This is a genomic window from Clostridium fessum (assembly GCF_027698965.1).
GTDB lineage: Bacteria > Bacillota > Clostridia > Lachnospirales > Lachnospiraceae > Otoolea > Otoolea fessa.
Map to the genome: position 1 here is coordinate 57,672 of NZ_JAQEQF010000005.1, position 114,703 is coordinate 172,374.

At 49.7% G+C, this 114,703-nt stretch carries 123 protein-coding genes, 1 tRNA gene and 4 pseudogenes (1 of these 128 running past the window's edge); 112 read left to right on the forward strand and 16 right to left on the reverse strand.

The annotated features are described in order from the left end of the window. From PG862_RS07930 to PG862_RS08025, 20 genes are all read left to right on the forward strand, one after another. A protein-coding gene (locus PG862_RS07930; protein WP_107001479.1) for a PucR family transcriptional regulator crosses the window boundary here: on the forward strand, nt 1–828 show its 3' portion. It extends 261 nt beyond the left edge of the window; 828 of the gene's 1,089 nt are visible here — the last part of the coding sequence; its start codon lies off the left edge, out of view; the stop codon is at nt 826–828. 79 nt (nt 829–907) lie between these two features. Then, nucleotides 908–1,591 (forward strand): cell division ATP-binding protein FtsE, encoded by a 684-nt coding sequence (gene ftsE, locus PG862_RS07935; protein ID WP_022359885.1) that lies wholly within the window; start codon nt 908–910, stop codon nt 1,589–1,591. Then, the gene (ftsX, locus tag PG862_RS07940) at nt 1,581–2,489 is read left to right on the forward strand and encodes a permease-like cell division protein FtsX (RefSeq protein WP_118293415.1); all 909 of its coding nucleotides are present in this window, start codon (nt 1,581–1,583) and stop codon (nt 2,487–2,489) included. Before ftsE ends, ftsX begins: the two co-directional genes overlap by 11 nt. A 67-nt stretch (nt 2,490–2,556) precedes the next feature. Then, nucleotides 2,557–3,834 (forward strand): murein hydrolase activator EnvC family protein, encoded by a 1,278-nt coding sequence (locus PG862_RS07945; RefSeq protein WP_107001481.1) that lies wholly within the window; start codon nt 2,557–2,559, stop codon nt 3,832–3,834. Nucleotides 3,835–4,046: 212 nt separating this feature from the next. Beyond that, nucleotides 4,047–5,315 (forward strand): S41 family peptidase, encoded by a 1,269-nt coding sequence (locus PG862_RS07950; RefSeq protein ID WP_022359888.1) that lies wholly within the window; start codon nt 4,047–4,049, stop codon nt 5,313–5,315. A gap of 239 nt (nt 5,316–5,554) precedes the next feature. Then, nucleotides 5,555–6,184 (forward strand): aminoacyl-tRNA hydrolase, encoded by a 630-nt coding sequence (pth, locus tag PG862_RS07955; protein ID WP_270707044.1) that lies wholly within the window; start codon nt 5,555–5,557, stop codon nt 6,182–6,184. Next, entirely contained in the window at nt 6,181–9,711 is a 3,531-nt protein-coding gene (mfd, locus tag PG862_RS07960; protein ID WP_270707046.1) for a transcription-repair coupling factor, read from the forward strand. The genes pth and mfd overlap by 4 nt, the downstream gene beginning before the upstream one ends. A 204-nt stretch (nt 9,712–9,915) precedes the next feature. After that, entirely contained in the window at nt 9,916–10,389 is a 474-nt protein-coding gene (locus tag PG862_RS07965) for a hypothetical protein (protein ID WP_270707047.1), read from the forward strand. A gap of 17 nt (nt 10,390–10,406) precedes the next feature. Further along, nucleotides 10,407–10,712, forward strand: a complete 306-nt coding sequence (locus PG862_RS07970) for a hypothetical protein (protein WP_107001485.1) — start codon at nt 10,407–10,409, stop codon at nt 10,710–10,712. 64 nt (nt 10,713–10,776) lie between these two features. Then, nucleotides 10,777–11,172 (forward strand): BlaI/MecI/CopY family transcriptional regulator, encoded by a 396-nt coding sequence (locus PG862_RS07975; RefSeq protein ID WP_107001486.1) that lies wholly within the window; start codon nt 10,777–10,779, stop codon nt 11,170–11,172. Then, nucleotides 11,169–11,447, forward strand: a complete 279-nt coding sequence (locus tag PG862_RS07980) for a hypothetical protein (RefSeq protein ID WP_147353412.1) — start codon at nt 11,169–11,171, stop codon at nt 11,445–11,447. Before PG862_RS07975 ends, PG862_RS07980 begins: the two co-directional genes overlap by 4 nt. Before the next feature lie 30 nt (nt 11,448–11,477). Continuing rightward, entirely contained in the window at nt 11,478–12,236 is a 759-nt protein-coding gene (locus PG862_RS07985; RefSeq protein WP_270707052.1) for a M56 family metallopeptidase, read from the forward strand. A gap of 2 nt (nt 12,237–12,238) precedes the next feature. Beyond that, entirely contained in the window at nt 12,239–12,463 is a 225-nt protein-coding gene (locus tag PG862_RS07990; protein WP_107001488.1) for a hypothetical protein, read from the forward strand. A 511-nt stretch (nt 12,464–12,974) separates the two neighbouring features. Continuing rightward, entirely contained in the window at nt 12,975–14,198 is a 1,224-nt protein-coding gene (gene tyrS / locus PG862_RS07995; protein WP_270707053.1) for a tyrosine--tRNA ligase, read from the forward strand. A gap of 323 nt (nt 14,199–14,521) precedes the next feature. Beyond that, complete coding sequence (locus PG862_RS08000) at nt 14,522–15,436, forward strand: phosphate ABC transporter substrate-binding protein (protein WP_118684308.1); 915 nt, start codon at nt 14,522–14,524, stop codon at nt 15,434–15,436. 197 nt (nt 15,437–15,633) lie between these two features. Next, nucleotides 15,634–16,569 carry a phosphate ABC transporter permease subunit PstC gene (gene pstC / locus PG862_RS08005; RefSeq protein WP_118684326.1) on the forward strand — a complete coding sequence of 312 codons (936 nt, stop codon included), beginning with the start codon at nt 15,634–15,636 and terminating at the stop codon, nt 16,567–16,569. Beyond that, nucleotides 16,562–17,437 carry a phosphate ABC transporter permease PstA gene (gene pstA, locus PG862_RS08010; RefSeq protein WP_107001491.1) on the forward strand — a complete coding sequence of 292 codons (876 nt, stop codon included), beginning with the start codon at nt 16,562–16,564 and terminating at the stop codon, nt 17,435–17,437. The genes pstC and pstA overlap by 8 nt, the downstream gene beginning before the upstream one ends. Nucleotides 17,438–17,458: 21 nt before the next feature. Next, nucleotides 17,459–18,214, forward strand: a complete 756-nt coding sequence (gene pstB / locus PG862_RS08015; RefSeq protein ID WP_118481980.1) for a phosphate ABC transporter ATP-binding protein PstB — start codon at nt 17,459–17,461, stop codon at nt 18,212–18,214. Nucleotides 18,215–18,318: 104 nt separating this feature from the next. After that, nucleotides 18,319–18,981 carry a phosphate signaling complex protein PhoU gene (gene phoU, locus PG862_RS08020; RefSeq protein ID WP_118481981.1) on the forward strand — a complete coding sequence of 221 codons (663 nt, stop codon included), beginning with the start codon at nt 18,319–18,321 and terminating at the stop codon, nt 18,979–18,981. A 107-nt stretch (nt 18,982–19,088) separates the two neighbouring features. Then, nucleotides 19,089–19,691: a DedA family protein gene (locus PG862_RS08025; RefSeq protein ID WP_270707056.1), complete on the forward strand. Its 603-nt coding sequence runs from the start codon at nt 19,089–19,091 to the stop codon at nt 19,689–19,691. Between the two features lie 33 nt (nt 19,692–19,724). On the opposite strand, the gene PG862_RS08030 is transcribed toward PG862_RS08025, so the two are convergent. Beyond that, complete coding sequence (locus PG862_RS08030; RefSeq protein WP_270707058.1) at nt 19,725–20,624, reverse strand: MBL fold metallo-hydrolase; 900 nt, start codon at nt 20,622–20,624, stop codon at nt 19,725–19,727. 75 nt (nt 20,625–20,699) lie between these two features. Next, nucleotides 20,700–20,771 (reverse strand) — tRNA-Arg (locus PG862_RS08035). Nucleotides 20,772–20,891: 120 nt separating this feature from the next. Between PG862_RS08035 and PG862_RS08040 the strand changes: the two genes are divergently transcribed. The 5 genes from PG862_RS08040 (at nt 20,892) to metA (ending at nt 27,023) form a co-directional block, all read left to right on the forward strand. Beyond that, entirely contained in the window at nt 20,892–21,677 is a 786-nt protein-coding gene (locus PG862_RS08040; RefSeq protein WP_270707059.1) for a hypothetical protein, read from the forward strand. Nucleotides 21,678–21,846: 169 nt separating this feature from the next. Next, a complete protein-coding gene (gene queA, locus PG862_RS08045; RefSeq protein ID WP_107001497.1) occupies nt 21,847–22,872 on the forward strand; it encodes a tRNA preQ1(34) S-adenosylmethionine ribosyltransferase-isomerase QueA in 1,026 nt (341 codons plus the stop codon). 192 nt (nt 22,873–23,064) lie between these two features. Continuing rightward, a complete protein-coding gene (locus tag PG862_RS08050) occupies nt 23,065–23,853 on the forward strand; it encodes a pseudouridine synthase (protein WP_270252660.1) in 789 nt (262 codons plus the stop codon). 112 nt (nt 23,854–23,965) lie between these two features. Continuing rightward, nucleotides 23,966–25,927: an NAD-dependent DNA ligase LigA gene (gene ligA / locus PG862_RS08055; protein ID WP_270707060.1), complete on the forward strand. Its 1,962-nt coding sequence runs from the start codon at nt 23,966–23,968 to the stop codon at nt 25,925–25,927. 172 nt (nt 25,928–26,099) lie between these two features. Further along, complete coding sequence (gene metA, locus PG862_RS08060; protein ID WP_118467007.1) at nt 26,100–27,023, forward strand: homoserine O-acetyltransferase MetA; 924 nt, start codon at nt 26,100–26,102, stop codon at nt 27,021–27,023. Between the two features lie 308 nt (nt 27,024–27,331). On the opposite strand, the gene PG862_RS08065 is transcribed toward metA, so the two are convergent. From PG862_RS08065 to PG862_RS08080, 4 genes are all read right to left on the reverse strand, one after another. Continuing rightward, the gene (locus PG862_RS08065; RefSeq protein WP_118467008.1) at nt 27,332–28,747 is read right to left on the reverse strand and encodes an alanine/glycine:cation symporter family protein; all 1,416 of its coding nucleotides are present in this window, start codon (nt 28,745–28,747) and stop codon (nt 27,332–27,334) included. Nucleotides 28,748–28,787: 40 nt separating this feature from the next. Then, entirely contained in the window at nt 28,788–29,720 is a 933-nt protein-coding gene (gene glsA, locus PG862_RS08070; RefSeq protein ID WP_107001281.1) for a glutaminase A, read from the reverse strand. A 232-nt stretch (nt 29,721–29,952) separates the two neighbouring features. Next, the gene (locus PG862_RS08075; RefSeq protein ID WP_118481986.1) at nt 29,953–30,885 is read right to left on the reverse strand and encodes a LysR family transcriptional regulator; all 933 of its coding nucleotides are present in this window, start codon (nt 30,883–30,885) and stop codon (nt 29,953–29,955) included. Nucleotides 30,886–31,003: 118 nt separating this feature from the next. Then, entirely contained in the window at nt 31,004–32,494 is a 1,491-nt protein-coding gene (locus PG862_RS08080; protein ID WP_270707063.1) for a polysaccharide biosynthesis protein, read from the reverse strand. Between the two features lie 282 nt (nt 32,495–32,776). On the opposite strand from PG862_RS08080, the gene PG862_RS08085 reads away from it, so the two are divergent. Together PG862_RS08085 and PG862_RS08090 are read left to right on the forward strand one after the other, a co-directional pair. Beyond that, a complete protein-coding gene (locus PG862_RS08085) occupies nt 32,777–34,072 on the forward strand; it encodes a Na+/H+ antiporter NhaC family protein (RefSeq protein WP_270707065.1) in 1,296 nt (431 codons plus the stop codon). 19 nt (nt 34,073–34,091) lie between these two features. Next, entirely contained in the window at nt 34,092–35,006 is a 915-nt protein-coding gene (locus PG862_RS08090; RefSeq protein WP_118523995.1) for an AEC family transporter, read from the forward strand. Between the two features lie 186 nt (nt 35,007–35,192). Here PG862_RS08090 and PG862_RS08095 read toward each other — a convergent pair whose 3' ends face one another. Beyond that, nucleotides 35,193–35,993, reverse strand: coding sequence for a helix-turn-helix transcriptional regulator (locus PG862_RS08095; RefSeq protein ID WP_107001276.1), 801 nt, complete (start codon nt 35,991–35,993; stop codon nt 35,193–35,195). 436 nt (nt 35,994–36,429) lie between these two features. Here PG862_RS08095 and PG862_RS08100 point away from each other — a divergent pair, with 436 nt between their 5' ends. Genes PG862_RS08100 through PG862_RS08110 form a run of 3 tightly spaced genes read left to right on the forward strand, consistent with a single transcriptional unit; the run spans nt 36,430 to nt 40,119 of the window. Continuing rightward, nucleotides 36,430–36,933 (forward strand): NADH-quinone oxidoreductase subunit NuoE family protein, encoded by a 504-nt coding sequence (locus PG862_RS08100; RefSeq protein WP_118481989.1) that lies wholly within the window; start codon nt 36,430–36,432, stop codon nt 36,931–36,933. Between the two features lies 1 nt (nt 36,934). Continuing rightward, on the forward strand, nt 36,935–38,398 hold the full coding sequence (nuoF, locus tag PG862_RS08105) for an NADH-quinone oxidoreductase subunit NuoF (protein ID WP_181986212.1): 1,464 nt from the start codon (nt 36,935–36,937) through the stop codon (nt 38,396–38,398). Beyond that, nucleotides 38,395–40,119 (forward strand): NADH-dependent [FeFe] hydrogenase, group A6, encoded by a 1,725-nt coding sequence (locus PG862_RS08110; RefSeq protein ID WP_329751004.1) that lies wholly within the window; start codon nt 38,395–38,397, stop codon nt 40,117–40,119. Before nuoF ends, PG862_RS08110 begins: the two co-directional genes overlap by 4 nt. Nucleotides 40,120–40,211: 92 nt before the next feature. Here PG862_RS08110 and PG862_RS08115 read toward each other — a convergent pair whose 3' ends face one another. Continuing rightward, a complete protein-coding gene (locus PG862_RS08115) occupies nt 40,212–41,168 on the reverse strand; it encodes a DUF3878 family protein (protein ID WP_270707068.1) in 957 nt (318 codons plus the stop codon). 364 nt (nt 41,169–41,532) lie between these two features. On the opposite strand from PG862_RS08115, the gene PG862_RS08120 reads away from it, so the two are divergent. The 11 genes from PG862_RS08120 to PG862_RS08170 all read left to right on the forward strand — a co-directional run bounded on the left by PG862_RS08120 (nt 41,533) and on the right by PG862_RS08170 (nt 52,980). Continuing rightward, complete coding sequence (locus PG862_RS08120) at nt 41,533–41,754, forward strand: DUF1858 domain-containing protein (protein WP_107001272.1); 222 nt, start codon at nt 41,533–41,535, stop codon at nt 41,752–41,754. A gap of 321 nt (nt 41,755–42,075) precedes the next feature. After that, complete coding sequence (locus PG862_RS08125; RefSeq protein WP_117795998.1) at nt 42,076–43,032, forward strand: LysR family transcriptional regulator; 957 nt, start codon at nt 42,076–42,078, stop codon at nt 43,030–43,032. Nucleotides 43,033–43,167: 135 nt separating this feature from the next. After that, the gene (locus PG862_RS08130; protein ID WP_118749733.1) at nt 43,168–44,319 is read left to right on the forward strand and encodes an iron-containing alcohol dehydrogenase; all 1,152 of its coding nucleotides are present in this window, start codon (nt 43,168–43,170) and stop codon (nt 44,317–44,319) included. 426 nt (nt 44,320–44,745) lie between these two features. Then, a complete protein-coding gene (locus PG862_RS08135) occupies nt 44,746–45,675 on the forward strand; it encodes a fumarylacetoacetate hydrolase family protein (protein WP_118652799.1) in 930 nt (309 codons plus the stop codon). A gap of 233 nt (nt 45,676–45,908) precedes the next feature. Further along, nucleotides 45,909–46,703: an SDR family oxidoreductase gene (locus PG862_RS08140; protein ID WP_107001269.1), complete on the forward strand. Its 795-nt coding sequence runs from the start codon at nt 45,909–45,911 to the stop codon at nt 46,701–46,703. A 273-nt stretch (nt 46,704–46,976) separates the two neighbouring features. Then, nucleotides 46,977–48,224, forward strand: coding sequence for a dicarboxylate/amino acid:cation symporter (locus tag PG862_RS08145; protein WP_118742971.1), 1,248 nt, complete (start codon nt 46,977–46,979; stop codon nt 48,222–48,224). Between the two features lie 129 nt (nt 48,225–48,353). Further along, on the forward strand, nt 48,354–49,532 hold the full coding sequence (locus PG862_RS08150) for a pyridoxal phosphate-dependent aminotransferase (protein ID WP_270707071.1): 1,179 nt from the start codon (nt 48,354–48,356) through the stop codon (nt 49,530–49,532). Between the two features lie 278 nt (nt 49,533–49,810). Beyond that, nucleotides 49,811–50,554, forward strand: a complete 744-nt coding sequence (locus PG862_RS08155; protein ID WP_182427972.1) for a gamma-glutamyl-gamma-aminobutyrate hydrolase family protein — start codon at nt 49,811–49,813, stop codon at nt 50,552–50,554. A 35-nt stretch (nt 50,555–50,589) separates the two neighbouring features. Then, on the forward strand, nt 50,590–51,927 hold the full coding sequence (locus PG862_RS08160) for an alanine/glycine:cation symporter family protein (protein WP_270707073.1): 1,338 nt from the start codon (nt 50,590–50,592) through the stop codon (nt 51,925–51,927). Between the two features lie 101 nt (nt 51,928–52,028). Further along, nucleotides 52,029–52,316 carry a putative quinol monooxygenase gene (locus PG862_RS08165; protein ID WP_182427973.1) on the forward strand — a complete coding sequence of 96 codons (288 nt, stop codon included), beginning with the start codon at nt 52,029–52,031 and terminating at the stop codon, nt 52,314–52,316. A 118-nt stretch (nt 52,317–52,434) separates the two neighbouring features. Further along, complete coding sequence (locus PG862_RS08170; protein ID WP_118652971.1) at nt 52,435–52,980, forward strand: flavodoxin family protein; 546 nt, start codon at nt 52,435–52,437, stop codon at nt 52,978–52,980. A gap of 141 nt (nt 52,981–53,121) precedes the next feature. Here the strand turns inward: PG862_RS08170 and PG862_RS08175 are convergent, their stop codons facing one another. Next, nucleotides 53,122–53,454, reverse strand: a complete 333-nt coding sequence (locus PG862_RS08175) for a winged helix-turn-helix transcriptional regulator (RefSeq protein ID WP_118471826.1) — start codon at nt 53,452–53,454, stop codon at nt 53,122–53,124. A 407-nt stretch (nt 53,455–53,861) separates the two neighbouring features. On the opposite strand from PG862_RS08175, the gene PG862_RS08180 reads away from it, so the two are divergent. The 9 genes and pseudogenes from PG862_RS08180 (at nt 53,862) to PG862_RS08220 (ending at nt 61,779) form a co-directional block, all read left to right on the forward strand. Next, complete coding sequence (locus PG862_RS08180) at nt 53,862–55,235, forward strand: ParB/RepB/Spo0J family partition protein (RefSeq protein WP_270707074.1); 1,374 nt, start codon at nt 53,862–53,864, stop codon at nt 55,233–55,235. A gap of 291 nt (nt 55,236–55,526) precedes the next feature. Next, a complete protein-coding gene (locus PG862_RS08185) occupies nt 55,527–55,868 on the forward strand; it encodes a DUF7768 domain-containing protein (RefSeq protein WP_270707076.1) in 342 nt (113 codons plus the stop codon). A 1-nt stretch (nt 55,869) separates the two neighbouring features. After that, on the forward strand, nt 55,870–56,940 hold the full coding sequence (locus PG862_RS08190) for a DNA cytosine methyltransferase (RefSeq protein ID WP_270707077.1): 1,071 nt from the start codon (nt 55,870–55,872) through the stop codon (nt 56,938–56,940). A gap of 2 nt (nt 56,941–56,942) precedes the next feature. Next, the gene (locus tag PG862_RS08195) at nt 56,943–57,656 is read left to right on the forward strand and encodes an antirestriction protein ArdA (protein ID WP_270707078.1); all 714 of its coding nucleotides are present in this window, start codon (nt 56,943–56,945) and stop codon (nt 57,654–57,656) included. A gap of 138 nt (nt 57,657–57,794) precedes the next feature. Next, nucleotides 57,795–58,172 (forward strand): PcfB family protein, encoded by a 378-nt coding sequence (locus PG862_RS08200; RefSeq protein WP_333563201.1) that lies wholly within the window; start codon nt 57,795–57,797, stop codon nt 58,170–58,172. Then, nucleotides 58,159–59,112, forward strand: a pseudogene (locus PG862_RS08205) (type IV secretory system conjugative DNA transfer family protein); the annotation flags it as partial. The gene PG862_RS08200 and the pseudogene PG862_RS08205, both read left to right, overlap by 14 nt. Before the next feature lie 90 nt (nt 59,113–59,202). Then, nucleotides 59,203–61,083 (forward strand): recombinase family protein, encoded by a 1,881-nt coding sequence (locus tag PG862_RS08210; protein WP_118316726.1) that lies wholly within the window; start codon nt 59,203–59,205, stop codon nt 61,081–61,083. A gap of 26 nt (nt 61,084–61,109) precedes the next feature. Next, the gene (locus tag PG862_RS08215; protein ID WP_097784692.1) at nt 61,110–61,463 is read left to right on the forward strand and encodes a TnpV protein; all 354 of its coding nucleotides are present in this window, start codon (nt 61,110–61,112) and stop codon (nt 61,461–61,463) included. 16 nt (nt 61,464–61,479) lie between these two features. After that, nucleotides 61,480–61,779, forward strand: a complete 300-nt coding sequence (locus PG862_RS08220) for a hypothetical protein (RefSeq protein ID WP_021650276.1) — start codon at nt 61,480–61,482, stop codon at nt 61,777–61,779. 27 nt (nt 61,780–61,806) lie between these two features. Here PG862_RS08220 and PG862_RS08225 read toward each other — a convergent pair whose 3' ends face one another. After that, nucleotides 61,807–62,175 (reverse strand): helix-turn-helix transcriptional regulator, encoded by a 369-nt coding sequence (locus tag PG862_RS08225; RefSeq protein WP_005933665.1) that lies wholly within the window; start codon nt 62,173–62,175, stop codon nt 61,807–61,809. A gap of 144 nt (nt 62,176–62,319) precedes the next feature. Between PG862_RS08225 and PG862_RS08230 the strand changes: the two genes are divergently transcribed. The 12 genes from PG862_RS08230 (at nt 62,320) to mobQ (PG862_RS08285) (ending at nt 71,095) form a co-directional block, all read left to right on the forward strand. Further along, a complete protein-coding gene (locus PG862_RS08230; protein WP_024738628.1) occupies nt 62,320–62,508 on the forward strand; it encodes a helix-turn-helix domain-containing protein in 189 nt (62 codons plus the stop codon). After that, nucleotides 62,501–63,193 carry a response regulator transcription factor gene (locus tag PG862_RS08235; protein WP_270707079.1) on the forward strand — a complete coding sequence of 231 codons (693 nt, stop codon included), beginning with the start codon at nt 62,501–62,503 and terminating at the stop codon, nt 63,191–63,193. The genes PG862_RS08230 and PG862_RS08235 overlap by 8 nt, the downstream gene beginning before the upstream one ends. A 5-nt stretch (nt 63,194–63,198) precedes the next feature. Beyond that, nucleotides 63,199–64,116: a sensor histidine kinase gene (locus tag PG862_RS08240; protein WP_117499045.1), complete on the forward strand. Its 918-nt coding sequence runs from the start codon at nt 63,199–63,201 to the stop codon at nt 64,114–64,116. A 134-nt stretch (nt 64,117–64,250) separates the two neighbouring features. Further along, nucleotides 64,251–65,177, forward strand: a complete 927-nt coding sequence (locus PG862_RS08245; RefSeq protein WP_117499043.1) for an ABC transporter ATP-binding protein — start codon at nt 64,251–64,253, stop codon at nt 65,175–65,177. Then, the gene (locus tag PG862_RS08250; RefSeq protein ID WP_118316722.1) at nt 65,170–65,964 is read left to right on the forward strand and encodes an ABC transporter permease; all 795 of its coding nucleotides are present in this window, start codon (nt 65,170–65,172) and stop codon (nt 65,962–65,964) included. Before PG862_RS08245 ends, PG862_RS08250 begins: the two co-directional genes overlap by 8 nt. A gap of 12 nt (nt 65,965–65,976) precedes the next feature. After that, entirely contained in the window at nt 65,977–66,792 is an 816-nt protein-coding gene (locus PG862_RS08255) for an ABC transporter permease (protein WP_117492179.1), read from the forward strand. A gap of 5 nt (nt 66,793–66,797) precedes the next feature. Further along, on the forward strand, nt 66,798–67,259 hold the full coding sequence (locus PG862_RS08260; RefSeq protein WP_270707081.1) for a hypothetical protein: 462 nt from the start codon (nt 66,798–66,800) through the stop codon (nt 67,257–67,259). A gap of 442 nt (nt 67,260–67,701) precedes the next feature. Continuing rightward, nucleotides 67,702–68,115 carry an RNA polymerase sigma factor gene (locus PG862_RS08265; protein ID WP_118316720.1) on the forward strand — a complete coding sequence of 138 codons (414 nt, stop codon included), beginning with the start codon at nt 67,702–67,704 and terminating at the stop codon, nt 68,113–68,115. A gap of 103 nt (nt 68,116–68,218) precedes the next feature. Then, complete coding sequence (locus tag PG862_RS08270) at nt 68,219–68,671, forward strand: RNA polymerase subunit sigma-24 (protein ID WP_112091015.1); 453 nt, start codon at nt 68,219–68,221, stop codon at nt 68,669–68,671. A 10-nt stretch (nt 68,672–68,681) separates the two neighbouring features. Beyond that, nucleotides 68,682–69,143, forward strand: coding sequence for an RNA polymerase sigma factor (locus PG862_RS08275; protein ID WP_117499040.1), 462 nt, complete (start codon nt 68,682–68,684; stop codon nt 69,141–69,143). 28 nt (nt 69,144–69,171) lie between these two features. After that, complete coding sequence (locus PG862_RS08280) at nt 69,172–69,462, forward strand: DUF3847 domain-containing protein (protein WP_117499038.1); 291 nt, start codon at nt 69,172–69,174, stop codon at nt 69,460–69,462. A 187-nt stretch (nt 69,463–69,649) separates the two neighbouring features. Beyond that, a complete protein-coding gene (mobQ, locus tag PG862_RS08285) occupies nt 69,650–71,095 on the forward strand; it encodes a MobQ family relaxase (RefSeq protein ID WP_270707083.1) in 1,446 nt (481 codons plus the stop codon). Nucleotides 71,096–71,202: 107 nt separating this feature from the next. Here mobQ (PG862_RS08285) and PG862_RS08290 read toward each other — a convergent pair whose 3' ends face one another. Both PG862_RS08290 and PG862_RS08295 read right to left on the reverse strand, forming a co-directional pair. Continuing rightward, entirely contained in the window at nt 71,203–71,493 is a 291-nt protein-coding gene (locus PG862_RS08290; protein ID WP_002596328.1) for a type II toxin-antitoxin system YafQ family toxin, read from the reverse strand. Next, on the reverse strand, nt 71,490–71,768 hold the full coding sequence (locus PG862_RS08295) for a type II toxin-antitoxin system RelB/DinJ family antitoxin (RefSeq protein ID WP_005924829.1): 279 nt from the start codon (nt 71,766–71,768) through the stop codon (nt 71,490–71,492). Before PG862_RS08295 ends, PG862_RS08290 begins: the two co-directional genes overlap by 4 nt. A 126-nt stretch (nt 71,769–71,894) precedes the next feature. On the opposite strand from PG862_RS08295, the gene PG862_RS08300 reads away from it, so the two are divergent. The 19 genes and pseudogenes from PG862_RS08300 to PG862_RS08390 all read left to right on the forward strand — a co-directional run bounded on the left by PG862_RS08300 (nt 71,895) and on the right by PG862_RS08390 (nt 85,155). Continuing rightward, nucleotides 71,895–72,293, forward strand: a complete 399-nt coding sequence (locus PG862_RS08300) for a cysteine-rich VLP domain-containing protein (protein ID WP_117499034.1) — start codon at nt 71,895–71,897, stop codon at nt 72,291–72,293. A 113-nt stretch (nt 72,294–72,406) separates the two neighbouring features. After that, on the forward strand, nt 72,407–73,141 hold the full coding sequence (locus PG862_RS08305; RefSeq protein WP_014081139.1) for a phage replisome organizer N-terminal domain-containing protein: 735 nt from the start codon (nt 72,407–72,409) through the stop codon (nt 73,139–73,141). Continuing rightward, nucleotides 73,138–74,001, forward strand: coding sequence for an ATP-binding protein (locus PG862_RS08310; RefSeq protein WP_270707085.1), 864 nt, complete (start codon nt 73,138–73,140; stop codon nt 73,999–74,001). The genes PG862_RS08305 and PG862_RS08310 overlap by 4 nt, the downstream gene beginning before the upstream one ends. A 64-nt stretch (nt 74,002–74,065) precedes the next feature. Then, entirely contained in the window at nt 74,066–74,239 is a 174-nt protein-coding gene (locus tag PG862_RS08315; RefSeq protein WP_431835168.1) for a transposon-encoded TnpW family protein, read from the forward strand. Nucleotides 74,240–74,317: 78 nt separating this feature from the next. Further along, complete coding sequence (locus PG862_RS08320; protein ID WP_097771823.1) at nt 74,318–74,683, forward strand: hypothetical protein; 366 nt, start codon at nt 74,318–74,320, stop codon at nt 74,681–74,683. Between the two features lie 85 nt (nt 74,684–74,768). After that, a pseudogene (locus tag PG862_RS08325) lies at nt 74,769–75,668 on the forward strand (VirD4-like conjugal transfer protein, CD1115 family); the annotation flags it as partial. 194 nt (nt 75,669–75,862) lie between these two features. Next, nucleotides 75,863–75,991, forward strand: a pseudogene (locus tag PG862_RS14380) (Maff2 family mobile element protein); the annotation flags it as partial. Nucleotides 75,992–76,166: 175 nt separating this feature from the next. Further along, nucleotides 76,167–76,472, forward strand: coding sequence for a hypothetical protein (locus PG862_RS08335; RefSeq protein WP_002569240.1), 306 nt, complete (start codon nt 76,167–76,169; stop codon nt 76,470–76,472). A gap of 114 nt (nt 76,473–76,586) precedes the next feature. Beyond that, nucleotides 76,587–77,075 (forward strand): hypothetical protein, encoded by a 489-nt coding sequence (locus PG862_RS08340; protein ID WP_002569239.1) that lies wholly within the window; start codon nt 76,587–76,589, stop codon nt 77,073–77,075. Between the two features lie 627 nt (nt 77,076–77,702). Then, nucleotides 77,703–78,098: a plasmid mobilization protein gene (locus tag PG862_RS08345; RefSeq protein WP_002594236.1), complete on the forward strand. Its 396-nt coding sequence runs from the start codon at nt 77,703–77,705 to the stop codon at nt 78,096–78,098. Further along, the gene (locus PG862_RS08350) at nt 78,070–79,695 is read left to right on the forward strand and encodes a relaxase/mobilization nuclease domain-containing protein (RefSeq protein WP_002594235.1); all 1,626 of its coding nucleotides are present in this window, start codon (nt 78,070–78,072) and stop codon (nt 79,693–79,695) included. The genes PG862_RS08345 and PG862_RS08350 overlap by 29 nt, the downstream gene beginning before the upstream one ends. Beyond that, nucleotides 79,685–80,071: a cysteine-rich VLP domain-containing protein gene (locus PG862_RS08355; RefSeq protein ID WP_002594234.1), complete on the forward strand. Its 387-nt coding sequence runs from the start codon at nt 79,685–79,687 to the stop codon at nt 80,069–80,071. Before PG862_RS08350 ends, PG862_RS08355 begins: the two co-directional genes overlap by 11 nt. 130 nt (nt 80,072–80,201) lie before the next feature. Further along, nucleotides 80,202–80,942: a replication initiator protein A gene (locus PG862_RS08360; protein WP_002594233.1), complete on the forward strand. Its 741-nt coding sequence runs from the start codon at nt 80,202–80,204 to the stop codon at nt 80,940–80,942. After that, nucleotides 80,939–81,793, forward strand: coding sequence for an ATP-binding protein (locus tag PG862_RS08365; RefSeq protein WP_002594232.1), 855 nt, complete (start codon nt 80,939–80,941; stop codon nt 81,791–81,793). The genes PG862_RS08360 and PG862_RS08365 overlap by 4 nt, the downstream gene beginning before the upstream one ends. Continuing rightward, entirely contained in the window at nt 81,790–81,984 is a 195-nt protein-coding gene (locus PG862_RS08370; protein ID WP_002594231.1) for a transposon-encoded TnpW family protein, read from the forward strand. The genes PG862_RS08365 and PG862_RS08370 overlap by 4 nt, the downstream gene beginning before the upstream one ends. Before the next feature lie 127 nt (nt 81,985–82,111). Then, nucleotides 82,112–83,722, forward strand: a complete 1,611-nt coding sequence (locus PG862_RS08375) for a recombinase family protein (RefSeq protein WP_270707087.1) — start codon at nt 82,112–82,114, stop codon at nt 83,720–83,722. A gap of 190 nt (nt 83,723–83,912) precedes the next feature. Beyond that, entirely contained in the window at nt 83,913–84,275 is a 363-nt protein-coding gene (locus tag PG862_RS08380) for a helix-turn-helix domain-containing protein (RefSeq protein ID WP_007887891.1), read from the forward strand. Further along, nucleotides 84,235–84,612, forward strand: a complete 378-nt coding sequence (locus tag PG862_RS08385) for a TnpV protein (RefSeq protein ID WP_002584333.1) — start codon at nt 84,235–84,237, stop codon at nt 84,610–84,612. Before PG862_RS08380 ends, PG862_RS08385 begins: the two co-directional genes overlap by 41 nt. A 51-nt stretch (nt 84,613–84,663) precedes the next feature. After that, nucleotides 84,664–85,155: a nucleotidyltransferase domain-containing protein gene (locus tag PG862_RS08390; protein WP_002584332.1), complete on the forward strand. Its 492-nt coding sequence runs from the start codon at nt 84,664–84,666 to the stop codon at nt 85,153–85,155. A 118-nt stretch (nt 85,156–85,273) separates the two neighbouring features. On the opposite strand, the gene PG862_RS08395 is transcribed toward PG862_RS08390, so the two are convergent. Next, the gene (locus PG862_RS08395) at nt 85,274–86,080 is read right to left on the reverse strand and encodes a helix-turn-helix domain-containing protein (protein WP_002584331.1); all 807 of its coding nucleotides are present in this window, start codon (nt 86,078–86,080) and stop codon (nt 85,274–85,276) included. 483 nt (nt 86,081–86,563) lie between these two features. On the opposite strand from PG862_RS08395, the gene PG862_RS08400 reads away from it, so the two are divergent. From PG862_RS08400 to PG862_RS08525, 26 genes and pseudogenes are all read left to right on the forward strand, one after another. Beyond that, nucleotides 86,564–86,752, forward strand: coding sequence for a hypothetical protein (locus PG862_RS08400; protein ID WP_002584330.1), 189 nt, complete (start codon nt 86,564–86,566; stop codon nt 86,750–86,752). Continuing rightward, nucleotides 86,749–87,090, forward strand: coding sequence for a DeoR family transcriptional regulator (locus tag PG862_RS08405; protein WP_002584329.1), 342 nt, complete (start codon nt 86,749–86,751; stop codon nt 87,088–87,090). Before PG862_RS08400 ends, PG862_RS08405 begins: the two co-directional genes overlap by 4 nt. Continuing rightward, on the forward strand, nt 87,083–87,379 hold the full coding sequence (locus PG862_RS08410; protein WP_002584328.1) for a DUF3847 domain-containing protein: 297 nt from the start codon (nt 87,083–87,085) through the stop codon (nt 87,377–87,379). The genes PG862_RS08405 and PG862_RS08410 overlap by 8 nt, the downstream gene beginning before the upstream one ends. Before the next feature lie 746 nt (nt 87,380–88,125). Further along, nucleotides 88,126–89,586: an Lsa family ABC-F type ribosomal protection protein gene (locus tag PG862_RS08415; RefSeq protein WP_002584327.1), complete on the forward strand. Its 1,461-nt coding sequence runs from the start codon at nt 88,126–88,128 to the stop codon at nt 89,584–89,586. Between the two features lie 214 nt (nt 89,587–89,800). Next, nucleotides 89,801–90,346, forward strand: coding sequence for an AAA family ATPase (locus PG862_RS08420; protein WP_002584326.1), 546 nt, complete (start codon nt 89,801–89,803; stop codon nt 90,344–90,346). Between the two features lie 196 nt (nt 90,347–90,542). Continuing rightward, complete coding sequence (gene mobQ / locus PG862_RS08425; protein ID WP_002584325.1) at nt 90,543–92,123, forward strand: MobQ family relaxase; 1,581 nt, start codon at nt 90,543–90,545, stop codon at nt 92,121–92,123. 65 nt (nt 92,124–92,188) lie between these two features. Then, nucleotides 92,189–92,833 carry a CHC2 zinc finger domain-containing protein gene (locus PG862_RS08430; protein ID WP_002584324.1) on the forward strand — a complete coding sequence of 215 codons (645 nt, stop codon included), beginning with the start codon at nt 92,189–92,191 and terminating at the stop codon, nt 92,831–92,833. Beyond that, complete coding sequence (locus PG862_RS08435; protein WP_002584323.1) at nt 92,802–94,139, forward strand: virulence-associated E family protein; 1,338 nt, start codon at nt 92,802–92,804, stop codon at nt 94,137–94,139. The genes PG862_RS08430 and PG862_RS08435 overlap by 32 nt, the downstream gene beginning before the upstream one ends. A 241-nt stretch (nt 94,140–94,380) precedes the next feature. Then, the gene (locus PG862_RS08440; protein WP_002592708.1) at nt 94,381–94,578 is read left to right on the forward strand and encodes a hypothetical protein; all 198 of its coding nucleotides are present in this window, start codon (nt 94,381–94,383) and stop codon (nt 94,576–94,578) included. Further along, nucleotides 94,579–96,249 carry a recombinase family protein gene (locus PG862_RS08445; RefSeq protein WP_002584321.1) on the forward strand — a complete coding sequence of 557 codons (1,671 nt, stop codon included), beginning with the start codon at nt 94,579–94,581 and terminating at the stop codon, nt 96,247–96,249. Nucleotides 96,250–96,340: 91 nt separating this feature from the next. Continuing rightward, nucleotides 96,341–96,421 (forward strand): annotated as a pseudogene (locus tag PG862_RS08450) (Maff2 family mobile element protein); the annotation flags it as partial. 12 nt (nt 96,422–96,433) lie between these two features. Continuing rightward, a complete protein-coding gene (locus PG862_RS08455) occupies nt 96,434–97,300 on the forward strand; it encodes a VirB6/TrbL-like conjugal transfer protein, CD1112 family (protein WP_270707088.1) in 867 nt (288 codons plus the stop codon). A gap of 129 nt (nt 97,301–97,429) precedes the next feature. Continuing rightward, on the forward strand, nt 97,430–98,104 hold the full coding sequence (locus PG862_RS08460; RefSeq protein WP_333563200.1) for a DNA-methyltransferase: 675 nt from the start codon (nt 97,430–97,432) through the stop codon (nt 98,102–98,104). After that, entirely contained in the window at nt 98,101–98,691 is a 591-nt protein-coding gene (locus PG862_RS08465; protein WP_270707090.1) for an MT-A70 family methyltransferase, read from the forward strand. The genes PG862_RS08460 and PG862_RS08465 overlap by 4 nt, the downstream gene beginning before the upstream one ends. Further along, nucleotides 98,679–99,059, forward strand: a complete 381-nt coding sequence (locus PG862_RS08470; RefSeq protein WP_097785037.1) for a PrgI family protein — start codon at nt 98,679–98,681, stop codon at nt 99,057–99,059. Before PG862_RS08465 ends, PG862_RS08470 begins: the two co-directional genes overlap by 13 nt. After that, on the forward strand, nt 99,043–101,376 hold the full coding sequence (locus PG862_RS08475) for a VirB4-like conjugal transfer ATPase, CD1110 family (RefSeq protein WP_408640000.1): 2,334 nt from the start codon (nt 99,043–99,045) through the stop codon (nt 101,374–101,376). Before PG862_RS08470 ends, PG862_RS08475 begins: the two co-directional genes overlap by 17 nt. Further along, nucleotides 101,357–103,000 carry a C40 family peptidase gene (locus PG862_RS08480; RefSeq protein ID WP_270707092.1) on the forward strand — a complete coding sequence of 548 codons (1,644 nt, stop codon included), beginning with the start codon at nt 101,357–101,359 and terminating at the stop codon, nt 102,998–103,000. The genes PG862_RS08475 and PG862_RS08480 overlap by 20 nt, the downstream gene beginning before the upstream one ends. 15 nt (nt 103,001–103,015) lie before the next feature. Further along, nucleotides 103,016–103,267 carry a DUF4315 family protein gene (locus PG862_RS08485; protein WP_270707093.1) on the forward strand — a complete coding sequence of 84 codons (252 nt, stop codon included), beginning with the start codon at nt 103,016–103,018 and terminating at the stop codon, nt 103,265–103,267. After that, a complete protein-coding gene (locus PG862_RS08490; protein ID WP_270707095.1) occupies nt 103,264–104,004 on the forward strand; it encodes a DUF4366 domain-containing protein in 741 nt (246 codons plus the stop codon). Before PG862_RS08485 ends, PG862_RS08490 begins: the two co-directional genes overlap by 4 nt. After that, entirely contained in the window at nt 104,001–104,186 is a 186-nt protein-coding gene (locus PG862_RS08495; protein WP_270707097.1) for a hypothetical protein, read from the forward strand. The genes PG862_RS08490 and PG862_RS08495 overlap by 4 nt, the downstream gene beginning before the upstream one ends. Continuing rightward, entirely contained in the window at nt 104,176–104,532 is a 357-nt protein-coding gene (locus PG862_RS08500; protein ID WP_270707099.1) for a cysteine-rich VLP domain-containing protein, read from the forward strand. Before PG862_RS08495 ends, PG862_RS08500 begins: the two co-directional genes overlap by 11 nt. 99 nt (nt 104,533–104,631) lie before the next feature. Then, a complete protein-coding gene (locus tag PG862_RS08505; RefSeq protein ID WP_456298767.1) occupies nt 104,632–105,237 on the forward strand; it encodes a defense against restriction DarA-related protein in 606 nt (201 codons plus the stop codon). A gap of 10 nt (nt 105,238–105,247) precedes the next feature. Further along, on the forward strand, nt 105,248–105,421 hold the full coding sequence (locus PG862_RS08510; protein ID WP_270707100.1) for a DUF4316 domain-containing protein: 174 nt from the start codon (nt 105,248–105,250) through the stop codon (nt 105,419–105,421). Next, nucleotides 105,418–105,765, forward strand: coding sequence for a plasmid mobilization protein (locus PG862_RS08515; protein ID WP_021887816.1), 348 nt, complete (start codon nt 105,418–105,420; stop codon nt 105,763–105,765). Before PG862_RS08510 ends, PG862_RS08515 begins: the two co-directional genes overlap by 4 nt. 144 nt (nt 105,766–105,909) lie before the next feature. Next, complete coding sequence (locus tag PG862_RS08520) at nt 105,910–106,203, forward strand: CD1845 family protein (RefSeq protein WP_021887817.1); 294 nt, start codon at nt 105,910–105,912, stop codon at nt 106,201–106,203. Between the two features lie 141 nt (nt 106,204–106,344). Then, nucleotides 106,345–107,694 (forward strand): relaxase/mobilization nuclease domain-containing protein, encoded by a 1,350-nt coding sequence (locus PG862_RS08525; protein WP_270707101.1) that lies wholly within the window; start codon nt 106,345–106,347, stop codon nt 107,692–107,694. Between the two features lie 178 nt (nt 107,695–107,872). Here the strand turns inward: PG862_RS08525 and PG862_RS08530 are convergent, their stop codons facing one another. Then, entirely contained in the window at nt 107,873–108,232 is a 360-nt protein-coding gene (locus PG862_RS08530) for a helix-turn-helix transcriptional regulator (RefSeq protein WP_270707102.1), read from the reverse strand. 267 nt (nt 108,233–108,499) lie between these two features. Between PG862_RS08530 and PG862_RS08535 the strand changes: the two genes are divergently transcribed. After that, the gene (locus tag PG862_RS08535) at nt 108,500–109,258 is read left to right on the forward strand and encodes a helix-turn-helix domain-containing protein (protein ID WP_118482307.1); all 759 of its coding nucleotides are present in this window, start codon (nt 108,500–108,502) and stop codon (nt 109,256–109,258) included. A gap of 1 nt (nt 109,259) precedes the next feature. Here PG862_RS08535 and PG862_RS08540 read toward each other — a convergent pair whose 3' ends face one another. Then, nucleotides 109,260–109,520 (reverse strand): hypothetical protein, encoded by a 261-nt coding sequence (locus tag PG862_RS08540; protein ID WP_270707104.1) that lies wholly within the window; start codon nt 109,518–109,520, stop codon nt 109,260–109,262. A 216-nt stretch (nt 109,521–109,736) separates the two neighbouring features. On the opposite strand from PG862_RS08540, the gene PG862_RS08545 reads away from it, so the two are divergent. From PG862_RS08545 to PG862_RS08560, 4 genes are all read left to right on the forward strand, one after another. Next, the gene (locus tag PG862_RS08545; protein ID WP_270707105.1) at nt 109,737–110,156 is read left to right on the forward strand and encodes an RNA polymerase sigma factor; all 420 of its coding nucleotides are present in this window, start codon (nt 109,737–109,739) and stop codon (nt 110,154–110,156) included. A gap of 631 nt (nt 110,157–110,787) precedes the next feature. Beyond that, nucleotides 110,788–110,976, forward strand: a complete 189-nt coding sequence (locus PG862_RS08550; RefSeq protein WP_118544239.1) for a hypothetical protein — start codon at nt 110,788–110,790, stop codon at nt 110,974–110,976. A gap of 85 nt (nt 110,977–111,061) precedes the next feature. After that, nucleotides 111,062–112,567 carry a recombinase family protein gene (locus tag PG862_RS08555; RefSeq protein ID WP_270707106.1) on the forward strand — a complete coding sequence of 502 codons (1,506 nt, stop codon included), beginning with the start codon at nt 111,062–111,064 and terminating at the stop codon, nt 112,565–112,567. 62 nt (nt 112,568–112,629) lie between these two features. After that, a complete protein-coding gene (locus PG862_RS08560) occupies nt 112,630–113,013 on the forward strand; it encodes a nuclear transport factor 2 family protein (RefSeq protein ID WP_118471828.1) in 384 nt (127 codons plus the stop codon). Between the two features lie 441 nt (nt 113,014–113,454). On the opposite strand, the gene PG862_RS08565 is transcribed toward PG862_RS08560, so the two are convergent. Further along, nucleotides 113,455–114,393 carry a LysR family transcriptional regulator gene (locus PG862_RS08565; protein WP_118749549.1) on the reverse strand — a complete coding sequence of 313 codons (939 nt, stop codon included), beginning with the start codon at nt 114,391–114,393 and terminating at the stop codon, nt 113,455–113,457. Nucleotides 114,394–114,703 lie beyond the last annotated feature (310 nt).

Here is a 114,703-nt window from a genome sequence, read left to right on the forward strand (position 1 = left end):
ATGGTCGGCAAGATGGCGGCATTTCAGGTTCAGAACCTGCTGGTAGCTTATAAGGAGCGCTTTGACAAGGACAATTTTATCAAGAACCTGCTGCTTGACAACCTGCTTCTGGTTGACATTTATAACCGTGCGAAGAAGCTGCACATCGAGACGAACGTCAAGCGGATCGTATTTATCATTGAGACGCAGCATGAGAAGGATGTGAATGCACTTGAGACCGTCCGCAGCCTGTTCTCGACCAAGACGAAGGATTTTATCACGGCAGTGGATGAGAAGAACATTATTCTAGTCAAGGAAGTGAAGCCGGGCGAGACGTACGACGATCTGGAAAAGACAGCCACATCGATCGTAGATATGCTCAATACCGAGTCACTGACACGTGTCAGCGTGGCATTCGGTACGATCGTCAACGAGATCAAGGACGTATCGCGTTCTTATAAAGAGGCGAAGATGGCGCTGGATGTAGGAAAGATTTTCTACAGCAGCAAAAATGTGGTCGCATACAGCAAGCTGGGAATCGGACGTCTGATCTATCAGCTGCCGCTGCCGCTGTGCCGGATGTTTATCAAGGAAATTTTTGATGGCAAATCGCCGGATGAGTTTGATGAGGAGACTCTTACGACAATCAACAAGTTCTTCGAGAACAGCCTGAACGTATCAGAGACTTCCCGACAGCTTTACATCCACCGCAACACACTGGTATACCGTCTGGATAAGCTCCAGAAGAGCACGGGATTGGATCTGCGGGTGTTTGAGGATGCGATCACATTTAAGATTGCCCTGATGGTTGTAAAATATATGAAATACATGGAAAACCTGGATTATTAATCCAAATTGCTGTGGCGGGGAGGAAGATTGCCTTTGCCGCAGCAATTTCATTTGGAGAATTGAAAAAGAGGATTTACGCATGATAGAGGTTAAAAATCTCACCAAGACGTACAAGACGGGGAATAAAGCCTTAAAGGGAATCAATATTCAGATTCAGGACGGCGAGTTTGTTTTCATCATGGGACGAAGCGGTTCCGGCAAATCGACGCTTTTAAAGCTTCTTTTGAAGGAGCTGGAGCCGACTTCCGGTCAGATTATCGTCAACGATATGGATCTGGAAAAGATGCCGAGACGCTACATTCCGAAGTACCGCAGACGGCTGGGAATGGTGTTTCAGGATTTCCGTCTGTTGAAGGATAAAACAGTATATGAAAATGTCGCGTTTGCACAGCGGGTCATCGGCGTATCGCCCCGTGAGATTAAGAAAAATGTGCCGGAAATGCTCCGACTGGTAGGGCTTTCTTCAAAATATAAAGCATACCCGAACCAGCTCTCGGGCGGCGAGCAGCAGCGTGTTGCGATTGCCCGTGCGCTGATCAACTCGCCGGAGATACTTCTGGCGGACGAGCCGACGGGAAACCTGGATGTACATAATTCTATGGAGATCATGGAGCTTCTGGAGGAGATAAACCGGCGCGGGACGACGGTGCTTGTGGTAACGCACAGCCGGGAGATCGTAGCAGAGATGGGAAAACGTGTGATCACGCTGACGCGCGGCGTGCTGACGGGAGATCAAAAAGGCGGTATCTGGCATGAAAATTAGTACATTGATTTACTGCACCAAGGAGGGTATGCGCAATATCATCCGGAATATCTGGTTTTCACTGGCGTCGGTGGCGATTATTTCGGCATGTATTTTCCTGTTCTGTATGTTTTTTGGCTTGATTGCCAACGTACAGTATATGGTGCGGAATGCAGAATCTACAGTAGGAATCACGGTTTTCTTCAATGAAGATATGAGTGAGGACGATATACAGAAAATCGGGGATGAGATACGCGCCCGCGATGAGGTCAAGGAAGTAAAGTATGTTTCTGCCGAGGAGGCATGGGAGAATTTTAAGAAAGAATATTTTAAGGGAGTCGAGGATCTGGCAGAAGGATTTGCGGATGACAACCCGTTAGCCGGTTCGGCGTCCTACGAGATCTATCTGAAAGACATTGACATGCAGGATGACATGGTTGCATGGCTTGGCACGGTGCAGGGGATCCGGAAGATCAATTATTCGAGCGATACGGCGTCCGGGCTTTCAAGCTTCAACAAGATGCTGGGACTTTTGTCGGGGGTGATCATCGCTATTCTGCTGGCAGTTGCTATCTTCCTTATCAGCAATACGATCACGACGGCAGCTGCATTTAGGCGGGAGGAAAACCGGATCATGCGCCTGATCGGTGCGACGAATTTCATGATCCGTGCGCCGTTCGTTGTACAGGGTGTGATGATCGGTCTGGTTGGCGCGCTGATTCCGCTGGCGATCACGTATTTTCTGTACCGCCAGGCGGTTGTATATATGATGGAACGGTTTGATATCTTGTCGAACCTGATTGAATTTATCCCGATTCAGACCATTTTCCCGAGCATGGTAGCCGTGGCGATGGCGCTGGGCGTGGGAATCGGTTTTGTCGGAAGTTTCTTTACGATCCGCAGACATTTAAAGGTGTAAGAAACATTGGCGGCTGCTGTAGGAGAATGCGGCGGCAGCGAAAATTTGCGGTAAAAAGGATGAGAACATGAAAAAACAGGGATTGAAAATACGTGCGGCTCTGTTCCTTGTGACGGCGGCGCTGGCGTCTTCCCCAGTGCTGACCTCGGTGGCGGCAGCGACGAAAAAGGATGTAAGCAGCGCCAAGGATAAGAAAAGCGCCCTGGAACAGGAGAAAAAGAAGACCGAGGAGGCGATCAAAAGCCTTCAGGGTCTGAAAAGTAACACCGAGAGCTATGTCAAGGAGCTGGACACGAAGATGAATGATCTGCAGTCGCAGGTCACGAAGCTGGAAAATAATATTTCCAGCAAGCAGAAAAGCATCAATGAGACGGCGGTAAAGCTGGAGGAAGCGCAGAAAACTGAAAAAAAGCAGTATGCTTCGATGAAAATGCGTATCAAATATATGTATGAGAAGGGCGATAGCAGCTACTTAAATCTGCTTCTGGAAGCCCGTTCGCTCTCGGAGCTTTTAAACCGGGCAGAGTATGTTTCAAAGATTTCGGAGTATGACCGGAAGATGCTCGACCAGTATGTGGCGACGAAAGAGTCCATCGCGGACAGCAAGAAAAAGCTGGAGACGGAGAAGACGGAGCTGCAAGAGATGAAGACGCAGACGGAGGCAAAGCAGGATTCAGTCCAGCTTCTCCTGAATGAGAAAAATAAAGAACTCCAGAACGTCAACGCGCAGATCGGCGAGAAATCAGCGCAGGCGAAAGCGTATGAGGACGATATCAAGGCGCAGGAAGCCAAGATCGCGCAGATGGAGGCGGAGATTAAGAAGAAGGAAGCGGAAGAGGCGGCGAAAAAAGCGGCAGAGGAAGCTGCCAGAAAAGCCGCCGCAGCGGGAAAAACGAATAATTCGACCGCGAAAGGGAATACTGGCAGTACGACTACCACTTCGACGGGAAGTTCTTCGCTGCGCTGGCCGTGCCCTGCAAGCGGACGCATTACATCTGGATTCGGAAAACGTAAATCACCGACGGCGGGCGCGTCCTCGAACCATAAGGGCATTGATATCAGCGCTTCGACCGGCAGCAGCATCGTGGCAGCCGCCGGAGGAACGGTTTCGATTGCAACCTACAGTTATTCGGCTGGAAATTATGTTGTGGTCAACCATGGAAATGGACTTTCAACCGTGTATATGCACTGTTCCCAGCTTCTGGTATCGGCAGGGGATACGGTAAAAGCCGGACAGACGATCGCGAAGGTAGGTTCGACCGGATATTCGACAGGTTCTCATCTGCATTTTGCAGTCCGCAAGAACGGAAGTTATGTAAACCCTTCGAGCTATGTAAGTCCGTAGTGCGGAAAGTATCAGGTGGCTGCAAAAGATGAAATCCGGGTAACTGTTCAGTAGGTCTGCGCATTTACTGCGCTGACCGTACGAAAACATGGACCAGCAGGCAAAAATCCCATTGCCGTAGGCAATTTTTGATGGATTTTTGCGCGTGACTGTGAAGGTACTGAACAGTTACAAATCCGGAAGGAATAGACAGGAATCAGGAGGCATAAGAGATGGACAGTAAAAATAAATTCTGGCGCGGTGTGATGGTCGGTGTGCTGGTGACAGCACTGGTGTGTCTGATCACGGTCGGTGCTTCGGCGGGGATTTACATGTTTGGACGCCGTGTGATCGATAATCAGACACAGGTACAGGTACAGACCGAGGGAACACCGTCGCAGGCACAGGAGCCGGTCAATTTTGAGAATGTCACGAAAAAGCTGGAGCAGATACAGGATATTATCGATAAAAAGTACCTGTTTGAGGAAAAAATTGATACATCCGAGGAGGAAGCCGGCATTTATCAGGGCTTTTTGAGTGGTTTAAATGATCCGTATGCGGTTTACTATACGCCGGACGAGCTGACAAGCTTCCTGGATGAGACAAATGGTTCTTACTGCGGCATCGGCGCTCTGGTATCCCAGAATGTCCAGACCGGCGTCAGCACGATCGTGCGCGTCTTTGAGGGCAGCCCGGCCGAGGAGGCAGGCATCCTTCCGGGTGATGCGCTTTATAAGGTAGACGGCACCGAGGTGATTGGCATGGATCTGTCGCTTCTGGTCAATAATTACGTCAAGGGCGAGGAAGGCAGCCAGCTGACGATCACGGTTTATCGTGAAAATAGCGACGAGTACAAGGATATCACCCTGACCCGCAGACCGATCGATGTGCAGACGGTGTCAGGCAAGATGCTGGATGAAGAGATCGGATATATTTCCGTTGCAGAGTTTGACCGTGTGACTGCCGATCAGTTTAAATCCAAGATCGAGGAACTGCAGGGCGAGGGCATGAAGCGCCTGATCATCGATCTGCGGAACAACCCGGGCGGCGAGGTGACGACGGTTGTCTCGATGGCGGATTATATCCTGAAAGATGGCGGACGGATCCTGACCGTGGCAAATAAGAAGGGCACGGAGGAGACATACGACGCTGAGGATGGACACAGCCTGGAGATCCCGATGGTTGTGCTGGTAAATGGCAATTCCGCCAGCGCGTCGGAGGTATTTACCGGTGCGATGAAGGATTACGGCGTGGCGACGATCGTCGGAACGAAGACTTTCGGTAAAGGTATCGTGCAGACGCTGATGCCGCTTTCGGATGGAAGCGCGATCAAGCTGACGACCGACCATTATTATACGCCGAATGGAAATGATATCCATGGAAAAGGCATCGAGCCGGATCTCGAGGTGGAGCTGGATGAAGAGGCGGCGCAGGAAGTCGTGATTCCAGAGGAGAAGGATAATCAGCTGCAGAAGGCGGTTGAGGTTGTGAAGGGAAAGTAACTTCTTATTTACACGACCCCAAAACTTACGGCACTTTCGATTCCAAAAGTGCCTATCCGTGAACAGTAACTTTAAAAGTATCCAGAAAAATAAGTGCGTTAGATCCTGAAACAGCTTGAAAAAGTGGCAGTTTCAGGATTTAACGCTTAAAGTCGTGTCTGTTTTGGCTTTTTGAGAAAGACGATGAGTGAAGAATCTGGTATTTTTGATACTATAGAAAAAGAGGGAGAAATAGAATTATGTATGTAATTGCAGGACTTGGAAATCCGGGAAGAGAATATGAGGGAACCCGCCACAATGTGGGATTTATGACGCTGGATGCGCTGGCGGACAAGTATAACATTGATGTCCGGGAGAAAGCATTTAAGGGACTGATCGGAAAAGGCGTGATCGAGGGAAATAAGGTCATTCTGGTAAAGCCGCAGACGTATATGAACCTGAGCGGCGAGTGCATCCGTCAGGTGATGGATTATTATAAGGTAGATCCAGCGGAGTTTATCGTGATTTATGACGATATCAGCCTAGTTCCGGGCGGCATCCGGATCCGCAAAAAAGGCAGCGCGGGCGGCCACAATGGAATCAAAAATATCATCGCCCATCTGGGAACGCAGGAATTTCCACGCGTGCGGATCGGTGTGGGCGAGAAGCCGGCGCGCATGGATCTGGCAGACTATGTGCTGGGACATTTTCCGAAAGAGGAAGCCGAAACGATGACGACGGCGTTTAAGGACGGTGCGGCGGCAGTCGTGGATATGATGACAGAGGGCGTCGATGCGGCGATGAACCATTTCAACGGCGCGGCACGCGGGGAGAAGGAGAAGCTAGAGAAGCAGAAGGCGGAGAGGAAGGAGGAAGTCAAGACACAATGAGCGATTTATTTGCAAATCCGTTAGAGGAGATGATCGAGTTCCAGGATCTCAAGACGGATTTACAGCGCGGACAGGGACCGCTTCTTGTCACGGGATGCCTGGATTCGCAGAAGGTGCATCTGCTGTCCGAGCTTTCGGATCTGACGCCCTGGAAGCTGATTGTCACCTACGATGATTCGAGGGCGCGGGAGATCTGTGAGGATTACCGGTGCTTTGATACGGATATTTCGCTGTACCCGGCGAGGGATCTGCTGTTTTATACGTCGGATATCCACGGAAACCTGCTGACGAAACAGCGGATTCAGGTCATGCGGCGGGTCCTGGAGAGCTCCGGCGGCGTGGTGGTCACGACGATCGACGGGCTGATGGAACATCTGCTGCCGCTTGCGTGGATGAAAGAGCGGAGTCTCACGATCGGGGCAGAAGATGTGGTCGAGGTCGGGACGCTGACGCACACCCTGGCAGAAATGGGATATGAGAAGGTCGCGCAGGTTGAGGGATCAGGGCAGTTTTCGGTGCGCGGCGGTATCATTGACATTTTCCCGCTGACGGAGGAGGTGCCGTACCGGATCGAGCTGTGGGGCGACGAGGTCGATTCGATCCGTACCTTCGACCCGGAGAGCCAGCGCTCGATCGAGCAGGTGGACGAGGCGGTGATCTATCCGGCGACGGAGATGGCGCTTTCACCACAGCAGATACAGGATGGAACCGAGGCGATCGAGAAGGAACGCAAAAAATACGTGAAAAAGCTCCGGGATGCCATGAAGACGGAAGAGGCATACCGGATGGATTCGGCTGTCTCGGAGGTCTTAGAGGGGCTTCGCGAGGGCTTCCGGGTGCATGGGCTGGGAAGCTATATCCGGTATTTCTGCAAGGAAACAGTGTCGTTTTTAAACTATTTTCCAGTCGATGAGCTGACGATTTTTCTGGATGAGCCGCTGCGCTTGAAGGAAAAAGCAGAGACGACCGAGACGGAGTTCCGGGAGAGCATGTCGCACCGTCTCGAGGGCGGCTATCTGCTTCCGGGGCAGACTTCCTTTCTCTATTCGGCGAAGGAGACGCTGGCGATGGCAATGCGCCCGCACACTCTTTTACTGCTGGGGCTGGATCAGAAGCTCTCCGGCATGACGGTTAAGAAAAAATACAGTTTGAGCGTTAAAAATGTCAATTCCTACCAGAATGGATTTGAGCTTTTAATCAGCGATCTGGCGCGCTGGAAGAAGGAAAAATACCGGGTGATATTGCTGGCTGGTTCGCGGACGCGCGCGAGCCGTCTGGCGGGCGATCTGCGGGAGTATGATTTAAGTGCCTTCTGCCCGGATGAGGGCGAAAACACCGTGAAACCGGGTGAAATCCTGGTGACTTACGGAAAGCTGCATCGGGGATTTGAGTATCCGCTGATTAAGTTCGTCGTGATCACCGAGGGAGACATGTTCGGCGGCGGACGGGGGCGGAAAAAGAAGAAAAAGACCTCCTACCAGGGTAAGAAAATCCAGAGCTTTTCCGAGCTTTCGATCGGCGATTATGTGGTGCATGAGAGCCACGGACTCGGCATTTACCGGGGCATTGAGAAGATCGAGCAGGACAAGGTCGTCAAGGATTACATCAAGATTGAGTACCGCGACGGCGGTAATCTCTACCTTCCGGCGACACGCCTGGAGGGAATCCAGAAATATGCCGGTTCGGATGCCAGGACGCCGAAGCTCAATAAGCTGGGCGGCACGGAATGGAATAAGACGAAGAGCAAGGTGCGCGGTGCGGTCCGTGATATTGCAAAGGATCTCGTCGAGCTTTATGCAGCGCGTCAGCGGAGCGAGGGCTACCAGTATGGACCGGATACGGTCTGGCAGAGGGAATTTGAGGAAATGTTCCCGTTTGAGGAGACGGAGGATCAGCTGGAGGCGATCGAGGCGACCAAAAAAGACATGGAAAGCCGCCGCATCATGGACCGCCTGATCTGCGGCGACGTTGGATACGGCAAGACGGAGATCGCGCTCCGGGCGGCATTTAAGGCGATTCAGGAGGGGAAGCAGGTTGTGTATCTGGTGCCGACCACAATTTTGGCGCAGCAGCATTACAATACCTTTGTGCAGAGGATGAAGGATTTCCCAGTGCGGGTCGATATGCTGTCGCGTTTCCGCACGGCGGGCGAGCAGAAAAAAACGCTGGAAGATCTGAAAAAAGGGCAGGTGGACGTCGTGATCGGAACGCACCGCGTCCTTTCTAAGGATGTTGTCTTTAAAAATCTGGGGCTTCTGATCATCGATGAGGAACAGCGCTTCGGCGTGGCACATAAGGAAAAGATCAAGAAACTAAAGGAAAATGTAGACGTTCTGACGCTGACGGCAACGCCGATTCCGCGTACCCTGCATATGAGTCTCATTGGCATCCGGGATATGAGTGTCCTGGAGGAACCGCCGGTGGACCGCCTGCCGATTCAGACCTACGTCATGGAGTACAACGACGAGATGGTGCGCGAGGCGATTCACAGGGAGCTGGCGCGGGGCGGACAGGTATATTATGTCTACAACCGTGTCAACAACATCGACGAGGTGGCAAACCATGTGGCGGCTCTGGTGCCGGAGGCAAACGTCGTGTTCGCCCACGGGCAGATGCACGAACATGAGCTGGAAAAAATTATGCTGGATTTCGTCGAGGGCAATATCGACGTTCTGGTGTCCACGACCATCATTGAGACGGGACTGGACATTCCGAATGCGAACACGATCATCATCCACGACGCCGACCGGCTGGGGCTGTCGCAGCTCTACCAGATCCGCGGTCGCGTCGGACGTTCCGGACGGACTTCGTATGCGTTTCTCATGTACCGGCGCGACAAGCTGCTGCGTGAAGAGGCGGAAAAACGTCTGCAGGCGATCCGTGAATTTACGGAGCTGGGAAGCGGTATCAAGATTGCGATGCGCGATCTGGAGCTGCGCGGCGCCGGAAATCTTCTGGGCGCGGAACAGCATGGCCACATGCAGGCGGTCGGTTATGACCTGTACTGCAAGCTCTTAAACGAGGCGGTGCTGGCACTTCGCGGTGAGAACGAAGCCGAGGACTTCGAGACGGTGGTGGACTGCGACATCGACGCGTATATTCCGCCGTCCTACATCCGCAATGAATATCAGAAACTCGACGTTTACAAGCGGATTTCCGGTATTGAGAACCAGGAAGAGTACATGGATATGCAGGATGAGCTGATCGACCGCTTTGGCGAGATTCCACGTTCGGTGGAGAACCTGTTAAAGATCGCCGATCTAAAAGCGCTTGCTCATCAGGCGGGCGTCGTGGAGGTCGATGTAAAGAAGCAGGATATCACGATTCAGATGTACCAGAAAGCCGATCTGGACGTCTCCGGCATTCCGGCGCTGATGGAGAAATATAAGGGCACGCTGACCTTCAGGACGGGTGATGTGCCGTCGTTCTATTACCGCGACGTGCGGCAGAAACATACGGACTGCGAGACGATGCTTGTGAAGGCGCGGGAGATTCTTTCCGGGCTCGCGGCGCTGGCGAAAGAGTAGTTTTTAATTGTGTAGAAAAGATTGAAAGTATATTTGAAATGAAAATATATTTTTAATATTGACATATATAATCAAAGATGATAATATATAATCAAATTAAAGCTTGTTTACTAAATTTAAAGAAGGGAGGGATTCCAATGCAGCAAAAATGTGGGATGCTCATTAATAATGTGAATATCAATAGATAAAGTGGCAACAAAGGTTGTGATTGATCAACATGAATTGAGAGATATTTATGATAAATATGCTTCGGTAACGGATGAAACTGTTGTGGAAGATATGTTAATGGAAGATTTTGGTTTTTCAAGATCGGAAGTTAAAGAATTATTGGAAGTAAGCAAAAGTGGTAGTGGAGGATCTACAGGTGCTTCGAGGGCATCTAGTATAACTGGAAGATTACCAGCAACAGCTGCTATAGGAACCGTTGTAAATATTGTGTATACAATTGATTTGCAAGAAATGAAAGATTTAGCGACAATAACTAATTTTATCGCAAGACAGGTAGGCGGAGCAGGAGCAGGGGTAGCAGTGGCAGCACTTGTTGCTAAAACAGTTTTAGCAGCTGCACAAAAGGGTGGCATAAACTATGCAAAAGTTACAATATCTTATACATATGGCTATAATAATGATGGAGTATTAGGGTGGACGCCAGGTTATACCAAGTATGAGTATTGGTAATAAAAAAGGGAGATGCAATGAAAGAGAATAGAGTATCAAATGAATTCCGTCAAGGAAGAGAAGCAACGTTTGCCGCTTTATTAATGGAACTGTGTCTTTGTGGGGAGCGAATTGCTTCCATAATGGGAATTAGAAATTGGTATGATCAGGTGGGAACTGTTAGAATTTTTCTTTGTATTTTGATTTTTTGTTATTATTATATAATTAAAAAACCAAGATTATTAGATACGCCTGAATGGTATGAGCTAATGAAAAAAGATAGAGTGATTTATGGAATGTGGATCTTGGAAATGATAATATTAGTTAGTAGTATTGGAACTTGAGTGAAAAACAAAGGGGGCGTCAGTTGCTCCCTTTGTTTCTATAAATTATGAGATTGGGAATTTTATGAAGAATAATTATTTAAGTGAACGAGAAATGAATGTTATGCAGGTTTTGTGGAAGTATGAAAAACCCATGACGGTGACAGAAATTGTAGAATCTGAAAAAGAATTGACAACGCCAACAGTCCATACTGTGTTAAGAAAATTGCTTGATAAGGGTTATGTTCAGGTTATTGATACAGTTCAGACTGGAAAAGTTTTTGCTAGGCGATATAAAGCGAAAAAGACTCAGGATGAAGAAATAGAAGAAAAAATAGAAAAATGTATGAAAAATTCTAGAAATCCTATGTCCTTTGTAAATACAATAACAGCAGCTTTGTTGAATGGAGCAGTAGATGAAGAGTCGGTTATTGACGAATTAGAACGTATAGTTCAAAAAAGAAAAAAAGAGATTTTATGAAAATAACATATACATCAATTTTATCGGCAATATGTAGTTCAATTTTGCTATTGGGTTTTTTGTCGGTTTATATATGGAAAAAGCAAGAAAATTATAGCTTGTATGAAGTAAAATTACTTATTTTTTGCACTGTACTAACAGGAGTAAGATTATTTTTTCCAATAGATATTTGCGGAATAAGTCATACGATAGGAATAAAAATATTATATCCAGAACTTTGTCGCTTTATGCGGGGGAAAATAGGATTTTTAAGTCATTTTTCTGTACTTTTTTAGATTAGTTTACTTGGAAGTTTTCTTATCTTAGTGCAAAAAAGTTTATCATATATATCATTTATAAAATTAATAAAAGAAATAAGACCGATAGAGTATATTCGTGTTAAAAAGTATAAAAAAGTGAAAAAAATACCAATATTGAAAGTTGATAGTATAGAAGATCCATTTATTGTTGGTATAAAAAATCCGTATATAATAATACCGAATATAGATGAAGAAACAAAAAAAATAGTACTCTTGCATGAAGTGGGACATTACATTAAAAGAGATTTATTTTTAAAGTGTTTTTTTGAAATATTATGTCTTTTATACTGGTGGAATCCGTTAGTATACATAGTTCGGTATTATTTTTCTAACATATTAGAAATAAGAAATGATTTAATTGTTTGTAATGAGTTATCTGAAATAGAAAAAATTCATTATGTTGAAATATTGTTAAAAATGTCTAGGACAAAAGCGTTAAAAAGGAGAGGAACACTATCTTTTTTTAATGGAAGTTTTTTGAAAATTAGAATTTCTTCTATATTGAATGAAGAACAAAAAAAACAGGTCAATATTAAGTTGTTCTTTTTCTTAATTGCTATTATATTGTCTGGTACAATAGTAATAGAACCAGTAGCTGATTTGAAGTTGCATGCACCGTATTTTGAAGAAGATGATATAGTCAAAAAAAATAACTTTTTTGTAAAGACAGAAAACGGGTATGAATTATATATGAATGGTACATATATAGGAACATTGGATGAAATACCAAATGAATTAAAGAATATTAATATTAGGAGGAAATAAAAATGAAAAAAACGATCAGAATTTTAGCAGTAATAATTGCTATGACATGTATTTTTTCAGGGACTGCGTTTGCACAAGAGAAAGAGGTGGCTGTTGAAAAATCGAGTTCAATAGCTAGAGCAGATGTTATAAAATATGTTTATAAAGTTGAAAACGGGAAATTATATAGAAGATTATATAATTATTCTAAGGATACGTGGCTGGGAGATTGGGAACTGTGTGACTAAAGTAATAATATGATAATTATATTTAATAAATATGTACACTACTTTTTACGCTTTGAATTTAAAGTAATGTAAAAATTTTATAGCGTGAAGTTTGAAGTTGAGAAATTGCCTTGACAAATAATAAATTTCGCTTATAATACAGAATATACTCAATAACCTTACAAAGGCAATGAAGGGAACAAGTAGAGATCCGCAGGAGAGCGCACAGAAAGCAGCCGGATGATGAGAGGCGCGCGTGAACCGGATATTCGAATACATCCCGGAGCTTCGCACCGAAGAATCTAAAATCGGATCCGATGAAAAGGCTGCGTGGAAAATGTGCGGCGGTTGATTTGGTAGGCTGCGACGTGAGAGACACACGTTATCCGGTCACGGTATCAGAGGGTACCGGCAGAGGCAGATGGGCGCGAGCTGTCTGCGAACAAAGGTGGTAACACGGGAATTTTGCCCCGTCCTTTTTGGAGGACGGGGCTTTTTGTACCCCAAATTTTAATAAAGGAGTAGAGAGAAGATGCAGATTTACGAAGAATTAGTAGCCAGAGGCCTGATCGCCCAGGTTACAAACGAAGAAGAGATCAAAAAACTGGTCAATGAAGGAAAAGCCATTTTCTATATCGGTTTTGACCCGACCGCAGACAGCCTTCATGTAGGTCATTTCATGGCACTGTGCCTGATGAAACGTCTGCAGATGGCAGGCAACAAGCCGATCGCATTACTGGGCGGCGGCACCGGCATGATCGGCGATCCGTCCGGACGTACGGATATGCGCCAGATGCTGACACCGGAGACGATCCAGCACAACTGCGACTGCTTCAAAAAGCAGATGAGCCGTTTCATCGATTTCTCCGATGACAAGGCGCTCTTAGTCAACAACGCAGAGTGGCTGATGAATCTGAATTATGTAAACTTACTGCGCGAGGTTGGACCGCATTTCAGTGTCAACCGCATGCTGACGGCTGAGTGCTACAAGCAGAGAATGGAGAGAGGTTTAAGCTTCTTAGAGTTCAACTACATGATCATGCAGAGCTACGATTTCTACATGCTGTACCAGAAATACGGCTGCAACATGCAGTTCGGCGGCGACGATCAGTGGAGCAATATGTTAGGCGGTACCGAGCTGATCCGCAGAAAGCTTGGCAAGGACGCACACGCGATGACCATCACCCTGCTGTTAAACTCCGAGGGCAAGAAGATGGGCAAGACCCAGTCCGGCGCTGTATGGCTGGATCCGAACAAGACCTCCCCGTTCGAGTTCTACCAGTACTGGAGAAACGTCGCTGACGCGGACGTATTAAAATGTCTGCGTATGCTGACCTTCCTGCCGCTTGAGCAGATCGATGAGATGGATAAATGGGAAGGCAGCCAGTTAAATACTGCAAAAGAGATCCTGGCTTACGAGCTGACCAAGCTGGTACACGGCGAGGAAGAGGCTGAGAAGGCACAGGCAGCAGCGAAAGCACTGTTTTCCAGCGGAAATGCAGCGAATATGCCGACCTACGAGCTGACAGAGGATGATTTCAACGGTGATGAGATCGATATTCTCTCCATCCTGCAGAAATCCGGTCTGGCTCCGTCCCGTTCCGAGGCAAGAAGAAATGTCGAGCAGGGCGGCGTATCTGTAGACGGAAACCAGGTAAAGGATATTAAGGCAGTCTTTAAGAAGGATCAGCTTTCCGGCGAAGGAATGGTTGTCAAGAGAGGTAAGAAAAACTTTAAGAAGGTTGTTCTGAAGTAGGATGTCTGGGGAAATTCACCTGCCTTGTTTGAGAGCAGAATGAAACTCAGTATAAAAATCAGAATCATGCCGCCGGCGATCTCTGCCCGGACTTTCAAGCAAAGCCCGAAGAGATGTCCGGCGGCGTTTCGGATCATGGAGAGAAACAGAGCAAATCCGAAACCATATCTTACATTCACTCCCACAAAAATTACCCAAATTTTACATAAACGATACCAAAACATGATTTCTGTAAATCGAGGAATCTTTTATACTGCGTACTGTAAGAAATCAAGGATAAAAAACTCTGAGAGAAAAAAGAGAGAGGAAAGAGGAATTTTATTATGAAGAAAAATGTTCAGAAAACAATCGCAGTATTAGGAGCAGCCGTTCTGGCAACTGGAATGGTAGGATGTGGTTCCAGCAATACAAATACAAGTGCAGCAGACACAAGCGCAGAAACCAGCGCAGAGAGTGATGCAGCAGCAGATACAACCGAGAACAGCGCAGATGCAGCAGATTTAAGTGGTTCCATCACATTAGCAGGTTCCACCTCGATGGAGAAATTTGCAAACGCACTGGCAGAAACCTTCATGGAGAAATATCCGAACGTGACCGTACAGGCTGAATTTACCGGCTCTTCCGCAGGTATCGAGTCCGTGCTGGCAGGTCAGTGTGATGTCGGTGATTCTTCCAGAGCATTAAAGGATGATGAGAAAGCAAAAGGTGCTGTTGAAAATATCGTAGCTATCGATGGTATCGCCGTTGTCGTTGACCCGTCCAACGCTGTAGATGGTCTGAGCAAGGATGACCTGACCGGCATTTACGACGGAAGCATCACAAACTGGAAGGATGTAGGCGGCAGCGATATGCCGATTGTCGTAGTCGGACGGGAAGCAGGTTCCGGTACAAGAGGCGCATTTGAGGAGCTTCTGGGTCTGGAAGATGCCTGCAAATATGCAAACGAGCTGGATTCCACCGGTGCAGTTATGGCAAAAGTAGCATCTACACCGGGTTCCATCGGATACGTTTCCCTGGATGTAGTCGATGATACCGTTAAGGCAGTTAAACTGGATGATGTAGAGCCGACGGAGGAGAACATCAAGGCAGGCAGCTATTTCTTGAGCCGTCCATTCGTTATGGCAACCAAGGGAGAAATTTCTGAGCAGAATGAGCTGGTACAGGCGCTGTTTGACTATGTATACTCTGCAGAAGGCGATGACCTGATTAAATCGGTAGGTCTGATTACTACGAAGTAAGAAACTGCATCGGAATTTGTGAATATGGATAAAATTACCGGTGAAAACAGGTAAGGATAGAAAAATCAGTAATTCACGAATATATATAATATTGAATAGATTCAAATAATATCGAGTCGCTTGCAGTCAAGCCGCAGAAAGGAAACTCTGCTTTGACCGAAAGCGGCTCGCTGTTCAATCCGAGACAGGAGAGACATATGCACGAAAAGAAATTTACCATTTTTGGAAGCCATGCCACGAAATCAGCGGTAGAGAGGGCAGCGGAAATTATTTTTACCGCCTGCGGCCTGCTGGCAGTGGTGGCAGTTTTTTCAATTACCTTATACATGATTATCAGCGGCACCCCGGCACTTTTTAAGGTGGGTGTTCCGGAAATCTTATTTGGAACCGTCTGGAAGCCGACTGGAAATCCGGCGTCTTTCGGAATTCTCTACGTTATTTTAACTTCCATCGTTGGAACCTTTCTGGCGATCCTGATCGGTGTTCCGATAGGGCTGTTTACCGCTATCTTTCTGGCAGAGGTTGCGCCGCCGAAGGTAGCGGCAGTGGTCCGCCCGGCAGTTGAGCTTTTAGCAGGTATTCCGTCGGTTATCTACGGACTCTTAGGAATTTTGATTTTAAATCCCCTGATGTATAAGCTGGAAATGAAAATTTTTGCCGGTTCCACGACGCATCAGTTTACCGGCGGTGCGAACCTGATATCGGCGGTTCTGGTTCTGGCAATCATGATTCTTCCGACCGTCATCAATATCAGTGAAGCGTCGCTTAGGGCAGTCCCGAAACATTTAAAAAGCGCATCGCTGGCGCTCGGTGCAACGCATATCCAGACGATTTTCAAAGTAATCGTTCCGGCGGCGCACTCCGGCATCATCACGGCGGTGGTTTTAGGCTGCGGACGTGCGATCGGGGAGGCAATGGCGATCAGCCTGGTATCTGGAAGTTCAGTCAATCTGCCGCTTCCATTTAACTCCGTCCGTTTCCTGACAACCGCGATCGTGGCGGAAATGTCTTATTCAGAGGGACTTCACCGGGAAGTGCTCTTTACCATCGGTCTGGTGCTGTTCGTATTTATCATGTTTATCAACACGGTGCTCAGCCGGATGTTTGTGAAGGAGGGCGGCGCAAATGACTGATAATAGAATGAAAAGTATTTACCAGAAGCGCACCCGCATCGGGGACAATATCTTAAAAGTGCTGATTTATCTGGCAGCTGGCGTGGCGATCGCGCTGTTAGTTGGCATCATGGGGTATGTGTTTGTGCGCGGCCTGCCGCAGGTTTCCTGGCAGCTTCTGTCCACGGTACAGAGCTCCCTCAAGGGCACCTTTGGTATTCTGGGAAATATCATCAACACGATTTACATCATTGTAATTACCCTTATCATTGCAGCGCCGATCGGAATCGGCTCCGCCATTTATCTGAACGAATACGCAAAGCCGGGAAAACTGGTGCGGACGATTGAATTTACAACCGAGATCCTGTCCGGTATTCCGTCGATTATTTTTGGCTTGTTCGGTATGGTCTTTTTCGGAATGACGCTGAAGCTGGGTTATTCGGTTCTGACCGGATCCTTCACGCTGACCCTGATGGTGCTTCCGCTGATTACGCGGAACACACAGGAAGCACTCAAAACTGTTCCGGACAGCTACCGCAGCGGCGCACTGGGAATCGGTGCAACGAAATGGTATATGATCCGGACGATCCTGCTGCCGAGCGCGGCACCGGGTATTCTGACCGGCGTCATCCTTTCGATTGGCCGTATCGTGGGCGAGTCGGCGGCGCTTCTGTTTACTGCCGGAAGCGGCTTCCAGCTTCCGAAAAACCTGTTTGGAAAACTGTTTGAGTCGAGCGGCACGCTGACCATCCAGCTCTACCTGTCGATGCAGAAAGCAAAATACGATCAGGCGTTTGGAATCGCGGTCGTGCTTCTGATTATCGTGCTGGGAATCAACCTGCTGACGAGATTTTTGACCAACCGGTTTGATGTGACAAAATTAAAATAAAGTAAAAAATGAGGAAATGATATGGAGACAAAAATTTCTACGTCGGATTTGAATCTGTACTATGGAAACAATCATGCATTAAAAAATATCAATCTGGATATATATGAAAATCAGATCACAGCGTTTATCGGACCGTCCGGCTGCGGTAAGTCTACCTATTTAAAAACATTGAACCGCATGAACGATCTGGTGCCGAATGTAACAATCAATGGAAAGGTGTGGATCGACGGCGAGGATATCTATGATCCGAAGGTTGATACGACGCTTCTTCGCAAGAAGGTCGGCATGGTATTTCAGCAGCCGAACCCATTTCCGATGAGTATTTATGACAATATCGCGTATGGACCGCGGATTCACGGCATTAAGGGAAAGCCAGAGCTGGACGCGATTGTGGAGAAGAGTCTGCGCGGCGCGGCCCTGTGGGATGAGGTCAAGGATCGCCTGAAACGTTCTGCACTGGGACTTTCCGGCGGACAGCAGCAGCGTCTCTGCATCGCGCGTGCGCTGGCGGTTGAGCCGGAGATTCTCCTGATGGATGAGCCGACCTCGGCACTGGACCCGATTTCCACGCTGAAAATCGAGGATCTGATGGGCGAGCTTAAGAAGAATTATACCGTTGTCATCGTTACCCACAATATGCAGCAGGCGACCCGTATTGCGGACTATACGGCATTTTTCCTGGTGGGAGAGGTAGTCGAGTATGCACCGACGACGGATCTGTTCTCGCATCCGCGGGAGAAGAAGACGGAAGACTATATTACCGGACGGTTTGGATGATAGGCGTAAGATTGAGGATTTAAAAATAAGTAGAAAATCAGTTTACTGTTCAGAAGTGGAAAATTTCTGGGCAGAAAACAGGGGAGATGGAGAGGAGATACGGGATGGCGACGAGAGAGGCATTTATACAGGAGTTAGAAGGGCTGAATCAGGAATTGAACGCGATGAGCCAGATGGTGCAGGATGCGATTGACAGTAGTTTTCAAGCGCTTACCGAGCATAATGAAGAGCTGGCACAGAAGGTTATCAAAGGAGACCGGGATGTGGACAATATGGAGCGAAAGATCGAGACACACTGCCTGACGCTGATGTTAAAGCAGCAGCCGGTTGCCAGTGATCTGCGCCATATCTCGACGGCGCTGAAGGTTGTGACCGATCTGGAGCGGATGGGCGATCAGGCAGCGGATATTGCCGATCTGTCCTTGCGCTTAGAGGCAGCGGATTACGGTCTTGTGAGCAAACACCTTCCGGCGATGGTGGCAAATGTAAAAACGATGGTTAAAGATGCAATTCGCGCTTTCATCGAGCGTGATACCGAAACCGCAGAAACCTTTGAGCAGAGAGATGACCTGATTGATGCCTTTTTTGAGCGTGTCAAACGGGAAGTCATCGAATTTCTGAAAAAAGATGGAGACAAATCCGATGTGGCGGTGGATGTGCTGATGGTTGCCAAGTACCTGGAGCGAATCGCCGATCATGCGGTCAATGTGTGCGAGTGGACAGAGTTCTCGGACACAGGGGCCGTGGGGGATGTGATGATTCTCTAGGTTTAATTAAAATCCGGGCATGAAAAATGAAAATTAGATGCCTGGATTTTTTCCGTTCCGCATAAAATAAATAGAATATGTGGAAATAACGTGGAGTGCGATATATCATGCGTGATATAGTGCTGGAACTTTTAAGTTCATACGGATATGCGGGAATGTTTGCCCTGATTCTAATTGAGAATTTGTTTCCGCCGATCCCGTCGGAAGTGATTTTAACCTTTGGTGGATTTATGACAACATATACACGGATGAACATAGCCGGGGCAGTTCTGGCAGCGACGGCGGGCTCGGTGCTGGGGGCGCTGATTCTGTATGAGCTGGGGCGGCATATTCCCGTGCAGAAGTTTTATGCATTTTTGGGCGGGGCATGGGGAAAACGGCTGGGAGTAGAAGCGGAAGATGTGAAAGATGCAGACGGATGGCTGGAGAGAACGGGACGGTCAGCCGTCTTTTTTTGCCGGTTCGTTCCGATCATCCGAAGCCTGATCTCGATTCCGGCGGGGATGGCAAAGATGGAACTGCTGCCGTTTCTCCTTCTGACAACAGCGGGCAGTCTTATCTGGAATACGGTGCTCATCGGAGCCGGCGCGGTGGCGGGGGCATCGTGGGAACGTATTCTGGTGCTGTTAAAAACATATTCCCGCTTCGCCGTGATGGGAGCGGGAATCTTGGGATTTGCAGGGGCGTGTGTGTATTTTCGGAAACGATAACAACAGGAGAGTGAAAATTCATGCAGAAAGAGTTTATTCATTCAAACAAAAATATATGGTGTCATTCTTTACTTCCAGCCGTGCCGTCCCATCGATCACCAGCTGTTCCAGATATGGGCGCAGGTGGCGTTCCTGACGGATGAGCTGGTCGTAGGTACCGATGTGCATTCCGATCAGACGTCGGCTTGCCTGATAAAATTCATCACGCGTCATCGGTCTCTGCAAAAGCTTTGCCAGCTCTGCGAGACGCAGACGGACAAGATCCATATTTTTGTCCGCCAGTTCCCGGATATTGCCATCAAATGGACCTTTGTGCGATAAAATCCAGTGCTGGTAAGGCAGTTTTGTGATTGCTTCCTTGCTTTCCAGATCCAGACCGACGTGGTCGCAGTATGGAAGCTTGACGTGACGCAGGACATTTTCGGTTAAAAGCGCGTCTCCGGCAAAGCAGACGCCGTCCGGTGTGCCGATGACGATGTGGTCGAGGGAATGCCCTGGCAGATGGTGAACCGGGAAGGTTACGCCGCAGAGTGTCACGGAAGTATCCTCCGGCTGGATGATACAGTCAACCGGGCAGCGCTGCTCGGTGTCGATGGAAATCTTTTCCTCCTCGGAGCGCCCGAAATAATTGGTATACCGTTCCAGCGCCGCCTGGGAGGCGATCAGCCCGGCTTCGCCAAGCGACATAGCCAGTGGAATCTGAAAGGCTTCGCGCAGGCGTTTGCTGTTTCCATGATGGTCGATGTGCGCGTGGGAAACGATCAGCCCCGCCGGGGTCAGCCCGGCGTCTTTTAGAGAGCCGACCAGCTCGTCATATTCCTTTGAGTAACCATTGTCAAACAGGATGCAGCGGGTGTCGTCGATGCGGTAGATGCCGACGGCTGTTTTGCCAAGCAGGCAGTCTGTATTTCCAGAAACGTGTATGAGTTCCACGGAAAGAGTCCTCCTTTTATCATGAATAACACAAAAAGCGACGGCTGAGATATCTCCGCTGTCGCTTTTTAAGAATGCGTCTGATAGGAATCGAACCTACGCCTCAGGCTCCGGAGGCCGGCGCTCTATCCACTGAGCTACAGACGCATTACTTGTATGATACTATAATATTTAGAAAATTGCAAGTTTTTTTTCGGAAATACCGCTTGCCGAGTAACCAAATCACCGCTATAATATTAACAATCGAATAAGTCAGGAGGCGGTCGGGTGGGAGAACCGAAAAAGAAACCGGGACGCAGCCGGAAGAACGGAACGGACTGGGAACTGCGCCGCTATGTGATGCTGCTTGCGGCGGTGATTGTATTGATTCTGATTGGCGCGGTGGCGATGTTTTCCGGGAAAATAACAAACATTCTGGGGAAAAAGGATGGCTTACCGGCAGAAATGGTGGATACAGGCGGATCTGGAATGGTGATTGAGCCGGACACGAAAGAATATATTCAGGACTTTGGCGGATGTATTCTGACAGAGAATGGCGAGCCGGGGCTCACAGAGCTGATGAATACTTATTTTCAGGCGGTTTCCGACTGTGATATGGATACGTTTGTGAAGTTGTTTACCTCACAGGATACGAGTGAGGAAGAACACTACCGTCAGGAATTTGAAGAACAGAAGCAGTACATTTCCGGGTACCAGAATGTGAAATGTTATACGACGCCGGGGCTTAGGGACGGCGAGATGGCAGCGTATGTGTATTATGAGATTTTGTATACGGGCGTGGAGACACCGGCGCCGAGTCTGGTGCGGATCTATGCGATCCGGGCGGAGGACGGAAGCTGGCAGATCGATGACGGGAAAATGTCCGAAGAGCTGACGCAGTATTTTGAAGAGCTGTCGGTCAATGAGGATGTGCGCCTTCTCAGCAAGCAGACGGATGAAGCAATGGATGCGGCGATGGAGCAGGATGAAGCGCTGAAAGAGCGCGTGGAATTTATGAAACAGGGCGCATCTTATATGCAGGAGGAGTCAGAACCGGCTGCGTCAAATCCTTAAAATGCTTTATTGAATTCGTCTGGCTGGAAAAATAAAGTTTTTAAGGTATGGAAAGCTGAAAAGCGGACATGCCGGAGTATAGAGAAATGGTTGATAGCATATAAGATATAAAACAGATAGATTTAATAAAGTGAAAGTACAGATATAGAAAGACAAAGAGGCACAAAGAATGGATGTAAAAGATTTTTATTATGATTTACCGCAGGAGTTAATTGCACAGGATCCGCTGGAAGATCGTTCTTCTTCCCGGCTTTTAGTGCTGGATAAAAAGACGGGTGAGATGCAGCATAAGGTGTTTAAGGATATTGTCAATTATCTTCATCCGGGCGATTGCCTGGTGATCAATGACACAAAGGTTATCCCGGCGCGTCTGATCGGAAGCAAGGAGGGAACGGATGCACACATCGAGATTCTTCTTCTGAAACGCCGTGAGAACGATATCTGGGAGACGCTGGTAAAGCCGGGCAAAAAGGCAAAACCGGGAACCGTAATTAATTTTGGCGATGGTTTGTTAAAAGGAACCGTCATTGATGTGGTAGAAGAGGGAAATCGTCTGATTCAGTTCTCCTATGAGGGGATCTTCGAGGAGATTCTTGACCAGCTTGGCCAGATGCCGCTTCCACCGTATATTACACACCGTCTGAAAGATAAAAACCGTTATCAGACCGTTTATGCAGAACATGAGGGATCCGCGGCTGCTCCGACTGCCGGACTTCATTTTACCAAGGAACTGCTGGCACAGATTCAGGAGATGGGAGTGAAGATCGCGCATGTGACACTCCATGTGGGTCTGGGAACCTTCCGACCGGTCAAGGTTTCAAATGTTTTAGATCATCATATGCATTCGGAGTTTTACCGCATCGAAGAAGACGCTGCTAATATGATTAATGAGACGAAGAAAAATGGCGGACGCATTATCTGTGTCGGTACGACAAGCTGCCGGACGCTGGAATCCGCAGCAGCCGAGGACGGCACGATCCGCGCATGCAGCGGCTGGACCGACATTTTCATTTATCCAGGCTACCAGTTCAAGATTCTGGACTGCCTGATCACAAACTTCCACCTGCCGGAGTCCACACTCGTCATGCTGGTATCCGCACTGGCAGGCAGAGAACACGTGCTCACGGCGTATGAAGAGGCGATCCGGCAGAGATACCGGTTCTTTAGTTTTGGGGATGCGATGTTTATTCAGTAAGCAGGATATGTGTTTAAGAAAGACTCATAGTGAACGTGCTATGGGTCTTTTTATTTCATAGGAAAGTGTACCCTATGAAACATTCTTTATTCTTTCGAAAACTGTTTGAACCCCATGGACGAAAATGTTATAATTTTTATACTTTGGTTGCCGGAATCCTACGGCACAATAAATCGAAATGAGATGAATAAAATGCAAAAAAATCAAAATGATAAATCATACAAGAGAGTACAGCCAAGTGAAAAGCAGGAATCCCGGATTCCAGCGGAAGGTGTTCGTTTAAACCGCTTTTTGAGCGAGGCGGGCATCTGCTCCCGGCGGGAGGCGGATCGGCGGATCGCGGACGGGCGTGTGACGATCGATGGGCGCGTGGCAGAGGTCGGGCAGAAGCTGATGCCGGGACAGCGCGTGGCGTGCGATGGCGTAGCGGTGTCCGGCAAGGATGCGCCGGTGCTTTTAGCGGTCAATAAGCCGCGGGGGATTGTCTGCACGACTTCTGATAAAGATCGGGCAGAAAATATCGTAGAATTTTTAGATTATCCGGTCCGGATTTACCCGATCGGGCGTCTGGACAAGGATTCAGAAGGGCTGCTTCTCATGACGAATGAGGGCGAGCTGGTCAACCGGATTCTAAGGGCTCGTTACGGACATGAAAAGGAATATCTGGTAACGGTGGATAAACCCATTGATAGTGAGTTTGTCTGGAAGATGAGCGCAGGAGTGAAGATTTTAGATACGGTTACCCGTCCTTGTGAGGTGGAAAAGACCGGGAAGACGAGTTTCCGGATCATCCTGACCCAGGGACTCAACCGCCAGATCCGCCGGATGTGCGAGGCGCTGGGGTACCAGGTGCAGACGTTAAAACGCGTCCGGATGCTGAACATTACGCTGGATGGGCTGAAAACAGGCGAGTACCGGGAAGTGACAGCGGCAGAGAGACAGAAATTAGAAGATATTTTGAACGGGAAGAAGAATGGCTGAGACAATGTTGTCTGGCAGTCAGTGCAGGTTCACATATGAGGTTGCATAGAAATGCTTGAAAACGCATTCAGAGGCAGTTGGAGAGAGCGATGGGAAAGGTGGAGTCAGATAGATGGCAGAGGACAAGACAAAACGGATACGGGAGCTGATTAGGACGCTGCGGGCAGCAGGGCGCGCCTATTATCAGGAGAGCCGGGAGATCATGAGCAACTTTGAGTATGATAAGCTTTATGATGAACTGGTTTCATTGGAGAAAGAGACGGGAATTGTGTTTGCGAACAGCCCGACGCAGAATGTAGGATATGAGGTAGTCAGTGCGCTTCCGAAGGAGCGCCATGAGAAACCGATGCTTTCGTTAAATAAGACGAAGAGCGTGGAAGAGCTGGCAGACTGGCTCGGCGGGCAGACCGGGCTTTTATCCTGGAAGATGGACGGTCTGACGATCGTCCTGACCTATCAGAATGGAACACTTGTCAAGGCGGTTACGCGTGGAAATGGTGAGATCGGCGAGGTTATCACGGCAAATGCAAAGGCGTTCGTCAATGTGCCGTTAAATATTTCCTACCAGGGTGAGCTTATCCTGCGCGGTGAGGCGATCATCCGGTATTCGGATTTTGAGAAGATCAATGAGCAGATCGAGGATGTCGATGCGAAATATAAGAATCCGCGAAACTTATGCAGCGGTTCGGTGCGTCAGTTAAACAGCGAAATCACAGCGCAGAGACAGGTCCATTTTTATGCGTTCAGCCTTGTAAAGGCGGATGGCATTGATTTCAAAAATTCGCGGAAAGAGCAGTTTGAGTGGCTGAAAACACAGGGGTTTGAGGTCGTAGAGTACCATGAGGTGACGAAAGAGACGCTGCCGGAGACGGTCAAAATGTATTCTGAGGCGATTGCGGAAAATGATACGCCGTCGGATGGACTGGTGCTTTTGTATGATGATATTGCCTACGGCCAGTCGCTGGGGCGGACGGCAAAATTTCCGCGCGATTCGATCGCATTCAAGTGGGCGGATGAGATTCAGGAGACGAAGCTTCTCTATATTGAATGGAGCGCGTCGAGAACGGGGCTGATTAACCCGGTGGCAGTATTTGAACCGGTTGAGCTGGAGGGAACGACGGTCAGCCGCGCCAGTGTCCACAACATCAGCATCATGGAGGCGCTGGAGCTGGGGGCAGGCGACCGGATTACGGTTTATAAGGCAAATATGATCATTCCGCAGATCGCGGATAACCTGACGCGCAGCGGCGTCCGGGATATTCCGGAGGCATGTCCGGTGTGCGGCGGTCAGACGGAGGTGCGCCAGCTCAACGATGTAAAATCACTCTACTGCACGAACCCGGACTGCCAGGCGAAGAAGATCAAGAGTTTTACTCTTTTTACAAGCCGCGATGCGTTAAATATTGCGGGACTTTCAGAGGCGACGCTGGAGAAATTTATCGGTGTCGGCATGATTCATGAGTATGCGGACATTTTCCATCTGGACCGCCATCAGGAAGAGATCGTTGAGATGGACGGATTCGGGCAGAAATCGTATGACAATCTGATTGCGGCGGCTGAGAAAGCGTCCCACACGACCCTGCCGAGAATGGTGTACGGTCTGGGCGTTGCAGGCATCGGTCTGGCAAATGCCAAGATGATTTGCCGTCATTTTAAAAATGATTTTGAGGCGATGCGCCATGCCACCGTGGAAGAGCTGGTCGAGATTGATGGAATCGGGGAAGTTCTGGCGCAGGCGTGGACGGCATTCTTTTCGGATGGAAAGAATAATGCGATCGTCGATCATCTGCTGGCAGAGCTGACCTTTGAGGCAGAAGACGAAGAAAGCAGTGAGGGTGCAGATGAGGCATTCGCCGGGATGAATTTCGTCATTACCGGTTCGCTGGAACATTTCAAAAACCGGAAAGAGCTGCAGGAGCTGATTGAGCGCCGCGGCGGCAAGGTGACCGGAAGCGTGACGTCCAAGACGAATTATCTGATCAATAATGATGTGGCGTCGTCGTCCTCGAAGAATAAGAAGGCGCGGGAATTGGGGGTGCCGATTCTTTCGGAGGAGGAGTTTTTGAAGCTATAAGAGAGGTGAAAAAGCCGGACGCCAGACAGTGTTTAGCTGGCTTTTTTTTGCAGCTTGTGTTATGATTAGGAATGCTGATATAGTTTTTATTGTAAGTAGAAATGAATCATATCGGTATATAATAGAATCCTAAAATTCAAACGAATTTTATATAAAAAGGGGATATATAACCATGCCAATTAAAATACAAAAGGATCTTCCTGCTAAGGCAATTTTGGAATCGGAGAATATATTTGTGATGGATGAGGATCGGGCGATGAGCCAGGATATTCGTCCGCTTGAGATTTTGATTCTGAACCTGATGCCGATCAAGGAGGATACGGAGACGCAGCTTCTGCGGGCACTTTCGAATACGCCGCTGCAGGTGGACTGTTCATTCCTGATGTTGGAAACGCACGTTTCGAAAAATACATCGCAGACGCATTTGAATAAGTTTTATGTGACGTTTGACGAGATACGCCGCAAGCGCTTTGATGGTATGATTATTACCGGTGCGCCGGTGGAGAATATGGAGTTTGAGGAGATCAACTACTGGGACGAGCTGACGAAGATCATGGAGTGGAGCAAGACGCATGTGACTTCGACACTTCATATCTGCTGGGGGATGCAGGCGGGACTCTATTATCATTATGGAATCCAGAAACATCAGAGAAAGACGAAGCTTTCCGGCATTTACAGACATCGTCTTTTGAACCGGAAGATCCCGCTGGTCCGTAGTCTCGATGATTATTTTTACTGCCCGCATTCCCGTTACACGGAAGACCGGGAAGAGGACATTCTGAAACATCCGGAATTGCAGATTCTGGCGAAATCGGATGAGGCTGGCGTATTTCTGGTGATGAATCAGGATGGAAGCCAGATTTTCGTTCAGGGGCATCCAGAGTATGATCGCATGACGTTAAACAACGAGTACCACCGCGATCTGAAAAAAGGCTTAAATCCGCAGGTACCGTGCAACTATTACCCGGACAACGATCCATTTTCCATGCCGGTGCTGAAATGGAGAAATATGTCCAACACGCTGTACTCGAACTGGCTGAATTACTATGTATACCAGATGACGCCGTATGTGCTGAAAGAGGACGAGCAGGAGTAGGAATAGAAATCTGCTATTTATGAGAGTATAAGATATAGAAATAGAGATTTCGATAAAATTGATCGGGGAAAATATCTTCTTCGAACTGGATGGTGGGAGCCGCCGTCGGAGTGGTGCTGCTGGCAGCTGGAATGTTTTTGATTTGGAAGAACCGCAAATAAGGCTGCAGATTAATAAAACGGTAAAAAGATAGATATAATACAGATATGAAAAAATACAGGCAGGGCTGTCGGAATTTTGCACAGTGTGGTTGAAACCATGTGTGGGAAAGATTCTGACAGCCCTGTTTCTGCGGATTTTTGTTTTTATTAATTCCAGAAATCGGTTTCTTCTTTCAACTCAATATCAGCTGCTTTAAAGACCGGATTCTTCCCAGCCTGTTTCTGTGCCCGGTAGTCTTCCAGGCAGCGGAGCGCCGGCTTGGCAATCAGGAAGATAATTGGTACGTTGATGACTGCCATCAGTCCCATCAGAACATCGGCGGTATCCCACACGATGCCGAGACTTGCCACAGAACCGATGAGGACAATCACGATAGCGATCACTCTCTGGGTAATCCGGACGCCCTTGACCGGAGTTTTGCCGCAGAGATAAGCCATGCCGGTTTCAGCAAAATAGTAGTTTCCGAGTAGCGTGGTAAAGGCAAATAAAATCAGGGCAACTGTGATAAATACAACACCTGCGGTGCCGAATACGTTATTCATAGCTGCCTGCACATATGCCATGCCAGCCATGTCTGCACTCGGTGCAACGCCGGAGCAGAGCAGTAAAAATGCGGTTGCAGAGCAGATGACAACAGTATCGATAAATACGGATAATACCTGAACAAGACCCTGTTTGACCGGGTGGCTGACACCCGCGGAACCGGCTGCGGTAGCGGAAGCACCGACACCTGCCTCATTGGAGAACAAGCCTCTCTTGATGCCGAGCATCACAACGGATCCCATGAAGCCGCCGAAGATAGCCTGAATATCAAAAGCCCCTTCAAAAATGCTTGCGAACATACCCGGAATCATGTTTCCGTGGAGAATAATCATCAGCAGGGCAGCTGCAATGTAAAGTCCGCCCATTACCGGAACAAGAATTCCTGTGATTTTAGCGATCTGTTTGCCGCCGCCGCTGATGCAGATGCCGAAGATAACAGCCTGGATGATACCGATGAGAATCGGAGTCAGGCTTGGATTGTAGAAACTGTATACTTTAAAAGAATCTGCCACATTGAAGGATGCAACGAGGTTAAATCCAACCATGTAAGTCAAAATCATGAAAATAGCATAGAGAACACCCAGCCATCTTTTTTTCAGAACGGCTTCAATATAGTAGGAAGGACCGCCGTAGCAACTTCCGTCTTCGGCACGGCGTTTGTAGATCTGTGCCAGCGTACTTTCTACAAATGCGGTTGCACTTCCGAGGATCGCGGTCATCCACATCCAGAAGATAGCGCCCGGACCGCCGAAACAGATGGCGGTAGAAATGCCGGCGATATTTCCGGTGCCGACGCGCGAAGCAGTGGAAACCATCAATGCCTGAAAGGCGGAAATAGACTCATCTTCCTTGTCGGATGGCTCCAGAATAACCCGGATGGATTCAAGTAAGTAACGAAGCTGTACCCCTTTGGTGCGGATGGTAAAATAGATGCCGCCGCCTACCAGCAGGATGATTAACACGTAGCTGTAAAGATAGTTGCTTGCTGTGCCGATTATCTTTGCGTATAAATCTGCCATTTTAAAATACCCCTCTCATACAATTTACATATTGTTTTTGCTATAAAGTGTGCCGCTGCGGATCAAACATATGGAGATGCAGTTCATGTGACATATATTCAAGCACGCATTCTCCAGCGACGCTGTTCCCCTTTTTATCTAACGCCGGTCCGAAGATGCCGATTCCCATCTCGCCGTCTACCACTGATAAGATACCGCCGCCGACGCCGCTTTTGGATGGGATGCCGACCCGGACGGCAAATTCGCCGGAACCATCGTACATACCGCAGGTAAACATGAGTGTTTTGACGATTTTAACTGCCTGGCTGCTTAAAAGCCGTTTTCCCGTGTCTGGATGAATGCCATCGTTGGCGAGAATCAGTCCCAGTCCGGCGAGGCTTTCTGCCGTCACGCTGAGAGAGCACATTTTGACATAAAAATGCAGGCTGTTTTCCACATCTTTATTCTTTTCGATGTACCCCTTGCTCTCCAGCAGATAGGCGATTGCCCGGTTGCGGGAAATATGAGACATTTCCGAGTGATAAACCTTTTTGTCGAGGTTGATGTCCGGATCCATGCAGAGAGCCCGGATGGTATCAAGCATGGTATCGAAACTGATTTCGGAAGCAAGGCAGCTTGCCACTACGATAGCGCCTGCATTGATCATCGGGTTGTAGGGGGAACTGTCCGTATTTTCCAGTTTCATCAGCGAGTTAAATGGATCGCCGGTCGGCTCCATGCCTACTTTTTTAAAGACCTGGTCGAAGCCGCAGATTTCCAATGCGACTGCCAGAGTAATGATTTTGGAGATACTCTGAATGCTGAAACGGACTTTCGTATCCCCGACGGAAATCCGTTTGCCGTTCCGGCAAAAAACACTGACTCCGAGCTGACTGCCATCTACCTTTCCAAGCTCTGGTATGTATGTGGCAACTGCACCCTCATGGGTATGTGTTTTTCCCAGTGCAACGGCTTGTTCAAGTACATCTCTCATACTTAAACGCCTCCTGTTTTTTATTCGGTGTTGCTTTCTGATAGTATGGTAGCATGGGGAAGGCAGTTTGTATAATGCGTGTCAGCTTTAAGGGATATGATAAAAAGGTATAACGGGATATATATGTCAGATATGAATAAATATTTATGATGAACGGGGAAGAGGTGCTGAAAAGGATCAAAAAAACTGCCGGGGATGGCTGTGAATGTCCGGCAGCTTTGATGGTGTTTTTTTAGAGAAGTTTTTTCTTTAAGTCATAAATAAATTCTTGTACGATCGCCGTCATTGGCGTGTCTTTCCGCATTGCATATCCAAACTCCAGCATAAAACCACAGTTTGGAATCGGAATAGAAGTGGAGTGGTAGGAGGCTTCTTGTTTGGCGAAATCGTGGATGCCGATGCTGTAGCAGTCACTGATCGAGATCATGTACATCAGGGTGGCGCGGCTGGAAAGATAGGTGATTTTCGAGCGCATTTTTTCTGCATCCTGATCCCCTTCGGAGAGAAGCTGGTAAATATAATCATCGCATTGTCCAAGATACCAGAGAAAGCCGTACTCTGCCAGTGTGTGCAGGTTGACCGGTTTCTGTTGCAGCAGAAGCGGATGTTTGCGGGAAATGATAATGTGTGGTTCGATGTTGGCAAGAAAATGGTACTCCAGCCCTTTTGATTCGAGCAGGGCATCCATTTCACGCCGTTTGCGGCTGTCAAAATGAAACACGCCTACATCGACACGCCCGGATACCACATCCTCGATGACTTCGTCTGAATTGCCTTCATACAGTCGATGGGAGAAGGATGGCTGATCGCGGTGGCGCAGGACGATTTCACTGAAACTTTCCATGATATGAGAAAAACGTGTCATGGAGACAGCCAGCGGATCAGAAATTTTGATTTGTTCCTTCTTTTTCTGAAACCAGAGCTGTTCCATTTCGTCAATGATTTTTTCGGAATGTGTCAGAAATTCCATTCCTTCAGGCGTTAATGTTACGCCTGAGCGGCTGCGGTTAAAGAGCCTGGCGCCGAGATTTTCTTCCAGATCGTGCATGATTTTCCCAAGATACGGCTGGGAAATATAGAGCGCCTGGGCGGCTTTATTGATGGATCCGAGGCGCGCTACCTTGATAAAATATTCTAAATGCCGAAAATTGATATCGTATTTCAAAAAAGTTCCCCCTTTGTAAATCCCCCTGAATGTAATAAGTATAAAATAAAAAAATGTAAATTGCCAGAAAATACCTAAACATATTGCATTTAAGGGATATAGCAAAATAGCATATAATTTATTGTTTGACTGTACCTGTATGTAAGAGAAGCAGTCCTCCTATATACAGCAGGCAAAGGATACCGGACTGGATGAGGACAGGCGGAAACAGGTGAGGCAGGTAAGACGCGTTTGGAATAACTTCTAACATCCCAATCGAAACCAGCAGGCAGAATGCCGGTTTTACAATGCCCTGGCTGACTGGCAGGCGGATCGGGACTTCGCAGGCGAGGGCGTGGATGTGGAGAAAGGCGAGCACCAGTTCGCTGATGAGAAGCGCCGCCAGATAGGCGAAAATTCCCCATCGCGGGATGGCGAAAAGGACGAGCGACAGGGTGAGAAGCATGGAAATCGTATGGTGGACGAAGACGCTTCCCGTTTTCCCAAGCCCGTTTAAAATACTTCCCATGGTAGTGGAGAGGTAGAGAAACGGGCAGAGCCAGGATAAAATCTGGATGAAACGTCCGGCATCGGCGTTGTGGTAAAAGGTTTCGCCCAGTGCTGGACCGAAGCGGGTGAAGAGCCCGACGCAGAGAATTCCCATGTACAGGCTGTAGCGGAGTGCCATGGAGATGGTGCGTTCGATTTTGTCCGGCTGATTCTGCGCCTGCGCCTCCGAGACTGCCGGGAGCAGGACGACGGCGAGGGAGTTGGTAATGGCGGATGGAAAGAGGACAAAGGGGAGTGCCATGCCTGTGAGAACTCCGTAAATACTGACCGATTCAACCCGCGAGAGCCCGGAGAGGAGAAGCTGGTTCGGTACAAAGATGGCTTCGAGACTCTGGAGAAAGCTGAGTGTGAGGCGATTCGCCATGAGGGGGAGTGCCATGCTGAGGAGGGGGAGGAGCAGGGGAGTAATAGGTGTGTTTGCATTTGGCAGTGTGGCAGCAGGCTTCGAGCATCCATAAACCAGCAGACAGAACACCGCCGATGCCGCTTCCCCGATCAACAGCCCCCAGACAGCCAGTAGCACCGTGATAGGAATCCTGTTCGTGCGGCAGACATGGACGATCAGCAGGACGGAGAAAATGCGGATGCACTGCTCGACCACCTGTGAAAATGCCGGGACTGCCGTTTTTTTGAGCCCGTAATAATACCCGCAGCAGCAGGCATGAATCGCACAGAAGGGGATGGAGAGGGCGAGTGCGGGCAGAAGCGGCGCACATTCGGGCGCAAGAAGGACGCGCGCGGCGAGAAAATCGGCGAAGGTGTAGATCAAAGAGGTCAGCGGCAGGGCGATCGATAGTGAGAGTGCGAGGCTGACCCGCAAAAAGGCGCGTCCCTTTTCCGGGGAGGCGGCGGTCAGGCGGGAGAGTGAAGTCTGGATTGGACCGGCGCAGAGAGCAAATGCGATGCCATGTATGGGAAAAATCATCTGATATAAACCCAGACCTTCGGCGCCGATCGTCCGGGAGAGAAAGATGCGGTAGAAAAAGCCGAGAATCCGGCAGAAAAATCCGACTGCCGTCAGGAGCAGGGTTCCGGTAATCAAAGGATGAAATCTTCGCATGGCAGATCTCCGGGGAGGGTATGTTAGAAAAGTATATGAAGAAATAGAAAAAAGTAGAAGAAAGCTGGACGATTATAAAATGTTGGGAAGTCTTCTTTTTTAGATCAAGAAACAAACGAATAGAGAAAAAGCAGGGATTTTTTGCGTAAGATACAAAAATTAGCTGTATTTAATACATAAAATAACAGATGGACATTAAGGTGGAACAGGAATATACTAAAAACATCAAAAACAAAAGATTATGATGAAAAATAACAGGTTAGTAGGAAAGAGAGAGGAAGTATGCTGGAGGGAATTGTATTACTTGCATTTATCGCAGCGCTGGCAGGCTGCGTGTTTACCGGCGCATCCGTGCTTTGGGCACTGGCAGGCGGCTATCTGATTTTCTGTGCGTATGGCCTGATTCGGAAGCACAGCCTTGCGGAACTCGGAAAAATGTCGCTTTCCGGCGTTAAAACCGTCCGCAATATCCTGATGATTTTCGGACTTATTGGCTTTATCACAGCGCTGTGGCGGGCGTCCGGCACGATCGCCGTGATCGTGTGCTGGTCGTCGAAGCTGGTGTCGCCGTCGGCATTTCTTGTGATCGCGTTCCTTCTTAACTGTATGGTGTCGATCCTGACCGGAACCTCCTTTGGAACCGGCGCGACGATGGGTGTTATCTGTATGGCGATGGGACGTGCGATGGAGCTTGACCCGTTCTGGATCGGCGGCGCGATTCTTTCTGGCATCTATTTTGGCGACCGCTGTTCACCGGTATCGTCCAGCGCGAATCTTGTCTGTGTGCTGACGAAGACGGATATTTATGAAAATATCCGCGAAATGGTAAAGACATCGCTGGTGCCATTTGTGGCTACATGTATTCTCTATTATATAGTGGGACGTTCCATGAGTGCCGGAAACGGACGGATGGATGTGGAAGGGCTGTTTTCCAATCGTTTTGTACTTCATTGGAGCGCGGTGATCCCAGCGGCGATTATCCTGGTGCTGTCTGTGTTCCGGGTGGAGGTCAAGAAAACGATGCTGATCAGCATTGTGTTGGCGGCGTTTCTGAGCGTGGTGCTGCAGGGGCGGACAATCGAAGAAATTTTACAGATGTGCCTGACCGGTTATCAGGCAAGCGATCCGGCGCTCAATGCTATGATGAACGGCGGCGGCCTGAAATCAATGATTAAGGTGGCTGCGATTGTGAGCCTGTCCTCCTGTTATGCAGGAATTTTCGAGGGAACTGGGCTCTTGAAGCCGATTCAGGGGAAAATAGAGGCGTTGAGCCGGAAAATTACTCCGTTTGGTGCGACCTTTGCGGTGGCGGCAGTTGCTTCCATGATCGCTTGTAACCAGACGCTTTCGATCATGCTGACCCATCAGCTCTGCAAGGAAGGAAATCCAGATAATAAACGATTTGCAATCGATCTGGAAAATACGGCGGTTGTGCTGGCACCGCTGGTTCCGTGGTCGATCGCCGGAGCCGTTCCTCTGGCAGCCGTCGGTGCTCCGATTGCGAGTGTGGTGGTGGCGTCGTATCTGTACATACTGCCGATCTGGAGTTTTTTGGTTCGTCTCATAAGAAGGCCGTAGGAAAAGGAGGAAGAGCCATATGAATTTACTCGAACTTTGCAACCTACAGGGTTCTTTATTCTTGATGATACTGGCGGGTGCGGTACTGAAACGGCGCGGGATCATCAGCAAGGAAGGCGAAAAATGTCTGACGGATCTCTGCGTGAATATCGTGATTCCCTGCAATATTGTGAAATCGTGCCTGATTTCATTTGATGCTTCGATTTTTAAAACGTGCGGGTTGCTGTTGGCGGTTGGATTTGTCTTGCAGCTTGTCTGTGTGGCACTCAACAAAGTGCTGTTTAAGGGATATTCAGAGCAGCACCGGAAGGTGCTTCAATACTGTACGATCGTTTCCAACGGCGGATTCCTCGGAAACCCGGTTGCGGAAGGCGTATATGGAAGTATGGGACTTCTCTACGCATCCATTTTCCTGATTCCGATGCGCGTTGTCATGTGGTCGGCGGGTACATCCTATTTTGTTGGAGGCGGTTCTGACCGGAAAAAGGTATTGAAAAATGTCCTGACGCACCCGTGTCTGGTCGGTGTCTACATCGGTATGTTCCTGATGGCGACACAGCTGCAGCTTCCGGGCGTGCTGAAATCGACGGTTACCTACATTGGAAACTGTAACTCGGCGCTGACGATGTTTATTATCGGTACGATTCTGACCGATGTGAAACTGCGTGAGATTATTAATCCGACGGCCCTCAAATTCAGTGTGCTCCGTCTGTTCCTTCTTCCGCTTCTGGCATATGGAATCAGCCTGGCGGCCGGATTGGATTCGGTGGCAGCAGGTGTGGCAGTCATCATGACGGGAATGCCAGCCGGTGCAACTGCAGCGATCTTTGCGGCGCGCTATGACAGCGATGCACCGTTTGCAGCGAAAACGGTAGTGCTCACGACGCTGATTTCGATGATTACGATTCCGGCGTGGTGTCTGTTTATAGGATAAAAAGAATAGGTAAGAAGCAACAATAATAGAAAGAATACTAGAAAAATTGAGAAAATAATGTAAATATGGTAAATGAATATAAAAAGACCTGAAAGGTGCGGTAAATGGCTGCTCTTCAGGTCTTTTATATTTTAAAATGAATAAAAGGATAAGCAAACAGAGGTTGAAAGAATTAGTTTATGATTCTTATTCATTCGTTTCACTCTTTCGTGAAATCCGCGCTTCTTCCAGATAATTATACAGTGTATACTTGGAAATCTGCATCGCGTCGCACAGGAGCAGGCTGGTTTTTGTGATCTTGAAGACGCCTTTCTGGTCAAGATAGTCGAGTGCACGAATTTTTTCCTCCTTGTTCATCAGCATCATCGGTTTTCCGATCATGGACTCTGCCTGATAAATATAGTGCTGTAAAATATCATCGACATTCTTTTTGAGAATAAAGTCGCGGTCAGACATGGCTGCCTGATTTGCGCCATTCGTGCCGTCCGTGCTGCCAGTTCCTGAAAAGGTGCCATCAGAAGCCATTCCGGATGGTGTGCAGCCAGACATGCCGTCGATCTGTGCGCCCACAGCTGCCGATACGCCGATGGTGCCTGGGCGTCCGATCAGATTTTGCAGGGCGCTCTGTGCCAGATAGAGATCGCGAACATCCATATTTAAGCAGACAGATCCGATAATTTTGTGATGTTCGTCCTCGATGAGCGTTGTGCAGGACTTAAAAAGCCGGTCTTTCTGGCTGGTATCGAGGGAAATGATCGAATGCTTGAGCGGCTCGATATCATTGCCGAGCTGTGTGATCATGCCGCCGCGCGGGGAACCGCCGACGTCGCGCCCGCTTAGCTGTGAGTTGAATGCGTAGACGATCGTGTGATCGTAGCCTTTGCGGTAATCGTGGACGATGATCTCACAGTTATCTCCGAGAAACTTTTGAAGTCCTTCGAGAAAACGGATGAGAAACTGAAAGTCCATGTAGTTGGAAATTTCCATGAATACCTCCTTTGGGGTGCTCTGTGCCCCGAGTGTGTATCGCAAAATTTTGCGGCTTAAAATAATTCGGAAAATGAAATGCACAGGGATTGTCTTTCTTTTGTCAAAGTTCCTGAAAAAAATTTTATCGCGTTCATTTTGCTGCGTCAATCCTGTTTCTATAGAAAAAAGTTAGTAGATAGGGAACATAAATAAGAGAATGTTCTCCTTTTTTGTTTAAAAATCAAAAATTCAGGTACAAGATAACGGGAAATGAGAGCAAACCTGTTTCTTTCATCATACTCTCAGACAAACTGTTTGTCAATTAACAAACCAAACTGTAAGTTTTTCTTGACAATTTGTCAGTGCATCCCTATAATCGAGAAAAAATCAAACAGACAGTTAGTCAAACAAAAAATAAGTTTGTAAAAATACAAACTGAAAGTGAGGGAGCAGGATGGACAGGGACAGTTATGTATATAAGACACCGGCTTCAAAGCTGGTACAGGTGTCTGCGATTGCGGCGGAATACAAGGGCAGACCGGATATGCTGATGACAGTGATCATCCGGGCGCAGAAGGTTGTGTCGGCATTTTCCAAGGAGGTGGCGTCAGTCATCGCCAGGGAGATGGATATTCCGATGAACAAGGTGTACAGTTTCATCACCTTTTATGCGATGCTGTCGGTAAAACCGAGGGGGCGCTACATTGTCCGGATGTGCAAGAGCGCGCCGTGCCACGTACATGGGGCGCAGGCGGTCGTTCAGGCGCTGGAGGATCAGCTCGGCATCAGCATCGGGGAGACGACCGAGGACGGAAGGTTCACCCTGGAATACTGTCCCTGCCTGGGACTGTGTGAAATATCCCCGGCGATCATGATCAATGAGCACGTGTACGGCAACCTGACGCCGGAATCGGTGCGGGATATTATCAAACAATATATACGGGAGGATGTGGAATAGTATGGAGGAAATGCACGTATTGCTGAAAAACCGCGGCAAGATTAATCCGAGAAGTTCACAGGAGTATGCGGACCGCGGCGGATTTGAAGCGCTGAAAAAAGCACTTTCGATGGACAGTGAAGCGATTATCGATGTGATCCGCGCCTCCGGACTTCGTGGACGCGGCGGTGCGGGATTCCCGACCTACCGAAAGATGGAGTTTACCGCCCACGCATCTGACCCAACGAGATACATCGTCTGTAACGCCGATGAGGGAGAGCCGGGAACGAATAAAGACCGGATTCTTCTCTCGACCGACCCGTGTGCGGTCTTCGAGGGCATGGCGATTGCTGGAAAAGCAGTCGGCGCCCATACCGGATATATCTATCTGAGAGCCGAGTATACATATTTGTTCCCGGTATTAAAAGATGCGCTGGAGGATGCGGAAAAACGCGGATTTTTAGGAAAAAATATGATGGAGAGCGGTTTTGACTTTGAAATCAAGTTCCGCTCTGGTGCGGGTGCTTACGTCTGCGGCGAGGAGACGGCATTGTTTGAGTCCATTGAGGGAAAACGAGGCGAGCCACGTTTCCGTCCGCCGTTTCCGAGCATTCACGGACTCTTTGGAAAACCGACCATGTTAAATAACGTAGAGACGCTGGCGAATATTGCACCGATCCTCTTAAACGGAGCGGAGTGGTACCGCAGCATCGGCACGGCAAACAGCCCTGGCACGAAACTTTTTACGGTCTGTGGAAATGTAGTCCGCAGGGGCGTATTTGAATTTCCGATGGGCGTGAACCTCAAAGATATCATTTATGAAGTGTGCGGCGGCATCGCGGATGGAAAAGGGCTTCTGGGCGTGCAGACCGGTGGTACCTCCGGTGCGATCATCAATGCCGATCAGATCGATATGACACTGGATATTGATACAGTTTCGGCATCCGGCGGACGTCTTGGCTGCGGTACGATTCTGGTCATCGACGACAGCAACTGTATTGTAGATATTGTGCGAAACAATTTGGACTTCTTCCGCGGCGAGTCATGCGGAAAATGTACACCGTGCCGCGAGGGCGGCCAGCAGCTTTACAATCTGGTTACCCGCATCAGCCGGGGGCTGGCGACTCTGCCGGATCTGGAAAAAATCGATGAGCTGACGGAGACGATGCGCCTGACTGCCCTGTGTGGTCTGGGACATTCGACCGCAGTTCCGGTGCAGACGAGTATCCAGAACTTCCGTAAGGAATATCTGGCGCACATCGACCGCGATTACTGCCCGGTCTGCGCTCAGGCAGCCGTGGCGGAAGGAATTTATGAAGCAGAAGAAGATTATAGAAACGATGGAAACAGCCGGATGGGAAGACGGCGTGCAGCAGTCGGTGAACGCGATGTCATGTATGATTCGTATGACGCGTATGCGAGACATCGCAGCCGGGGAACATCCTACGCGGGACGATTTGAGCGGAGAGGAGGAAGAGAAGCATGATGGTACATCTGACAATCGACGGGCAGCCGGTAGAGGTGGAGGAAGGAACGACGATCCTCCAGGCGGCGAAGAAAGCCTGTATCCACATTCCGACTCTCTGCTATCATGAGGATTTGAGCATCAAGGCGGTCTGCCGTATCTGTGTGGTTGAGGTAGAAGGACAGAGACTTCTTCCGACCGCGTGCAGTACACCTGTTTCGGAGGGAATGGTCGTGCAGACGGCATCCCCGAAGGTACTGAAAGCGAGAAGAAATATTCTGGAACTGATTTTTGCGAGACATCCGCAGGAATGCCTCGTATGTCCGAAGGACGGAAAATGCGATCTGCAGAAGGTAGCGCAGGATGTCGGAATGCACCTCGATATCCGCTATGACAAGCAGCTCCGCCATCAGAAGGAGGACTGGAGTTCTCCGGCCATCATGCGGAATCCGCAGAAATGTATTCTGTGCGGGCGTTGTATGGAGGTCTGCAATGAGATTCAGGGAATCAACGTCCTTTCGAAGGAAAACCGTGGATTCCATACGCTGATTGCCCCGGCCTATGGGGAAAAACTGGCTGATACCAATTGTATTAACTGCGGCCAGTGCGTGCAGGTGTGTCCGACCGGAGCATTGACGGTGCATTATCATACCTACGGGTTATATCGCCAGAAAGAATTAGGCAAAAAACTGATTATCCAGGTGGCTCCGTCCGTCCGCATTACGCTGGCGGAGGCACTGGGTGAGCAGCCGGGTGTTGTCAGCACGGGACGTCTGGTGTCGGCACTTAAGCGCCTGGGCTTTTACAAGGTATTTGATTCTGATTTTTCCGCGGATCTGACGATCCTGGAGGAGGGAACGGAACTGTTAAACCGCCTGCAGAATGGCGGAACTCTGCCGATGATCACCTCCTGCTGTCCGGCGTGGGTTAAATATTGTGAGACTTACGCGCCGGAGTACACGAAGCATTTATCGACGGCAAAATCCCCGCAGCAGATGTTCGGTGCGCTGATCAAGACCTGGTTTGCGAAGCGCGAGGGCATCGATCCGGGTGAGATCTGCAGTGTTTCCGTTATGCCGTGTACGGCAAAGAAATTTGAGTGTACCCGTCCGGAAATGAGGGACAGCGGCTATCAGGATGTGGATATTTCCATCACGGTACAGGAACTGGCAGCGCTGATCCGTGCCGGTGGAATCGATTTTTCTGAGCTTCCGGATACGCCGTTTGACGATCCATTTGGCGAAGGAAGCGGCGCGGGACTTATTTTCGGTGCGACTGGCGGCGTCATGGAGGCGGCACTCCGCACCGTTTATGCGGTGGTAACCGGCAAAGAGATGGAACATCTAGACTATACACCGGTCCGCGGTTTCGAGGGAATCAAGGAATCGCAGGTTGATTTGAACGGCAGAGTGATCAAGGTAGCCGTGGCACACGGCATCAAGAATGCCAAGATTCTGCTGGAAAAGGTAAAGAACGGAACCGCCGATTATCAGTTTATCGAGATCATGGCGTGTCCGGGCGGCTGCATCGGCGGCGGTGGAAATCCGCCTAAGACATGGTCGATCATGGAGAAGCGGAAGAAAGCCATCTATGAGGCAGAGGCAGAGCTTCCGGTCAGACAGTCGCACAAGAACCCGGCGATCCAGAAAATTTATGAGACGTATCTGGGAGAACCGTGTGGGGAGCTGTCACATAAGCTGCTGCATACAGAGTACTGCAACCGGCAGGATCTGTTGCAATAAATTATTTTATTCCAACCATCATTTTCTTAAAAACAAGGTGAAAACCTGAGAACGGCTTCCAGTGCTGCCGCTCTCAGGTTTTTCACGTCCCACTACGGCTCCTCCCAGGTTTCAATCCTCGCCTTACGGTTCAAAATTCCTTTCTCCCATATCATTAAATGCATCTTAAATTCAATCGAATCCTGCGCTGTCGTAAAGGGTTCTTCACGCAGCAGTTCGGAGCGGATGCCGCGCTTTTCAAGCTCTTTCTGTCTTTTTTTGGCAAGAAGTTCGAGAGCCAGGTGACGGGTCTGCTGGGCTTTTCCGAAGGTGCGGGACGGGTAGGCGGAAGAGGCTTTTTGAAGCTTCCGGGTCAGGAGATCGACTGTCTTGGCATGGGCGTTCCGGTGCAGGAGGCGGGCAATCTGACGGGCGCGGCGCTTGGTGGGGTGCTGCTCATAGTCTTTCAGGCGATGTAGCAGTTTTGGATCACCGGCTTCGACGGCGATGGACTGGAAGACGCGCGAAGCGTCTTCGGAGAGATGCCAGGGATTTTCACGGATGACGCGGTATTTTTCCGGGACCGCCGGGTAGCAGCAGACGTTCAGTGGGGGAAATTCCGCGAGGGAGGCAAGCTCCCGCTCGTTTGCGTTGCAGGAGTTTTCCCCCAGATAGTCGAGTTTGTCGCGCAGGATGGCGATGCGGTATTCGAGCTGGCGGAGGTATTCGTAGCCTTTCATCCAGAAGTGCCCGAGCTGACTGTAGTCATAGTAGTGATTTTCGAGAGTCAGATCTTCGAAAAAGAGTGTGACAACCGAGTCTCCCTGATGGATGATCAGGGCGTAGCGTTCGTTTTCATCCTGGGTTAAGAGGGCATCGAGTTCGCCCTCGTATGCCGGATCGTAGGTACCGGTCAGGCGGGCGTTGTGGAAGAGAAGGAAACTTTCGACTGCATCATTCATCAGGTAAACCAGGCGGATCGTGTCGGGAGCAGAAGTGCCGGTTTCCGGGAGAATAAGTTCGAACTGGTTTTCGGATAATAGTAATTCTAACATGGAAAAGGGATCCATTTTATAAAACTCCTTAATGTATAAAAATCAAAATGTTTTCCGACACAGGCAGAAAAACGGAGCCAGTGACTATCGTATTCTCAATACAGGAAAACATAGAACAATCATGGTAATTATAAGAGAAATAAGAAGAGGATGCAAGAGAAGAGCAATGCTGCTGCCGGATTGTACAAAATTTTCAGCTCAGAAAAATTTTTCCAGTGAATCGTAACATTTTCTATGTTTCACAAAAAAAGATAGTAAAACCGCGCGATTCGTGTTAATATAAGAAAGCATAAGAATAATCGCGGTGTTTTTGCAGCGGCGGTGAAAACCGCAAAGCTGCGTAAGAGACTGCAAGTATGAATAGAAAGGAAAATTTATCATGGAAATCACAAAAGCAACCACGATGGGCGAGATGCTTCAGTATGATATGGGTATTGCATATGTTCTGATGGAGGCAGGCATGCACTGTGTTGGCTGTCCGTCTTCGATCGGTGAGTCTCTGGAGGAGGCTTGCATGGTACACGGTCTGAACGCAGACGAGGTTATGGCAAACATCCAGGAGTACCTGAACGCAAAGAAAGAGTCTGAGCAGGCTGAATAATTCAAATTTTAGATTTTAATAAAATTCTGGATAAAAAGACGCTGTGTACGAAGTAATGAGGCTTCAGCATAGCGTCTTTTTCGTTGTTTTATAGGAAAGAACGCCTCATAAAGCAAGAGTGAAAAATGCTCGGATTGTTGTTTAGAGACTGAAAATTGTGTAAAAATAGTATACATTACAGAATTGACGTGATAAAAAGAACCCGTTATAATTGCGATAAAAATATTTTTACTTTTTTTCCGGGAGAGAGACTAAAACATATAACCGGATAAAAGCGGGTAGCTGATAGAGTACATAGAGATACAATGGAGGGATGGGAGTATGTTCAGTAAGCGTGAGTATGAATACGTGATGGAAATTGCGAAGGAAGGAAGTTTTTCAAAAGCAGCCCAGAAACTCTATATTTCCCAGCCGGCGCTCAGCGGCGCGATTAAAAAGATTGAGAAAGAGTTATATGGGATCTCGCTTTTTGACCGGAATGTGAACCCGGTGGCACTGACCCCGGCGGGGCAGTATTATCTGGAAAAAACGCGGAAGATATACGAGCTCAGCAATGAGATGGAGCAGCATTTTGCAGAGCTGGCGGGTATCCGTTCCGGTGTGATTAACATCGGAAGCTCCGGATATTTCTGTGCGTATTTTCTTCCGGAGGTGATCCGGGGCTATTGCAGACTGAATCCAAAGTGCCGGATCAACGTGACGGAGACGGATATTTCAGGGATGGATGCGGGGCTTAGAACCGGGCAGTTTGATATCACGATGGATGTCGAGGCACTCGACCCGGAGATGTTTGAGAGTGTGACGCTGGGGTATGAGTATATGATTATGGCGGTTCCTGCTTCCTTTGCTGTGAATGAGAAGCTGAAAGAGTTTCAGATCTCCAGGGAATCAATCCTGGAGCGGAGTTTTCTGGATGAAGCGGTGCGTGCGGTGGACCTTTCCAAAGTCTCGAAAGAACCATTTCTGATGCTGAAAAAGAATCAGGATTCTTATAAAAGGAGTATGGATATCTGCGCCCACGCTGGTTTCGAGCCGAAGGTGATTATGTATTTTGATCAGCTTCAGACTGCCTATAATGTGGCGCGGAGCGGACAGTCCGGTATCATCTTTTTTAGGGATGCACTGCTGAAATACACAGAGAAAACGGAAAAACTCTGTTATTACAAGATTGGCGATCCGCTGGCAAAGCGTGCAATCCTTTTGTCGATGAAGCGCTATCCGGGCGTGGGGGCAACAGTGGATGATTTTATCAAATACATTCTACTGGCTAAAAAATAGTTTAAAATTTCACAAAATACTGATAGGAAATTGCTTATAGTGCCATATTTAAAAGTGACTTGGATTTTTGTCAGATAAAATGCTAGAGTATATCCCGTAGCCGAAAAAACTGGAATGGAAAGTGAGGTATACGATATGGCAACAACATACTATTTTTTACCGACAAGAAATTTATTTGGTGAGGATTCCGTGAAAGAAACAGGAACTCTGATGCAAAGCCTGGGAGGAAGAAGGGCACTGATTGTAACCGATGGATTTTTAGCGAAAAATGGGATGGCAGAACAGATTCAGAAGATTCTTTCGGATGCAGAGGTAGAGAGTGTCGTATTTGATGGTGTGGAACCAAACCCGAAGGATGTCAATGTAGAAGCGGGACTCAAAATATTTGAAGAGAATAGCTGTGATTCTATCATATCCCTGGGCGGTGGCTCTTCCCATGACTGTGCGAAAGCGATTGCACTGGTGGCTTCCAATGGAGGAAATATCCGTGATTATGAGGGCGTGGATCGCTCAGATAAACCGCTATGCCCGATGATCGCGGTAAATACGACAGCCGGAACAGCGTCGGAGATTACCCGATTCTGCATCATCACAGACACAAGCCGTCATGTAAAGATGGCGATCGTGGACTGGCGTGTGACACCGCAGATTGCGATCAATGATCCGAACCTGATGGTAGGAATGCCGCCGGCTCTGACTGCAGCTACCGGTATGGACGCATTAACACATGCGATCGAAGCCTATGTATCGACCGCTGCCAATCCGCTTACAGATGCAGCTGCCCTGATGGCGATTACGATGATTACTCAGTATCTTCCAAAGGCAGTTGCCAATGGTGTTTATATGAAGGCGCGTGACAAGATGGCATATGGCCAGTATTTGGCAGGAATTGCATTTAACAACGCATCCTTGGGCTATGTACATGCGATGGCACACCAGCTTGGCGGTATGTATAACCTGCCGCACGGCGTTTGCAATGCGATTCTCCTGCCGCATGTAGAAGAGTTCAACCTGATCGGAAATGCAAACCGGTTCCGCGATATTGCGAAGGCAATGGGCGAGATAACCGAAGGCTTATCGACGATGGATGCGGCAAGAAAAGCCATCGCAGCGATCCGTCAGCTCAGCAGCCAGGTAGGTATCCCGGAACGTCTGCGTGATCTGGGTGTCAAGGAAGAAGATTTTGCTGTGATGGCCGAAAATGCCATGAAGGATGTGTGCAGCGTCACGAATCCGAGAAAGGCAACGAAAGAACAGATCATCGGTGTCTTTAAAGCTGCATATTAAAATAGGTGTTCAGATTCTCAGTGCCATGGACAGGCATAAGGATTCTCCTATGGACATCAAACATACTACTAGAATGATTAACTTATAAAAGCCATAATAAAACGATTATATATATATTTAAAATCATACGTCTGGAACAGGCATTTCCACTTCCTCCAACTACAAGGAAAGCCTGTATCCAGGCGTATTTTCGCTTATTAGGGAAGGTCAAGTATCATTTTAGACACGTTATAGTCCATAACCATTTACCTATACGTCCATATTCGAAAGAGAGTTGGAACATTTTTGGTGGGAATGGTAAAGTAATGTCAGAAAGAAACAGAGAGCTTCAAGAGGTTGGGTTTCAGACGCTGAAACAAAATGAAAAGAAACAGATAAATAGAACTTCTGAAGAAGCAATCTCTGACAGATAAAGGAGGAAACCATATGAGATTTGCAACTATCAAAGTGAACGGAACAGAAAAAGCCGGTATCGTCTTAAAGAATGGAGTGCTTCCGATTGAGGCACTGAATGCAGCAAAGGGAACCGCATGGGCCGAGGATGTCATGAGTCTCATCCAGAAGCAGCAGATTCCGGGACTGACAAAATGGTATAACGCAGGCGGCAAGGAAGAGCTGGAAAGTATTCCGGGACTGGTTCCGAGCGAGAAAGTTGTATACGGACCGCTCTACCGCAACCCGAAACGTATCTTTGGTATCGGCCTTAACTATGCAGACCATGCCGGAGACATCGGTTCTGCAGCTCCGAAGGGATTTCCGGGAAGCTTCTTCAAGCAGGCAGACACCCTGATTGGTCCGGGCGATGAAATCTTGCTTCCGAAGTTAAAAGAAGCACAGAAAACCACCGCAGAGGCTGAGCTTGGAATCATCATGGGCAAGGATTGCAGAGATGTATCCGAAGAAAACTGGCAGGATGCCATCGTCGGTTACACCACCATCCTTGATATGACCGAGGAATCCATCTTAAAGGGAAATGATTATGTAAGCGGCAATCCGAGATATTTAACTATCGTAAAGAACTTCCCGACCTTCTTCTCCTTCGGTCCGGAGCTTGTAACCCCGGATGAGGTACCGGATGTCAATGAACTTCTGGTTCAGAGTGTTCACAACGGTGAAGTTCATGCAGAAAACGTAGTAGCAAACATGACCCACAGACCGCCGCGTCTGGTATCCCTGCACAGCAGCATCCAGGGATGGTACGCAGGAGACATCCTTTCCACCGGAACACCGAGAGCGTTCCACATCCAGGATGGCGATGTAGCAGAGTGCCGCATCACCGGACCGGACGGATTCGAGATGACACCACTTGTAAACCCGGTTGTTGATTTAAAGAAACATCCGGAGAAAGAAGCGTAAAAAATGAGATTTCATCCGTGATGGATGGAGATAAAAACGGGCTGCATGGTGATTTCCCCCAAATAGAATCGCCTTGTAATATGTACCGGGGATGGCGTGAAAGCGCCATCCCAATTCCAAGAAACTGACACATATCAGATACATTTGGGAAATAAGATACTTCAAAAAAACGAAAAATTCAAAAAGAACATTCAAATCATTTTATATATTCATTTTAAGCAGGAGGTAGCAACATGGATTTAGGATTAAAAGACAAAGTAGTTCTCTGTATGGCATCAGCAGCCGGACTTGGCAAGGGAATTGCAACCGAGATGGCAAGAGAAGGTGCAAAGGTTATGATTTGTACCGCAGAACCGTTTAAAGATCAGCTTCTGGAAGCACAGGCTGAGATTGAGAAAGAAACCGGAAACCGTCCGGAGACCTTCCTCTGCGATGTTAACAAGGCGGAGGACATCGAGGCACTTGTAAAACACACCGTTGAAACACTGGGCGATATCTACGCACTCGTAAATATGTGTCCGGGTCCGAAGCCGGGACCGTTCGTAAGCTTTGATGATGCGGCATGGGAGGGCGCTTTTGAGATGTGCCTGCTCTCCTACGTAAGAACCATCCGTGCGGTACTCCCGTCCATGAAACGTCTCGGCGGCGGCCGTATCGTAAACTCAACTTCTTCTTCCGTTAAGGACTGCCTGGACAACCTGATTCTTTCCAATACCATGAGAATGGGCGTTGTCGGCATGAGCAAGACCCTGGCGAGTGAGGTCGGCAAAGACAATATCTTAGTCAATGTCATTGGACCAGGTCGTATCGGCACCGCAAGAATTGAGAATCTGAACAAGATGCGTGCAGACAAGGCTGGCATCAGCGTAGCAGATTACGAGAAGGAAGACCTGAAGAAGTTCCCGATGGGACGCTACGGCACCATCGATGAATACGGACGTCTGGCTACATGGCTGTGCTCCGAGGCGAATACATACGTATCTGGTCAGACCATCCTGTTAGACGGTGCGATGACAAGAGCATACTAATTGCAAAACATGGCAAAGATGCATTTCCGGAATGCAGGACATCCGGAAGAGTTCACGGAAGGCATGTTTTGCAGGTGAATTGGGAAATTTACCCGGAACTGCAGATACCTCTCTCCCGGAGGACATTTGGGGAAATGAAATCTGGGAGAGAATATAGCATAGAGGAGGTTGTTTAAAGCAGGCACTTTTGAAATAGAAAGTGCTGTGAAACAACATGGTGGTCACATATGTGTGAACAGTAAGTGAGGGTATTGCATAAGAAGGGGAATATTCATGAAAGAAAAAAAGAAATTGAGCTTGGCGACAAAGACGTTCATCGGTTTTGGCCTTGGTATTGTCATCGGACTCGTATTTGGAGAAAAAGCAACCATTGTAAAACCTCTGGGAACCATCTTTTTAAATATGATTAAAATGATTGTCGTTCCGATGGTATTCTTTTCCATCACAGCGGGAGTCGCGAGCTTAGGAGACTTGAAAAAGCTTCGGAACATTGGCGTGAAGGTGGTTGGACTGTATGCGCTGACATCTGCACTCTGTGTAGGATTAGGGCTTATCATGGCAAACATCATCAATCCAGGAAAAGGATTTGATTTAACCGCGTTATCACAATCGACTGATTATGAGGCGCAGGCGATGCCGAGTATCATTGATACGTTAATCGATATGTTCCCATCCAACATTTTCACTTCTTTTACCAACACAAATATGCTGCAGATTATCGTATTTTCGGTATTCTTAGGCGTAGCACTTATCATGATGGGAAAAGAGGGGGAACGCCTTTTAGCAGGTGTACAGAGCTGTGCCAATGCAATGTATAAAATCACAGCCATTGTTATGGAGTTTTCTCCGATTGGTGTATGTGCACTGTTAGCAGATTCAGTTGGTGCATATGGTCTGAAAATCTTTGGACCGCTCGGAAAGCTGATTCTCACGGTTTATGCTTCCGATGTAATCCTTGTTTTACTGATGTATATTCCGATGGTAGCGCTTCTGGCAAAGTTCCCGGTAAAGAAATGGCTGCAGGGTATCTGGAAAGTATGGGTTGTAACGGCCAGCACCACCAGCAGCAGCGGTTCTCTTCCGATCACAACCTCTGTTACGAATGATGAGTTTGGCGTATCTTCCGAGTTATCATCGTTCTCCCTGCCGCTTGGCGCAACCATCAACATGAATGGTGGATGTATCTACTATGCAGCGGCTATCGTAATGACGGCACAGATTTATGGAATGAACCTGACACCGTCCGCATTGGTAAACATTATTATTTCTACTGTATTAGTAGCTATGGGCTGTCCGGGTGTTCCGGGAGGCGCGATCATCATGACCACGATTCTTCTGACGAACATGGGACTTCCGCTGGAGATTGTAGGTCTGATTGCCGGTATCTTCCGACTGATTGATATGGCAAATACAACCTTTAACGTAACCGGTGATGTGGTAACCACCATGGTGGTAGCACGCAGCGAGGGCATGATGCATACGCTGGAAACTGGTGCGGAAACCGAGACAAAGGCAGCGTAAGGGCTGGAGAACAGAAAAACGGAATTCCGGCCGGCTACCAGGAAAAATAAAATATTCTTGGAAAAGTGTCAGCAGATGCGGACCAATGAGAATCTGAGAGTATATGCAGAATGAAAAGGAGATTTTATTATGGATAAATTATTCGCAAAAAGAATGGATGAACTGGTTCCGTCTGGAATCCGTAAAGTAAACGAAAAGGCGCTGGCAATGGAGCGCGCAGGAGAGACGGTCATTCACTTTGAGTTAGGACGTCCGGATTTCGATACACCGGAATACATCAAGAATGCCTGCATCGAGGATATCAAAAAAGGCGATGTATTCTATACTTCCAACTTTGGTACCATGGAGCTGCGGGAGGCGATTGCCTGGAAATTAAAGACGCAGAACAATGTAGAGTACAAACCGACTGAGATCATCGTCAGTGTAGGTCTTTCCGAGGCAGTTTTTGATGTCATGGCAGCACTTCTCGACGAGGGCGATGAGGTTCTGGTTCCGAATCCGGGCTGGTTAAACTACTTAAATGTTCCGAAGCTTCTGGGCGCGGTTCCGATTACCTATACATTGAAAGAGGAGAATGATTACCAGATTGATCTGGATGAGATTCGTGCAAAGGTTACCCCACGGACCAAGGCACTCGTTCTTATCACTCCGAGCAATCCGACCGGCGGTGTGCTGGCAGAGGATGTGCTGAAAGAACTGGCAGAGATTGCTGTGAAGAACGATATCATGATTATATCAGATGAGGTATATGAGAGACTGTTATACGATGATGCAAAACACATCAGCATCGCCTCTCTTCCGGGCATGAAGGAGAGAACCATCACATTAAACGGCTTCTCCAAAGCATACTCCATGACCGGCTGGCGTCTCGGCTACGCAGCCTGCAGCGAAGAGATTGTCAAGACTGTCAATAAGCTGCATCAGCACGTGGTTACCTGTGCAAGTTCCTTCGTACAGAAAGCCGGCGTCGTAGCGCTGAAAGAAGAGAAGAACGAAGTAGCAGACATGGTAAAAGAGTATCAGAGACGCCGCGACTATGCAGTTAAAGCAATCAACGAGATCGACGGACTGAGCTGCCGCTGCCCGAAGGGTGCGTTCTACATCTTCATCAACATCGAAAAACTCGGCATGAGTGGACAGGAATTTGCCCCGTTGCTTCTTGAAAATGCCAAGGTAGCAATGGTACCGGGCGATGTATTCGGAAGCGAAGGCGACCACTATATCCGTATGTCCTTTGCAAACAGCTATGAGAATGTTGTTGAGGGATGCAAGAGACTGAAGGAATTTGTGGAGAAGATTCGTAAGTAATTTTAGAATTATAGAGAAATAGACTTCATACAACCTAATACACATATAAAAAACTTGAGCAGGTTGTCATATCCAGAAGGTGTGGCAACCTGTCTGAGTATTATTTTGCTTTACAGTTTGTCCTTTACAGATGTTTGTTAATGACTGGAGACATGATCCTTCAACTTGAACAGTTCTTAAGAGGAAGAGAACTGCAAATGCTGTATAGGAGCAAGCTTATAGAAAGATCGCTTTGCAAAAAAATTATTATAATGACAAAACAGGAGGGGAACAAACAAATGAAAAAAGTCATGTATGTAGAACGAGAAAGAGACGAACACGGGATGTATGATGGCATTTCAGATGCGATGAAAAATCTGGATACAGAACTGGTTATTTCATTGGATCCGAAGGTGGTTGAAGAGTGCGATGGCATCTTGTTTCCAGGCGGTCTTCCGGATGTGGACCCGGCTCTCTATGGGGAAGAGAACCAGGGCAGCAAAAATCTGGACCGGGAACTGGATGAGCTTCAGCTTGCAGTTGTGGACGCGGCCGTTAAGGCTAAAAAACCAATTTTAGCGATTTGCCGAGGAATGCAGCTTGTCAACATATATTTTGGAGGAACCATTATCCAGGATCTGGAAAAAGGCAATATGCATACATATGAGTCAGGTGAAATTAAGCTGCATAATACGATTAATATCCGGAGAACACCGTTTGAGCTGATGTATGGGGCGAGCGGAATTGTAAACTCTGCACATCATCAGGCGGTTAAGAAGCCGGGAAAGGGATTTAAGATTGGCCAGGTATGGTTTTCCGGAATCCTTTCAAAAGAAGAAAAAGAAGAATGGATGAGAAAAATTGAAAATGAAGAAAAAGTTGAAGTGGAGTGTAAACGAAGCTGCATTATAGAGGGAATGGTCCATAAGGAACTTCCGATTATCGCGGTTCAGTGGCATCCGGAACTGATGCATGCGGATCCGGTTAGTGGAACGTTGGATCAGGATCGGATGTTTGTATATTTTGCATCTATGTACGAGTAATAAGAAAGCAGAGCTTATTAAGAAGGGAGATACGTATGGCAATCTATAATGCAATTATGGCGTTTACTGGGTGGATGTGGACACTTCCGATGCTGATTGTTCTGATTGGCGGAGGTCTGGTTATCACGGTCGCCTGCGATTTTGTACAGATCAAGCATTTTGGACATATGCTTAAGACAACCTTTGGAGATGCAGCACATAGTAAGGATGAATCAGGTATTTCCAGCTGGTCGGCTATGGTGGCTACACTGGCCAACACGATCGGAACAGGAAACATCATTGGTGTCGGCAGCGCAATTGCACTGGGTGGACCGGGAGCTGTCTTTTGGATGTGGGTGATTGGATTTATCGCGATGGCTTTAAAATATGCGGAGGCTTTGCTGGGCGTTTACACACGGCAGAAAGATGAAAATGGACAGTGGCGTGGCGGAGCCAATATTTATCTGGCGAAGATATGGAAACCGCTTGGATGGATTTGGGCGGTATCCTGTTGCTTTGGTATGGGAATTGGCTGCGGCGTACATACAGGAGCCATTACATCATCCGTTGCTACGTTTGGCGTCCAACCAATGATTACAACCATTATCTGCTGCGTGATTATTATTGCAGTTCTCCTGGGCGGATTAGGTGCTCTGGTAAAGGTAACCGATAAACTGGTCCCGACGATGGCATTTATTTACATGGCAGCGGGAGCAATCCTGATTATTTTAAATATTCAAAATTTTGTTCCAGCATTTGTATCTATCTTTACGAACGCATTTACCGGAACGGCAGCAACCGGCGGATTTGCAGGAGCGGCGCTCTCAGCTACGATTAAAAATGGATGCGCAAGAGGTGTTTATTCGAATGATGGCGGAAACGGAAGTGCAAGTATCCTTCATGCCCAGGCGAATACCAATGAACCGGTAAAACAGGGAATGTTCGGTATTTTTGAAGTATTTATGTGTACGATGGTTATCTGTACATTCAGTGCGATGGTTATTTTGGTAACTGGAACATGGACAACAGGTGCTCCGGGTTCTGTCCTTGCAATCAATGCATTTGGCACGATTGGCTTAATCGGAAGACTGGTAGCTTCCATCAGCTTGATTTTGTTTGCAGCATCCTCGGCGTTATCCATGTCAACTTCTTCCGGAATTCTGGCAGAGAACCTGCTCGGTAAAGCAGCCAGAAAAATAATGCAGGTGCTGGTAGTTGTATTTTGCTTCTTAGGCGGAACGGTTGGTGTAGATGCAGCTCTGCCGTGGGTAGATGTCGGAAATATGATTATAATTTTAGTTCATGTCATTGGCATTATGTTCTGGGTTCCGAAAATGCGGGAACTGACACTTGATTACTTTAAACGTCTGAAAAATGGGGAAGTAGAGGCGTAAGAGGATGATTTTGTGGATGGTTGCAGTGTAATCGGCACTATTGAAATGCAAAAACGTGTAAACTTGAAAGTATTAGTATTAAATAAATGGGGGATGGAAAGATGACAAACTTTGTTGCAGTACTGACGATTAAAAGCGGGAAAAGAAGTGAATACGCAGCGGAACTCAGACGCTTGCAGCTGATTGAAAACTTCCGCAAGCAAAAGGGTAATATTTATTATCAGATTGGTGAATCGATCACGGACTCTGATAAAATGGTAGTATCCGATGCCTGGGAAAAGGAGGCTGATTTTAAAGCGCATTGCAGCTCTGAACTGGTTCAGAATGAGTGGAATGAGCTTTATAAAAAATATGTAGAAGCAGAAGTATCAGATGTCTATGAAAAATAAAGGCCGGTAAATGGTAAAGCTGAAGGACATTTAGGATAGAATTACCTAAATGTCTTTTGGCTGCTCCGGAAATAGGGGGCAGAGTATTGATATATATTCAAGCATGGAGGAAGAGTTTGTGAATAAGAAAATTGTAATTTTAAATGGAAGCCCGAGGGAAAAGGGAAATACAGCTGCATTAGTAAATGCATTTTCAAAAGGCGCCGAGGAGGCCGGAAATACCGTCCGGATTTTCCGGCTTGGAAAGATGGAGATCCATGGCTGTAAAGGATGTTTTGGAGGAAAAAATGAGGAAGAATATCCCTGCGTCCAAAAAGATGATATGCAGCAGATTTATCAGCCGGTGAAAGAGGCAGATGTCGTTGTTATGGCATCACCGCTATATTATTGGAATATGAGTGGGCAGCTCCGGACGGCAGTGGATCGTTTGTTTGCACTTGAAGAAGGAAATAAAAATTACCTTCGCGGCAATAAGTCATCTGCACTTCTGATGGCAGCGGAAGGAAATGGGTTTGAGGATGCGGTGGTATATTACGATCACCTGATGGAACATTTAAGATGGAAAAATCTGGGCCATGTCCTGGCGGGCGGCAATATGATGCCGGGAGACGTTGACGGGAAAAAAGAAGTGGAACAGGCATATGAATTAGGAAAAAGCATTTAATTTATGTCTATTGCTGCCCATTTTCGGAAAATAAACGGTTCAAAGGCATATTTGAATGGAAGAGCGGAGTGAAGTGAAGAGCACAAACGCCGGCCATCACTTTTTAGAAGAAAAGCCAGGATGGCGTTTGTGGGTATGAAATTATAGCCGATGCTTGTCACCCCAGTCACACATTCCGTCTAAAATGGGAATCAGGGACTTTCCGCGCTCGGTTAAGCTGTATTCTACTTTTGGAGGAATTTGTGGGTATTCTTCGCGATGAATTAATTGATCCATTTCAAGTTCTTTTAGGGTAGAACTAAGTGTTTTGTAAGAAATTCCACCGATATACTTTTTCATTTCATTGAAACGGACGACACCAAATTCCATCAGGGTATAGAGGATGGTCATTTTGTATTTTCCGTTGATTAATGACAGTGTGTAGCTAAATCCAGTGGTTTCCAATTGTTCTTTTGATATGCAGCGGGCCCCCATTTTACACTCTCCTTTTGGTTAGTATTGCACTTTTATGTGCGTACTTGTTCTTTTGATTATTATTGATATAATTATAATATAGTTATTAAGTAAAGTCAATTTGAACCGAAAAGAATGTGCGGATGGATGTCCTCTTACATGAACAGCTTGGACACCGCGAAAGAAAATAAACATATAAGGCAAATTGCTTTACATAAAATTAAAATGTATTCATTAAGGAGGAAAACATCGCTTGACAAGGGCACACAGAGAAAAACAACTGAAAATGAGCTGCCAAGCCTTACACAATGCACCGCCTAACAGGACATAGGCGGTGTTTTTGTATGCAGACAGCGTTTTCTCTGTGTGCTGATATGGGCCAGCCGTGCGGCGTGGCCTAAATTCTTGTCAAGGAGGTTATTCGTGTCATGGCAGAAGAAAACAAGCATCCCCCTACCACGGAGGAACAGACCCCGCCTGAAATGCCGGGAAAAGCCCCGGAAAAGGAGCAGGCCGAGATCCCTGATGTGGGCGCCGGCCCCGCTCCGTCCGCAAAGGTGATCGACCTTTCCGCTGTGCGTTCCACGCCGGAAAAGGATGCTCCGACGGACATCCCCAAGGAGCCGGAAGCCCAGCCTGTTTCCGTCACCGAGTACAGCAAGCAGGAATGGAAAAAGCCCATGCCGGAGCCGGAGAAAACCAAGCCCAAACGGGGCCGCCCCGCAAAATCCGAAAAAGCTGCGCCTACCGAGCCGGGGGCCAAGAAAGAGACACAGGCGGAAAAGCCCCGCCGTGGCCGCCCGTCCAAGGCGGAAAAAGTGGCCCCGGAGCAGACCAAGCCGCCCAAGGCTGGCAAAACCCATGCAGCCCCCGAGGAAAAGGGAGCACCTCCGGCCCCGGAAGTGCCGCCTACACCCCGCGACGCTACCCGCGCCGAAAAAGAGGAAATCGTCTATCTTGACCTTTCCGACCTGCACCCTTTCAAGGATCATCCTTTCGGTGTCCGTGACGATGCGGAAATGAAATCTCTGGTGGAGAGTGTCCGCAACGGCGGCGTCAACCAGCCCGCGCTGGTACGTCCCCGTGAGGGCGGCGGCTATGAGATCATCGCGGGCCACCGCCGCCAGATGGCCAGCCAGCTTGCCGGGTATCGCAATATGCCCTGTATCGTCCGCAATATGACGGATGACGAGGCCATTCTCGCTATGACGGATGACAACCTCCGTCAGCGCGAAACGATTTTGCCCAGCGAAAAGGCTATGTCCCTGAAAATGCAGTATGAGGCCATCAAGCATCAGGGGGCGCGCGGCGACAGCGCCGAGGCCGGAAAGCTCTCACTTGAAAGCGTGGGCCAACGCAACGGCATGAGCGTGAAAACCGTGCAGCGGTATATCTGGCTCAATGATCTTGTGCCGGAATTGAAGCAGACGATGGATGACGGAAAGCTGTCTTTCACCCCGGCTGTGGAAATTTCCCGTGTGCGCCCCAAGCACCAGAAGTATATCGCCGTGTCCATTGAGGGCCAGCAGGCTTCGCCCTCCAAGGGTCAGGCAAAGCGGCTCCGCGAGCTGGACAAGGAAAACAAGCTCTCCCCGGATGTGATCGACGGTATTTTGTGTGAAGAAAAGAAAAAGGAGGATCGTGACGTGATCATTACTGGCGCTGAACTGGAAAAGTTTTTTGGCAAGGAGGCCACGCCCCGGCAGATGAAAGACCAGATCATGACGCTGCTGGAGGACTGGAAAGAGCGGCAGCCGCCCGAGCTTGCCAAGCCCGATAAGAAAATGGATATGGAAAAGTAACGACCTCTGGCCACCATGACCAGAGGCTTTTTGCTGCCCCGATAGGATACGGCCCTTGCGGTTATATCCCCCGTCGCCGCCCGTAATCGAGCACAGGCGGGAGTGGGCTGTCAAGGGGGCTTCGCCCCGCCGTGTGCGGCGGACTTGCCCTTGACCGCCTGCCCCGGCGGTGCTTTTTCTCTGGCAAGCGGCGGGGGTATATCCTCCAGAGCCGCCCCCTTTTCCAAGATTGGAAAAGGGCGGGGGAAAAAGGTTGACCCACTACATTATATAAAAACGGAGGTTTTCAAAATGAAACGACCCCTTGCGTATATCACCGCCGCGTGGAGCGGCGATCCCTGCGAGGCGACGGAGCAGGCCGCCAAGTATTGCCGCGCTGTCTATGAGGCGGGCTTTTCGCCCATCTGCCCCACGCTCTATCAGCCGCTTTTCCTGAACGACGCCGTTCCCGAGGAGCATAAGAGCGGCATCGACATGGGCCGTGACCTGCTCCGCCGCTCTCATGTGCTGGTGGTGTGCGGCAGTATCTCCACGGAAAGCATGAAAAACGATGTGGCCGTGGCCCAGCGGCTGGGGATCACGGCAACCACGCTGGACGGCATCCTGACCGTAAAGCGTCAGGGCCACCGCTGATATGAGCGAGATCCGGCTGGGGAGCCTGTTTGACGGGATCGGCGTGTTCCCGCTGGCGGCAGTGCGCTGCGGTATCGTGCCCGCATGGGCCAGCGAGATCGAAAAAGCGCCTATCTCCATCACGAAACGCCACTTTCCCGGTATGGCGCATTTAGGAGATGTGACAAAGCTAAACGGCGGCGACATTCCGCCCGTCCACATCATCACCTTTGGTTCACCCTGCCAGAACCTCTCACAGATCGGCAACAGGGCCGGTCTTGCCGGGGAAAAATCCAGTCTGTTCTTTCATGCGATCCGTATTATCCGTGAAATGAGGGAGGCGACAAATGGTATATTTCCAGCAATCGCTGTTTGGGAGAACGTCATGGGAGCGTTTTTTTCAAATGACCGGATGGACTTTAGAGCCGTGCTCTCATCGTTCACAGCCGCCGACATTTCAATGCCTGCTTCTGGAAGATGGACAGGAGCCGGAATGGTGCGAGGGCATACGCCCGATCTCTCATGGCGGCTCATGGACGCCCAGCATTGGGCAAGCCCCCGATTGGCACGACGGCAGCGCGTCTTTGTTGTGGCAGACTTTGGAGGACAATGTTCCCACGAAATACTTTTTAAGCCCCGCACAGTGCAGTCAATTTCTGCGTCTGGCGGAGATTGCTGGCTGTCCGCCGCCTGCGGAGATCGAGGCTCTTTTATTGAAGCAGGGCGGCGTGTACCGATCACCCGCCCCTTTCAATGCTACCGTATGCGGGCATCGGCAAAGGAGCGGACAACTGAGGCGTTCCGAAACAGCTTCGGACTGCCAACTGACCCTTTTCCCACTCTGTTAGCCAGCACGGTCAGCCCCTTTGCCTTTTGGTATGAGGACGATCCTGCCGGGGGCTGTGTCCGCTTTCCCACAGAAAGAGAATGTGAACGTCTCATGGGGCTGCCGGAGGGCTGGACAAAGTACGGCGCAGACGGTGTGGAAATCCTGCCCGCCCACCGTTACCGGGCGCTGGGAAATGCTATCGCGCTGCCCTGCGCCGAGTACATTATGCGCGGCATATACGATGTTCTGACAAGGAGGTGCTGAAAATGTCATCCCTGTTTGAAGCCTACATTACCAACCTCGGCAAATATAACGAGGGGCGGCTTGTGGGCGAAACGCTGAAATTCCCAGCTACCACGGAGGAGGTGCAGTCTCTTTTGAAACGCATCGGCGTGGATGGGGTGCGGTATGAAGAAATCTTCATTACCTCGTTCGACGGTGATGTGCTGGGCCTATACGACCATTTGGGCGAGTATGAAAGTATTGACGAGTTGAACCATCTGGCCCATGTGCTGTCTGACCTCGACCAGAGCGATATTGAAAAGTTTGAAGCCGTCATTGACAGCGGCGAATACACAGGCAGCGTCCATGACCTGATCAACCTCGCGCAAAATCTGGACTGCTATGATTTTTACCCCGGTATCGACAGCGAGGAGGCGCTGGGCCGGGTCTACATCGAGGAAATGGAAATGCTGGATGTGCCGGATAATGTGCTGCCCTACTTCGACTTTGAAGCCTACGGGCGGGACGTGCGGATCAATGAGGGCGGTCACTTTGCCCCCGGCGGCTATGTGTTCAATAACGGCGGCGGCTTTGTGGAGCGGTATCACGGGATGGAAGATATTCCCCCGGAGCACCGCATCTTTGCCTATCCCAAGCTGAATATCCGGGAGCAGATGGCGGCGTATCAGGAGGTCATAGACCGTTCGGCGCTGAACGAGGAAAAGCAGCGGCTCCCCGCCAGCCGCGAGGACAGATAGGCCGCTTCTGGTCACGGTGGCCAGAGGGCAAAGGAGGTGTAAGCTATCGTCGGAGATGAAGTGTCCCGGCAAACCATCGCTGTCAGCGTCAAGGCGTCCAAGCTGACCGCCCGTGCGCTGGCCTATGTGGTGGCAGCCGTGGGCCGGAAGATCGCCAAGGAGCACCGCAAGGCGCAGACACCCCACGGCAAACAGAGTGTGCGAAAGCTCATGGGCCACGGTGGGGACACCAACGCCATTGAAGTGGACACGCCTAAGCTGTTTGACAAGGTGGCCCGGAAATGGGGCGTGGACTATGCCATCCGCCGTGTGGGGGATGAAAAATATCTGCTTCTGTTCAAGGCACGGCAGGCCGACGCCATCACAGGCTGCTTTGCCGAGTATTCCCGTTTGGAGCTGAAACGGGCCAAGTCCCGGCAGACACCGATCCGGGAGCAACTCCGGCAGGCGGAGGAACAGGTGAAAAAGCAGCCCCAGCGGGAGCTGACAAAGGAGGCGGCGCATGGTGACAGATAAAATCAGGAAGTATGTTCTTCCGAATATCCCGTACCTGTTCATCGGCTGGTTTTGCCTGAAAATCGGCACGGCGTACCGTCTGGCCGCTGGTGCGGGCTTCGGGGAAAAGCTGCTGGGGCTGGGCCAGACCATCGGCGCGGCCTTTGCCAGCTTCGCCCCCGGCCTTGCCCCGCTGGATTGGTTTGTCGGCATTGTGGGCGCAGTCGGTTTCCGGCTGCTGATCTACTGCAAGGCGAGAAAAGCAAGGAAATTTCGCCGCGATGCCGAGTACGGCACAGCCCGCTGGGGAAACGAAAAGGACATCAAGCCGTTCATTGATTCCAAGTTTGAAAACAATATGCTGCTGACCGCCACGGAACGGCTCACCATGAATACCCGTCCCCAAAATCCCGCCAACGCCCGCAACCTCAATTTCTGTGGCATCGGCTCGTCCGGCTCGGGCAAGACCCGCTTTTGGCTCACGCCGCAGCTCCTGCAAGCTCATTCTTCCTATGTGGTGGTAGACCCCAAGGGCGGTGTGCTGGGGCAGGTCGGCTCGTTTTTGCAAAAACGGGGCTACAAAATTAAGGTGTTCAACAGCATAGACTTTTCCAAGTCCATGCACTACAACCCTTTGTCATATATCCGCAATGAGGCCGACATCCTGAAATTCGTGAACGCCCTGATCACCAACACCAAGGGCGAGGGCAAGGAGGGCGATCCGTTCTGGACGAAAGCGGAAACGCTTTTGTACTGCGCCCTGATTGCCTATATCATTTTTGAGGGGCCTGCCGAGGATCGGAATATGAATACGCTGGTGGATATGATCTCCGGCATGGAGGTCAAGGAGGATGACGAAAACTATAAAAACGCCGTGGATTATATGTTTGACGGCCTTGCCAAACGCAAACCGGATTGCTTCGCCGTGAAGCAATACCGCAAATTCAAGCTAAGCAGCGGTGATATATGCTCTAAGTGACTTCTTAATCATGATTTTGTCATGGTTAGTGAAGCAATCACTTAGAGCATTTTTGTTTCAGGAGGTACAGCCATGAGAAATGAAAAAATTACCCCACTGTACGAGCGCCTGAGCCGGGACGATGAGTTACAGGGCGAGAGCAACTCCATATCCAACCAAAAACAGATGTTAGAGGATTTTGCCCGCCGGAATGGGCTGCCCAACCCTACGCACTTTACCGATGATGGTATCTCAGGCACCCGTTTTGACCGCCCCGGATTTTTGGCGATGATGGAGGAAGTGGAGGCAGGGCGTGTAGAGGCAATCGTCATCAAGGACATGAGCCGGTTAGGACGCGACTATCTGAAGGTCGGTCAAGTTATGGAGGTTTTGCGGCAGCGAGGTGTTCGTCTGATTGCCATCAACGACGGTGTGGACAGTCTGAAAGGCGATGACGATTTTACCCCGTTCCGCAACATCATGAATGAATTTTACGCCCGTGATACCAGCCGGAAAATCCGATCTGTGTTTAAGTCAAAAGGCATGAGTGGCAAGCACCTGACCGGCACTGTGATTTACGGCTACTTATGGGACGAAAAACGGGAGCATTGGCTGGTAGATGAGGAAGCTGCCGAAGTGGTACGCCGTATCTTTTCCCTCACGCTGGAGGGATATGGGCCTTACCAGATCGCCTGCAAATTATCCACAGACCGGATTGAAATTCCTGTCGTACACCTTGCCCGCTTCAACGAGGGTGTGAACCGTTCAAAGCCGGTCAAAGACCCCTATGGGTGGGGATCATCTACCATCGTGAACATTTTGAAAAAACGAGAGTATTTAGGGCATACCATCAATTTCAAGACCCGCAAGCACTTTAAGGACAAGAAAAGCCACTATGTTTCTGAGGACAAATGGACGATCTTTGAGAATACCCATGAAGCCATTATCGACCAGCAGACCTTTGATTTGGCGCAGAAAATCCGCAGCAATGTACGGCGTTATCCAAACGGCTGGGGCGAAGCGGCTCCCCTCACAGGTTTGCTCTATTGTGCCGATTGTGGCGGCAAGATGTATGTCCACCGCACCAACAATGGCAAGCGGATTTCTCAATATACCTGTTCCAATTATACCAAAGTTCCGTGTGGGACACTATGCCCTACACAACACCGTATCAATGAGAGTGCTGTCCTGACATTGGTTTCCGACACGCTCAGGGCTATCGCTGAATATTCGAGAAATGACCGGACGGAATTTATTCACACCGTTCAGGAAACGCAGGTTGCTCAACAGAGTGCCGATATATCGAAAAAGCGCAGGCGTCTGGCTGCTGCTCAAAAGAGAGCCGGAGAACTGGAAAAACTGATTTGCAAAATCTATGAGGACAACGCCCTCGGCAAGCTGCCGGATGCACGATATAAGGCGCTTGATACACAGTATGCCAAAGAGCAGGATGCACTTGAGATTGAAATTGCAGAGCTGGAAAAGGCTGTTACCGGCTACGAGCAAAGCCAGAAATCCGCAGAGAAATTTATAGCCCTGATTGATAAATACGAGAATTTTGACACGCTGACAAACACCATGTTCAACGAGTTTGTAGAGAAAATCCTTGTCCACGAACGCGCCCGAAAAGGCAGTCAGGACACCACGCAGGAAATTGAAATCTACTTCAATTTTTTAGGACGCTATATCCCACCATCCTTACAGCCGGTTCCTTTAACCCCGGAGGAACAGGAAGAATTGCGAAAAAAAGAAGAACGCAAGGACAGGCTCCATCAGAACTATTTGAAACGAAAAGCCAGCGGCGCACAGAAACGGTATGAGGACAAAATCAAGGCGCAGAAAAAAGCGGAAATGGACGCTAAGAAAGCCCTGATCCGGGCTGAGGATATGAAAAAAGGTGTTTTTTCTACTATCGGTCAGCTGCCGAAAGAAGAACCGCGCAAAGGCAGCATAGCAGCCAGCGCAGCAGTCTAATCATCACGAAGCAAAGGAGAATGAAAATGAGTAAGTTGACTTACATTCGTTGTGGAGATTATGATATACCCAACCTAAAACTTTCTGAACAGCCGGAAACTTCTATCGGCAAGTACGGCAGGATGAGAAAATCCTACCTAAAGAAACATCGCCCCATTCTCTACAACCAACTGCTGATGAGCGAGAAGCTGTATCCACACCTGTTAGAGATTGACCGGACAGCGCAGGAGCGCGTGGACACCATGTTGCCTCACATGATGGAGACTGCGGGTGTCACGGAAGAACTGAAAGCCTGTGACCCTATGCGTTGGGTGGGGCTGATGAACACATTAACGGCACAGATTGAGGAAATTTTAATCAGGGAACTGATTTGCAGCTGAATGGGAGGTGCGGGAAATGCTGACCTTTGAAAAGATTTTGAAAGTGTTTCAGGCATATCTGGATGATGATCCACTGTATGAGGTGGTTCAGACCAGCCACGGTTATACATTGATGGCATGGGAACCCCACCGGAATGACTGGTACAGCGCTGAAATACAGAAAACCCCGGAGGATTTACGGAACGCTTTGTTGGGTACATACGCCAACTTTCTGGAAGATAAGATTACTGGAAATGACCGTGACCTGACTGTGACAGAAACCGGAGAAATCCAGCAGAGGTGCCGGGAACTTTTGGAAAAGTGCAGGGAAACATGATACAGAAACGCCAGAAGGAGGCCGCGATTATGCGTCCTCCTTCTGCTTCGCAGTCTGTTCCATTTTGAGCGCCCCGTCTATGGCACCTTCGATAATCGGCAGGTATTCTTCAGGGCAAAGCTTCAGCTTGTGGCTGACCCGTTGCCGCTGTTCGCTTTCTTCTCGCATAATCTCCGGGTTAAAATACCGTTCCACGGGAAGTCCGCAGACCTTAATCAACTGGATCATCACAGGCAGGCTCGGAATCGCACCTTGATTCTCAATGTTGGCAAGATACCGCCATTCAATCCCAACCATTTCTGCCAATGTTTTTCGTGCCAGACGCTTTGCCTCTCGTGCAGCTTTGACATCTGCGCCGAAGGTTTCAAAACCGGGACAATCTTCAACTTTCGCCATATAACATCACCCAGTTACATTGTATAATTCATACTTCGCCCGTGGAATGTTGCTATATGCAGGTTGGTTGAAGTTTATAATTCACATTTCGTTCCTTGCATTGTTCGAGAAAGAGAACTATAATGTACTCTGTGGAGGTGCGAAATGGACTATATGACATTGAAAGAGGCCGCCGAAAAGTGGGGCGTGACACCTCGTAGGGTAAATTATTATTGCGCCGGAGGGCGCATTCCCGGCGCTGTAAAGATGGCTGGTGTTTGGCTGATCCCAAAGAACGCAGAAAAGCCGATTGACGGAAGGACAAAACAAGGGAAGGGGTTGCACCATGAATAAAATCCTGATTATAGATGATGACAGAGAACTGTGCGCTTTGATTAAACGTAGCGTACAAGCAGAAAACATAGAAGCTGATTTTTGTAATACCGGAAAAGAGGGCTTACAAAAATTAAGAGAGCAGGAGTATCAGCTTGTGGTGCTGGATGTGATGATGCCTGGTATGGATGGCTTTGAAACGCTGGAAGAAATCCGCAAAGAGAACAGTCTGCCGATTTTGATGTTCACATCTAAAAATGACAGCATTTCTAAAGTACGGGGCTTACGAGCCGGGGCGGACGATTATCTGACAAAACCATTCGATATGGATGAACTGATTGCCCGTATTGCGTCTCTTATTCGCCGCTACACTCGCTTTAATCAGCAAGCTGGAGCCATACAAAAGCTAAATTTTGACGGATTGCAGATTGATCTTGAAAATCGTTCTGTTACTACATCAAACGGCACTTTTGAACTGCCCCCAAAGGAATTTGATTTGCTCCTGTACTGTGCAAAACATCAAGGGAAAATTTTGACCAAACAGCAGATTTATGAGGAAGTATGGGACGAAGAATATTTCTATGATGACAGTAACATTATGGCGATTATCAGCCGACTTCGTAAAAAATTAGAAGTCAATCCTTCAAGCCCAAAGTATATACAAACGGTCAAAGGGATTGGCTACCGGTTTAATAAGGAGGTGTAGTCAGCATGGAAATTATCGTATTCTTGTCCATTGTGATTGCTGTTGTGGCTGTATTGACTTCCATCGTTCTCGTTCGGCGTGTAAAAAAACAAATAGCAGAAATGACCGATGTGCTGGTTGATGTGAAAAACGGAAATGGCAACCGGCGTATTCTATCTGCAACAAATGAACTGACAGCACCTCTTGCCTATGAAATCAACGAGATCGTTGTGGCCTATGAAAGCAGACTTTCAACTGTACGGCAGACAGAAGAAACCAACCGCCAGCTTATGACGAGCCTTTCCCATGATGTGCGAACGCCCCTTACTACTCTGATTGGGTATCTTGACGCTGCACACAAAGGACTGGTCACAGGAAAAGACCGGGATGATTATATTGAAACCGCCCGCCGGAAAGCCCATGATCTGAAAGAATATATTGATGTGCTCTTTGACTGGTTCAAGTTAAATTCCAACGAGTTTGCTTTAGAAATCCAGAGCGTTGAGGCCGCAGAGCTGACAAGAAATATCCTGATTGACTGGATACCGATTTTTGAGGATAAACAGGTTGATTATGACATTGATATTCCCGAACAGCCTGTCCAGGTAAGATTGGATATGGACAGCTATATGAGGATCGTCAACAATCTCATTCAAAATGTAATTGCTCACAGCCATGCAGACAAAATCAAAATTGTCCTGTCAAAGAAGGAAAATAACATGGAGCTGCTGCTGGCGGATAATGGAGTGGGAATTGAGAAGGAAGATTTGAAACACATATTTGAACGGCTTTATAAGTGTGATAAAGGACGCTCCGAAAAAGGCAGCGGACTTGGTCTTTCTATTGTCCATCAGCTTGTAGAAAAGATGGGTGGGAGTATAACAGTTGAAAGTTTGCCGGGAAAAGGAACTGAATTTATGTTGCTTTTTCCTTTGGAGAGTTAAGCGGGTTCCCGTCTTTATGGCGGGAGCCTTTGTCATTTTACTGGATTTCAAATTGCAAGGTTAATGCAAGGTTGCGGCAAGGTTAATGCAAGGTTGGCGTGATAGAATACCTTACAGAACAGGAGGTTTTGAATATGGATTCAAATTATATTATTGAAACAAAAAATCTAACGAAGCAATACGGCTCACAAAAGAGTGTGGCTGACTTAAATATTCATGTGAAGCGTGGGAGAATTTACGGTCTGCTGGGCAGAAACGGAGCCGGAAAAACCACTACCATGAAAATGCTGTTGGGCTTAACGAAGCCGACTTCCGGGGAGGTCAAAATCTGGGGAAAGTCTTTGCAAGGGAATGAAAAGAAGCTGTTGCCCCGTATCGGAAGCCTGATTGAGTCCCCCGGTTTTTATCCCAATCTGACCGGTACGGAGAACCTGCGTATCTTTGCTACCCTGCGTGGAGTACCAAACAGTCATGCCATCAAAGACGCTCTGGATTTAGTCGGGCTACCTTACAAGGATAAAAAGCTGTTTTCGCAATACTCTCTTGGCATGAAGCAGCGGTTGGCGATTGCCCTTGCAGTCATGCACGATCCGGAGCTTTTGATTTTGGATGAGCCGATCAACGGTCTCGATCCCATCGGTATTGCAGAAGTGCGATCCTTTATCCGTGAGCTTTGCGACACAAGAGGAAAAACCATTTTAATCTCCAGTCACATTCTTTCGGAGATTTCCTTGCTGGCTGACGATATTGGAATTATTGACCACGGCGCGTTGCTGGAAGAAGAAAGCCTTGCTGAGCTGGAGCAAAAAAGCAGTAAACATATCCGGTTTACGCTCTCTGATACTGCACAGGCGGCAAGAATTTTGGAACGCAATTTCCATGAAACCCATTTTTCCATACAAGACGACCACAATCTGCGTCTACACAATATGGAGCTACCCGTGGGGAAAATTGTAACTGCTTTTGTAGAAAACGGATTGGAGGTATCAGAAGCACATACCTGTGAAGAAAGTCTTGAAGATTACTTCAAGCGTGTGACAGGAGGCGAAGGAATTGCTTAAACTAATCAAATGCGAATTTTTGAAATTGAAACGGAAGCCATTGGTATTTATTTCCCTACTGCTTTCTGTTTTCATGCCATTGGCTTATGCTTTCTTTCTGGCAGATGTAAACACTGATGTGGATGCTGTAAATGGAGTGATGTCCAGCCTATTCCAGCTTAGTGCATATTTGCTTTTGATGCCGCTTCTTGTGATACTGGCTTCGAATCTGTTGTTTGAGGAACTTGATAATGACACACTGAAAAACCTTGTTACCGTACCGGTAAATAGAACCAAGCTGGTGCTGTCCAAGATGCTGGTTTTACTGTTGTTTGCCGTTGGCTTTATGGCAGTTGGAGGATTGGTAAATCTTGCGGTTTTGTTGTTTCAGGGTTGGAAACCGGTTGGGTTTTGGACCTTGTTTGGCGTTGGAATTGAAGAAGGGCTGATTATGTGGGTAGGCGCACTTCCCTGTATTCTGCTCGTTGTTCTTCTTAATAAAAACTATATCGTGTCTGTCGTGATTACCTTTTTCTATACGATTGCGAATTATATCCTTTCCATGAACGATATGTTTCTCACACAGCCTTTTGGTTTGAACATAGGAACCCTGTTTCCGGGACCGCTGGCCTTCCGCTGGACATTCCAATTTTATGACCAAAGCCAGACCAGTGCGGAGTTAGCAGATTTGTTGGAACGGGTCAGTCCGTATTTTCTGAATGGTGTTCAGGTATTCGGTGTGATTATTGTGGAAGCCATTGTATTTCTTGCGCTGATTGCATTTGTTTACCGGCGACAGGAAATCTAAGGGGGTGTGACTATGTGGAACTTATTAAAATCGGAATTACTGAAACTGCGCCGGTGCCAGATTCTTTTGGTAGGACTGGTGGCGCTTGCACTCTGTCCTTTGGTTCAGTATGGAAGTCAGTTGATTGTGGAGGCAGAGTACCGAAATCCAAATTATGATTTTTCTGCACTATTTGAAAATGTTGTTTGGGGAAACACTCAGATATTCCTTCCAATTTCACTGGTAATGATCGGAGGATGGCTTATAGACAGAGAATCCACTCATGATACACTGAAAAACATCATGACAATTCCTGTTTCTATGCCGAAAATGTTGGGAGCTAAGTTACTTTTAGTCGGTATGCTTGCAGTTCTGCTGGGAATATACAGCGTTGGCATTACCTTGATTACTGGATTGACGGTTGGATTATCGGGACTGACAGCGGAAGTGTTTTTTCATGGAGGTACGCAGATCGTGTTAGCGGCTCTGACGACCTATTTGGTCTGTATGCCGCTGATCCTGATTTTTGGGCAGATTCGAGGGGCATATCTGGGCGGTTCCATTCTGGCGTTCTTCCTTGGATACAGCATGTTGTTTTTCAAAAGTGGTATCCTTGCCAGCATCTATCCGTTCTCTGCTGCGCTGATTTTAGTGGGATTTGACATGAGTGAATATGCCGGAACAACCACATCCTCAACCCCTTTGTTGGCGGTCATTGGGATTGGCATCATGGTTCTCTGGGCGGTGCTGTTGTTACTGATGTCCAGTAACAAAAAAGAAATGAAATCCCGTAAACAGGCAAATGCCAAGGGAAAAGGAAAGCGTGCTGTACGCAGGAAAGGAAGGTGATAGCTGTGAAGAAAATAGTTTTATCATTATGCCTGATACTATTGGGTGCTTCTGTGCTTTCAGGTTGTACAAAAGACGAATTTCTCGATCAGTATAACAATATTGTTCAGTCTGCTGGTTCCATAGCGCTTACCGGAAATTCATCCTTACAAGGTACGAAAGAAAAAGGAATTGATGATTATACAGGGACTTATACGGCTGATTATGCGAACTTTTCAGGTACAGAGTATTTGTTCGGAGGAACTTCCATAAAGAGAGAAGCCGGTAAGGAGCTGTCCATTGATTGCACCTTGGAGATTACGGAAGGTACTGCAAAAGTATTTTGGATTTCTGGATCTGATGAAGCAGTCACGTTGATTGAAGCAACCGGAACTTATAGTGACACAATTATACTTCCTGATGGTGGAAATTATATTGGCATTGAATGTGAGAATTTCACCGGAAACATTGAATTAAATATTGAATAATACTCTGCCGGACGACGGCAAAAGAAAAAAGCCGTCGCAGAGCAGACATATTTTCACGCGCCTATGAAACGGCGGCTTTGATTTTCAGAGCCGCCGTTTCTTTGCGTTTGCACAAACCAATGACGACTTGCAGGGACACGGTAGCTGATTGGAGGTTATTTTGCCGTGTCCTTTTCTCTTTTTCGCAGTATCCATGATCTGCACCAGTTAAAAAAAGCCTGTTCCCAGCAGCGGAGCAATGCGGTCAGAAGTATGCACTATACCATGTAACTAAACAGCAAAATATACTCTATTACGCTCGTATGGCTTTATGCCGTCCGGGCGCTTTTTTGTCCCTATGGAGCCGAAACATCGGGTCAGCATGGCCCGAACTTTATCCCCGATGTCGCTCCCCGTCGCCCCATTCAGATTTACCAAAAAAATCTGAATGGAGGAAAGGCAGATGGAAGTTACCATCAATTATAACGGACAAGCTGTGGCTGTGGAGGTCACGCTGGAAGTCTATGAATTTCTTGACCGGGCCAATCACAAAACGGAGAACCTGTTCCATGAACAGCGGCGGCATTGGGATGGCCGGGAGTTTGACGAGTACATCATTACCACCGAGGGTGTAGGAGCCTACGGCGAAACGCCGGAAGAATACCTTTGCCGCATGGAAACGCTGCATGAGCTGATGGCTGTTCTGGACACCTGTACCGAGGCCCAGCGCCGCCGGTTCCTGCTCTATGCGCTTGACGGGCTGAGCCTTGCAGAGATCGGTGTGCTGTGCGGCTGCTCCAAAGTGGCTGTGTATCAAAGTGTGGAGGCGGTCAGAAAAAAATTTATAAATTTCTTTGAGAACAGGCTTAACGAATGACCTGTTTTCTGGCTACCAAGTGAAAGGGATCATTTCCCTTATCTCAGCGAGGGGCGGACAGCGGACGAGCTGCCCGCCTCTCCGATTTTCAGGAGGTAAGCCTATGAAAACAATCAATCTGCGGTGGATGTATCCCCACTACCGGCATGACGAGTTTGTGGATGTTACGGACGAGGTATGGGCAGCGATGTATCAGGCCAAGCGGGAGATGGAGAACTATGAGCGTCGGAAAGTCTACCACCGCGCCTACTACTCTCTGGACGCATACAGCTGGCTGGAAAATTACGCGCTGGAACACAGCAGATCGCCGGAAGATATTTTGCTGGAACGAGAAGAAATGACCACCCGCCTGCACCTGATTGCAGCTCTGCCGGTGGCTCTGGCTCATGCCACTCCGACACAGGCCCGCCGTGTTCACGCCTACTACATTGCTGGTATCAAGCAGCCGGAAATCTCCCGGAGAGAGGGCGTCCACAGCAGCAAGGTCAGCGTTGCCATCCGTCGGGGGCTACGGAATATGCGCCGCTGCTATGATGACCTTTTTCAAACAGAGTGAGGGCATGCCTATGCAGACCATCAATCTCAAACAATATTATCCATTTTGCAAAGAGGACATTTGTGTGGAGGTGTCCGATGAGATCGTCGAAGCGTTTCTTCTGGACAAGAGAGCCGAGGCCGCCAGAGATCGCAAGATGTTCCGGTATAAGGCGTTTTATTCCCTCGATTGTAACGATGGAATCGAAAATGCCGCCATCGGCTGGGCGCAGCCATCGCCGGAGGACTACCTGATAGAAAAAGAAGAATTAGCCGAATACGAAGAACTGATACGGCGATTGTATGAAGCCATTTCCTCCCTGCCGCCTATGCAGGCTCGCCGTGTTCACGCCCGCTATATGCTGGGTATGAAAGTGAAAGATATTGCCGCAATGGAGGGTATCACGCCAGCACAGGCGGGAAAATCCATCCATGCCGCACTGCGGAGACTGCGCCGGTACTTTGCTCGACAGAAATGGACGGTCAATCTATGAGTATTTCCAAAGAAAAGAGGTGCCTGACATGAACGAAAAAATTACAGCCCACCCACAAAAAGAAGAACGGGAGAAAGTCCTGAAGGAGATTCGGCAGCTTGAAAACCGAAAGAAGATTTTGGAGAACAAGCAGCACAACGAGGAACGCAAGGCCCGCACCCGCCGCCTGATTGAGCGCGGAGCCATTTTGGAGGGGATTTTCCCGCTGGCTTCCAACCTTTCCGGCGCAGAGGTCAAAGCATTTTTGATTGCCCTGTCCCATCTTCCGGGGGCTGCGGAATTGACTGCAAACCTGTCACAATCCGGGGACACGCCATAAGTCCCTTGTTTACAAGGGCGCACTTATACACCGTTGCCGGTGTCGTGCGCCCTGCCGGGGGCTGTTGCGTACTTCGTCCGCGATGGGGCGCTACACTCCCCAAACCCCTTGTGCGCCCCGCGCAGCCAAACACCCGCTTCGCGTTTGTTCGGCTCCACGGAGCCTGAAATATCCCCGCCGAAAGGAGGTGCCACCCATAGATTTTTGCCATATTCCCGTCAGTATCATCAAGCGCAGCGAGGGCCGCTCCGCTGTTGCCGCAGCCGCCTACCGAAGCGGAACCAAGCTAACAAATGAATGGGACGGCATGACCCATGATTACACCCGGAAGGGCGGCGTTGTCCATGCGGAGATCATGCTGCCCGCCCACGCCCCGCCGGAATTTGCAGACCGTTCTATCCTCTGGAACAGCGTGGAGCAAATCGAGAAGGCAAGGGACAGCCAGCTTGCCCGTGAGATCGAGGCAGCTCTGCCCCGTGAACTGTCCGGTGAACAGCAGCTTGCCCTTGTGCGGTCCTATGTGAAGGACAACTTTGTAGACAAAGGAATGTGCGCCGACTTTGCTATCCATGACAAGGGAACCGGCAACCCTCATGTCCATATCATGCTGACGCTCCGGCCTTTGAAAGAAAATGGACAGTGGGGCGCAAAGTGCCGCAAGGCATACGACCTGGACGAGAATGGACAGCGTATCCCGGATGGGAAAGGCGGCTGGAAGAACCACCGGGAGGACACCACCGACTGGAACGACAAAGGGAATGTGGAGATTTGGAGGGCAGCGTGGGCGGCCTACATCAATCGGGCGTTGGAATCTGCCGGCAGACCGGAGCGCATTGACCATCGCAGCTATAAGCGGCAGGGCATTGATAAGATTCCCTCTGTCCATCTGGGGCCAGCCGCCAGCCAAATGGAAAAGCGCGGCATCCGCACCGACAAGGGCGAAGTAAACCGGCAGATCGCTGCCGACAACAAGCTGCTGAAAGAAATCAAAGCCCGCATTACCCGTCTTTATCGCTGGTCGAAAGACGAAGCGGAAAAACCACAAACACAGCAAAGCAGCTTGACCGCCTTGTGGGAGGCCCAGCAGCAGTTGAACGCTCCCCGCACCCGCACCGGCAAAATCCGGGCTTTGCAGGAAAGCGCTGCACTATTCAGCTTTTTGCAGGCAAACGGCATCCAGTCTATGCAGCAGCTTCATGAAAAAATCGCTGATATGAACAGTTGTTACTATGACCTGCGGGGAAAGATCGTCAAGGCTGAGCGCCGGATCGCCATTCTTACCGAACGCGGGGAGATGTGGAAACAGTACAACCAGTACAAGTCCATCCACAAACAGCTTGCCAAAGTAAAGCCGGAAAAACGGGAACAGTTTGAGCAGTGCCACAGCCGGGAACTGATCCTCTATGACGCAGCGGCCCGGTATCTAAAAGAACTGAAAGACAGCGGTGAGGCAATCACCCCGAAGGCATGGCAGCGGGAAATTGACCAGCTGGCCGCTGGAAAGCAGACGGACACGCTTGCCATGAAATCCATGCGGGAGGATTTAAAAGCAGTGGAACGGCTCCGCAAAACCGCCGAGCAGCTGTCCAGACAGGAACGGGACAAGCCTCACGACCGGGAGCCGGATCGGTAAAGGATACTGCATTTTGGCATACCCCTGTCAAGTGCGTCGCATTTCACGACATACTTTTGCACACAGAAAAACCGCCGTACAGGTTTCCCCATACGGCGGCAGACTGTTTATTTGCCGAACAAGTCGCTGTGTGTGCCGGTGCGGGCCAGCGTCAGCACCAGAACATCATCTTCTATGCGGTAGACAAGCAGCCAGTCCGGGAGAATGTGACATTCCCGATGGCCTGCCCAATCGCCGGACAGGTCATGGTCACGGTTCTTATCCGGCAGCGGTTCGCCCATCGCCAGCAACGCTACGACCTGCTCCAGCAGTTCGATCTTCAAGCCACGCTTGATGGCTCGTTTGTAGTCTTTTTTGAAACTGGTCGTGTACTTGACGGTATATTTGGTTTCTTTCATCTTTTCAGGTCAGCAAATAACTCGTCAAGGTCATTGTAGCCCTTTACAGACGGGTCTTTTGCAATCCTTTCCGCTTCCAGCATGGCAGCAACCGTTTCTTTGTTCGGCTGTTCCAGCCTTACTTCAAAGGGAATGCCGCCTTCACGAAGCGACTGGCGCACAAAGATGTTAAACGCCGTAGTCAGGTTCATGCCAAGTTCAGTAAACAATGCGTCCGCCTGCGCTTTCAAATCTGCGTCCATGCGGATACTGATGTTTGTGGTATTTCCAGCCATACGATCAACCCCTTTCTGCTGACAATTATAGTATATGCCATTTGCACGAAGAAAACAATACTTTGCACGAATATTTAACAATAAATTCATTTAAGGAGGTTACCGACTTTATGAAAGAAATCATTTATGAAGAACAATAAGTCTGAACCTATCCCCGTCATGGATTACCGCCAGTACCGCAGAGTGCGGAGGCTGGTGCATGAGTGCTGTAACTACATCGACGGAAACTGTATCGCCCTGGACGATGGGGAGGAATGTGTCTGTGTCCAGTCTATTTCCTACTCCCTGTTGTGCAGGTGGTTTCGGACGGCGGTATTGCCGCAGGATAAGGAACTGGAAACGGCGCTGTTCCACCGGCTGAATGCGAAGAAATGCGCCGTATGCGGGGCGCTGTTTACCCCCGGTTCTAACAGGGCCAAATACTGCCCGGAATGTTCCACTCGCATGAAGCGGATCAACGCCGCAAAGCGCAAGCGGAAACAACGGGAGAAATGTCACGCTTTAGGGGCTGAAAAACCCTTGTAAATCAAGGCTTTTTTCGAGGGTGTCAAAGGCAGGCTGATAGATTTATCCTCCGACCCCTAAAACGGCCATAAAATGCGTACAGAATCCCAAGAGAAACCCCAAGGAGGAACCCTATGTCAGACAACCGAAAATATTATTACCTGAAACTCAAAGAAAACTATTTTGACGATGATTCCATCGTGCTGCTGGAAAGTATGCAGGATGGTGTGCTGTATTCCAACATTCTGCTCAAGCTGTATCTGAAATCGCTGAAACATGGTGGACGGCTTCAACTTGACGAGGACATTCCTTACACGGCGCAGATGATCGCCACCATTACCCGCCAGCAGATCGGCACTGTGGAGAGAGCCTTGCAGATCTTTTTGAAGCTGGGCCTTGTGGAAGTGCTGGACAGCGGCACCTTCTACATGAGCAATATTGAACTGCTGATCGGCCAGTCCTCTACCGAGGCCGAGCGAAAGCGGGCTGCAAGGCTTCAAAATAAGGCTCTTTCTGCGCCCCGGACAAACGGCGGACATTTGTCCGACATTCGTCCACCAGAGATAGAGATAGAGTTAGAGAAAGAGATAGAGATAAAGAGAGAGATAGAGAAGGGACGCTCCGCCCGCGCCTATGGCCGTTACCAGAATGTTTTCCTGACGGACGAGGAACTGGCAGACTTGCAGGCCAGCTTTCCCACTGTATGGGGCCAGTACATCGAAAAGCTGTCCGAGTACATGGCTTCTACCGGCAAGCGTTATCAGAGCCATGCAGCCACCATTCGGCGCTGGGCCGGTGAGGACGCGAAAAAGGCGGCCCCGCCCACCCGCAACCGGGATTACAGCGTAAAGGAGGATGAAACTGTATGATTGAGATTACCGCAGAAATCCGGGCGCTGATCGACAAGGCAGCTGCCGGTGTGGAATTGGCCGGGGACGAGTATATAGACCCGTCAGACGGGCTCATTCACTGTAAGAAATGCGGCGGCCAGAGGCAGACCGTTGTGCCATGCTTCGGGAAATCCGGCTACTTTATGCCCCGCTGCATCTGCCAGTGCCAGCGGGAGGCTGAGGAGCAGCGCAAGGCTGCTGAAGAACGGCAGTGCTGTATGGAGCGTATCAAACGCCGAAAGGCACAGGGCTTGCAAGACCGTTATCTGTATGACTACACATTTTCCAATGATAACGGGCAAAACCCATTGATGGACAAGGCTCACGCCTATGTGGAGAACTGGAAAGAGGCATATAAGAGCAATATCGGGCTTTTGCTATTTGGAGATGTGGGAACCGGCAAGTCTTTTTTCGCCGGATGTATTGCCAATGCTTTGCTTGACCGGGATGTGCCGGTGCTGATGACGAACTTTCCCACCATTCTGAACCGCCTGACCGGGATGTTCTCTGAGGACAGGTCAGAGTTTATTGCCAGCTTTGATGAATATGACTTGCTTATCATTGACGATCTGGGAGTAGAGCGCAGTACCGAATATGCTATGGAGCAGATGTTTTTCGTCATTGACAGCCGCTATCGCAGCCGCAGACCCATGATTATCACAACAAACTTGAAACTGTCCGAGCTGAAAAACCCGCCTGATCTGGCCCACGCCCGTATCTATGACCGTATTCTGGAACGGTGTGCGCCGATTCTCTTTGACGGGAAGAATTTCCGGGAAGAAAATGCCGGTGCTACACGACAGGCAGCAAAAGACATTGTAAACAGTAAGCACGACTGATTTTTTACCGGGTGGCACAGACCCGTTCGGAGAAAGGAGCGCCATGAACAAAGAACCCCGTACTATGCAGGTGTCAGACGCCGCTACTGCGTCCAGAGCGCCGGAAAACACGCCAGCGATGGTAAAGAAAATCGGTAAGACAACCTACAAGGTTCATGTCCATTTCAGCAATACCAGCACAGAAACCATGAGCGATAAAATCAAGCGTATGCTCAAAAATGAAATTCAGCAGATGTGAAAGACTGATAAACGAAGCCGCCTTGTGCTAAACTGATGATGGTACACGCCAAAACTTTTAGCCAAGGAGGACATGAAAATGCTGTACACAGAAAAAGAGAAGCATGAAATTGAACGAGTAAAGGAGGTCTTTGCGGAACATCTGCGGCAAAGCCCTGATTTTGAACTGCTCTGGTCGGACAAGGTAGGCTATGTCTGGCTGGCGATTGGCGTCAATCCAGTCTATGTGGATACCGGTATCAGAATCGAATCAGCCGCCGATCTCTGCGGCAGGTGTTTGGATGATGTTGCTACGGATGTTTTATATATGACAGGCAACGATCATGCACTGGAAGCAGCCGATCCGCTGGAATTGGCCGAAATCAAGCGGCGCTGGGAGCCATATATCAACCAGCTGCCAGACTATGCGTATCTCTGCAAAGACCTGCTGAACGGAAAAATGTAATCTATCAAACGAGGTGTCAGGAGCCATACGGTGCTTCTGGCACCTTTTTTGTAGATTTTTGTGAATTTGATTAAAAAGTCCTTGACAATTTGTCTCCGGCAAGACGGCAAAAAGCATCCTCATTTCCTGCGGCGCACGTCTGGCTCCCTTTGACATTCCCCAGCTTCGGGAGATCATGTCCTATGATGAGCTGGAGCTTGACCGCATGGGAGATCGCCGGACGGCTACTTTTTTCTGCATCAGCGACACGGACAGCACCTACAATTTCCTTGTGGCGCTGGCCTTTTCGCAGATGTTCAACCTCCTGTGTGAACGGGCGGACAATGTTCATGGGGGCCGCTTGCCCCATCATGTGCGGGTACTGTGGGACGAGGCGGCCAACACGGGACAGGTGCCCCAGCTTGAAAAGCTGGTGGCCGTCATCCGCTCCCGTGAGATCAGCCTGTGTCTGCTGTATCAGCAGTTGGCCCAATGCAAGGCCATCTACGATAAGAACGCGGAAACCATCCTCGGCAACATGGATAGCGTTCTGTTCCTCGGCGGGCGTGAGGCCAGCACCATCAAGGAAATTTCCGAAAACTGGCTGGGCAAGGCGACGATCTCCATGCAGACCGAGGGCCGCTCACGGGGCCAGTCCGAAAGCTACAGCCAGAACACGCAGCGGCTGGGCCGGGAGCTGATGACCCCAAGCGAGCTTGCCACCATGCCCGGAGATCGGTGTATTTTGCAGCTTCGGGGCCTGCCGCCGTTCTACTCCAAGAAGTACGATTTGAAGCAGCATCCCAACTACAAATACACCGCCGAGGCCGACAAGGTGAAGAACGCTTTTGACCTCAACAGTCTTGTGACGCGGCGGATGGACAAGCTCAACCCCAACGAAACCTATACCGTTTACAAGGTGGACGTGCCGGACGAGGCGATCACAGGCGAGGACGAGGACATCCTCAACTATGACGATCTCGACGACCCGGACGCCTTTGTATAACCTCTGGCAAAAAGGGCTCCCGCAAAATCGGAGATTTTGTGGGAAGAGGAGCCGCAGCGGAATGAGTGATTTTTCGCGCTTGCGCGGAAATGAACGATATGAAGTTTGCGGCGACGAGTCCAGAGGATCAGCTGCCGCCAGAAATGGCGGTTTTTTTCATGGCCGGGGCCTTGCCCCGGAGAAATGGAGGACTTATGCAGTTTTTTGCTTCTGCCGTTACTACCCTGCAAACTCTCGTCGTGGCGCTGGGCGCTGGCCTTGCCGTGTGGGGCGTGGTCAATCTGCTGGAGGGCTACGGCTCGGATAACGCAGCTGCCAATGCTCATGTGCGGTAAAGTAATAAAAAGATTTAGGTAGCCGCCTTAACTATTCCTAAATAAGATAATATGCACAGTATTTTCTCGTAAATAGAAAATAAATTATTGCATTTTACCAATTATTATGTTAAAATGACAATGTAACAAAGAGCTATGTATTTTTAAGGAAAGGGAGGAACTTATGAATTTAAGAAAATCTATTTTAGCACTTTCAGTAGTAGCTGGAATTGTAGCTGCTCCAATGACTGTATTTGCCGCTCATACTCATAGTTGGGGTTCTCCCCAGTACTATGGATATGAAGATGAAATGCCTGGTATATATGATGACTGGGATAAATGTGCGACACGTCATGTATATAATTACAAACAATGTTTAATTTGTGGAGAAGTAAGCATTTATGAAGTTGAGACGATTGAAATGTCTCACAAATGGGTGAATGGTGCATGTGTATATTGCAACAAAGGTTACGCGAAAGAGATAAATTAACATAGTATCATTACCGGCAAGTTTATGATCAAAAAATAGAAAGCATTGAGAATATTTCAAAATTTCTTGAAAGTACTCTCAGTGCTTTCTTTGATAATATGAAAGGAGAAATAAATGCAAAAAAAACAACTTTCTGTATTAGTACTAATTATTTTATGCTTTTTATTAGGATGTAACAGAGAAACACCAAAAGATGAATCTCAACAAAATTATGAAGATGAATCTAATATTTCTAAAACAAATGGAGAAGAACTTGTAAATATAAACAGTGAATTGTTAGGTTCGACTCCTTTTGATATCCAAATCGATAAAACAGCATTGCAGACTAGAAAAGAAACAGAAACAGAAGTTACAATAAAGACAAATTTAACAGACTGGGGTTATACTGTTTCTTCTGAAAAAGGGAAAATATCTGATATAAATAAAAATTCATTCATATATATAGCACCTAAAGATGAGAGGGATGATACTATAAAAATACAATTATCGGACTATGAAAATGGCATATCATATGAATATACAATTCCACTTATTTTTGCGGGAAACAATGAACATTCTTTAGATAAATTCAAGGAAAATCTTTCAAGATTACCTAATAGTTAGTAAAGAGTCGATAGACTAAAGTACCACCATCCTCTTTTATTTCAACTGAATATCCATCCCGCCGCACCGCAGCGGCACATGAAGCAGTAAATCCGAAAAAGATTTGCTGCTTTTTTTGCGTCCATTTTTGGCAAATTTCCAAAAGTTCCGTATTAGACAGTGAAACCAAAAAAGGCTGCCATTTTTTTCAGACAGCGGGCAAAACGCAGCTTCCGAAACGCCTTATTGTCGGGAAAGACCGAGCCGCCGGAAAAGTTCTTGCCGGAAAGTCCGTCCATTCTGCTCTTTTGTGGTTTGTAGGGAGTAAGGGAAAAACGCCAGCCCGCAGCCTTTTATAAAAAAAGCTGGTTATAGATTTTCTGAAAAAGTGGCAGTAGCAAGTGAACGGCAGGCCGGCAGTTTCTTAGAGCAAGATTCTACCGAGGTGCCAAAATTCGCTTATCGCTCATTTTGCCCCTGCGGGAATCTTGTTGGGGAGTGCCTTCCCCAAACCCTGCTTATGCGGCTTGCGCCGCTGAAAAACCCCTCAAAATATTTTTCGGATTTTTCAAAAACAGTTCCGCTTCACACCCTGTTTTTCTCCTATTAGTGAGAGGACACCACGCACAGAAAGGAGGTCAACCACCTATGAAACGATACAACACGCCGCACCGCAGCCGGGTAGTCAAAACACGCATGACCGAGGAAGAATACGCCGAGTTTGCCCAGCGGCTTTCTGCTTACCACATGAGCCAAGCCGAGTTTATCCGGCAAGCCATAACCGGGGCAGCCATACGCCCCATCATAACCGTTTCCCCCATCAATGACGAGCTGCTTGCCGCTGTCGGGAAGCTGACCGCCGAATACGGGAGGATCGGCGGCAACTTAAACCAGATAGCCCGGACGCTGAACGAGTGGCACAGTCCCTATCCGCAGCTTGCCGGGGAGGTACGGGCGGCGGTTTCCGACCTTGCTGCCCTAAAGTTTGAAGTCTTGCAGAAAGTGGGTGACGCTGTTGGCAACATTCAAACATATCAGCTCTAAAAACGCCGACTATGGCGCAGCGGAAGCCTATCTCACATTTGAGCATGACGAGTTTACCATGAAAGCCACCCTTGATGAAAACGGGCGGCTGATACCGAGGGAGGATTACCGCATTTCTTCCCTCAACTGCGGGGGCGAGGATTTCGCTGTTGCCTGTATGCGAGCCAATCTCCGCTATGAGAAAAACCAAAAACGGGAAGATGTGAAAAGCCACCACTATATCATCAGCTTTGACCCACGGGACGGGACAGACAACGGCTTGACCGTAGACCGGGCGCAGGAGCTGGGCGAGCAGTTCTGCAAGGAGCATTTCCCCGGACACCAAGCCCTAATCTGCACCCACCCGGACGGGCATAACCACAGCGGGAATATCCATGTGCATATCGTCATCAACTCCCTGCGGATTTACGAAGTCCCGCTTCTGCCCTACATGGACAGACCAGCCGACACGCTGGAGGGCTGCAAGCACCGCTGCACCAACGCCGCTATGGAATATTTCAAGAGCGAAGTCATGGAAATGTGCCACCGGGAGGGGCTTTACCAAATCGACCTCTTGAACGGCAGCAAGGAACGGATAACCGAACGGGAATACTGGGCGGCAAAGAAAGGGCAGCTTGCCCTTGACAAAGAGAACGCCGCCAGAGAAGCCGCCGGACAGCCGACCAAGCCCACCAAGTTTGAAACGGACAAGGCGAAGCTGCGCCGGACGATACGGCAGGCACTTTCCCAAGCTGGCAGCTTTGACGAGTTTTCTTCCCTTTTGCTGCGGGAGGGTGTGACCGTCAAGGAGAGCCGGGGGCGGCTTTCCTACCTCACGCCGGACAGGACAAAGCCTATCACAGCCCGAAAGCTGGGGGACGATTTTGACAAGGCTGCTGTCCTTGCCCTGCTCACGCAGAACGCCCACAGAGCTGCCGAACAGACCAAAGCCATACCCGAATACCCTGCCGCAGTTAAAAAGCCGTTACAAGGGGAAAAAGCTGCAAAAACCACCCCGGCAGACAACACCTTGCAGCGCATGGTTGACCGGGAAGCCAAGCGAGCCGAGGGCAAGGGCGTGGGCTATGACCGCTGGGCGGCAAAGCACAACCTAAAGCAAATGGCAGCTACCGTTACCGCCTATCAGCAGTACGGCTTTTCCTCCCCGGAGGAACTGGACGAAGCCTGTTCTGCCGCCTATGCCGCCATGCAGGAAAGCCTTGCGTGGTTGAAGCAGGTGGAAAAGACGCTGAACGGGAAAAAGGAGCTGCAACGGCAGGTGCTTGCCTATTCCAAGACCCGCCCTGTCCGGGACGGGCTGAAACAGCAGAAAAACGCCAAAGCAAAAGCAGCCTACCGTCAGAAGCATGAAAGTGACTTTATCATAGCAGACGCAGCCGCCCGCTATTTCAGGGAGAACGGCATTTCCAAGCTGCCGAGCTATAAATCCCTGCAAGCAGAGATTGAAAGCCTTATCAAAGAGAAAAACAGCGGCTACAACGATTACCGGGCAAAACGGGAGGAGTACCGCCGCTTGCAGACTGTCAAGGGCAATATCGACCAGATTTTACGCCGGAGCGAGCCGCAGCGCAGAAAGGAGCAGAGCCATGAACGGTAATATCCCCCGCATGGACTACCGCCAGTACCGGGCAGCCCGCCGCCTTGTGCATGAGTGCTGCAACTATGACAGCGGGAACTGCCTGCTGTTGGAGGACGGCGAGCCTTGCGTGTGTGTACAGAGTATCAGCTATTCGCTGCTCTGCCGCTGGTTTACCGCCGCTGTCCTGCCCCTTGATGAAGCACTGGAAGCCGCCCTCTTGCGCCGGGGAAGCCGGAAACGCTGCGCTGTCTGCGGGGCGTTCTTCTTCCCAAAATCCAACCGGGGGAAATACTGCCCGGACTGCGCCGGACGCATGAAGCGGATAAACGCCGCCAAACGGAAGCGGAAACAAAGGGAGAAATGTCACGCTTTAGGGCATTTCAAACCCGCATAAATCAAGGCTTTTTTGGAGGGTGTCAAAGGGTGCGTGATACATTTATCCTTTTCCCTTAAAAACGCCCCCTAAAAGCGTAACAGAACCCACAGACAGACACCACAAGGAGGTGAACCCTATCGCTGATTATATGACCGCAGGAACGGAGCTGCCCGCTTACCTGCCTTACCCCCGTTTCCTGCTGGAAACAGACCTATCCCACACCGCAAGAGAGTTATATGCGCTGCTGTTAGACCGTTCCACCCTTTCGCAGAAGAACGGCTGGCAGGACAGCGAGGGACGGACATACATTGTCTACCCCATAGCAGAGATAGCGGAAATGCTGGATAAAGGCTGCACCACCATAAAGGGCGCACTGAACGAACTGGACGCTGCCGGGCTGCTGGAACGCAGACGGACGGGCTTTTCTGCCGCCAACCGTCTGTATGTGAAAGTGCCGCCTATCCCAGTGGTACAGTTTTCCGACCAACTGACGGACGGAAAACCGCCCCTCATAAGGGCGGGAAACCGACCAACTGACAGCCGGAAAACTGACCTTATGACGGTCGGAAAACCGTCCCCTAACCAAACTAATATAAACAACCTAATAGAGAGCCAAACAAAAGGAGCGAGTGAGGGGCAGCCCCCCGCCGCTTATGGCAGATATAAAAATGTATTTCTTTCTGACACAGAACTTTTGGAGCTGGAACAGGACTTCCCCGGCAAGTGGGAGTATTACCTTGACCGCCTTTCCTGCCACATCGCTTCCACCGGGAAGCAGTACCAGAGCCATGCAGCCACCATTTACAAGTGGGCGCAGGAGGACGCTGCCAAAGAGAAGCCAAAGAAAGGCATACCGGACTATTCATTCAAGGAGGGAGAAAGCCTATGACCGATACAATCCACAACACCATACTGCCTATGACCGACACCACAGCCGAGCCGGAGGATTACACCGGGGAGGACGGGCTTTTATACTGCGGCAAATGCCGGAAACCCAAAGAAGCCTATTTCCCGGAGGGCAAGACCTTTTTCGGGCGTGACCGCCACCCGTCAGAGTGCGACTGCCAGCGGGCAGCCCGTAAGGAACGGGAAGCCGCCGAGAAGCGGCGCAGCCACCTTGAAACGGTGGAACGGCTGAAACGGCAGGGCTTTACAGACAAGACCATGCAGGACTGGACATTTGCCAACGATAACGGCAGCTGCCCGCAGATGAAGAACGCCGCCGGATATGTGGCACGCTGGGAACAGATAAAGGACGGGAACTACGGGCTGCTCTTGTGGGGCAGGGTAGGCACTGGGAAAAGCTATTTTGCCGGGTGTATTGCAAACGCCCTCATGGAGCAGGAAGTCCCGGTGTGCATGACAAACTTTGCAGCAATATTAAACGACCTTGCCGCCAGCTTTGCGGGCAGGAACGAATATATTTCCCGCCTTTGCAGCTTCCCCCTGCTCATCATTGACGATTTTGGAATGGAGCGTGGCACAGAATACGGTCTGGAACAGGTCTACAATGTGATTGACAGCCGCTACCGGAGCAGGAAGCCGCTGATTGTGACGACCAACCTCACGCTGGAGGAATTGCAGCACCCGGAGGACACCGCCCACGCCCGGATTTATGACCGCCTGCTTGAAATGTGTTCCCCTCTCTGCTTTACCGGGGAGAATTTGAGGAAAGCCGCCGCACAGGGAAAAATGGAACAGCTGAAACGGCTGCTTGCCGGAAAGGAGATTTGCCTATGACCGACACCCAGAGAAACAAACGCCCTGCCCGCCGCCCGGACTGCGTGACCGAAACGAGGATAGGCAACACAATCCTTGTGGTGTCTGGCTTTTTCAAGGAGGGGGCGACCGACACCGCCGCTGACAAGATGATGAAAGTGCTGGAAGCAGAAGCCGCCGCCGGATATTTGACCTGTGATAAGCCTGATTGAAAAACCGTCATTTTTACCGACCGTAAAGAAGCAGATTTGACGCTTTTGCCGCTATACAGACAGCCGCCCCATGTGGTACAATCAAGGTACGGAATAGTGGGGCTGGCTGTCGGAAACGGAGGAATTTATGTTAAGACAGACCACCCAGCAACTCATTACCGCCCTTTACCCAAGACTGTCCCATGAGGACGAGCTGCAAGGCGAGAGCAATTCCATTTCCAACCAAAAGAGGATTTTGGAAACCTATGCCAAACAGAATGGATTTTCTAATCTGCGCTGGTACACCGACGACGGTTATTCCGGTGCGAACTTTCAAAGACCCGGATTTCAAGCCATGCTTGCAGACATTGAAGCAGGGAAAGTCGGGACAGTTATCGTCAAGGATATGTCGAGGTTAGGGCGAAACTACTTACAGGTGGGAATGTACACAGAAATGATTTTCCCACAGAAAGGTGTCCGCTTCATCGCTATCAATGACGGAGTGGACAGCGCACAGGGGGAAAATGATTTTGCCCCGCTGCGGAACATTTTTAACGAATGGCTGGTGAGAGATACGAGCAAGAAAATCAAGGCAGTAAAACGCTCTAAGGGCATGAGCGGAAAGCCCATCACAAGCAAGCCCGTCTATGGCTACCTCATGGACGAGGACGAAAACTTTATCATTGACGAGGAAGCCGCCCCGGTGGTACGGCAGATTTACAGCCTTTGCCTTGCCGGGAACGGTCCGACCAAGATAGCCCGTATGCTGACCGAGCAGCAAATCCCCACGCCGGGGACGCTGGAATACCGCAGGACGGGCAGCACCCGCCGCTACCACCCCGGCTATGAGTGCAAGTGGGCGACCAATACCGTGGTTCATCTGCTGGAAAACCGGGAATATACGGGCTGTCTGGTAAACTTTAAGACCGAGAAGCCGTCCTACAAGCTGAAACACAGCATAGAAAATCCCCCGGAAAAGCAGGCGGTTTTTGAGAACCACCATGAGCCTATCATTGACCGGGAAACGTGGGAACGGGTGCAGGAGTTACGCAAGCAGCGCAAACGCCCCAACCGTTATGACGAAGTGGGCTTGTTCTCCGGCATACTCTTTTGTGCCGACTGCGGCAGCGTCATGTACCAGCAGCGATACCAGACGGACAAGCGCAAGCAGGACTGTTATATCTGCGGAAGCTACAAGAAACGCACCGCCGACTGCACAGCGCACTTTATCCGCACTGACCTCTTGACCGCTGGCGTACTCTCCAATCTGCGGAAAGTTACCAGCTATGCGGCAAAGCATGAAGCCCGGTTTATGAAGCTTTTAATCGAGCAGAATGAGGACGGGGACAGACGCAGGAACGCCGCCAAGAAAAAGGAGCTGGAAGCCGCCGAGAAACGCATAGCCGAGTTATCTGCTATCTTCAAGCGGCTGTATGAGGACAGCGTAACCGGGCGCATATCGGACGAGCGTTTCACAGAGCTGTCGGCAGACTATGAAGCCGAGCAGAAAGAACTGAAAGAACGTGCCGCCAGACTGCGGGAAGAACTTTCCAAAGCGCAGGAAGCCACCGTGAACGCAGAAAAGTTTATGAATGTTGTTCGGCGGCATACCAGCTTTGAAGAACTTACCCCTACTCTGCTGCGGGAGTTTGTAGAGAAAATCGTTGTACATGAGTGCAGCTATGACGAGAACAAGACCCGCAGACAGGACATTGAGATTTATTATTCTTTTGTTGGCAAGGTGGACTTGCCCGAATAACCGCCCGACCTATCCGACACAAGAGCTAAGTGCCGGATAGGAACGGCAAAATTTTTTACACTTCTATTACTTCTTTATCGCACATCAGTAAAAAGCCAGGGCATCAAGCAGTTCATGGCTAATTAAAGGGAACAAAAAGAAAGGAAAAGCCAATCCAGACGGTATCAGCGGCAGGCTACAAGAATAAATTGTGATTTCACAAGATTGGTGCTATAATAAGAGAAAAGTTCCTGCCGGGGCAGCCGCTCCGGTGGTATGGATAGAAAGGCAGGAAAACAATATGCACATCAGCTATAAACCACTCTGGCACACACTGTTAGAGCGTGATATGAGAAAAGAGGATTTAAGGCTTGCCGCTGGTATGACAACAAATATGATTGCCAACATGAGCAAAGAGGGAAAGCACATCAGCATGGATACATTAGCCCGTATCTGCGAAACGCTGAATTGTGAGATTACCGATGTGATTGAGTTAGTACCAGACGAGCCTGCTTCCACAGGAGGTAAGGAACATGAGCGAATTGAAACCAAGAATAAAAGAAAACGGAATTGATTATATCCTTGTTGGAGATTACTACATCCCGGACTTGAAGTTGCCGGAGGAACACCGCCCCATCGGAAAGTACGGACGGATGCACCGGGAATATTTAAGAGAAGTCTGCCCAGCCAGATTACACACATTGACCCTGACCGGGGAATTGTGGACATATCTTGCAGACCTGAACGAACAGGCACAGAAACGGTTAGACACCATCATGGAGCAGATGAAAGCTGCCGAGGGCGTGACCGAGGAATTGAAGCGTACCCGTCAAATGGAATGGGTGCAGCGTTGCAATAACATTCACAACCGGGCAGAAGAAATTGTTTTACATGAGATGATTTATTCATAACGGTATGGTAGAATGATTATTACAAATTAGAAGTTGTAAAGGAGACTTTGTATGGGTAGAAAAGAAATAACAACAAAAGAAGATTTAATGAAAGTAATAGAATTATTCGAAAATACTGGAATTACATACTGGTTGGATGGCGGATGGGGTGTAGATATTTTAGCTGGTAAACAAACAAGAATTCATAGAGATATAGATATAAATTTTGATGCTCAACATACGGAAAAATTGTTAAATGTGCTTTTGAATCTGGGCTATAAAATTGATACAGACTGGAAACCGGTTAGAATAGAGTTATATAGTGATGAACTTGGTTACTTAGACATTCACCCGTTCGTTTTAAGTGAGGACGGAACTTCAAAACAAGCTGATTTAGAGGGTGGCTGGTATGAGTTTGAAAAAGATTACTTTGGTAGTGCTTTTTTTGAAGGAAAAACAATTCCTTGTATATCCTTAAAAGGCCAAAGAGTTTTCCATTCAGGTTATGAATTAAGAGATAAAGATAAGCATGATATTTCAATTCTTGAAAGTTTATCAAAATAACATTGCTGTAATTTCTAAGATAAATTCCACTTTATCGCTTTGAAATTTTAACTGAATAAGTATAGCACCAACCGCTGCTACATGGAAGCAAACACAACCATGCAACAGCGGTTTTTCTTTACCGTTTTTTCCTTTGACTGATAGGAGTTCCTGTTTTCTTTGATTTTTGTAGAATCCGAATGAGCCAGCGAAATTCTTCGTCTGACAGATTTTTATAGTTGATGCCGAGCTGCTTGCAGTAAAGGACAACCAGCTTTTCATCCCGACTGCCCTTGAAATTTTCAACCGCTTCCAAATTTTCTTTCAATTCATCGGCAACGGTGGTCTGGGGCGCACTCTCGCTGTCCTTTTTGTGGGCTTCCCGAATATCCCGGATAATGAGATTGAGGTCATCAAGAACCATGTGGCTGAAATATTCATCATCGCTGATATGGGCGGCTTGCAGCACTTTCAAATGCGGGTCGTCTTCGCCGGGGCGATACCGTTCAATGATTTCATGCCGGACAGTATCGACAAGGGCGTTGAGGTTTTGAATCTGCATGGTGGCAATCCCATCTACATAAATCTCAATGTCCGCAAGAAACTTGATAAAGTCCTTATGAGTGGCAAGCTCACAGAGCAGACGGTTGTTAATCCGACCGCCTTTCAGAAGTGCCACCATCTCATCATTCAAATGCAGCTCTGTTAGTGGCGTGTTGATCTGCTCCCGGTTCTCTGTCCGGCACAGCAGATAATCAACGGAAACCCCATAGAAGTCTGCCAGCGTGATAAGGTTGCCATGATTGATTTCCTTATAATCCTCTTTTTCATAACTGCCAAGAGCTGATTTGGAAATGCCCGTCAGCTCTGATAATTCTTCCAGATTTAAGCCTTTGTCCTTGCGGAGTTCCCAAAGGCGTTCCTGTATGCTTGTCGCTCCTTTCATGGGCGCACGCTCCTTTCCGGCGGTTTCATTACTGCCGCTTAACTGGATTATATCATACTTTCCGCAATCGTGGAAATTTCTGATTTTTACCCTTAATTCCTACTTTGTGGACATACGGCACAGGGCACAAAAATGTTCTATGATACAGGTAGTTCATCGATGGATTATTCCAATCGAATGACCAGCCTGTGTGGGATATGCTTCCCCGGCGATGTAGCGCCATGACTTTTGGCAGGGATATGGAGGAACCCTGACCGAAACGAGCGTACCAAAGGGAGCAATACGCCGCTGTGAGATTCAGGGGAGGAACGACACCGGGGAGAACTGGCGAACTGATACCGAAATGATACCGAAACACGACAATCTGATAGGGGGATAGTCTACCCTATTGCTGATACTTCTGGAGATTTTAGACGGCTCTATGACCGTAATTTTGCCGAAAATCGCCCCGAAACTATACACTAAAACGGGAGGAAACGCAATATGCCGAGAATGAGCAAAAAGAGGAAGCATGAGCTTTCTTTTTACCTCAATGACCGGGGGCGTGTCACTTACAACGAATTATGCCGGAAATGCAAGCATGGGTGCAAGCAGAGCTTCCGGGCGGTTGTGGTTGACTGCCCCCGTTATTTATCCAAAAGAGCAAAGAAAAAGGAGGAACACACCGAATGAATTTTGAATTTATGACGATAGGCACACCGTTGCCGCCCTGTATGCCCTTTCCCAGAGCGTTGACAGGATTTCCAGTCAGCAGCACCGCAAAGGTCATGTACTGCCGGATGTTGGACGCTATGCTATCCAACGGACAGGAGGACGAGAACGGAATCCTGTTTATCTGCTTCCCTGTCACAGCCATTGCCGCAGTCCTGTCCCGCAGCCCCATGACGGTCAAGCGTTCTCTGAATGAACTGGAAACCGCCGGACTGATCATGCGAGTGCGTCAGGGCGTTGGAGAACCAAACAGGATTTATGTGCTGATACCGGGAAAGGAGGACGCTGCCCTTGCCTGATACCTCAAAGCTGGAAAAGCTCAACCGAGAGTTGGAAAAGAGTGAAAAGAAACTGCGGAAAGCCATCAATGATGAAAAGGCATTGCAGCACCAGCTAAAGCAGCTTACCCGAAAAGAACGGACACACCGGCTCTGTACTCGTGGCGGTATGCTGGAAAGTTTTCTGCAAGAGCCGGAACGCCTGACAGATGATGATGTCATGCTGTTGTTGACACTCATTTTTCACAGGCAGGACACGCAGGAACTATTGAAGAAACTGCTGGAACGTGAGAAGCCGGAAACCCCTTAGTTTACTAAGGGCGCAATTATACACCACCCAAAGGTTGGTGCATTGCGTTCTCCGAAGGCTCCTTGCCGGAGGGCTGTGATTTTTCGCAGTCATGGTCTGCTCCAAATCATACAGGGGACGCTACGCTTCCCCTGCGCTGGCTACCGCCAGCTACCCTTTTGTGGACTTGTCATCTGGGGACACCTTGCGTTGCAAGCTGTTCCCAGCCGACAAGTTTCATAAAATATGCTATCTTTTCGATAGGCAATAAAGTATAATAAAGTCAGCAATAAATCGGAATTTTACGGTCAGTAAGGAATGCGTAAAGTTATATGATTGTATTATAAGCGATTTGTTAAATTTTTATAACCACTTGTATTTGCCTGCGATTTATGGTATAATATTTTGAAATTTAGAAAGAGGTGGGAAGATGATTAACTTTTCTTGCAAATAAAATCAAAATATGCGGTAGTGCTATACTTTGGCATTATTGTGTCTATTGCAAGAAAGTTATATGTCTATCTTACTCAATATAGTGCTGTTGCCACTTTTGCTTAGTGGTGTTATTTTATGCTATGACGAGCTGCAAGGATAAACTTTCTTGTGGCTCTTATTTTGTTTTGGAGGTGCTTTATGAATAGTGCAGAACAGATAGTTACACATGATTCACTCCGTATAGTGTCGGTTCCTTTTGGTGAAATCTATACGTAGTAAACATTCACCGAACCGACTTTGTATCGTATGACATGCAAAGGAGGATAATATTTATGTCAATGATTAAAATTGAAAACCTTACGTTTTCATATCCGACAAGTTATGATAATGTTTTTGAAAATGTCAGTTTCCAGGTTGATACCGATTGGAAGCTTGGTTTTGTGGGCAGAAACGGACGAGGTAAAACAACCTTTCTGAATCTTCTGCTTGGGAAATATGAGTATAGTGGAAAAATCCTATCATCCGTACAGTTTGATTATTTTCCTTATCCCGTTTCAGATAAGAATCGTATTACAGAGGATATATTGCAGGAGATTTGCCCACTTGCGGAAGAATGGGAACTTATGCGAGAACTTTCTTATCTTGATGTTGATGTCGATGTGCTTTGGCGACCTTTTGAAACACTTTCCAACGGAGAGCAGACAAAGGTTTTGATTGCCGCTCTTTTTCTTAATGAAGGGCATTTCCTACTGATTGATGAACCTACCAACCATTTGGATGCCAAAGCGAGAAAAAGTGTGGCGGCATATCTGAAAAAGAAAAAGGGATTCATCTTAGTTTCTCACGATCGTCGCTTTCTTGACGATTGTGTTGACTATATTCTATCGATTAACCGAGCGAATATCGAAGTGCAAAGAGGAAACTTTTCATCATGGATGTCAAATTTTGAGCGACAGCAAGAATTTGAACTGGCTCAGAACGAACGTTTGCAAAAGGACATCAGACGATTACAGCAGTCGGCAAAACGCGCTGCAGTATGGTCTGAACGTGTAGAAGCTTCCAAAATTGGGGCAGCAGATAAAGGTTATGTCGGTCATAAAGCCGCCAAAATGATGAAGCGTTCAAAATCTATAGAAGCGAGACAACAACAGACAATCGAACAAAAATCAGCATTGCTGAAAAATATGGAAACCGCAGAAGCCCTCAAGATACAACCGCTTAATTACCATACAGATTTGCTTGCATCATTATCGAATGTAGTAGTTTATTATGATGGCATTTCAGTTTGTGAACCCGTTTCGTTTGAAATAAGACAGGGAGAACGCATTGTGCTTGATGGAAAGAACGGCAGTGGCAAAAGTAGCCTGTTAAAGTTGGTAGTCGGGCAGTCCATAGATTATACGGGTACAGTAACACTTGGCTCTGGGCTTGTAATTTCTTATGTGCCACAGGATACATCGTATTTATGTGGAACCCTTTCCGAGTTTGCAGAAGAAAACAACCTTGATGAAAGTTTGTTCAAGGCAATTCTTAGGAAAATGGACTTTGAGCGTGTACAGTTTGAAAAGGATATTAAAGACTTTTCTGGCGGGCAAAAGAAGAAAGTCCTAATTGCGAAAAGCCTTTGTGAAAAGGCACACTTGTATGTATGGGATGAACCGCTCAACTTTATTGATGTGTACTCACGTATGCAGATTGAACAACTCATAACGGAGTTTGCCCCGACCATGCTCCTGGTAGAACATGACAGTGTTTTTCGAGATACTGTGGCAAGTAAAATTGTGAATATCTAAATTGGTTCTTCCGCAATTTTACGTTTTTCGCTTTAATAAAAATGGAGAATGCTGATTTACACTGGCATTCCAGTATTGAAAAATTACAAAATACGGATAATTGCGTAAGAACCTCTAAATTAAAATAATTGTATGGGTTAATTCCAGCTTTACAGAGACTCAAATTCCAGTTTGTAGAATTAAGAAAATCGGAATTTGTGGAGGTAAAATATAGATGAATCAAGGTAGAATTATTGTAATCACAGGTGCGCCGGGGACAGGAAAAACTACAACGGCATCTGCTGTTGCAAAAGAATCAGATTTGGAAAAGTCTGTGCATATGCACACAGATGACTTTTATCATTATTTGAGTAAAGGGGCAATACCACCGCATTTGCCAGAATCAAATGAGCAAAATTTGATTGTCATTGAAGCGTTTTTAGAAGCTGCGAAGCGATATGCTCGTGGTGGATATGATGTAATTGTTGACGGTATTATCGGACCGTGGTTTTTAAAGCCGTGGCAAAGTCTTGTTCGGGAACATTATGAGGTGCATTATATTATTTTAAGGGCAAGTAAGGAAGAAACCTTGAAGCGAGCTGTTGAACGCTCAAAGTTAGACCGAAAGACAAATATCGAATTGGTAGAAACCATGTGGGAGCAATTTTGCAATCTGGGAATATATGAATCGAATGTTATAGATACGACCACTTATTCCATTCAAGAAACTGTTTCCGCAGTACAAGAAAAAATCGCAAGTAGGGCAGCGTTGTTGTCTTAGATTGTTTTGGTGCAATTCCAGTTTGTTAGCTTTACATCGGGTCAACTTGTCCCGAACTTTTACAACTAAATACCCGCCGCTCACACAGTGGCACACCGAGCAGGAAATCTGAAAAAGGTCTCCTGCTTTTTTTCTGCCCAAAATGAGGTGGTAAAACGCCACCCCATCCACCAATTAGCGAAAGGAGGGACACGAAATGCCTTGTCCACACAACGAAATCACGATTGTTCAGCGCAGCCAGCGGCAGTCTGCGGTTGCCGCCGCTGCTTACCAAAGCGGCGAAAAGCTGTTCTGTGAATACGACCAGCAAGTAAAGCACTACCCGGAAAAGCGTGGTATCGTCCACAATGAAATCCTGCTCCCGGCAAATGCTCCACAGGAATATGCAGACCGCAATACTTTATGGAATGCCGCCGAAGCGGTGGAAAAGCAATGGAACTCCCAGCTTGCAAGGCGGTGGGTGCTTACCATTCCCAGAGAGATACCGCCCGACCAGTACGCTGTCCTTGTACGGGAGTTTTGTGAACAGCAGTTTGTTTCCAAAGGCATGATTGCTGATTTTGCCATCCATGACCCCCATCCGCCGGGACACAATCCCCACGCCCATGTCCTGCTGACCATGCGGGCAATGGATGAACATGGAAAATGGCTTCCCAAGAGCCGCAAGGTTTATGACCTTGACGAGAATGGGGAACGGATAAAGCTGCCGTCCGGCAGGTGGAAAAGCCACAAGGAGGATACGGTGGACTGGAACGACCAGAAGTATTGTGAAATCTGGCGGCATGAATGGGAGGTTATCCAGAACCGCTATCTGGACGCCAATGACCGCCCGGAGCGTGTGGACTTGCGTTCCTATGCCAGACAGGGGCTTGATATAGTCCCCACTGTCCATGAGGGGACTGCTGTCCGGCAGATGGAAAAGCGAGGTATCCAGACGAATATCGGCAACCTGAACCGGGAAATCAGAGCCGCCAACCGCCTGATGAAGTCCATCCGGCAGCTTATCCAAAACCTCAAAGGCTGGATTACCGAGCTGGGAGAAAAACGGAAGGAGCTGCTTGCACAAAAGGCGGCGGAGGAAGCGACACTTCTTCCCAATCTGCTGATGAAGTATATGGAGATACGAAAGGAAGAACGGAAGGACTGGACAAGGGCTGGACAGAACCGGGGAACTTCACAGGACTTAAAGGCAGTCAGCGAAGCCCTGTCCTATCTCCGGCAAAAGGGGCTTTCCACTGTGGAGGACTTAGAAGCGTTTCTGGAATCTTCCGGGAAATCAGCCGCAGATTACCGCAATCAGATGAAGCCAAAGGAAGCCCGGAGCAAAGTGATTGACGGGATTCTTGCCAGCCGGACAGACTGCAAGGAATGTAAGGCTGTCTATGAGAAGTACCAGAAGATATTTTTTAAGAAAATAAAGGGGAAATTCAAACAGGAACACCCGGAGGTTGCCCGGTATGAGAAAGCCGCTGACTACCTTGCCAAGCACCCGGACGATAAGGATAAAACGAAAAATGAGTTGCAACAGGAGCAGGAAACGCTTCTCAGCGAAATCGCAGAGCTGAAAGTACCACTGACCGAGGTACAGGAGGATTTGAAGAAGCTGCGGGACATCCGCTACTGGGTACGGAAAGCCACACCCGGCACAGAGGAAAGCAAAGAGCCGCCCAAGAAGCAGCCCATCAAAGAAGTCTTGCAGGATAAGACTGACGAGAAAAAAGCACAAAGAACCGCCCCGGCACAGGAGAAACACAGACAACAGGATATGGAACTTTAACAGGCACTTGCCATTTTCAATTAGAGAATGTCAGGTGCTTTTCTTATTTTCAAGGAGGGATAGATTTGAATGTATTCGAAGCTGTGAAGCAGTCCGTCACAACAAGACAGGCTGCGGAGTATTATGGAATCCATGTAGGTCGGAACGGGATGGCTTGCTGCCCGTTCCATAACGATAAAACCCCAAGCATGAAGCTGGATCGGCGTTACCATTGCTTCGGCTGCGGTGCGGATGGGGATGTGATTGATTTTGCCGCCGCCCTGTATGGGCTGGGAAAGAAAGAAGCCGCCGTACAGCTGGCACAGGACTTCGGGCTTTCCTATGAGGACTGGAAACCGCCGGGAAAGGTAAAAAAGCCCAAGACCCGGCAGAAATCCCCGGAGGAACAGTTTCAGGAAGCAAAGAATCGCTGCTTCCGTATTCTTGCCGATTATCTCCATCTGCTGATGGCATGGAGAACGGACTACGCCCCGCACTCCCCGGAGGAAGCCTTTCATCCCCGGTTTGTGGAAGCCTTACAGAAGCAAGCCCAAGTGGAATATCTGCTGGATGTGCTGCTGTTCGGGGAAACAGAGGAAAAAGCGGATTTGATTACGGACTACGGAAAGGATGTGATACAGCTTGAACAGCGAATGGCAGAACTTGCAGCCGCAGACGCAGCAAGAACTAAAAAACACTATGAACGCCATGCAGCCGCCCCAGAGCGTTGAGGAAATCAAGGCGGGGCTGGAAACCACCGAGAAAGGCGGTGTCCGTCAGAGCATACGGAACTGCCTGACCGTATTCCAACGTGACCCTCTGCTTTCAGGGGCTATCGCATACAACATCCTGACTGACCGCAAGGACATCATAAAGCCCATCGGTTTTCACAGAGAAAGCACCGCCCTGAACGATACGGACATGAAGTATCTGCTTCTTTATCTGGAAGAAACCTACGGGCTTACCAATGAGAAAAAGATTGATAACGCCATCGGGATTGTGGCGAATGAAAACAAGTACCATCCCATCCGGGACTATCTCAATACCCTTGTGTGGGACGGGACAGAGCGAATCCGCTTCTGCCTGCGGCACTTTCTGGGGGCTGACGCAGACGATTACACCTATGAAGCGTTGAAGCTGTTCCTGCTGGGTGCAATCTCACGAGCCTTTCAGCCGGGGTGCAAGTTTGAAATCATGCTCTGTCTGGTAGGCGGTCAGGGGGCTGGAAAGTCCACCTTCTTCCGGCTGCTGGCAGTCCGGGACGAGTGGTTCTCCGATGATTTGCGGAAGCTGGACGATGACAATGTGTACCGCAAGCTGCAAGGTCACTGGATTATTGAAATGTCGGAAATGATGGCAACCGCCAACGCCAAGAGCATTGAGGAAATCAAGTCATTTTTAAGCCGGCAGAAAGAGGTCTACAAGATACCTTATGAAACCCACCCGGCAGACCGCCCCCGTCAGTGCGTGTTTGGCGGCACTTCCAATGCCCTTGACTTCCTGCCCCTTGACCGTTCCGGCAACCGCCGCTTTATCCCGGTCATGGTGTACCCGGAGCAGGCGGAAGTTCACATTTTGGAGGATGAAGCCGCTTCCAGAGCCTATATCGGGCAGATGTGGGCGGAAGCGATGGAGATTTATAAAAGCGGCAGGTTCAAGCTGGCTTTCAGCCCCGCCATGCAGCGGTATCTCAAAGAACACCAGCGGGATTTTATGCCGGAGGACACCAAAGCCGGGATGATACAGGCGTATCTTGATAAATACACCGGGAGCATGGTCTGCTCCAAGCAGCTCTATAAGGAAGCCTTGAACCATGCTTTTGACGAGCCGAAGCAATGGGAAATCCGGGAAATCAACGAGATTATGAACCAGTGCATTTCCAGCTGGCGGTACTTCCCAAACCCAAGAATGTTTTCCGAATATGGCAGACAAAAGGGCTGGGAGCGTGAAAACCCGGCAACGGACTCCGGCAACCCGTCTGAAAAAACGATGGACGGTTTTGTGGAGGTCACAGAACAGATGGAGCTTCCATTCTGAAAAGGACAGCCCGTTGCACCCCCTGTTGTTATCCCGTTGCCGAGCCGGTTGCCGGGAAAAACCCCTTATTTCCGGGCTTTTCTCCCTTATAACAACCAAAACAACAAAAAAATAAAAGAAAAGTATAAATAGTAACCATCGCCAGATTGAGATTGTTTGCAAGGTCTTTTGAAGTCCGTTGCCGGACTTCGTTGCCGACACCCTCTGTCTGGCTATTTTCATGTATGGAGGATAACTGCCTATGGCAAAAAACAAAACAGAGATTCATGTGACCACTGTATTTGACGGGGAGCTTGACGCCACTGATGTGTTCGTCAGCCTGATTTCCCAGAAATACGGAAAGACAAATGCAAAAGAATATCTTGCTAAAAAGAAAGATATAGGCTATAATGAAGATGAGGTTCAAAAGAGCCAGATACCGTCTGGATTGTGTGGGTAAATGGCTATGATGAACGAAATGGAATACAGAACAATCGGTTCGGCACTTGCCGGGGGTTATCGTGCGGCGGTCTATTGCAGGCTGTCAAAGGACGATGACCTGCAAGGCGAAAGTGCCAGTATCGCAAACCAGCGTGATATGCTGGAAAAATACTGCGAAAAGCAGGGATGGGAGGTTGTGGCAGTCTATCAGGACGATGGCTTCACAGGTCTTAACATGGAGCGTCCTGACCTACAGAGAATGTTGAGAGCCATTGAGCGCAGGCAGATCAACCTTGTCATCACGAAAGACCTCAGCCGACTGGGGCGTAATTATCTGCAAACCGGGCATTTGATTGAGGACTTTTTCCCAAGAAACGGTGTCCGCTATATCGCCATGAATGACGGCATCGACACCCTGCGGGATAACAACGACATTGCCCCGTTCAAGAATATCCTGAACGAGATGTACAGCAAGGATATTTCCAAGAAAGTCCATTCCTCTTATCTTCTGAAAGCGCAGAAAGGACAGTTTACCGGGTGTCTTGCCCCGTTTGGGTATCGGAAAGACCCGGAGGACAAAAACCATCTGCTCATTGACGAGGAAACCGCCCCGATTGTGCGGCTGATTTTCGGATATGCCCTGAACGGTCATGGTCCGAACTATATCCGCAGACGGCTGGAGAAAGAAAAAATCCCCTGCCCTACATGGTGGAACCGGGAACGGGGGCTTCGCAATACCCGCACCAAATGGGAAAAGAAAGACCCAGAAAACGGGCGGTATATGTGGGACTTCTCCGTTATCAAAGACCTTTTGATGAATCCCGTCTACACCGGGGCGATTGCTTCCCAGAAAAAGGACTACCGCTTCAAAATCGGCACGATTGGGGAAAAGAAGCCGGAGGACTGGATTGTGGTGGAGGGACAGCATGAACCGCTGATTGACAGCATGAGCTTTGACATTGTGCAGAACAAGCTGAAATCCCGCCAGCGTCCGGGGCAGACCAATGAAATCAGCCTGTTTGCCGGACTGTTAAAATGCGGCGAGTGTGGGAAGTCGCTGACGGTACGCTACACAAACGCTAAACATCCCCAGCGGATTTACTCCTGCAAGACCTACAATGCCTTTGGAAAGAACCACTGCACCCAGCACCGGATTGATTATGACACCCTTTACAGCCATGTGCTGCGGAAAATCCGGGAATGTGCCAGAGCTGCCCTGATGGACGGGGAAGCGGTTGCCGACCGCCTGACCAATACCTGTGAAGCCGAGCAGCGGGAACAGCGGGAAGCAATGGAACGCTCCCTTACAAGGGACGAGGAACGGATTGAGGTTCTGGACAAAATGGTCATGCGGCTTTATGAGGATATGATTGCAGGGCGTATCAGTGAGCAGAATTTCAACACCATGCTGGAAAAGACACAGACCGAGCAGACGGAGCTTAAAACAAAAGTGTCCGAGGGCAGAAAGCGGCTGTCCGATGAAGTCCAGCTTGCCAATGATGCAAAACAATGGGTGGAAGCCATTCAGGAATACGCCAACATCACAGAGCTGGACGCAGCCACCCTCAACCGCTTAATCAAAGAAATCGTTGTGCATGAGCGCATTGACGAAGATAAAACAAGACACATTTCTATCGAAATTCATTTTAATCTCAAACCCATCCCGGAGGTGGAACAGGTCACTGCCTGACCTGTCCCGCCGGGACGGTTCTCTTAACAACACCATATAGATTTTTTGTACGCCGCCGCCCGCCATCGAGCAGAGTTTTTACACCTAATTGGGGATGAAACAGCTCATGGCGGGCGGCGGCATCATCGTGCTGGGCACGACCCTGATCCCTCTGCTGTCTACCCTGTTTTAAGGGCAGCTGCCGATGGGTATTCTCACCGAATGGATCACGGAATGGCTCAAAGGGCTTTTGATTGAGGGCATCATGGGAAACCTCGAGGGGCTGTTTGACACGGTGAATACCCGCGTCGGGGAAATATCCGTACAGGTGGGGACTACCCCGGCGGCATGGAACGCCGGGGTGTTCTCCCTGATACGGCAGCTTTCCGAAACGGTGATATTGCCGATTGCCGGATTGATCCTGACCTTTGTTGCCACCTATGAGCTGATCCAGATGATACTGGAAAAGAACAATATGCACGAGTTCGATGTGGCGAATATCTACAAATGGGTATTCAAAACCACTTGTGCCATCCTGATCCTGTCCAACACGTTCAATATCGTCATGGCGGTCTTTGACGTGTCTCAAAGCGTGATTGCAAGCGCGGCGGGCATTGTCACAGGCGCAACCAACATCACGCCGGATATGCTGGTCGATCTGGAAATGACCCTTGAAACAATGGAGCTTGGCTCCCTGCTTGGCCTGTTCCTGCAATCGTTCCTCATTAAGTTTACCATGCTGGCGCTGAACATTTTTATTTTTGTGATCGTCTATGGCCGCATGATCGAGATATATCTGCTGACCAGTTTGGCTCCTATCCCTGTGGCGACGCTCTCCAACCGGGAACTTGGCGCGATGGGCCAGAATTATCTGCGCTCCCTGTTTGCCGTGGGCTTTCAGGGTATGTTGATCCTTGTCTGCGTGGCGATCTATGCGGTGCTCATTCAGGGGATCGCTACAGGCGGAGATCCCATTGGCGCGATTTGGGGCTGTATCGGCTATACGGTGCTTCTGTGCTTCATGCTGCTGAAAACTGGGACGATCTCCAAAAGCATCTTCAGCGCCCATTGAGAAAGGAAAGGTGATCTTATCGCTGATACCGCCGCTTCTGGTCACGGTGGCCAGAGGCCGATCCCGGAGGGGTTGCACCTCTCCGACGGCATTGAGGGCTTGCGCTCCCTGCCAAAGCATAGCGTAGATATGCTCCTGACCGATCCGCCCTATGGCACGACCCGGAACTTCTGGGATGTACCGCTGCCGCTCCCGGAGCTGTGGGAGGCGGTGAAATGGGCTGTCAAGCCGGAGGGCGCGGTGCTGTTTTTCGCACAATGCCCCTATGACAAGGTGCTGGGCACATCCAACCTCGCCATGCTTCGTTATGAGTGGGTATGGTACAAAAGCCGCTGCACGGGCTTTCTCAATGCCCGCCGCGCTCCGCTGAAAAAGACGGAGAACATTCTGGTGTTCTACCAGAAGTCCCCGGCCTATTTCCCGCAGTTTGAACAGGGCAAGCCGTACAAGAAAATTCACCGTTGCAGCGGGAGCAGCCCCAACTACGGAAAGTTTGAACGCACCAGCGGCGAGTCCGACGGGCGGCGCTTTCCGGGGAATGTGCTGGCGTTCCCCACGGTGACAACCACCGTGCATCCCACGCAGAAGCCCGTGGCCCTGTGCGAGTACCTGATCCGCACCTACACACGCCCCGGCGAGGTGGTGGCGGACATCTGCGCTGGCTCCGGCACAACTGCCGTGGCCGCGCTGAACACGGGCCGCCGTTTCGTCTGTTTTGAAACCGCCCCGGCCTTTTACGGCCCCGCCACGGAGCGCATCCGGCGGGCGCAGGAGGCTGTGGCATCTGGCGGGAAAGGAGAATGATGACAGGAACCTACGAAATTATTTACGCCGATCCACCGTGGCGCTACTCTGCAAAGAAAGTGCAGGGGGCGGCAGAAAACCACTACCCCACCATGAGCATTGATGAATTGTGTGCGCTGCCTGTGGCCGACCTTGCGGCCAAGGACAGCGCCCTTTTCATGTGGGCCACGTTCCCGCAGCTCCCGGAGGCCCTGCGGCTGATCCGTGCGTGGGGCTTCACTTATAAAAGCGTCGCTTTTGTCTGGCTCAAAAAGAACAAAAAGGCGGATAGCTGGTTTTATGGGCTGGGCTTCTGGACGCGGGCCAACGCTGAGGTTTGCCTGCTGGCGACCAAGGGACACCCAAAGCGGCAGGCCGCCGATATTCACCAGTTTATCATTTCGCCCATCGAGGCCCACAGCAAAAAGCCGGACGAAACGCGGGATAAGATCGTTGCCCTCATGGGCGACAGGCCCCGCGTGGAGCTGTTCGCACGGCAGATTCCTCCCGGCTGGGACGTGTGGGGCAACGAGGTGGAGCCGACAGCGGGCCTCTGGTCACGGTGGCCAGAAGATAGCGGAAAGGAGGACGTATCTTGCCCTATGTGAATGTTCCCAACGATCTTTCCAAGATCAAGACGAAAATTGCCTTTAACCTCACCCGCCGCCAGCTTATCTGCTTCGGCGGCGCGGCTGCCGTGGGCATCCCCGTGTATCTGCTGACCCGTCACGCGCTGGGCGGCACCGGGGCGATGTTCCTGATGATCGCGCTCATGCTCCCGGCCTTTTTCATGGCGATGTATGAGCGTGACGGCCTGCCCTTTGAAAAGGTGGCCCGGAATATCATCCGGGCCAAGTTCCTGCGGCCCGGTGTGAGGCCCTATCAGACGCAGAATATCTACGCCCCGTTTGCGGGAAAGGAGGTCACACTTGAGCAAAAGCCCCAAGAAGTCAAAAAGCCTGACGCGGGCCGGTAATCGTCCGGCGACCATATCGGCCCAGCAGACCATTCCCTATGTGCGGATGCTGCCAGACGGTATTTGTCAGCTCCCCGGCGGTGTCTACACAAAAACGCTGGAATATGAGGACATCAACTATTCCGTTGCGTCCGCCGAGGATCAGACGGCCATTTTCGGCGGCTGGAGTTCGTGGCTGAATTATTTTGACAGTTCTCTGCCGTTCCAGCTTTCCTTTGTCAACCGCCGCAGCCGCTCCGGGAGCCGCTACAAGGTGAATATCTCCGAGGCGGATGACCGCTTCAACAGCGTCCGCATGGAATACACGGGGATGCTGAAAAACCAGATTGCCAAAAGCAACAACGGTATCGAACGGGCCAAGTACGTCACCTTTGGTATCCCCGCTGAAAATGTGGCCGCCGCCCGTCCTCGTCTGGAACGTGTAGAGGCGGACGTAATCGGCAACTTTAAGCGGCTGGGGGTACAGAGCCAGCCCCTTGACGGGCGGGAGCGTCTGGCCCTGCTGCACGGCCAACTTCACCCCGGCAGCCGGGAGCCGTTCCGCTTCAAGTGGGCGGACATCGTCCATACAGGCATGGGGACGAAAGACTTTATCGTGCCGGACAGCTTTGACTTCCGGCAGAGCCGCTCGTTCCGCGTGGGCCAGACATGGGGCGCGGCGTCCTACTTGCAGATTATGGCGTCGGAGCTGTCGGACAAGCTGCTGTTGGAGATTTTGGAGCTGGACGCCGAGCTGACTGTCACCATGCACATTCAGACGGTGGATCAGGTCAAGGCCATTAAAACGGTCAAGGGTAAAATCTCCGACATCGACAAGATGAAAGTGGAGGAGCAGCGCAAGGCTACCTGCGCCGGATATGACCCTGACATTCTTCCGCCCGATCTCGTCACCTTTTCCAAGGATGCCGCCGAGCTGCTGGCCGACCTGCAAAGCCGCAACGAGCGAATGTTCCTCTTGACGTTCCTGATCGTCAACACCGCCCCCACGCGGGAGCGGCTGGAAAACGACATTTTCACCGTGAACGGCATCGCGCAGAAATATAACTGTGCCGTCAAGCGGCTGGACTGGCAGCAGGAGCAGGGCTATATGTCCTCGCTGGCCCTCGGCTACAACGGAATTGAAATTCAGCGCGGCATGACCACCAGCTCCACGGCCATCTTCGTCCCCTTTATGACGCGGGAGCTTCGCATGGATGGTCCGTCCCTCTACTACGGCATGAACGCCCTGTCCCATAACGTCATCATGGCTGACCGCAAAAAGCTGAAATCCGCCAACGGCCTTTACCTCGGCTCCACGGGCAGCGGCAAGAGCTTTGCCGCCAAGCGTGAATTGCTGAATGTCTTTCTTGCCATTCCGCAGGATCGCATCATCGTCGTTGACCCGATGGGCGAATATGCCCCGCTGGTGGAACGGCTGGGCGGTCAGGTCATCGAGATCGCGCCGGACAGCCCCAACCACATTTCCCCGATGGATGTCCAGATGGACATGGGCGGCGGGGATAGCCCTCTGTCCCTGAAAGCGGATTTTCTGCTGTCATTATGTGAGCTGGTGGTGGGAGGCCGGGACGGTTTGCAGCCCATCGAGAAAACCGTCATTGACCGTTGTGTGCGTCAGGTGTACCGGGAGATGGCGCTGGGGCTGGAAACGGCAAAAACGCCGCTGCTGCAAGATTTGTATGAAGAGCTGCTGCGCCAGCCGGAGCCGGAGGCCAAGCGGATCGCCACGGCGCTGGAGCTATACTGCACAGGCTCCCTCAACCTCTTTAACCATCCTACCAACGTCAACCTCAATTCCCGCGTGGTATGCTTTGTGCTCAAAGGCATGGGCGAAAACCTCCGCAAGATCGCCATGCACATCACCAACGATTTTGTCACCTCTGCGGTGGGAACCAACTTCAAAAACGGCGTGGCGACGTGGTGCTATTTTGACGAGTTCCATATCCTGCTCCGTGATCCGCTGACCGCCAGCTACTTTGTGACCGTCTGGAAGATGCTCCGCAAACAGGGCTGCGTCCCCTCGGCCCTGACGCAGAATGTGAAAGACCTGCTGGCCAGCCGGGAGATCGAGAACATTCTGGACAACACAGATTTTATGGTGTTGCTGTCGCAGGCGCAGAGTGACCGCGCCATTCTTGCCAAGCAGATCGGTATTTCAGAGCACCAGCTATCGTATATCACGCAGTCCAACTCCGGCGAGGGCCTGCTGTTCTATGGCAGCGTCACCATCCCGTTTGTTGACCGTTTCCCCCGCGGCGAGATCTACGACCTGCTGACCACCAAGCCGGAGGACGCCGCCAATGGAAAACAGACAGAATAAGCCGCCCGAGGGCGGGGCTGCCTCTGGTCACGGTGGCCAGAAGTTCCACACCGACAGCGAACAGGCCAAGCTCCACAAGTCCAAGCTCCGCATGGAGAGCCGGGAGGAACGGCTGAACAAGACCCGTGAAAGGCTGGCAAAGCAGAAGCCGCCGAAAAAGCCCGGCCCCATCAAGCGGATCGCACGAATCGCCGGACATGAAACCCACGCTTTTCTGCACGGAAAGGTGTATCAGGAGGAGCGCGACAATGTAGGCGTGGAGGGCGGTCATTTTGTGGAGCGTTCCGGCGAGGCCGCGCTGCACTATGGACAGCGCAAGGTACGCAGGGCCATCCGGGAGCACCCGGCCAAGGCTGCCGCCCGTGCCGAGTCCCGGTACATCAAGGCCACGGCGGACTACCATTCCCGCAAGTTCGCACAGGAGCAGCCGGAGGCACAGAGCGCCGCCGCCCGGTTATGGCACCGCCACAAGCTGAAACGGGAGTATCAGCGCAAGGCGCGGGAAACCGCCAAGCAGACCGCCAAAGCTGCCGAACAAACCGTATCGGCCACAGAGCGGCTTGTCCGGGAAGCGGCGGCGTTCGTCAAGCGGCATCCCGTGGGGACGCTGCTTGCGCTGGGTTGCCTGCTGGTGGTGCTGACCCTGCAATCGTGTATGTCCTCGATGGTGTCCGTGGGAAACAGCACCCTTGCGGCCATCGCCGCCAGCACCTATAAGGCGGAGGACGCGGATATGCTGGGAGCCGAGGCCTCCTACTGCGCTCTGGAGGACGAGCTGCAACGCTACCTCGACACCTACACCCGCACCCACGATTACGACGAATACCATTTTGACCTCGACACCATTGAACACGATCCCTATGTACTGATCTCCATGATCTCCGCGCTCCATGAGGGCGCGTGGACGCTGGACGAGGTGCTGGGGACGCTGCAAGACCTCTTTGACCGCCAGTACATTTTGACTGAGGATGTGGTTGTCGAGGTGCGCTACCGTACGGTCACAAGGACGGACAGCGAGGGCAACGACTATGACGTAGAGGTGCCGTACAACTATTACATCTGCTATGTCACGCTGGAAAACTTCAATCTCTCCCACGTCCCGGTTTACATGATGTCCGAGGAGCAGCTTTCCATGTACGCCCTGTATATGTCCACGCTGGGAAACCGGCCTGATCTGTTCCCCTCGTCCGGCTATATCGGGAAATACATTACCAACCGCCCGCCGGAGCATGAAGTCCCGGAGTCCTATCTGGACGATGAAACCTTTGCCGCCATTCTGAAAGAAGCGGAAAAGTATCTCGGTTTCCCCTATGTGTGGGGCGGCAGCAGTCCGTCCACATCCTTTGACTGCTCCGGCTTCGTCAGCTATGTCTACAATCAATGCGGCTGGAGCTTCGGGCGGCTGGGGGCGCAGGGCCTTTATAACATCTGCTCCCGGACGAGCAGCCCCCGCCCCGGTGATCTGGTGTTCTTTGTCGGCACCTATGACACAGCGGGTATTTCTCATGTGGGCATCTATGTGGGCGACGGCTGGATGCTCCATTGTGGCGACCCTATCAGCTATGCCAACCTGAACAGCAGCTATTGGCAGTCCCATCTTTACGCCTACGGGCGACTACCGTAAAGGAGGTTTTTTGATATGGCAATTACGAAAAGCGCAAAGATCGAGGCCGAGATTGAAAAGGTCAAGGCCAAAATTGCCGAGCAGCAGGCGCGGCTCAAGGAGCTGGAACAGAAAAAGCTGGAGGCCGAGAACAGCGAGATCGTGGAGATCGTGCGCGGCATGAGTATCTCCCTTGCCGATCTGCCGCTGCTGCTCCAGCAGCTCCGGGGCGGTGCTTCTGGTCACGGTGGCCAGAAGCCGACGGAACAGGCGGAGGTGACGGAATGAAAAAACTGCGGCTTTTGCTGATAACGCTTTGTGTGTCCGTCCTCATGGGCAGTATGGCGGTTACGGCCTACGCCGGAGGCGGCGAGGAATGGGACGGCCTTGCCCCGGTGGAGCCGCTGCCCGCCGAAACCGTTGACCCCGGCGAGGGCTTCACCGAGGACGGCAACCTTGTGACCCGTGACCTGCTCTACGATAAGGCCACCAACAAGCAGTTTATCACGGTGCAGACCAGCGGCGGCAACACCTTTTACATCGTCATTGACTATGACAAGCCCACAGATGAGGACGGCGAGCAGTATCAGACCTACTTTTTGAACATGGTGGACGAGGCCGACCTGCTGGCGGCGATGCAGGCGGCGGGCGGTGAGCTGCCGGAGTGTTCGTGCGTGGATAAATGCGCCGTTGGTGCTATCAACGCGGATTGTGCCGTCTGCGCCGTGAACATGAGCGAGTGCCAGGGCAAGGCCCCGGAGCCTGCGCCTGTGGTAGAGCCGGAGCCTGACCCCGAGCCGGAGCAGCCCAAGGCCACGGGCAGCGGCGGTATGCTTCTGCTGGCGCTGGCCGTGGTGGTCATTGGCGGCGGCGCTGGCTGGTACTTCAAAATCTACCGTCCCAAGAAGCAGCGGGCCGCTGAGTCCGAGGCCGACTACGGCGGCGAATATGACGGTGCGGAGGACTATGACGAAACCGATCCCGAGGATGACGGGCCGCCGTGGGACAAGGACGGTGAAGAATGAGGTTTACCGACAGCCCCTATGAGGACTTTATGAAAGAAAAGAGCTACTTCAAGGGCGTCCCGCCCAACCTGCCGCCCAAAGGCTCCCGCTGTGACGGCTGCCCCTACTGGCATGGGATCGGCTGCGTGTTCTGCTACCGGGAGCAGTTTCGGTCAAAGACAGGGGGCAAACATGAGCCGTGAATTGACCCGGCAGGAAAAAACGGCGATTCGTAAGCTGGTGATAAGGTGGTGCGCCAACTACGATAAAGACTATGGCTGCCTGCCGCTGGACTGCCCCTGTTATATGCTGGGGAAATGCTGGACGGGCGCTTATTGCCGCTATTTCCGTTCGGCGGTGCTGCCCCTTGATCCCGTGCTGGAAAGGTCGCTGACCGTGGAGACCGTGGCGGAAACCCGGCCTTGCCCAGTGTGCGGCAGGGCCTTTCTCCCGGACGGGCGGCAGCGGTATTGCTCCCCGGCCTGCGCCGGGGCTGCAAGGCGGCAGAAGCAGCGCGGCTATATGCGGAAATACCGGGGTAGGCCGTGAGCATTTGACCCCAGAAAACGCCCTTGATTGCAGGGCTTCCGGGGCCGCTTCATGGGCGGGGCGTATGATTTCATAGCCCCGCCCGGTTTTGCAGAAATATTGCTAACATTTTGGAAAGGAGGACGTATGGACAAAAACCAAGGCTATGAGATCATAAAGGCCGTCATGCTGGAAAATGGCAGGGGCTTTGCGCTGGGGCATAACCCAGCAGCCCCCTCGCCCTATGTCACATGGGCTTGCTATGATGACAAGGACGGCAAGCGGCAGTATGAATGGGGGCATTACGGCAACGACCGCGCCGCTCTGGAACAGGACTTTGCGGCGCGGGTGCAGGAGTACCAGCGCCTTTACAATGTCGGTATCAAGCAGACCGAAGCTCCCGGTCTTTACAAGTATTATTCCACCCAGCGCCCTGTGGACATTGGGACATTCCCCAAGCCGCCCCGCAATGCCCCGGATGAGATCGTCAACTACGATCAGCGCGTCCCGGTTGAAAATGGGGCATTTCTGGCGTGGGGGCATTTGACCTACACACGGCCATTGACAAAACGGCAGGCGTCTGACTATGAGCTACGGCCTGCGCCCGACAATCCCGACAGACCTCGTTCGATCCGGGAGCAGATGAAAACCGCCGCAAAACAGGCCGAGGCTGACCGGGGCCAAGCTGCCCCAAAGAAAAATGCCCCTGACCGGGGCGACAGATAGGAGGATATTTATGGAGCAGGAACGCAATTCCAACAAGAACGCCGAGCTTTCTATGGAGCAGAACGGGAACATGATCGACGGCATCATCAACAATCTGCCCGTGCCGCCCCCGGCAGAAAAGCCGCTGGATAGGGTGCGGGAACACCCGCCCAAGCGCCGCAGCCGGGAGCGTGAGGAAAGGTGACGAAAAAGCGTGTCCGCAGCGTCCCCATCTATGTGTGGGTACGGCCTGACGAGCTGGAGGTCATTCGGGAGCGCATGGCCGAGGCGGGCATCCGCAACATGAGCGCCTATATCCGAAAAATGGCGCTGGGCGGCTATGTGCTCCACGTTGACCTTGAACCCGTCAAGGAGCTTGTGTCGCTCCAGCGGCGCTGTGCAAACAATCTCAATCAGGCGGCCATCCATGCCAACAGCTATGGCGGCTTGTACCCGGACGAGCTGAAGCGTCTGCAAAAGGACTATGCCGATCTGTGGGGGCCGCTGTCTGATCTGCTGGCCCAGCTCTCCGCCATTGTAACGATGTGACACAGGGGGAACGGCCTCGCGCCGTTCCCCGGCTGTCCGCACCTCTGGTCATCGTGACCAGAAGTGCGGAGGGCCGGGACATCCTTGAGTGCCGATTTTTTCAGAGTTATAATAGACATATACAGGAAAAAGGAGGAACCCCCTATGCGGATTATATTCAAAATCCTTGCCGCTCCCTTTGTGCTGGTGCTGACCCTGCTTGTGGCCGTGCTCTCGTTCCTGCTGAGTCTTTCCGCTGGTTTGCTCTCCATCCTCGCGTCGGTGCTGGGGCTGCTGAGTGTCCTGATGCTGTTTGTGGAGAAAGACATTTCCACGGGGATCGCGGGGCTGCTGATGGCGTTTGCCATTTCACCCTTTGGCCTGCCTGCGCTGGCCGGATGGCTGCTTGCCAAGCTGGACGAGCTGAACGGCTCCCTGCGGGGCTTCATCATGGGCTGAGTTCTGGTCACGGTGGCCAGAAGATGCAGAAACGGCGGCTGATCCCAGCCGCTGTTTGTCGTATGGAAAGGAGGGCTGCCTACGGCCACAACCTACCTCAAATCCCACAAGCGGGCCGATAAGCGAACGGCCCTGCAAAGTTTGAAAGACCGCTTTGACTATGGCCTGAACCCGGAGAAGCTGGGGGCCGTTTCTTCCTACCTCTGCGATCCGGCCACGGCACACGCCGAGTTCATGCTGGTCAAAAATCAGTATCAGGGCGAAACTGACCGCAGAGCCGGACACGGGGCGCTGTGCTACCAGATCCGGCAGGCGTTCCCGCCCGGGGAAGTTACGGCAGAAGAAGCAAACCGTATTGGTTATGAAACGGCGATGCGCTGGACAAAGGGCAAGTATCAATTCTTTGTCTGTACCCATATAGACAAAGAGCACATTCATAATCACATTTACTACAATTCCACCGCCTATGACCGCTCCCGGAAGTTCCGCAACTTCATAGGCTCCTCGTTCGCCCTGCGGCGGCTGTCTGACCGGGTATGTCTGGAGCACGATCTGTCCGTGATTGCAAATCCCAAGCTCCACAGCAAAGGACGGTATCTGCACTACGGTCAATGGCTGGGAGAAAATCAAAAGCTCTCACAGAAAGAGCAGATCCGCTTTGCCATTGACGCAGCCCTGACGGAACGCCCCGTGGACTTCGCAGATTTTCTCCGGCGCATGGAAACGGCAGGCATACAGGTCAAACACGGGCGCGGCGGCGTGATCTCATTCCTTGTGCCAGGACAACAGCGGGCGGCCCGTTTCCGGGCATCCACGCTGGGGGACGGCTATGGCCCCGAGGACGTGCAGGCCGTCATTGACGGCAAGGCTCCCACACGAACGGCCACGGCGCGGAAAGCGCCCGCACCCCGCCGTGTCAATCTGCTGATCGATATTCAGGAGAGGATGCGTCAGGGCAAAGGCCCCGCCTATGAACGCTGGGCCAAGGTGTATAACCTCAAACAGATGGCTGCCGCGCTGCAATATCTGAAAGAGCACCAGCTATTTGAATATGACGATTTGGCCGTAAAGACCGACGCTGCCACGGAACGGTTTCACACGCTGGCCGGGGACATTCAGCAGACCGAGGCGGAGCTTTCCCATGTGTCCAATCTGATGGCCGCCGTGGTGCAGTACGCCAAGACCCGCCCCGCGTTCGATGGGTACAAGGCCGCCAAGTACAGCCGGAAATATCTTGCCGAGCATGAGGCGGAACTGGCCGACTACCGGGCTGCAAAGGCGACGATGGCCGAGCTGCTGGGCGGCGAGAAGCTCCCCAAAATGGACGTACTAAAAGAAAAACGCCGCCAACTGGCAGCGCGGAAAAAAGCTCTTTATTTGGAATACCGCAAGGCCCAGCAGGATATGCGGGAGCTGGTGGCAGTCAAGGGCAGCGTGGATCATCTGCGCGGGCTGACGGACAACCAGCGCAATAAGGAGCAGGCCCGTTAGGGACAGCGACGCAGGCAATAGTTCTTCTGGTCACGGTGGCCAGAAGTCCAGCGGGTTTGGGGGCACCCCAACAAGCATTTCCGCAGCGCGGAAATTGCAAGTGTCAATACACTTGCCTTGCTTGCCGCTAACGCGATCCCTCCGGAAACCCCGCGAAAAACGGAGGCAGCGCCGTTTCTTACGCTTCCTCCGTTCCACGGTTTTCTATAATGGCATTGATAATCCCCTCGACGAGCCGCAGTTCGCTTTCGTTGAGAGAATTAAGTTGAATATTGATCCGCTTCTTTGCGGCTTCATCGGCGCTCATATCGGGGTAGAAGTATTCATCTACTGACAGGTCGAACATGGTTGCCAGTTGATAGAAAATATCTAAGCTCGGATGTTGACCGTCGTTTTCGTGGTACATGACAGTACGAGTGTCCCGCCCGATGATGTCGGCCAGTTGCTCCTGTGTCATGCCTTTCTTCTCGCGGGCTTTCTTGATTGCAAGCCCCATCGGACGAAAATCAAATTTGCGTTCGCTCTTTTCGTTCTTCATGTCATCACCACCTAATGTAATTTTACATTTCGGGTGATAGTATTTGAACGGTGCTACATTTCATTCGTACTCATTTTTCATTTCATGTACACAGTTGAACTTGTGATACTGTAATGATAAAATAAACAATAGTGTACCTTTCACGAAAGAAATATCTCAACTCTACTATCATTCAACATCCAAAATGATATACTCGCTTGCCATTCGGTTGCTAAATGGCAGCGTTAGAGCGATAATGTTCTTAGCAATCACAGGAGGTCAAAATCAATGTTCAATATTGACAAGAAGAAATTTGGCGCATTTGTCGCCGCACTTCGCAAAGAAAAAGGAATCACTCAAAAAGAGTTGTCAGAACAACTCTGTATATCTGATAAGGCTGTAAGCAAATGGGAAACGGGAGTTAGCTTGCCCGATACCGTTCTATTGATCCCGCTGGCAAATCTGTTGGATGTTTCCGTTACGGAACTTTTGATGTGTGAGAGATTGCCGAACGATGATGTACTAAAACCTGATAAAGTTGAGGATATTGTTAAGACGGCAATCACTTATGCGGACGAAAGCCCTGAAAGGGCATATCATGTAAAGAGCAAGTGGATTGTCTTTTACGGATTTTCCCTTTTGATTTGTTGTATCGGTACATTTCTGAACTATACAACGGCGCAGCCCTGCATGGAGACCTTGGAAACGCTTGCGCTTCTAAGTGCGGTATTCGGCGCGTACTTTTGCTGCTTCGTCCGCACTAAGTTATCAAGCTTTTATGATGAAAACAGTGTAAACATTTTTTATGATGGCCCATTCCGCATGAATGTGCCGGGAGTAAAATTCAATAATCGCAACTGGCCACATATTGTGAGAACTCTCCGCTTGAGTTTGTGCCTGTGTATGATACTGTTCCCGATTATCAACATCGTGGCGGGCAGCATTGTAGCAGATGTATGGGAAAACATAGGGAAATATGTTTTCTTGGCTATGTTCCTTTGCGGTGTGCTGTTGCCAATATATGTGGTTGGAAAGAAGTATGAATAAATTAACTATAACCTGTAATAAAGCGTTGCACTAACTCTGCCAAATCTGCTGCACGACGGCAAAAGAAAAAAAGCCGTCGTACAGCAGTCCCATCAACACGCCTATATGAAACGGCGGCTTTGAATTTCAGAGCCGCCGTTTCTCTGCGCTTGCACAAACTGATGACGACTTGCAGGGACACGGTAGCCGATTGGAGGTTAATCTGCCGTGTCCATTTTACTTTTCCATAGCGCCCATGATCTGCACCAGCTAAAAAAAGCATAGCCCCTCCATCGGAGCAGTCCGGCTTTGGAAGTGAAATTAAATATCATGTAATAAGAACTTTGCTTGCTTGCGTCCGCATAGCGTCCTGCTGTGTGGGCGTTTTTATATGCCCCTGCTTCTGGTCACGATGGCCAGAGGCGCCAAGGTGCCGGGGGCCGCCTGTTCTCCATTTCAATCCGCACTCACCAACCACCTTTTGAAATGGAGGATAATTATGACGACTATCAATCTGAAACGGTATTACCCCTATATGACCGAAAATGTGATGCTGGAAGTTTCGGACGAGATCGCCGCCACCCTCTCTATGGGAGGCCGCCTGTGCGACAGCTACAAGCGACAGAAGCGCAGAAATGGCGAGTGCTCGCTGGACACCGATCCCGGCTTTGAGGCCGACGTGCTCCGCCAGCCCATGACCCCGGACGAGTACATTGAGGCACGGGAAACCACCTTTGCCCTCTATGACGCGCTGGCCCAGCTCCCGCCTACGCAGGCCCGGCGTGTGTACCAGCATTATCTTCTCAGCATGAGCAAGGCCGAGATCGCGGCAGCCGAGGGCGTTGGCCGGAGCCGCATCTGCTGCTCCATTGAGCGCGGGCTGGCCGCTATGAAAAATATTTTGAAAAAATCTCTGTAAGAGGGAGTACATTTGCCCCCGAAACCTCCTGATAGGTGAGAGGAGTTTTCTTCCTCGCCTTGAAAACTGAATAGACAGTATTCCCGATACGAAATCCGCGTGATAGCGACGTAAGGTGCGCCGCCACGACAGCCAGTTCAGGAGGTGATGGATAAGCTGGCCGAGCGATCAACGCAGCCTTTGACCCGGTGCTGGCAAACCGGGCGCGAGGACAGCGCGGAGGATAATGAAACTTGCTCACGCCCTCCCACAGACTTGAGGGGGAGTCCCTGCGGTATGCGCCAGCCCTCCACGGGCAGCGGTACTGTGGGGCTATGCAGCCGAAGCCATCGGCGGTCTGGAATACTCCCCGTGCCGGGGATGCGTGGCAAATACTGCACACAACAATCATACAGGGAGCCGTCCAACCGGGTCTTTCTGTCTTATGACAGCCCAAACCATTCCGGCGCGGCGGCTCCCTCTTTTGTGGATTGAAACGGAAAACAACTGTCCCGCTGCTTCTGGTCATCGTGGCCAGAGGTGGGGCAAGGTCAAAGGACGGCGCTTTTGTGCCGTCCTTTCACGTTTCCCCACGGACAACGGGAAACCATCAAATCTATTCACACCGCTGATTATTATAGGAGGTTTTCAGATGACGGAGGCAAGAGTCGGCTATCACAAGGAAGTCAAAACCGCGTCTTTTCAGGGCAAATCCATCACCGTGGAAAACCTGACCCCGATGCTCTCTCCCAAAGCACGGGACAAGCGCAAGCGTGAAATTGAAAGCTGTCTGTATGAGGTCTTTGTGAAGTATGCGCCGGGACGGGCGCAGATGCACTAATGCGGGACATCCTTGAGATGCGGGGCTGCCAGAGGTATAATATAGGTGTAAGGTTTGGTAGCTCCTACACGGAAAGGAGCACCAAATGATTATTCGTGAAGATGCCATTTATGGCAGACAGTCCGTTGACCGCAAGGACAGTATCAGCATTGAAAGCCAGATTGAGTTCTGCAAGTATGAATTGAGAGGAGGCAATTTCCGCAAGTACACCGACAAGGGCTATTCCGGCAAGAATACCGACAGGCCCAAGTTCCAAGAAATGATGGCCGATATTCGCCGGGGCCTGATCAAGCGCGTAGTGGTCTACAAGCTGGATCGTATCAGCCGTTCCATTCTGGACTTCGCAACCATGATGGAAACTTTTCAGGAATACAATGTTGAGTTCGTATCTTCCACGGAGAAGTTTGACACGTCCACCCCGATGGGGCGGGCCATGCTGAATATCTGCATTGTGTTCGCCCAGCTTGAACGTGAAACCATCCAGAAGCGCGTGACCGATGCCTACTATTCCCGCTGCCAGCACGGTTTTCACATGAGCGGCGCGGCCCCCTACGGTTTCCAACTGGAGCCGACCACCATTGAGGGCATCCGCACAAAAATGATGAAGCCTGACCCGGAAACGGCAGATATTGCAAAGCTGATGTTTGAAATGTACTCTCAGCCCGCAACCTCTTTCGGGGACATCGCCCGTTACTTTGCCGACGAGGGCATCCTGATCTACGGCAAGGAAATGACACGGGGCTTTATCTCCCAGCTTTTGAGAAATCCCATTTACGCGCAGGCCGACCTCGATATGTACGAGTTCTTCAAAAGTCAGGGGACGGTGGTAGTCAATGAAGCGACAGATTTTGCCGGAACAAACGGCTGCTATCTCTATCAGGGCCGGGATGTGCAGGAAAGAAAAAACAAGCACCTGAAAGATCAGATACTTGTTCTTGCTCCCAGCGAGGGGCTGGTATCGTCTGATACATGGCTGCGCTGCCGGAAGAAGCTCATGGCGAACAAGACGTTCCAAGGCGGACGAAAGGCAAAGAACACATGGCTTGCCGGAAAGGTCAAGTGTGGCCGCTGCGGATACGCGCTTATGAGCGTCGGCAATCCGACAGGCGTTCAGTATCTCCGCTGCTCCAAGCGGGCCGACAGTAAAAGCTGTGACGGCTGCGGGACGCTCCGTACACGGGAATTTGAAAGGTTCCTGTACGGCGAAATGGTCAAGAAGCTGTCCGAGTTCCAGACGCTGACGGCAAAGCGGGAAACGGTCAATCCCAAATTGACCGTGCTGAACATGGAGCTTGCCCGCGTGGAGGATGAGATTGAAAAACTGCTGAATACTCTGACCGGGGCTAATGCTGTGCTGCTGTCCTATGCCAACAGCAAAATCGAGGAGCTGGACACACACCGCCAAGCCTTGACAAAAGAGATCGCGGCGCTGTCGGCGGAAATCATGTCCCCGGAGCAGATCGAGCGGCTGTCGGTCTACCTCAACCAATGGGAAGAAATTGACTTTGAGGACAGGCGGCAGGTTGCCGACGGCCTGATCTCACAGATCCGCGCAACCGACGAACACGTTTCGATTGAGTGGAAAATTTGACTTTTACTTATCCATCGCACACGACAAAGGGCTGTGTGCCCTTGTCAAGCGATGTAACGATTATGAGAGCAGAATTAAAAGAGTACCAGGCGGTAGAAGAAGCAGCAATGAAATTTGTTAAGAGTGTCGCAGAGGGAAACAGTAAATATGCGAAAGAGCTGTTTACCGATGAAGCGGTTCTGTTTGGCTATCTGGATGGAAAACTGGAGCATGGTTCGATTGAGCAGTTTTATCATAATGTAGATACCGTTCCTGGTGGAGACAATTTTAAAGCCCGCGTTGATGTACTTCTGGTAGAGGAATCACTTGCGGTTGTACGTGTTCTGGAAGAAGGCTGGGGCAATCGGATTGATTTCACAGATGTATTGCTTCTGTTAAAGATGAATGGTGAATGGAAGTGCGTAGCGAAAGCATACAATCAGAATTCCAACACGATTCAGCGGTAATTAAAAAATAGTTGTTTGGATTTGGCGCAGCGGTTCTTGTAACTGCTGCGCATATTTTGGATGATAGGAAACTTTTTAATCATACCGAAATAGAAAGTGAGGAAAAGATGAAAAAGCTTTGTAGTAAACCCATATCTATTTCTAATGCCAACCTATATGATGATTCAGTGGATATTATGATGATGGCATGGAAGAGCAGTGCGGGATTGATGAAAAAGTGATGAGCAGGCTGCCACATTGAGGGAGATGTGGCAGCCTGTTTGGAACATGGCAAAAGAAGTATATTGACCTACTATATGAATTCGAAAATATGGTCAAAGGACTGGAGCTGGATCAAGAGGAAGTTTAAGCAGAAGAAGCAAATGCGAAAAGCACATGAAAGACATTTGGGAACAATAGAAGACTTTCATGTGCTTTTTGTGCTTAATAGAGCCTATGGCTTTATTCTTTTATTTTGTTTGCTTCCAGATTCCGGTAATACTCCTTCACCATATCGATAAAATCCTTCGCGTGTGGTGAAATAATGCTGTTCTTCTTATATAAAAGCAGCAGCGGCACGCTGAACGGTGGATTGTCTACGGTGAAGAATGCAAGCTGCTCCACGTGGGCAGTGTGGCGGATTCCGCCTTCCGGGAGGAAGGTGATGCCGAATCCTCTTGCCGCCAGGTTGACCGAAGTCGTACTGCTGGTGGTGTATAGGGCATCCTTTGGCTCCATATTCATCTTGGCAAAGAGGTTTTTCATGGCGTGTCCCATGACCTGATCCTCCTGCAGCAGGATGAAGCGTTCCCGGCGCAGCTTTTTCATGTCGATTGGAAGCGGATGGTCCGGAGTGCCTGCTTCCAGACCGCGGATAGCCGGATGGTCCTTGCTGGCTACCAGAAGGAGGCGCTCGTTGAAAATGGTGTCATAGACGAAATCATCCAGATTGAGCGGCATATTCATCAGGGCGAAATCGATCTGATCCTCCTGTAACAGCTTAGAAAGCTGGGCAGTGTGGTGTTCACGTAAGGTGATGCGGACATCCGGGTGGCTTTCAGAGTAGCTTGGCAGGATATCCGGCAGCAGGACGGATCCGCGCCACAGCGTCATGCCGACATTCAGAGTACGGCTGCGTCCCGTTTTCAGCTCGCCGAGCTGTTCCTCAAACTGCCCGGTCAGGACTCCGACACTTTCCAGATAACGCATATAGATTTTTCCTGCCTCAGTTAGTTTGAGTGGCATATGGCTGCGATCGAAGAGCTTGACGCCTAATTCTTTTTCGGTTCGTGCGATACACTGGCTTAAATATGGCTGTGACAAATATAATTTTTCAGCCGCTTTGGAAATGCTTCCCTCACGGACGGTGGTAATAAAATACTCCGGGTTTTTAATATACATTTTTCTGCCTCCATTTGGCTTAATTAGCCTTTGCTTTATAGAACTATTTTTAAATGCTTATATTATTGTAAAAAAACAATATTTATATTCTCGTTCCGGGGATGGCATTTCAAGTCGATGCGTGTTATATTATAGCCATCAGGAAAAAACAAGAGTTTTCACTTAGAAGTATCCTAATAATATATAATAATATTACAATAGCGATATGTCAAGTGAAGAACCGACCTGATTCTATACCAATCCCTTTTATGTATAAGTATTGACAGGTATCCGTTACCAGTTTATTTCTTTTTATTTATGTAAACCCTAT

Excerpts from the sequence above, each read along its gene's own strand:
- ftsE (WP_022359885.1), top strand. The coding sequence starts at position 908 with ATGATAGAGGTTAAAAATCTCACCAAGACGTACAAGACGGGGAATAAA.
- ftsX (WP_118293415.1), top strand. The coding sequence starts at position 1,581 with ATGAAAATTAGTACATTGATTTACTGCACCAAGGAGGGTATGCGCAAT.
- PG862_RS07945 (WP_107001481.1), top strand. The coding sequence starts at position 2,557 with ATGAAAAAACAGGGATTGAAAATACGTGCGGCTCTGTTCCTTGTGACG.
- PG862_RS07950 (WP_022359888.1), top strand. The coding sequence starts at position 4,047 with ATGGACAGTAAAAATAAATTCTGGCGCGGTGTGATGGTCGGTGTGCTG.
- pth (WP_270707044.1), top strand. The coding sequence starts at position 5,555 with ATGTATGTAATTGCAGGACTTGGAAATCCGGGAAGAGAATATGAGGGA.
- mfd (WP_270707046.1), top strand. The coding sequence starts at position 6,181 with ATGAGCGATTTATTTGCAAATCCGTTAGAGGAGATGATCGAGTTCCAG.
- PG862_RS07970 (WP_107001485.1), top strand. The coding sequence starts at position 10,407 with ATGAAAGAGAATAGAGTATCAAATGAATTCCGTCAAGGAAGAGAAGCA.
- PG862_RS07975 (WP_107001486.1), top strand. The coding sequence starts at position 10,777 with ATGAAGAATAATTATTTAAGTGAACGAGAAATGAATGTTATGCAGGTT.
- PG862_RS07980 (WP_147353412.1), top strand. The coding sequence starts at position 11,169 with ATGAAAATAACATATACATCAATTTTATCGGCAATATGTAGTTCAATT.
- PG862_RS07990 (WP_107001488.1), top strand. The coding sequence starts at position 12,239 with ATGAAAAAAACGATCAGAATTTTAGCAGTAATAATTGCTATGACATGT.
- tyrS (WP_270707053.1), top strand. The coding sequence starts at position 12,975 with ATGCAGATTTACGAAGAATTAGTAGCCAGAGGCCTGATCGCCCAGGTT.
- PG862_RS08000 (WP_118684308.1), top strand. The coding sequence starts at position 14,522 with ATGAAGAAAAATGTTCAGAAAACAATCGCAGTATTAGGAGCAGCCGTT.
- pstC (WP_118684326.1), top strand. The coding sequence starts at position 15,634 with ATGCACGAAAAGAAATTTACCATTTTTGGAAGCCATGCCACGAAATCA.
- pstA (WP_107001491.1), top strand. The coding sequence starts at position 16,562 with ATGACTGATAATAGAATGAAAAGTATTTACCAGAAGCGCACCCGCATC.
- pstB (WP_118481980.1), top strand. The coding sequence starts at position 17,459 with ATGGAGACAAAAATTTCTACGTCGGATTTGAATCTGTACTATGGAAAC.
- phoU (WP_118481981.1), top strand. The coding sequence starts at position 18,319 with ATGGCGACGAGAGAGGCATTTATACAGGAGTTAGAAGGGCTGAATCAG.
- PG862_RS08025 (WP_270707056.1), top strand. The coding sequence starts at position 19,089 with ATGCGTGATATAGTGCTGGAACTTTTAAGTTCATACGGATATGCGGGA.
- queA (WP_107001497.1), top strand. The coding sequence starts at position 21,847 with ATGGATGTAAAAGATTTTTATTATGATTTACCGCAGGAGTTAATTGCA.
- PG862_RS08050 (WP_270252660.1), top strand. The coding sequence starts at position 23,065 with ATGCAAAAAAATCAAAATGATAAATCATACAAGAGAGTACAGCCAAGT.
- ligA (WP_270707060.1), top strand. The coding sequence starts at position 23,966 with ATGGCAGAGGACAAGACAAAACGGATACGGGAGCTGATTAGGACGCTG.
- metA (WP_118467007.1), top strand. The coding sequence starts at position 26,100 with ATGCCAATTAAAATACAAAAGGATCTTCCTGCTAAGGCAATTTTGGAA.
- PG862_RS08065 (WP_118467008.1), bottom strand. The coding sequence starts at position 28,747 with ATGGCAGATTTATACGCAAAGATAATCGGCACAGCAAGCAACTATCTT.
- glsA (WP_107001281.1), bottom strand. The coding sequence starts at position 29,720 with ATGAGAGATGTACTTGAACAAGCCGTTGCACTGGGAAAAACACATACC.
- PG862_RS08080 (WP_270707063.1), bottom strand. The coding sequence starts at position 32,494 with ATGCGAAGATTTCATCCTTTGATTACCGGAACCCTGCTCCTGACGGCA.
- PG862_RS08085 (WP_270707065.1), top strand. The coding sequence starts at position 32,777 with ATGCTGGAGGGAATTGTATTACTTGCATTTATCGCAGCGCTGGCAGGC.
- PG862_RS08090 (WP_118523995.1), top strand. The coding sequence starts at position 34,092 with ATGAATTTACTCGAACTTTGCAACCTACAGGGTTCTTTATTCTTGATG.
- PG862_RS08095 (WP_107001276.1), bottom strand. The coding sequence starts at position 35,993 with ATGGAAATTTCCAACTACATGGACTTTCAGTTTCTCATCCGTTTTCTC.
- PG862_RS08100 (WP_118481989.1), top strand. The coding sequence starts at position 36,430 with ATGGACAGGGACAGTTATGTATATAAGACACCGGCTTCAAAGCTGGTA.
- nuoF (WP_181986212.1), top strand. The coding sequence starts at position 36,935 with ATGGAGGAAATGCACGTATTGCTGAAAAACCGCGGCAAGATTAATCCG.
- PG862_RS08110 (WP_329751004.1), top strand. The coding sequence starts at position 38,395 with ATGATGGTACATCTGACAATCGACGGGCAGCCGGTAGAGGTGGAGGAA.
- PG862_RS08115 (WP_270707068.1), bottom strand. The coding sequence starts at position 41,168 with ATGGATCCCTTTTCCATGTTAGAATTACTATTATCCGAAAACCAGTTC.
- PG862_RS08120 (WP_107001272.1), top strand. The coding sequence starts at position 41,533 with ATGGAAATCACAAAAGCAACCACGATGGGCGAGATGCTTCAGTATGAT.
- PG862_RS08125 (WP_117795998.1), top strand. The coding sequence starts at position 42,076 with ATGTTCAGTAAGCGTGAGTATGAATACGTGATGGAAATTGCGAAGGAA.
- PG862_RS08130 (WP_118749733.1), top strand. The coding sequence starts at position 43,168 with ATGGCAACAACATACTATTTTTTACCGACAAGAAATTTATTTGGTGAG.
- PG862_RS08135 (WP_118652799.1), top strand. The coding sequence starts at position 44,746 with ATGAGATTTGCAACTATCAAAGTGAACGGAACAGAAAAAGCCGGTATC.
- PG862_RS08140 (WP_107001269.1), top strand. The coding sequence starts at position 45,909 with ATGGATTTAGGATTAAAAGACAAAGTAGTTCTCTGTATGGCATCAGCA.
- PG862_RS08145 (WP_118742971.1), top strand. The coding sequence starts at position 46,977 with ATGAAAGAAAAAAAGAAATTGAGCTTGGCGACAAAGACGTTCATCGGT.
- PG862_RS08150 (WP_270707071.1), top strand. The coding sequence starts at position 48,354 with ATGGATAAATTATTCGCAAAAAGAATGGATGAACTGGTTCCGTCTGGA.
- PG862_RS08155 (WP_182427972.1), top strand. The coding sequence starts at position 49,811 with ATGAAAAAAGTCATGTATGTAGAACGAGAAAGAGACGAACACGGGATG.
- PG862_RS08160 (WP_270707073.1), top strand. The coding sequence starts at position 50,590 with ATGGCAATCTATAATGCAATTATGGCGTTTACTGGGTGGATGTGGACA.
- PG862_RS08165 (WP_182427973.1), top strand. The coding sequence starts at position 52,029 with ATGACAAACTTTGTTGCAGTACTGACGATTAAAAGCGGGAAAAGAAGT.
- PG862_RS08175 (WP_118471826.1), bottom strand. The coding sequence starts at position 53,454 with ATGGGGGCCCGCTGCATATCAAAAGAACAATTGGAAACCACTGGATTT.
- PG862_RS08180 (WP_270707074.1), top strand. The coding sequence starts at position 53,862 with ATGGCAGAAGAAAACAAGCATCCCCCTACCACGGAGGAACAGACCCCG.
- PG862_RS08185 (WP_270707076.1), top strand. The coding sequence starts at position 55,527 with ATGAAACGACCCCTTGCGTATATCACCGCCGCGTGGAGCGGCGATCCC.
- PG862_RS08190 (WP_270707077.1), top strand. The coding sequence starts at position 55,870 with ATGAGCGAGATCCGGCTGGGGAGCCTGTTTGACGGGATCGGCGTGTTC.
- PG862_RS08195 (WP_270707078.1), top strand. The coding sequence starts at position 56,943 with ATGTCATCCCTGTTTGAAGCCTACATTACCAACCTCGGCAAATATAAC.
- PG862_RS08210 (WP_118316726.1), top strand. The coding sequence starts at position 59,203 with ATGAGAAATGAAAAAATTACCCCACTGTACGAGCGCCTGAGCCGGGAC.
- PG862_RS08215 (WP_097784692.1), top strand. The coding sequence starts at position 61,110 with ATGAGTAAGTTGACTTACATTCGTTGTGGAGATTATGATATACCCAAC.
- PG862_RS08220 (WP_021650276.1), top strand. The coding sequence starts at position 61,480 with ATGCTGACCTTTGAAAAGATTTTGAAAGTGTTTCAGGCATATCTGGAT.
- PG862_RS08225 (WP_005933665.1), bottom strand. The coding sequence starts at position 62,175 with ATGGCGAAAGTTGAAGATTGTCCCGGTTTTGAAACCTTCGGCGCAGAT.
- PG862_RS08230 (WP_024738628.1), top strand. The coding sequence starts at position 62,320 with ATGGACTATATGACATTGAAAGAGGCCGCCGAAAAGTGGGGCGTGACA.
- PG862_RS08235 (WP_270707079.1), top strand. The coding sequence starts at position 62,501 with ATGAATAAAATCCTGATTATAGATGATGACAGAGAACTGTGCGCTTTG.
- PG862_RS08240 (WP_117499045.1), top strand. The coding sequence starts at position 63,199 with ATGGAAATTATCGTATTCTTGTCCATTGTGATTGCTGTTGTGGCTGTA.
- PG862_RS08245 (WP_117499043.1), top strand. The coding sequence starts at position 64,251 with ATGGATTCAAATTATATTATTGAAACAAAAAATCTAACGAAGCAATAC.
- PG862_RS08255 (WP_117492179.1), top strand. The coding sequence starts at position 65,977 with ATGTGGAACTTATTAAAATCGGAATTACTGAAACTGCGCCGGTGCCAG.
- PG862_RS08265 (WP_118316720.1), top strand. The coding sequence starts at position 67,702 with ATGGAAGTTACCATCAATTATAACGGACAAGCTGTGGCTGTGGAGGTC.
- PG862_RS08270 (WP_112091015.1), top strand. The coding sequence starts at position 68,219 with ATGAAAACAATCAATCTGCGGTGGATGTATCCCCACTACCGGCATGAC.
- PG862_RS08275 (WP_117499040.1), top strand. The coding sequence starts at position 68,682 with ATGCAGACCATCAATCTCAAACAATATTATCCATTTTGCAAAGAGGAC.
- PG862_RS08280 (WP_117499038.1), top strand. The coding sequence starts at position 69,172 with ATGAACGAAAAAATTACAGCCCACCCACAAAAAGAAGAACGGGAGAAA.
- PG862_RS08290 (WP_002596328.1), bottom strand. The coding sequence starts at position 71,493 with ATGAAAGAAACCAAATATACCGTCAAGTACACGACCAGTTTCAAAAAA.
- PG862_RS08295 (WP_005924829.1), bottom strand. The coding sequence starts at position 71,768 with ATGGCTGGAAATACCACAAACATCAGTATCCGCATGGACGCAGATTTG.
- PG862_RS08300 (WP_117499034.1), top strand. The coding sequence starts at position 71,895 with ATGAAGAACAATAAGTCTGAACCTATCCCCGTCATGGATTACCGCCAG.
- PG862_RS08305 (WP_014081139.1), top strand. The coding sequence starts at position 72,407 with ATGTCAGACAACCGAAAATATTATTACCTGAAACTCAAAGAAAACTAT.
- PG862_RS08310 (WP_270707085.1), top strand. The coding sequence starts at position 73,138 with ATGATTGAGATTACCGCAGAAATCCGGGCGCTGATCGACAAGGCAGCT.
- PG862_RS08315 (WP_431835168.1), top strand. The coding sequence starts at position 74,066 with ATGCAGGTGTCAGACGCCGCTACTGCGTCCAGAGCGCCGGAAAACACG.
- PG862_RS08320 (WP_097771823.1), top strand. The coding sequence starts at position 74,318 with ATGCTGTACACAGAAAAAGAGAAGCATGAAATTGAACGAGTAAAGGAG.
- PG862_RS08335 (WP_002569240.1), top strand. The coding sequence starts at position 76,167 with ATGAATTTAAGAAAATCTATTTTAGCACTTTCAGTAGTAGCTGGAATT.
- PG862_RS08340 (WP_002569239.1), top strand. The coding sequence starts at position 76,587 with ATGCAAAAAAAACAACTTTCTGTATTAGTACTAATTATTTTATGCTTT.
- PG862_RS08345 (WP_002594236.1), top strand. The coding sequence starts at position 77,703 with ATGAAACGATACAACACGCCGCACCGCAGCCGGGTAGTCAAAACACGC.
- PG862_RS08355 (WP_002594234.1), top strand. The coding sequence starts at position 79,685 with ATGAACGGTAATATCCCCCGCATGGACTACCGCCAGTACCGGGCAGCC.
- PG862_RS08360 (WP_002594233.1), top strand. The coding sequence starts at position 80,202 with ATGACCGCAGGAACGGAGCTGCCCGCTTACCTGCCTTACCCCCGTTTC.
- PG862_RS08365 (WP_002594232.1), top strand. The coding sequence starts at position 80,939 with ATGACCGATACAATCCACAACACCATACTGCCTATGACCGACACCACA.
- PG862_RS08370 (WP_002594231.1), top strand. The coding sequence starts at position 81,790 with ATGACCGACACCCAGAGAAACAAACGCCCTGCCCGCCGCCCGGACTGC.
- PG862_RS08375 (WP_270707087.1), top strand. The coding sequence starts at position 82,112 with ATGTTAAGACAGACCACCCAGCAACTCATTACCGCCCTTTACCCAAGA.
- PG862_RS08385 (WP_002584333.1), top strand. The coding sequence starts at position 84,235 with ATGAGCGAATTGAAACCAAGAATAAAAGAAAACGGAATTGATTATATC.
- PG862_RS08390 (WP_002584332.1), top strand. The coding sequence starts at position 84,664 with ATGGGTAGAAAAGAAATAACAACAAAAGAAGATTTAATGAAAGTAATA.
- PG862_RS08395 (WP_002584331.1), bottom strand. The coding sequence starts at position 86,080 with ATGAAAGGAGCGACAAGCATACAGGAACGCCTTTGGGAACTCCGCAAG.
- PG862_RS08400 (WP_002584330.1), top strand. The coding sequence starts at position 86,564 with ATGCCGAGAATGAGCAAAAAGAGGAAGCATGAGCTTTCTTTTTACCTC.
- PG862_RS08405 (WP_002584329.1), top strand. The coding sequence starts at position 86,749 with ATGAATTTTGAATTTATGACGATAGGCACACCGTTGCCGCCCTGTATG.
- PG862_RS08415 (WP_002584327.1), top strand. The coding sequence starts at position 88,126 with ATGTCAATGATTAAAATTGAAAACCTTACGTTTTCATATCCGACAAGT.
- PG862_RS08420 (WP_002584326.1), top strand. The coding sequence starts at position 89,801 with ATGAATCAAGGTAGAATTATTGTAATCACAGGTGCGCCGGGGACAGGA.
- mobQ (WP_002584325.1), top strand. The coding sequence starts at position 90,543 with ATGCCTTGTCCACACAACGAAATCACGATTGTTCAGCGCAGCCAGCGG.
- PG862_RS08435 (WP_002584323.1), top strand. The coding sequence starts at position 92,802 with ATGAACGCCATGCAGCCGCCCCAGAGCGTTGAGGAAATCAAGGCGGGG.
- PG862_RS08440 (WP_002592708.1), top strand. The coding sequence starts at position 94,381 with ATGGCAAAAAACAAAACAGAGATTCATGTGACCACTGTATTTGACGGG.
- PG862_RS08445 (WP_002584321.1), top strand. The coding sequence starts at position 94,579 with ATGGCTATGATGAACGAAATGGAATACAGAACAATCGGTTCGGCACTT.
- PG862_RS08455 (WP_270707088.1), top strand. The coding sequence starts at position 96,434 with ATGGGTATTCTCACCGAATGGATCACGGAATGGCTCAAAGGGCTTTTG.
- PG862_RS08460 (WP_333563200.1), top strand. The coding sequence starts at position 97,430 with ATGCTCCTGACCGATCCGCCCTATGGCACGACCCGGAACTTCTGGGAT.
- PG862_RS08465 (WP_270707090.1), top strand. The coding sequence starts at position 98,101 with ATGATGACAGGAACCTACGAAATTATTTACGCCGATCCACCGTGGCGC.
- PG862_RS08480 (WP_270707092.1), top strand. The coding sequence starts at position 101,357 with ATGGAAAACAGACAGAATAAGCCGCCCGAGGGCGGGGCTGCCTCTGGT.
- PG862_RS08485 (WP_270707093.1), top strand. The coding sequence starts at position 103,016 with ATGGCAATTACGAAAAGCGCAAAGATCGAGGCCGAGATTGAAAAGGTC.
- PG862_RS08490 (WP_270707095.1), top strand. The coding sequence starts at position 103,264 with ATGAAAAAACTGCGGCTTTTGCTGATAACGCTTTGTGTGTCCGTCCTC.
- PG862_RS08495 (WP_270707097.1), top strand. The coding sequence starts at position 104,001 with ATGAGGTTTACCGACAGCCCCTATGAGGACTTTATGAAAGAAAAGAGC.
- PG862_RS08500 (WP_270707099.1), top strand. The coding sequence starts at position 104,176 with ATGAGCCGTGAATTGACCCGGCAGGAAAAAACGGCGATTCGTAAGCTG.
- PG862_RS08510 (WP_270707100.1), top strand. The coding sequence starts at position 105,248 with ATGGAGCAGGAACGCAATTCCAACAAGAACGCCGAGCTTTCTATGGAG.
- PG862_RS08520 (WP_021887817.1), top strand. The coding sequence starts at position 105,910 with ATGCGGATTATATTCAAAATCCTTGCCGCTCCCTTTGTGCTGGTGCTG.
- PG862_RS08530 (WP_270707102.1), bottom strand. The coding sequence starts at position 108,232 with ATGAAGAACGAAAAGAGCGAACGCAAATTTGATTTTCGTCCGATGGGG.
- PG862_RS08535 (WP_118482307.1), top strand. The coding sequence starts at position 108,500 with ATGTTCAATATTGACAAGAAGAAATTTGGCGCATTTGTCGCCGCACTT.
- PG862_RS08540 (WP_270707104.1), bottom strand. The coding sequence starts at position 109,520 with ATGCTTTTTTTAGCTGGTGCAGATCATGGGCGCTATGGAAAAGTAAAA.
- PG862_RS08545 (WP_270707105.1), top strand. The coding sequence starts at position 109,737 with ATGACGACTATCAATCTGAAACGGTATTACCCCTATATGACCGAAAAT.
- PG862_RS08550 (WP_118544239.1), top strand. The coding sequence starts at position 110,788 with ATGACGGAGGCAAGAGTCGGCTATCACAAGGAAGTCAAAACCGCGTCT.
- PG862_RS08555 (WP_270707106.1), top strand. The coding sequence starts at position 111,062 with ATGATTATTCGTGAAGATGCCATTTATGGCAGACAGTCCGTTGACCGC.
- PG862_RS08560 (WP_118471828.1), top strand. The coding sequence starts at position 112,630 with ATGAGAGCAGAATTAAAAGAGTACCAGGCGGTAGAAGAAGCAGCAATG.
- PG862_RS08565 (WP_118749549.1), bottom strand. The coding sequence starts at position 114,393 with ATGTATATTAAAAACCCGGAGTATTTTATTACCACCGTCCGTGAGGGA.